This window comes from Lysinibacillus sp. NPDC097868, from assembly GCF_044761135.1.
Taxonomy (GTDB): Bacteria; Bacillota; Bacilli; order Bacillales_A; family Planococcaceae; genus Lysinibacillus.
This window is the reverse complement of the sequence record NZ_JBIWBS010000001.1, coordinates 2544352-2658035: the sequence shown is the minus strand read 5'-3', so window position 1 is coordinate 2658035 and position 113684 is coordinate 2544352. Positions and strand designations below refer to the sequence as shown.

Genomic DNA, 113684 nt, shown 5'->3' with positions numbered 1-113684 from the left:
AAGCCATTATCAATGCTTATATGCTAAAAACGAAGAAAACTGAAAATGAATTGCAAGCATTGATGGATAAAACTACATGGATGAATGCTCAACAAGCTAAAGAAATGGGCTTTGTTGATGAAATTTTGTTCGAAGATAATCAAGGTGCAACCAATTCAAATGCAAGTAATGATAAATTAGGGGTAATTTTACCTCCAGAGGCTATAGATAAGGCACGTGAGGCAATTGCAAAGAGTAGAGGGTTATCTGAACCAATAAATCATATGAGCTCTTTTACAGAGCCAATAAATGAGAAAGGAAATGATGTTATGGATTTAAAGACGTTACAAAATGAGCATCCAGAGTTATTTGAGCAAGTAAAAAATATGGGTTATGAAGAAGGCGTAGAAGCTGAAAACTCTAGAATTAAGGAAATTGAAGATATTGCGATACCAGGCAATGAAACGTTAGTTAACGATGCAAAATATAAAGACCGAATTCCAGCTGCACAGTTTGCAATTAATGCTCTTAAAGCTCAAAAAGAACATGCTCAAAACCAATTAACAAATATGAAAAAGGATGCTGAACCACTGAATGATATTCCGGGTTCTAATGCTCCAGTTTTACCCGATCCAAAAGATGAAATAAATAAAGAAGCAGAGGCTTTAGGTAATGTTTTTGCAAATGGGGGGGAATAAAAATGAAGTTAAATGAACAAGTAGGAATTTACAAGCCAAATAATTTAATTTATGACACTGCATTCCCTATACAAAATGGGGCAGCTAAATTAAAAGGGGGGCAGGGTCTTTTATTACAAGGAACAATCATTGGTCGAAATAGCGAGGGGGAATATGTAGTAGCTAGTACAACTGCTTCTCCACCAATCATAGCTGATGCTATTTTGGTAGATGATGTTGATACAGGTAGTGAACCAGGTAAAACATTTTTTTCTGAAACCTATATTTCAGGATCATTTAATTCAGACGCGTTACTAACAGATGGAACAGATAATGTATCTGCTCATTATGATGTTTTACGCACTAAAGGAATTTACTTAAAGACTTCAATTTAAGGGGGAACAAATATGGAACTTTATAAAACTATAACAATTTTAAAAGCTATTACTCAAATGCCAAAAGTGCACACATTCTTGCGTGACACTTTTTTTAATGCAGTTGAAACATTTCCAACTGAAGATGTTCTTATAGATTACACAAAAGGTAAACGTAAAATGGCGCCATTTGTTGCACCACGCACAGGCGGGGTAACGGTTAAACGCGATGGTTACCGTACAGAAAAATACATTGCTCCACGCATTGCGCCACAAAAATCATTAACTATTGATGATATTACAAAACGTCTAGCTGGGGAAAGTGTTGTTAGTACAAAATCACCTGCCCAACGTGCACGTGAGCTTTTAGCAAAGGATTTAATTGAATTAAATGAAATGATTAGTCGTCGTGAAGAATGGCTAGCAGCACAAACTCTGGTTCACGGGAAAGTGATTATGAAGGGTTATACCGGGGAAGGACCAGATAGTTTTGTCGAACAGGAACTTGATTTCAACTTTTCACAGGGAGTAACTTTATCAGGTACTGACAAATGGGATAACTATACCAAAAATGCAGAAGAAGAATTTGTTTCAAATCCGTACCAGGATATTAAGGAATGGCGAAAATTAGTAACAAAACAGTCAGGCGTAGCTCCGGATACATTAATACTTGGTGAAAACGCAGAAAAAGCTTTTATCAATCATCCAATTATCAAGGACATGTTTGATAAAAAGAATATGAACTTTGGTAATATTGAGCCTAGTATTAAAAGTGATGCAGTTACATTCATCGGTAAGTTACCTGGGTTAGGTGTAGAAATTTACACTTATGATGATTGGTATTTAGATGATAATGGAGAAGAGAAACCGTATATTCCTGCCGATACTGTAATTTTGGCCAAGAAGAATTTTGCAGGTTTTGCATATGGCGCAATTACACAAATGGAAAAAAGTGATGATTTCGTGACTTACGAAGGCGAGCGTGTTCCTAAAATCTGGTCTGATCATCAGAACGAACAAAAAATGGTTCGACTTGCATCACGTCCAATTCCAAAGCCAGGGAATGTAGATGCATGGTTGACTTCGAAAGTAGTTTAGGAGGGTTAGTATGAGAGGATTCAAAGTATTATCTATCTTACGCCATAATGGTAAACGCTATTGCCTAGGAGATTTCCTTGCAGAATCGATATTATCAGAAAAAGAAAGTGATAGGCTTTTAAAATTAGGTGTTATTACTGCAGCAGTCAAAGAAGTTGATGTAGTAATTCCAAATGTCGAGGGATCAACTGAAGACCATATAACGGAAGAAGAGTCCATCGAAAAGATACTTGATTTAAACTTTGAACCAGACGAGTTAAAAGATGGTGCAAAACAACAAGGTCTAGATTGGAAAGGTAATATTAGTAAGGCCAATATTATTGCTTTAATTGTTGAAAACGATAAAACTGCCTTTTTCTTAGATCAATTAGTGGATTAAGGGAGGGTGGATATATGAATTTTAAGGAGACATTAGAAGCAGACATTTCTAGTGTTTTTTTTAATGACGATGAAATGGCTGATCAACATGAATTAGATGGCCAATCAATGAGTTTGGTTGTTGTTGATAATAGCTCAGAAGATTTAAACGGTTTAGGACGTGAACAATTAGATGCTTCGCAAGATGTATTTAAAGTCTATAAAACTGTTTATGTGAAGAGTAGTGATTTCTATATCCCTAAAATTGATAGCGAATTAGTTTTAGATGGACAAAGTTATTATGTCGAGGAATCAGGAGAAGAAATGGGAGTCATCCGAATTGTCCTCAGTGCAAATGAAAGTTAGGTGTTTGTATGATTCAGGTTAATTTACACCATGTTGATGAATTAGAAAGGCTTTTTCAAAGGACATCAAAAGAAGCAAGAATAGTGATTTCCAGAGCAATTAACAGGGCTGCAATTTCTGCACGTGCAAAAGCAAGTCAAGAAATTAGAGCTAAGTATATAATTCGTGCTTCTGATATTAAAGGTGATATTAAAATAGTCAAATCAACTCCTGGAACACTTAATGCGGAAATTCGAGCAAGTGGTCCAACGATACCATTAATGAAATTTGATGTGACTCCTAAAAAGGCCAATAATGCCATTGTTCGCGCTCGTGTCAAAAAAGGTGGAAGTAGAAAACCGATTCAACAAGGATTTATTGTTTCAGCCTATAACAACGTATATGCACGTGTAGGAGATAGTCGTTACCCGATAAAGGGTCTATACGGACCTTCCATAGCACAAATGATGGGAGAGGCATCAATATTGAGTAGCGTTGTTTCACGAGCGCATGAAACGCTAGATAATCGCCTTGAACATGAAATGAATCGTTTGATATATGGGGGGTAAGTAAGTGGATGCTTTAAACATGACTGATGAATTAGTTGCTTTTTTCAATAAAGAACTTTCAGAAATACGCCTACCAACAAAAGATGAAAGTGTACTAAAGGCACCAACTATATATGATGGCTATGTACCACAGAAAAAGAATTCTAAACGTGGTGAAGAGGATACAGAACAGGACGATTATCCATTTGTAATTGTCCGTTTTTTACATGAGAAAGACGATTTGCATGGTAATAATGTGATGAAATTTAGAATTTTAGTAGGTACTTATAGCAAAGATGAACGCCAAGGATGGCGCGATAATCTTCATGTTATGAATCACATTAAATTCGCATTAAAAGAGGCAGGTTTTGTAGGTCCAGGTGTATTAGCTGGAGAAATAGAACTAGCTCTCTTCGAAGAACAACTGAAACCACTGTGGCGCGGAATCATGGAAGTGGATTTCGCAACGCCTGCAGTTCAATGGGATAGGAGTGAAGCAGGAAATGCCTTCAATTATTAAAGATCAAAAAGCATCAGCTGAACAAGTGAGTCAAGTCATTACAGACAGTGTTAAACATGAAATTCTTATTTATGTTGGCCCACCAATTAGAGGCCTCCAACGTTTTAGTTCGTTTGTAGGTGGCTACCCTGAACACTTTAAGGAGCACTTGGAGAATTCACCTGCATTTAAAAAGATGTTTATTCAACCAGAGAAACTAAGTGAATTTGAACAAAGTTTACTTGATGGTTTCTCTGCTGAATCAATGTTGTATAAAAAGACAAATGAATATTTTAGTGAGGTGAAATAGTTATGGCGCGTCATGGTTCAAGAGTAAGGGAAGTTCCTACATCATTATCGGCACCTGTAGTAGCTACAGCGACACTTCCAGTTGTTTTTGGTACAGCACCAATCAACCTTGCAGAAACCTTAGAAAACGTAAATAAACCTGTTTTAGCCTATTCATTTCCCGAATTTGTAAAGGCACTAGGGTATTCAGAGGATTGGAAGAGTTACACACTTTGTGAAATGGCCGATTTAGCATTTAGACAATTCAGTGTTGGTCCAGTGGTATTTGTAAATGTTCTAGATCCAACTAAACATAAAACTAGTAAAGAAGAAACCATTGATGTAATCAGTAAAAAAAGTGTAATAGAAACTGAGGGTATTTTATTTTCCTCATTGGTTGTGAGTCAAAATGAAACGCCATTGAGTAGTGATCAAGACTATATAGCAACTTTCAATGATGATGGCCAAATAGCTATTGCTGTTTTGAAAGAAGATGTCACACAACTAAAAGTTAAATACGATTATTTAACACCTGAAGTAATTTCGAACAATCATATTATTGGTGGCTATGACATCTCGTCAGGGAAAAGCACAGGTTTAGAGCTACTGAACAATGTTTTTCCTAAATTTAGTATGGTACCTGGCCTTGTACTTGCACCTAAGTTCTCCAAAGATCCTACAGTAGCAGCAGTGATGAAAGCGAAGGCTTCTTCTATCAATACTTATTTTTGTGCTCAATCTTTGGATGATGTAAATACGTTAGAAGCTAACACTTATACAAAGGTTAACGAATGGAAAAACAAAAACAATTACACAGGTAACAACGAAGTCGTTTGTTGGCCATTAACAGGTATAGGGGACAAAGTGTATCACCTATCTTCGCAGATTGCTTGCCGTATTATGAAAACAGCGTATGATAATGGTGATTTTCCACATGAATCACCATCTAATAAACCATTAACAATGACTAAATTATTAGTAGAAACAGCAGATGGTTATGAAGAAATTGAGTTATCACCAGACCAAGCTGAACTATTAAATAATCAAGGTATCACTACAGCAATTAACTTTATCGGCGGCTGGCGTGCTTGGGGCAACTATACGGCCGCGTATCCAGCGAGTACAGATGTCAAGGATACTTTCATCCCTGTACGTGTCACGCATAACTGGCTAGCCAATACAATCATTTTAACAACGTGGAGTAAAGTAGATGGTCCGATTGGGAAAAGGCTGATTGACAATATTTTAGACACGATGAATATGTGGTTGAACGGTTTACAAGGTGCAGGTGTACTTATTGGGGCACGTGTTGAATTTAGGGATGAGGATAACCCATTAACTGATTTAATTAGTGGCAAATTAAGATTCCGTTATTTAGTGGCTGAACCAACGCCCGCACAAGATATTGATAATATCTTAGAGTTTGATGCATCGTATTATAAATCACTATTTGTGAGTGAATAGGAGGGACAAGAATGATTTTTCCAGAAAAATTAAATGAGTTTAGGATTTTTGCTAATGATAAGCCTGATTTATTAGGGGTTTCAGACGTAGAATTACCAGAGTTAAATTTTATGACTGAAACTGTCAATGGTGCAGGGATTTTTGGTGAATATGAAAGTCCTAACTTCGGCCATTTAGAATCAATGCAAGTAAAATTAAATTGGCGTGTAATTACAAAAGAATTAGTTGATTTTTACAAACCAGATGGCATTAAACTAGATTGCCGTTTACTTAATCAGCACTTCGATACAAAGAATCGAAAACATCAGGTTACTCCTTCACGAGTACTTATTTTAGGATCCGTTACAAAAAACTCACTAGGTAAAGTTGCCAAGGGTTCACCTTATGAGGGATCATCTGAAGTTGAGGTTCACTATATTAAGCTTGAAGAAAACGGAAAAGTGCTTTATGAGTACGATCGTCATAATTACATCTATAAAGTGGATGACATAGATTATGGTGCAAGAATTAGAGAAGGCTTAGGACTATAACATAAAGGAGTAGATGAGAAATGAAAGAAAATACAGGTGTTCAAAACGCAGTTAAAAAAGAGGAAGTTGTAGAAAATCCAAATAAAAAAGTTGTTACATTACAGAGTCCTATCGAAATCGATGGGGCTCTTTTACATGAAGTTGAACTGAACTTCGGAAAGTTGACAGGGGCTGACGTATTACAAATCGATGAGGAATTAAAAACAGAGGACCATCCAGAAGGGTTTAATTCAATTTACAATCAACATGTACTGTTAAAAATTGCTTCAAAAGCTTCAGGCATTTTACCTGATGATTTAGAAAAATTATCACTAAAAGACTTTGTAGAAGTTCAATTCTCAGCACGAAATTTTTTCTTCTAATAGTGGGATCAGATGAAGGGGCTAAGGCTATAAAAAGATTACTTCTTACTTTAGCCTCTAGTTCTTTCACCTCAATTGAATATTGGGAAAAACAAACTTTTGGTTCTTTAAAAGATTGGAAGGAAGTAATGAGCGAAAAAGGAGATGATAACGGTGGCTAGAAGTCTTGAAATGAATGTTGAAATCAATGGTGCCGTTGGTCGATCCTTTAACAGTACTTTTCAGAGAGCCACTACAAATTTAAATGATTTAAGAAACCGCGCACGAGAAACCCAACGTGAGATGAATCGGTTAGGGCGTGAATATCGACAAGGTAATATTCATCAGTCTCAATATGCGGAAAGTACAGCTAGGTTGTCTCGAGAACTAAGACAGTTAGAAGGTAGTCAGCGACGAATAAGTGCACTTAAAACTACTTTTTCGAGTGGTATGAATACAGTAAAAACTGCTGCAGGGTTTGCCACTGTTGGCACAGCTGTAGCTGCAACAGCAGCTGCTGTTTCTTCACTTAACACAGCATCAGATTTTGAAGCTCAAATGGCTAAAGTTGGAGCTAAAACTGAGGCAACTAGAAGTGAAATGACAGCTTTAAATAAAGAAGCTCTAAAATTAGGGGCTAGCTCCAGTTTGTCAGCATCACAAGTAGCTGTGGCAATGGATGAACTTGGTGCTAAAGGTTTTGATGCAACCAAAATTATTGCTGCTATGCCAGGGTTAATAGCAGCTACGGAAGCATCGGGAGAGGATTTAGCCCTTGTATCAGATGTCGTTACATCAGCTATTAATGCGTACGGTATGGAAGCGAATGAGGCTAGTCGAGTAGCTGATGTTATGGCGATGAGCGCCAATAAAACAGCTGCAGGTGTAGGTGATTTAGGTTACTCATTCAAGTATGCTGCACCTGTCGCAAATACACTTGGAATTAAACTAGAAGAATTGGCTGCATCAACAGGTATTTTAGTCGATAAAGGTCTGGCTGGAGAGCAAGCAGGAACAGCCTTACGAATGGCTTTAGTACGATTATCCAAGCCACCAACAGAAGCCAAAAAAGCTTTAAAGGCTTTAAATATGACTGCAATTGATTCTTCAGGAAAATTTAAAAGCCTTACTGAGCTTTCAAAAGATTGGGAGAAGGCTACATCAAAACTTTCTGAAACACAAAAAGTACAATATGCAGCAACTATTTTTGGAACAGAAGCATCAACGGCCATGTTAAGTTTATTTGGTTCAGGTCCTGCTAAAATTAATGAGATGACTAAAGCGCTTGAAAATAGTGGTGGGGCTGCAGCTAAGGCTGCCACTGTAATGAAGGATAATTATGCTGGTTCTAAGGAGCAAATGTTTGGCGCGCTCGAATCTGCTCAAATTGCCTTTGCGACACCATCTTTAGATGTTTTAAAAACAACTTTCGATGGCATTGCATCAATGATTGAAAATAATATGGGAAGTATTGAGCAAGCTGGAGAAGCTGTAGCTATGGTTTTGAGTGACATTACAGCTCCTTTCCATGCAAAGCCCATAAAGCCTAAAATCGAGCCGAATATGGATCCAGCAGACGCTCAAAATATGATCAATCAATATAATAGAGAACTACAGAAATACGAATTGTTTAGCAATATGGATTTAGGCGAAAAAGTTGAGTACATGTTAGATACTGCTATGGATAAAGCTGAAGCATGGTTGAGTGGATCAGGTGGAGAAACAATGGGCCGTATTTTTACTCAACTAGGAACTATTGCAGGCAAAGCATGGATGGCAGGTCTAACAGGAGCAACAAGTGGAGCGATTTCAAGTGCATTAGATGGAAATATAGGTGGAGCGTTGGGCTTAGGAGCAGCTGCATGGATGATGGGTGGCGGAACACTTATTAAAGGTGGTATTGGTGCAGGTAGATGGGGAATGGAAAAATATAAGTCTAGGCAGTCAGCATCTCAATCTCCTACGACAACTGCTACAACGGGATCAACCTCATCAACAAGAGCAGCAACAACAAACCCACCAAATAATAGTGCAAGTATGGGACCAAGTCGAACAGGTACAGTAACAAACTATGGTGGACGCGTTGGGCCGAGTCAAACAGGTGCAATACCAAATTATAGTGGTAGAACTACAACTCCTACGCCTACTCCTACTCCTACTCCATCAGTGGCCTCGACTCCTCCAACATCATCACGCGGAGCAAGTACCTGGGGTAAACTAGGGAAAGCTGGTGGTAAAGTAATGTTACCAGTGAGCCTTGCAATGGATGCCTACAGTATCATTAAATCTGATGATAAAGTAAAGGCAACGTCAGAAGCTGCAGGAGGACTTGCAGGAGGCTTAGGTGGAGCTAAACTAGGTGCAGTTATAGGAACAGCGATTGCACCTGGTATTGGTACTGCTATCGGTGGACTACTTGGTGGTGCAGTTGGATATATCGGTGGCCAATGGTTAGGTGGCAAAGCCGTAGATACGGCAAGAGGTGGTAGTAATGCAGCCACAAGCAAACCGCCAGAACAGACGCCAAATAAACAATCCACTGCAGAGGCTACTAAAGGACTTGATACAACACAATTAAATGCATCTGCTACCAAACTTGCAACAACCTTAGAGGGTACCAATACAGCTCTTACAGCAATTGCTACCTCATTTACAACGTTGCAAACAAGCGCTAGTACAACAGCCGTTAACATGGATAATTTGACTATGTATTCTGGCCAAGTAAGTACTGATCTTGTTACATCGTTTTATGCATTAAAAACGGCCACAGACCTTTCAAACACTAATATGGCCACTTTAGCATCTACCATTGGACAAGCGACTGGATGGATTTCCTCAATTCAAGGCATTCAACCAGCCATACAAAATGTAATTTCGGCTTTAAATACACTTAAAACACGTATTGATAATATCCAACTTCCTAACGCTGGTGGTGCTACTTCAAGGAGGACAGCTTATGAATAGTTATACAACCATTCAAGGCGATACGTGGGATTTAATTGCATACAAGTTATGGGGGAGCGAGTATTTGCTTCCCCTTTTACTTGAAGCAAATCCAATGCATCGCGCCACAATTTTTTTTACTGGCGATATTGTCTTAAATGTCCCTGAAATAGATACATCTATTTACAATGAGCGTCCTAGTTGGCTTGGAGAGGCTGATGATATATGACGATGGCAAGACGAACAGGATTAAATGTAATCTACAATAATACTCGTTTGACTGATGAATTAGGCGACGATTTAATTGATTGGACGTATACCGACAATTTAAGTGATGAAATAGACGATTTACAGTTAGTTTTACAGGATGCTGATGCACATTGGTTAAATGATTGGTTTCCAACAAAAGGATCCCTACTAGAAGCTGAAAAGGTTCAATCTTATTGGACAGATAATATTGTGAAAACAAAGCTAGGGAAGTTTGAAGTGGATGATTTAAGTGGCGGTGGACCACCTACTAAAATGACAATTAAAGCATTAGCAGTACCCGAGTCTACATCTATACGCGGTCAAGAAAAATCCAAAGCGTGGGAAAAGGCAACACTAAAACAAGTGATAAGTGATATTGCGAAAGCTAATAAGTTAAAACTATTTTGGGAAACAAAAGAAAATCCTAAAAAAGATCGCTACGAACAAGAATCTGAATCAGATTTAGCCTTTTTGCATCGATTGTGTAAAGAAGAAGGTTTATGCCTTAAATTATCTAATAGCTCAATTGTTGTTTTAGATGAAGCAGATTACGAAGCTAAACCTGTAGTCGATACGATTATTCGTATTAGCAAAGAAACATGCAAAATACAGGTGCTTGATTGGAGTTTCAATACAACGCTCACAGGATTGTACAAAGATTGTCGTGTACAGTCACATGATGCAAGTAAAAAGAAAACTATAAAAGGTTCCTTCACACCTCCAAAGGCTCCAAAGGTTGGCCGTACATTAGTGGTGAAGGAAGAGGTTAAATCTGTAGCTGAAGCCCAAAAACTTGCTAAGAAGCGATTGAGAGAAGCAAATAAGAATGCTACTACAATTAATTTAGGTGTCATAAGCGAAATGCACATCGATGCGGGAATGACGTTTAAGTTAATTGGTTTTGGCCGTTTAAACGGAAAATATATTGTAACCAAGGTTCAAAATAACAAAAGTAAAATCACGCTAGATTTACGCAAATGTTTGGAGGGATATTAGTGAGAGTGCAAGTAGGCGAAGTCACTACCATTGATTCTACTAATGGCACAGCGCGCGTTAAAATTGAAGAACAAGACGACAAAATTTCAGCTCCTTTATTTATTTTATATCGTGGGACCTTAAAGAATAAAGATTACTGGATGCCAAAGGTTGGAGAGAGCGTACTTTGTATTTTTACAAAACGGAGTGAAGGCTTTATTTTAGGAGCTTATTATTCAGGTGTGACACCTCCACCATGTACGGATCCAGAAAAGCGTTGTATCGAATTTGAAGATGGCAGCTTGATTGAATATGACTCCAAAACACATTTATTAAATCTAAATATTACAGGTGAAATAAATATAGAATCAAAAGGGCCTGTTAAAATAAATGGGCAATTAATTTCTCCAGGTGGTACTGCGTCCACCGAGTAAAGGGAAGTGGTGTGAATGGCTACAATAGGCAGTTTCGGGGATGTCATTTTTGAGGTGTCCACTAATAAGCTTCTAACATTTAATGATTTAGAGAAAAAAAGTAGTGCTAAGTGGAATGAACATGACATTCAAGGAAATAAAGCAAAATTAGAATTTAATGGACCAGGTCTAATTGATATTTCTTATAGAATATTGTTGCGCGCTGAACATGGCATCAATCCTTTAAAAGAGATTGCTAAGTTAGAAGGCATGCAAAATAAAGGCGAAGCTCATCACTTCATCTTAGGTCAAAAACCAATAGCACCAAACAAATTTGTTATTGCAGATGTATCGTCAGGTTTAAGAAACATTGATCCTAATGGAAATGTGTTTTCAGCAGAAGTAACCGTGTCTTTAAAAGAGTATGTAGACAGTAAAGTACCAGTAAAAAAGACAACAGCTAACATACAGAAAAAAACGGATACGAGCAATAAAAAATCCCTTGGAACAATGACGATTACTGTTAAATCGGTCCATATACGCAATGGTCCAAGTGTAAAGCATAAAGTATTGGGATACGCCATGAAGGACCAAAAATTTACGGTGTATGAAGAAAAGAATGGTTGGTACTCCCTTGGTGGGGGTAAATACATTACAGCGAGTAATTCATACTCTACGTTAAAGAAAGGGTGATAGCCTCATGTATGAAGTAGAGCCGATGAAAAATATTGATTTTGGAGCGACAGGCGTAGATGAAATTCTACAGAATGTCGCTTTTATTATGGCCACAGCTATGATGAGTTGCCCACTTGACCGAGAGTTTGGGCTAGATATGACTGTTATTGATAGGCCAATTAATATTGCGAAAGCAAGAATAACAGCAGATATTACAGCAGCAGTTCACAAGTTTGAACCACGGGCTTTAATTGAATCAATCGAAGTTACAGGGGATGGTTTAGCTGGTAGTTTAAAGCCGAAAGCGAAGGTGAGTATTAATGAGTCGGTTTGAGTTGCCTGATGTATATTTTTTAGATAAGGCTCCTGAGCAAATTGAAAGTGAAATATTGTTTCATGTTAGGGAAAAAACAGGACTAACATTGCAACGAGCAGATCCAAGGCTAAAATTTATTCAAGCATTCGCTGCCTTTGTTTCTATCGAGCGAAACAAGTTAGAGCATGGCTTGCGTCAGAATCGATTGTCTTATGCTGAGGATGACATATTGGATCATATGGGTGTTGAAATGTCTACAGAACGTCTACCAGCCAAGTATGCAAAAACAACAATGGCTTTTGTGTTAGAAGAAGATCGTGTGGATGTACTGCCCATTTCTTCAGGAACTAGATACCAAGTTGGTGATGTATATTTTGTTACCGATGAAAATCATGTTATTCCTACTGGTACGCATTTATTTTCTGTTGAGGCAACGTGTTCAGAACCAGGGGAAATTGGAAATGGCTTCTTAGTAGGGGAAATATCCACATTGGTAGAGCCACTACCGTATGTCAAATCTGTTCAAAATACAACCATTACAAGTGGTGGAGCAGACGAGGAAACTGATGATGCATATGCCGAAAGAATCCGTTTAGCACCAGAAAGCTTTTCAGTAGCTGGTCCCGAAGGTGCTTATATTTATTGGACAAAGGCAGCTAGTCAAAACATTATCGATGTTAAAGTAAAATCACCAGTTCCAGGGGAAGTTGCTATTTATATTTTGATGGCCAACGGAAGGCTACCAAGTGAGGAAGATTTAGCATTAGTTGAATCGAAGTTAATGGATGAACAAACTCGCCCACTAACTGACAAGGTTAGTATTAATGCACCCTCTATTGTTAACTACAGCGTTGCGGTAGAATATTGGATTGCCAACAAAAGTAGTACAGTTTCTACAATTATCGAGAAGCAAGTAAATCAAGCCTTTGATGCCTATTTAGAATGGCAACGCTCTAAATTGGGGAGGGACGTTGACTTTTCAGAACTTATAGCACGATTAAAACAAGCAGGTGCTGCACGTGTATCTGTAAGCACACCAATGTTTATTGAAATAGAAGATACCGAGGTGGCAGTTGAATTATCAGCGGAAATAACATTTAAAGGGTTAACAAATGACTAGTGATGTATTGAAATTATTGCCCCATAGTTTACGTCAGGATCCTGTACTCGTAGCCATTGCTGAGGCTGTTGAAATTCAATTAAAACAAGCGTATCAAGAAGCTGAAATTATTAGCAATTTAGTTAACATTGATGTTATGCCTGGTGAATTACTTGATTTATTAGCATTTGAAAAGCATGTCGATTTCTATCAGACTAATTTACCGATTGACCAGAAAAGAAATCTAGTGAAATCTTCAATTAGTTTGCATAGAAAAAAGGGCACGCCCGCAGCTATACAGCTAGTTTTTAATAAGCTAGCTCTTGATAGTAAATTAAAAGAATGGTTCCAATACGGAGGAGAACCTTATTATTTTAAGATTGAAGTTAACATCAAGGATAAAAGCGTTAGTGAAGAGACACTAAGTTCGCTAATCACGATGATTAATGAATATAAAAATATCCGTTCACATTTAGAAACAATAGATGTTTTCTTTACTACAAATTGCAAAACGCATGTAGGTGCTTGTTCAATTTTTGGTGAAGAAATATCGGTGTTTCCATGGCAAATCACAAATATTGATACAAAAGGTACTTATCGTATCGGATCTGGCCAACAGTTCTTTGATACAACAACGATTTTCCCAAAAGGGGGTAATTAGATGGCTGAAAATTTTTACACAGTTTTAACGAACGCTGGTATGGCCGCATTTGCAAACGCACAAGTTTCTCAAAGTAAAGTAGATTTTTCTAATGTAGCTGTAGGTGATAGTAACGGCGCGTATTATAATCCTGTAGCTAATGCTACTAAGCTTGCTAACGAAGTTTGGAGAGGGCCTATTAATTCGATTTCAATCGATGAAACAAATCCAAATTGGGTAGTTGTAGAGGCCGTTATCCCTGCAACTGCAGGAGGTTTTAGCGTCAGGGAAATAGGCCTTTTCAACACAGCAGGTGTCCTTTTAGCAATTGGAAAGGTTCCTGAAACATATAAACCTGCAAGCACACAAGGAAGTTTAAAAGATTTGTATTTACGTATGATTTTAGAGGTATCAAATGCTAGTGCTGTGACATTAAAAGTGGATCCTGCAGTCATATTTGCAAGTAAAAAGTATGTAGATGATAAAGTGGCTTCTATAGCACAAAACACTACACAAATTATCGATAAAATTGGTGATTTCACCAAGAATGAAGTTGAAAATACCAAAAACATTGTGGAGGCGGTCAACAAAGTTAATAGCACTCTTACTGCACATTTGGAAGATATGGCGAAACATAATCAATTCATCGAAGGAAATAAAAAATATCAAATGATTCTAGGTTGGGATACAACTTATAATTGCCCAACTATGGATTATGTGGAGGTGGTAGAATAATGCCTTATAAGTTGCCAAGCTTTGAAGTACAAGCTCTTATAAAAACGGCTGTTGATTCAATTAAAACGGTAGTGGATAGTATCAAAGCAACTACTGATACAACAAAGACAAGTGTAGACCAAGTTAAGCAAGATGTAGCAAACGTCAGCGCACAAATTTCAAATAAAAACGTAGGGAAAGTATTAAAGTCGAAAACTTACACAACAAATGGAACATTCAAAGTACCTAATGGTGTTACTGAAGTTTATATAACAGGTTGCGGTGCTGGTGGCGGCGGAGGAGGCCTCTCTAATACTGATGGTTTATCTGGAGGTGTAACAAGTTTCGGTTCGTTGTTTTCTCTTTCAGGTGGTGGCGGCGGAGGTAATTTGACTTTAAAAAGTGGTTTAGGAGGTATAGGTGCTGGTGCTGGAGGTGATGGTGGACAAAGTCTTAGCAATGTAACTTACGGAGGTGCTGGATTCAGCGGAGGTAATGCACCTACTAAAGCAAAGGGTGCGTTAGGAGACGGGGCCGGACCAAGTGTTCCAGGTGGTGGTGGTGGCGGGGCTGGAGATTATGTTTTTGACCAGCCTATCTCAGTTACAACCGGCAACACTTATACTATTACAGTCGGTGTAGGAGGCTCTAGTTTCGGTACTGGTAACGGCGGAAATGGGATTTTAATAATTAAATGGTGGGAGTGATTAAATGAAATTCGCACAAATTTTATACGATAAAGCGCATTGGATTTTTGAAGCAGACGAAAAACCAGAGTTTGCACCAAATATTACTTTAGTTGATATTACAAGCAAACCTGACGTACAAGAAGGTTGGGGTTACAATAGCGAAACAGGCGAGTTTACAGCACCTATCATTCCAGAGCCTATTCCTGTCGAACCTCAACCAACGCTAGAAGAAATGCAGGCACAAACGTTATTAAATACTGAAATGTTATTACTACAAAAAGAAATTGGATTATAGGAGGAATAAGCATGATTTACAAAGCAGCCAAAATTGTTATTAATTCAGGTAATTATAATTACGAAACGTTAGAATCGGATTTAAGCCTATTTTTAATGATGACGAAAATTTCACAAGAACAGTATGTGGAACTAATTAGCATAATGGACGCACAGAAAACGCAAGCAGATGCTTAGAGTTATTTTTATTGGCTATTCGTAATTAGTCCCATATTGTGCAGTAAGTTAATAACAAAAACATTAAAATTAAGAGGAGTGTTTTTACATGTTAGAACAAAATAAAGTTGATAAAATGAACAATGCAATAGCAGAATGGGTTATTAAAAGAATAGAGGTGCTAAGTCCATTAGCATCGTCAGAAGAGTTGGAATCAATAGCACAGTTAGCAAAAGTTGTGAATGAAGCGCCTAAGACAATACGCCTGACTGAAGTAGGTGTGTGTGAACCACTTAAACCTTACAAACGTAAGAAATATAGGAAGTACAAAAAATAATACAGGGATCCATGTAACAAAGTAAACGCAAGCAGATGCTTAGCGTTATTTTTTATGCCTTTCACAAGCTACTGTGGAGGGCTTTTATTATGTAAAAAAAGGAGCGTGAGCTTATGGGAGGAATGAATTTGCAATATTTAGAAGTAGCACATTTATATTTATTTGGCGGAGTTAAATTTCTACACTTATTACTATTATTAATGGGGTTAGACATCATAACAGGGATTTTCAAAGCAACGAAAAACGGTAACTTATGGAGTCGTAAAAGCCTCTTTGGTTATGCACGCAAGTTGTTAGTCTTAATCGTAATTATCACAGCAAACATTGTTGACCAAGTTTTAGCTTTAAACGGCACATTAACCTTTGCGACAGTGTTATTTTACATCGCTAATGAAGCATTATCCATAACTGAAAATATGGCTGAATTAGGTGTTCTGGTGCCTACAAACCTCGCTGAAAAGTTAAAGGTAATTGAAGGAGAGAAGATACAAAAAGAAGGGTTTGGCACTGAAATTCTAGATGAATTAGCTGGAAAGAATGTTGATATTGAGTTGAAGGACGGTGAGAAACGATGACAAGTGTTACAACAACATGCCGAGACTTGGCCGAGCTTTTACCTGCAGCACAAACAGCTTGTCGATTGCTTTTCCAGGAGTGCTACAAAGCAGGCATTAAAAACATCTTCATTACTGAAACTTATCGTTCGCAGGAACGACAAAAATACCTCTATGCACAAGGTAGAACACGACCAGGACAAATTGTAACTTGGACGTTAGATAGTAATCATAAATCACGATTAGCATGGGATATCGCTGTTGGCCCTCCACAATCATTGTATGATGTCGTTACTTTAAATCGAGTTGGAGCTATAGCGAAAAAGCTAGGAATCGAATGGGGAGGTACTTGGAAAAATGCCATTGATCGTCCTCATTTTGAAGTTAAACCAACTTGGTTAATGCCTAAAGGCTACAAATTAGAAGGACAAGTAATTGTCCCAAGTAACAGCAAAATGAAAGTTCAATTAATTGTGGAAGACAAGAAGGAGGAAATCAAAATGGCAAATACAAATTGGAATCCAGGTTCACCAGCTATAAGAACAGAAACTGAAAACTTTATTGCACAGGCGGTGAAGGAGGGGATTATTAATGCTTCACATTTGAAGGATTTGCAAAATGGTGTGATGACCACGGATCGTTTAATTGGTTTATACATCACAATACAGCAACGACGAGCAGCATAATAAACAATTGACCAGGTACTCAGACATGAACCTGGTCTTTTTTATTTTGAAGCAATATTTGTATATTCAAGATTCCAACGTATACTCTTATTAAAGGAATATTTTCCAATACATAATTAGGAGCGATGAAGCGATGGCTAAAGCTTTAAATTGTCCAAATTGCGCTGCAGCATTAAACCCTAAAGAAAACAACTGTGAATATTGTGGTAGTTACATCATTACATCAGAAGCAAAGCAAGTAACATATGATTTAAATGAATTTAAACCAACCTATACAAAAATCTTTTTTCACGAAATTGAAATGGGTGTAAACGAATTGCCAATACGCTCTGGCGTGGCGAATATGTATTACAGTGCATCTAAATCAGATGGCGGTCGCTTATTGTTAACAAACAAAAGATTGATTTTTTGCGCTCATGCTGTCAATATCAATCCAAATTTATATTGGGAAGTAAGTTTAAATAATATAGGTCAAACAGAACTTGGATTAAACCTTTTGATTTCGCAAAGAATCCTTATTTTTGATAGAGAAGGAAAAGAAACTACATTTGTTGTTTATGGCGGGAAAAGTTGGATTAACGAAATAAATAAAGCTTTAAAATAAGCACTAATAATAAATCTCCAGGCAGCAATTGAGCCTGGTCTTTTTTTGTTCTCAAAAATTTACACTTGCCAAAAAGCGAACGATTGTTCTAATATAAATACAAACGAATGTTCTTGTTGGAGGAGTGACGGTGATGAAAGAACAACTGGTAAAAGCAATGCAACGTAATCAATTAGTAAACATGATGTATGTAGCAAAGGATGGTTCCATAACAAAAAGACGCATAAAAGTCATTAAAATTGTTGGTGATTCATTTCAAGCTTACTGTTTTACAAGACAGGCAAAGCGTACTTTCGTGATTGATAGCGTATTAGCAGTTGTTCCAATCATTCACAAGGAGCGTTCAGTTGTATGATTAAAGCAGAGCAAAGACAACTACTACATAAATATGTGGTTTATGATATGGCTGTACAAACATTACAACGTGACTACAAGGTAATTGAAAACCTTAAAATGAGTAAAGTATATTTACCAATACTCGATAAGCTTTTAGATGACATTTCACAAGAATGTTACAACTCTAAGAGGCTGTTGGCTAAAGATAAAATAAGAGTAGTAAGATGGGAAAAGACTGATGAATATTTTAGTGACTTAATTGTTGCCACTGCAGGTGAAGATTTAGTATTGACTTATGCTAATATGGCCTTAAAAACACAAGTTGAGAAACTGCTTTTAAGTCACCAAAATAAATAACCAGGCGCTCATTTTCTAAGTGAGTGCCTGGTCTTTTTGTTTATTAAAATATTACACTTACTCATTCCCTCCATTTCAAATCAATGAAATCACTGACAGCCTCGCTTATTCTTGATACTGGAGTACCTACTTCATCCATGACATGTGCAAGTAATGAAGCCCATGAATGATGAGACTCCCCATGTTTATTTACATATCTTAATATCTCCTTTAAAAAATATTAATCTTGGCCATACTTGAAGTAAACAACCATGAGGTGAAAATTTATGAATACAGCAGATGAAAAAAAGCGTAAAATCATTGAAGGTGTAAAAAAACAATCTGAACGTTGTGGCTTCCCTACTTATCCAAATAAAAAGAAAAAACAAAAAAAGAACCAAAATAGTTAAGTTACTATTTTGGTCATTTTTCATTATCACAATGAATACTTACAAATTTTTTGATCGAATATATACAATTCAATCATACACTAGGCTTGTCTAGTGTATGATTTTTATTGTTATAAATTTAGTAAGCAGTGTAAGCAATATTTGTATTCGATACTCCAAATAGTTTGGCGTTGTTAGTATTGGTAGTGTTAGTGAGACCGAAATACACATCAAACCAATATAAATCTCTCTTTCTATCTAAATCGCCTGTATCAGTTACTTTAAAAATAGTTTTATTACCATAGCCAGGTACATATAATGCATTTTTTGTGAGTATAGTAGTACCAAAATTAAATATTGGATCATGATTGTTTGTTGATTTTTGATGAATTGCAACAGTATTATATTGTTCGTTTGGATACTTTGTTCCACCATGTCCTATTGTGCTACCTGTATAACCAGTTACTACTCCTGCAGTATGTTCTGTGGCGGCCTTTGTTTCAACGTCTTGTGCTTCAATGTCCTGTGTTTCAACGTCTTGCGTTTCGGCGGCATGCGTTTTCGGTAAAAATGTAAAAATAAATATAAAGCAAGTTAATATAGAGATGAACGTGTATATCTTCTTCATAAATACAACTCCTTTTAATTTTTATATTGTTCCTTTTCTATTTCTCCTTCTAGATCTCCTGTTACTGCGTCAAACTCTAAATAAATCATGTTTTTCCTGTCCTGATCCCAGCCGATAACCATTACAATTGGAATGTTTTTTTGTGGATCTTTAGTAAAAATAAAATTATATCCCTTAGCAAAAGTGTCACCAGGGAATATTTTGGTGATTTTTTGCCCCTTTTTTAGTAATTCAGGCGTGTCAAACTTAAATTCACCAACACTGTTGATAAAGTAACTTTTGGGCATAACTTCTAATCCTGCAGGTACATGCGCATTTTCATTTGGCTTTCCATCTCGTATAGTTACTAGGTAATAATCTGTTTTACCTGGTATCCCAAATTCAATGTTCCAATGTTTTCTTTTGCCATCCATTCCTGTGGGAGTTTTATCGTTGTCAACACTGTTTCCGCTAAATAACATTGCTTCTTTATTCCACTTAAGTGCCTCTTTTTGAGCAACCTCAATTGCTTCTTTTAATGTTAAGCTCATTTCAGTGTCAGGAAAAAAGGCAACCTCAGATTCAATGTTCGAATCTATTGGTTTCTCTTGATTTGTCCTTTGTTGACAACTAACTAAAAATAATACACAAATGAAAAGAAATAAAATTTTTTTCTTCATTAATACCTCCCTCCTAAAGAAAATAGGGTTTAGATGTTATAACAATAAATTCTTCAACATTTTCCAAATACCTCCTTTTTTGAAAAAGAATTTATATATTTATTAATAGTGTCGTAACTTAATAGTTTTGACTTATTAAAGAACACACCAGAGAACTAGATTTGAAGAACGTCATAACTAGGAGTCAAAACGGCAAAATAAAAAAGCCACTCATTTGAGTGACTAGAAGTAATTACTTTATCTTTTCTGTAATGATTGTTGCCGGAAAATAATACATATTGAATTCATTTGATTCCTTCTCGGATACATTCATAGATATTGTGCCAACACCAACATATTCAATTGTTAGTGTATTCCAACCCTCTACTGTTAATAATTCATCAGATGCCATTTGGTACGAAGTCACTGCAAGATCTTTTGCTGGAAAATTGAATGGGCTTGGCGCTAAGTCTATGACAGCTTTAATCTCGCCATTTCCAACATTTAAATTAACTAATTTATCGCCCTCACCCATACCTGAATACTCGATTATTTCTTTTACCTCATTAACTGTAATTTCTGCATCAGCTATGGCTTCAGGTTCTACTTTGACTTCCTTTTCAGCTAGAACCTTTCCCTCAGCTTCTTTAGCTTTTTGTTCTTCCTCTTCTTTTGCCTTTAACTCAGTATCTTTTTTAGCTTGATCGCTAGGTAAAGGATACTCAATAGTTTTATTTTCAGGAATAGGCTTTTCAGCTTCACCACAAGCAGTAAGTAAGAGTGTAGACATGGCTCCTATGTATAATAATTTCTTCATTGTACAACCCCCTTTATATTTCCATTTTAGGAAACTTGAAAGTGAAAGTACATACAAAAAACAGACAACCATTATTGGTTATCTGTTTTTACTGCCTGTGAAGGAATTGAAGATTTTATTAGTTCCTTAGCTTTTTCAACTGCTTCCTTTCCGAAAAGCATTTCAGCTACCATTTCTTGAGTCCCGGTTACCTTAGCGCAATCCATTAAAAAGTCTAAGTATAGTGTACCAGCATTTTTTTCTATTTTTGAGATATTGGATTGTCCTGTATTTACTTTATGAGCTAATTCTTCTTGAGTTAATCCTGCGTGTTCACGAATTGTTTTTAATAATTTACCAGTATCAATTTGTTGGAATTCCAATTCAATTCACCTCGTTTTCTACAATAGAAAAAAGTTCATTCATGTCTGTAATTTCGAAAGCGTTTATAAGCTCATCAATTGCGTGTTTTGTGTAACTTTTAGTTTTGTTATTGTACAACTCGCTAATTGTCCTAGCTGATAGTGAAGTACGATCGGCTAAATCCTTCTGCTCCCACTCACGTTCTGCAAGTAATACTCTCAATCTTAGTTTGACTGCTTTCACCATTTACTCACCACCATATTATATTTATTCGTAAATTAATTATAAAATACTTCTTTGAATTACGCAATTTTTATTTGACTTCCGAAATTCGTAAATGTATTATGTGTTTAAAGATTTAAATCGTAATTTAAAACCGAATTACGAAATTGAATAACGAATGAAAGAAGGTGAAATGAAAAATGGCATTCGAATACTTAGCACAATACACAACATTTGATTCAGTAGCAGATATGGATAAGAGTGTTGAAGACCACATGGCAGTTCACTATTACGACCTAACAGAATCAGAAAGAGCTATCGTTTACAAACTTGCTAATCACAGCTTAGAACATACAGGAGCATGCCATTTAAAGGCATCAACAATAGCTGATGCATTGGAAATCAGTACAAAGACGGTTTATCGAAGTGTTAAGAAAATAGTGGAATTAGGCATTGTAGAAAAGGTAGTGCAAAGCAAATTAAACGGCATTAAAGGGGCTAGTATTTATCGCATTTTACCTTATGTCCCATCGAGCGTGTCCCAACGAGTGACAGCCCAAGAAAGCAGTAATGACGTGGTTTGCCGTCCACAATCTGAAAACCTATCTTTAAACTCTTTTAATCTTTTAAGTTCTAAACAAGCAAATAATATTATGAGTCTTGGTAATGAATTGGCTTTGCAAGCTGAAAAGAAAAAGGAGTACATGAATGAGTACCAGGTGATGCTATTTGATTTTATGAATAGCTTGCCATTGGCAGATAACTTGAAAGATGAACTACACAAGGTTGTATTAGCTGCACAGGTTCAAAATGCAACTGACTTCATTAAAGCGAAAAATGTTCTATTCAAGATTGCAATGGATATTAAAGAAGGTACTTTAACTGTAGCTAGTACATTAAGAGCCGTATTTGTAGGAGCATATAACAAGGCTATTGACCGTTTAGAAAGTAAGTCGAGTAAATCTTCATCTATAGAAGAAACTCAATTTAAAGAACGTCCAGTACCGTTTTACAATTGGTTGAAAGAACGCGATAGCCTTCCACAATCAATTAATAGACCAGCGTTGGATAACTGGCTTGAATGGTAAGTGTATGCCCCTTCGCATGCCCGATATAGCGCCCGATTGATTACCCTATGAGAATTAGAAGGGGCATATATGAAATGCTGTCGTATCAATGTTTCAAGCTTTATTTTAATATGCTCATTTCATGCAACTCTTACTATCGTAAGAGAACCGTGACGGATGGATTTAAAAAATGAAGAGTAAGGGGTGATGGAAACGTGAGATTAAGTAAAAAGATTCAAAGATTAGAAAAACAACTCGATAATCTGGCGTATAAAATTTGTGAGGTTGAAATGGACTTTGACGAAAATTCACCAAACAACCGTAAGTATAGAAAATTGCGAGAAGAATTAGCGTTTTTAGATGAAGAAAGAAATGATTTATGTAGGACTTTTTCTGGGCATTGGTATTGATTTTAATCAACAAAAGAAAGGGGATGAAAATGTGCTGTTTGAAATTTTAACAACTGGATTGATGGGCGGAATTGCATTGAAAGCTTTTTCGCAACACAAGGGACTGTCTACAAATGATAGTGGAAAAATTCAACGCATTATTTCACTTGCTGGATTAAACGTTAAAGATGGTAAGGACACATTGACAACTCAGCTTATTAGAAAGCACCAATACGAGTGGGGTTGGGAATATAAGTACCGTATACCTTTAGGACGTTCCTTCAGTGACTATGAAGCGAAACGAAAGGTCCTAGAGGATGGACTGAATAATCGTAAGAAGAACGTTACCTTTAATGATTTACGCCAATTAAATTTCAGCGGAGATCTTTTTCCTCAGCTTCAACAATTGTGGAAGGCAAAACTTACGGAGCAAAAGGAAATTGAATTGGCTTATGATGGATTACTAATTGTCAGAGTGTACGATAAACCACTCACTAAAGAAGTCTCTTTCATTCCCGGAGAAGGTTGGAAAGTACCTGTAGGCGTAACGAGGGCATTAAACGAATTGAAGTACCATGACTTTGAAATGGTGCCGCATGTAGTCCTCGGCGGTGCCACAAGATACGGCAAAAGTAATTTCATCAATTCAACTATTTGTAGTCTGGTGCATGGTGAACCAGAGCACACAAACCTTTATTTAATTGACCTAAAGGGTGGAGTTGAACTGTGCGACTATGAAAATATTAAACAAACGGTTTCTATTGCATATGAGCCACAAGAAGCCCTCCACACTTTACAGATGGCATATGAAAAGATGAGAGATATTCAACGAGATTTAAAACGAATGGGTAAGAAGAGTGTCCAACATGCGGGTATCAAAGAACGTTATTTTGTCATTGTCGATGAAGTAGGGGAACTTAATGCTGCCGAAGCAGTTACACGTAGTGAGAAATTACTGAAACAAGAATGCCAAACAATCCTAAGTCAAATAGCAAGGCTTGGGGCAGGGCTAGGCTTTAGGCTAGTCGTAGCAACACAATATCCAGTAGGTGATGTTATCCCTCGACAAGTAAAACAAAATGCAGATGCAAAGCTTTGCTTTAGAGTGCAATCAGCCGTTGCATCACGTGTTGTACTGGATGCAGAAGGGGCAGAGTCTTTACCGATGATTAAAGGTAGAGCTATATACCAAACAGCAGATAAACGAGAAATACTACAAACACCACTAATCACTTCACAAATTATCCACGATACGATACAACCTCACATCATTGAAAAGAAAGGGGAGCGCGTTGAAGAAACAGCTATCAAACCGAGACGAACAGATACTGTTACTTTTGAAGAAGTTTGATTTCATGACGCGTGATCAACTCAGTCGATATTTCAATTTAGGGAAGAAACGAAATACAAATAGAGTCCTCCACAATTTATCAGAATATCTATCATCCATTAGAGATGGCTACGAAACGATTTATTACCTTAGTAAATTAGGTCGTGTATATGTTGGCTGCGATAAAGTCCGAAGGGTAGGCGGGCATGTACATCACACCATCATGCGAAACGAATTTTGGCTGTTCTATAGGTGCCCAAGGGATTGGAAAAACGAAGTGAAGATTTCTGACGGCACTACAAATATCATTGTGGATGGCATGTTTTCGCAAAATGGATTTAAGCACTTTTTAGAAGTCGATAATTTACAAACCATGAAGCAGAACTGTGAAAAGATTAAACGATATGTATTGTTAATGGATAGCCTAGTTAAACAGATGGGCTATTATCCAACAATCGTTTGGCTTACAACAACAGAATTAAGGCGTAAGCAGCTAGAAGAATCCTGTGGAGGGCTAAAGTGCAAAGTATTTACGATTACCGATATTCAATAACGAGGGGGATAATAAATGGTATTCAAAAAGAAAATGCAAGTAGTGTCAGCTAGTGAGTTTACAGATTATACGGAGCGATTTGAAGCACTAGATAAAATGCGTGAGGAATCTAAATTTGCGACTCGTAAAGATGTTGCATTAATGACAGCCATACCTACAGTTGGGGCAATCGGTTTGTTTGCATATAACAAGATGGCTAGTGTGCCTTCCACAATCAATGAGGTGGCTGCGGTGCAAAGTGTACAACAATCTATACCTGTATCTGTAGAACCTGTACAATCGCTTGTAGATGCGTATACATCGACTGCTATTCCAGTAAATGCTTTAGCGCAGCCAACTGGAATAATAGCTGATAAGTCACTTGAAATGCTAGCAAACATTTTAGATCCGATGATTCAAGTAATGGTCGCGATATCTTTCCCAGTTGCTTCAGTGATTATGATAGGAGCATGCTTCTTCTTTATGTTAGGTAATAGTGAAAGAGCATGGAATACAATTATGAATGCTGGATTAGGTTATGTATTAATTCAAATGTCACCTTTATTCTTGGAGATACTTAGAACGATTGGTAAGGCTGTATAAAAGAAATAAGAACATAATGTGATGGGGTGTTAAAAATGCAAGGTAGGCAAAAGGTAGGCGTGGTTGTTTCGAAATACTGATGTAATAATGTTTTAATATGTCCTCCTGGGACGTATCAAGGTTCAGATAGAACAAGTTTGAACCAACTGAAAAGCGCTTCAAATCCTTTAGTATCAAGGGTTTGAGGCGCTTTTCCTTTTTTTGAGAATCCATTCGAAAAGGATAGAAAATGAAAAGTTTCTACACATTTTCTACACAAGAAAGGTATTAATAAATGTTTCGTGACTGTTATTGAATTAAGCCGCAAAAAGGTTAAATGTAACTAATTGCATACAATTAGCCGAGCAGACTACCCATATTTCATTATTTTTTATTAATCATTTAAATAGTGTTCCTAGAAAGGGTAATTTCCCGATGAATATTTATAATGTAGGATTATAAAAAGGTTTGATCATTTGTATTAAATTAGTCGTTTGAAAAATAATAAATGTGTTTATAAATGTGATTGATTTATTCAACAAACGGGCCAGATTGTTGAATAACATTGTTTTGTTAAATATTACCAAATGACACTTTGGGAATGCTATGCTTTATGTATATATACTAAAATAGACTATATGGGAGTGAAGTTTTTGAAACCTATTGAACTAAGCGAAATACCTTTAGAAATTAAAAGTTTTATTCCTACTATTGATTCGACTAAATTTCCAAGTCAAGGCTACACATCGGATGTCATAATCTTAGAAGCATATACAGAAAAGTATGTTTTAAAACGTACGAAAGGTGAGCTCAATTGCTCTTTGTTAAAAAAAGAAGCAATGAATTTGGATATTTTGTTTAGACAAAATAAAATATCTATACCGAAAGTACATGTATTTGTTGAAAAAAACCCGATGGAATCTTGGTTACTTATGGAATGTTTAGAAGGTGAAACAATACGTTCAGCATTATTTAACGAAAAAAACAAGGCGAAACGAGAAGAAGTTCTTTTTAATTTTGGAAAAGCACTTTCTGAAATTCATCATACATCTTGTCCACCAGCATTTAAAAATGAAACAAATTGGTTAAGTCATATGTTATGTCTAGCTGAAGATAATTTTAAAAATCTTCAAGTTGACGGGAATAAAGAACTATTAGAAAAAATTATTACTCAACCTTTAGATATTGAGAACCAAACTTTAATTCATAGTGATTTTACAATTGATAATGTATTGGTTCAGGATGGCATTATTTCTAGGATTATAGATTGGGGAAACGCTGCTTACGGTGACCCAAGATTCGATTTATCTTTAGCAATACGTCCCAAACCAAATGCCTTTCAAGAGGAAACCGATAAACTCGTTTTTTTTAACCCTGGGTATTGGCTCAGTGGGCCACGTCCGGACGATGCCGGGTACGTACTTTCCTTGTAGGTCACCGTTTACATGCTTCAGGATAAGTTTGGAACGGTTTCTGTAACCTTATTCCCGCAAGTTTTTCATCTTGTTCAGGAGCTTTTACTAGAAGATGAATTGCTTTACATTGAGAGAACGCTTGAAAAGTGCTTTGGTAGACCTCAAGGGAAAATAAAATATGTACAAACGACGAAAAGAATATGAAATTGAAGAGAATTTTAGAAACTGCATAAATTTTTATGCAGTTTTTTCTTTACTTTCAAATAATTATTTTGTAAGATAAAGCCAACTTCAAAAGTGGCCAGACCACTTTTGAATTCATTCAGTAAGAGACGCCATCATCTGAAGATGGTGGATTTTGTTTCTTTTTAGTAGGTATCCAAACACCTACTGAATGAAGATAAAGCCTTTGGATGCATTGTTTATCTGCGCGAAAGGAAAGCGACAGTAATAATTATTCCAAGGCGAATAGATTGACCGAGGAGTTGATCGTATGGATAAAAAAACGGACAAAAGAAAGTGTTTTTAGATATCGTCCAACAATTACGACAACTTATTAAAATAGAAAAAATACAGGCTGGTGAAAAGTCACCTTCCGAAAGAGTCCTTTCAGAACGTCTAGGTGTCGGGCGATCCTCTGTGAGAGAGGCATTGCGAAGTTTAGAGTTATTAGGATTTATTGAAACGAGACATGGGAAGGTACGTTTCAAAAGGAAGCCATTCGCGTTATAAGTTGTACAGAGACTCTGCGAACACTACCAGTGTGGGGCAGTTTTTTTGTAAAACTAGAGATAGAAAGTACGATTAATTGTCGGGATGTTTTACGAGAAATAATCATCACGTCAGGAAATCGTCTTTCACTAAAAGTCTGGTTTCAGTTAGCAGTTTATGCCGGTGACCGTTGAAATCGATGCAGCTTGGCTATGAAAAAGAAGCATTAAAAGCTTACCAACAGTGGATGAATGCTGAACAAGGCATTTAGACAACAAAGGGGGAGTAAAACATGGTAATACGTAGCTTATTTAGTAAAAAGAAAGAGGACGGACAGGAAAAGAGATTTCCAGAAGGACTTATGACAAAATGTCCAGAATGCCGTCACATTCAGTTAACAAAGGAATTAGAAAAAAATCATAAAGTGTGTACAAAATGCGACCATCATTTCAAAATGACTGCACAGGAGCGCGTAGCATATCTCTTAGATGAAGGTTCATTTGTTTCAATGGATGATCATTTACAAACAAGTAATCCACTTAATTTCCCTGATTATGTAGAAAAAATTTCAGTGGCTAAACAACAAACGGGATTAAGCGAAGCTGTACTGACTGGGGTAGGTACTCTTAATGGAGAAGAAATTGTTGTAGCCATTATGGATTCTCATTTCCGTATGGGCTCAATGGGCTCCGTTGTAGGAGAAAAAATCACACGTGCCGTTGAAAAAGCTATTGAATTACGTGTACCGGTTATTATTTTTACTGCTAGTGGTGGAGCGCGGATGCAAGAAGGTATTCTATCATTAATGCAAATGGTAAAAACGAGTGCGGCATTAAAACGTCATAGTGAAGAAGGACTATTATTTATTTCGATCATGACGCATCCTACATACGGTGGCGTTTCAGCAAGCTTTGCCTCTGTTGGAGATATTAATATTGCTGAACCACAAGCATTGATTGGCTTTGCTGGTCGCCGTGTCATTGAAGAAACATTAAGAGAAAAATTACCAAATGATTTCCAAAAGTCAGAGTTTTTACTAGAGCATGGTCAGCTTGATGCAGTTTTCCATCGGAAGGATTTACGAAATCAAGTAGTAATGCTTGTAAAAATGCATACAAAAGGCGGTGTGCAACATGTCTAAAAATTTAGCTTTTGAAGAACCAGTAGTACAATTACGAGAAAAAATTGCTGAATTAAAAATGATTGCTACAGAGGCAGATGTAGATATGACAAGAGAAATCGAAAAGCTTGAAACACGTCTAACACAGCTAGAACAATCTATTTATGCCAATATGAAGCCATGGGATCGTGTACAGGTTGCTAGACATCCAGAACGACCAACTACTTTACAATATATAGAAGCTATGTGTGAAAACTTTATTGAGTTACATGGAGATCGTACATTTGGTGATGATGCAGCTATTCTTGGAGGAATTGCTCTCTTTGAAGAACAGCCCGTAACAATTGTTGGACATCAACGCGGAAAATCAACTAAAGAAAATATTCGACGAAATTTTGGTATGCCACACCCTGAAGGATATCGTAAGGCATTACGCTTAATGAAGCAAGCTGAGAAATTTAAGCGCCCAATTATTTGTTTTATTGATACAAAAGGAGCCTATCCGGGTAAGGCAGCCGAGGAACGCGGCCCAAGTGAAGCCATTGCTAGAACTCTCTCTGAAATGGCGATTCTAACAGTACCAGTTATTAGTATTGTTATTGGGGAAGGCGGAAGTGGGGGTGCCATTGCATTAGGGGTAGCTAATCGCGTCTTTATGTTAGAGAACTCAACGTATTCGGTTATCTCACCTGAAGGGGCTGCATCGATCTTATGGCGAGATGGTAGCCTAGGGAAGCAAGCTGCAGAAGCAATGCGTATAACAGCACCTGACTTAAAAGAGCTCGACGTTATTGATGGAATAATCCCTGAAATAACTGGTGGAGCACACCGCAATGTTGCGAAGCAAGCATCTTATATAAAAGAATGTATAAGCGTCACACTAAAAGCATTGAATTCTCTAAATGGCGAACAATTAATTGAAGATCGCTATGAGAAATTCAGAAAGATTGGACAATATACAGAAGTTTAAATTCATTTTTAGGTTATTGGACATGTGAATTTGTTCGTAAAGAGATAAAAAATGTTTCTTAAATAAATTAATATCCTAATGATGGGAGAAAAAAGAGTTGTAGTTTGTAAAAAAGATTGATCATTTATAATAAAGTTCGATTATTTGTAATATAGTTTGATAAAAATAACTTCGCATTTAAATAAAACCCACGCATTTTGATCAAACTTTTTTCAAAATGCGTGGGTTTCTTCTATTATAAAATCAACGATTGCAACAAACTTTTAATCAAACTTTATTCCAAACCAACATCAACAATTGATGTCGATTCCGTTTTATAATTTCATTTTATAATGTGTAACATTCTATTAATAAATTAATAGATTAATTATAATAAATCATTTCTTGACTTTTAATAAAATGCTGGTGGTCTGCTTTCTCTAGTTGGAGGTAAGGTAGCGAAAGAAGGAAATTCGTTGGACATAATAGAGAGAACAGTTAAGCGAGAAATTTTAGAAGAAGTCGGAGTGAATGTTGCTGTGATAGGAATCTTGCTGGGATTGCTCTTAAATAAGAAAAAAGAACAAAAAATATAAAGGGAGAATCCTTAGCAGAATAAAATTGTTGAAAACAAATAATCGTCACCCAATAGCTATGCAACAATCGGGCGCTTTCCTGGAATAAGGAAAGTGCTTTTTTCATTAAAGGGCCATATAATTGAACACCACTTTTAAAAGATCTAGATATTTATGTTAACATATAGGTCAGATTGTGAAGAATTACACTTTAACTAACGGTGCAGCTTAGTATAATAAGGAAAAAATTACATATATAAATCAAGGGAATATATTGTTAAGATTTGAGAAGTCAAAAATTCGAAAGATGTGCTTCATTATAATTTTTCTTAACGGGGGATTGAAATGTGAATAAGAATTTATAGTAAAATATTACATAATAGAAGTTTGAGGTATTTTATGGGATCACTCATTTATGCTTTGTTTGGATTTTTAGTTTGTATGTGTATTGGTTCGATACTTAATATACTGCTTAAGACGACTCAAAAACGAGATTGGCTTATCACATACTTGTAAAGTAATGAACAAACCAATAAATTTTAAATAGAAATATTTAAAAATTGATGAAGAAACATCCGAGTGAAACAGCAATAAAAATTATGGCAAATATTAAACTATTCCATAGGCCTAGCATAATAAAAGGAGAAGTACTTTTATCTCCGTCTTTCTTGAGACCTGTGAATGTTCGCCAGGTTATTATTAGCTGCCAAATACCTATTAATAAAAAAATGAATCCAAATAAATATCTCATATAATCACCTCCTTTATATAAAAATACCACGCTCGGAAAGCGTTATCAATAAAATTGGAATATAATGAAAAAATGTTTTATATTGTAAAAGTTAATTAAGTTTAGGTTTAGCAATAATAGTAGTACCACTATTGAATTTATCCACTGCAACTTTTTTTGGATGAAGACTAACAGATGTTTATTAAGTTAACGGGTACTTATCTTCAATAAGGTACTCAACAATCGGGCGCGATTCTGTAACAAGAATCAGCGCTCGTTTTCATTAAAGGGCCAAATTGTTTAATAAAGAAATTTTGCAATCTAGAAGAAATTATTGATTGTTATGTGTGCTATACTTGACTCTGCACATAACATTAATGAAAACTGCAAAGTATAATGTGACATCCCTCATGAACAAAGGAGAACTGAAAATGAGAAAACTTGTTCTATTTCTGCACGCATCGCTTGACGGTTTTGTAGAAGGGCCAAACGGTGAAATGGACATTGGCTGGGTTTCCTACGATTCTGATTTGGAGAAACACGCGAAAGAAATTCTGAGTACTGCCGACACTGTCATTTGGGGACGTGGGACTTATCAGATGATGCACAGTTACTGGCCATCTGTGCCTTCGAACCCATCAGCTTCGCAGTACGAACGGAATCATGCCGAGTGGATCGAAAAGACAGCCAAAATCGTTTTTTCCACGACGCTGGAGAAAGTCGAATGGAACAATTCCAGACTGGTAAAAGAAGATGTCGGGGAAGAGATCAAGAACCTCAAACAGCAGCCAGGCAAGGATATGGTCATCCTAGGAAGTCCTAGATTCGCACACTACCTTATGCAGCTTGATTTAATTGATGAGTATAAAATTACGGTTTCTCCCGTCCTGGTCGGCAGCGGGTTGCCGTTATTCCAAGGTCTCAAGGAGAAGATCAATCTTAAACTTATCGAAAACAAGACATTTGATTCTGGAGCCATAGGTCTCGTTTACCAGACGGGTAGATGACCTTGTCACCTAAAATAGATTACGCTAACCGGATTACGTTAGCACAATAAAAGCAGCGGCAGTCTAGGTCTTTCGAGTTCCTAGTCCGTCACTGCTTTTTTTAATAGTCCGTCTAATTCAGTTTGTCGGGTGATAGACAAACTTTATTTTTTAACCAACCCCAACCCCTTTTTCTTATTTTTAAGTAACAGGGGAACAATGGAAATTGTAATTGTATTATCTTGAAATCAAGTCTTCCACTGCGCTTAGAGGGACAGGAATTCCGATTGCTCAGATTCAGAAGTATGTATACTTGTATAAAGTAGGGGACTAAGCGCTTCCCTACAAAAAAATGATGAAAGGCATAAACCTTTTTCCGAATCAGTAGGTGGAGGGAAATTGAAGAAACAATGACAAAAATAGTTTATGCTATTCAGAGCAAAGATTTGGAAGAACTAATATTGATAAAAAAGTTTTTCTATTAAATGAAAGTACTAAATTTGCTGCTTTTTGATATTGATATAGTGTAGTTCAGTTGGAGAAGAAAGCCAATAAGGACATGTAGAAATAGATAACGGAAGATCCTGATATCTAGGTAGCTAGAAATCAGGATCTTCTTATTTCAGTTCACAATCCGAATGACATCGAAATCGCGAGTATATATTTTTGAAAATTTAGTAAGAAATTTAATACATCCAACATAATTTTAAAAAAGAAAATACTAATTTTCAAAACGTAAAATCAAACAAGCCAGTGTAATTTTATTTCCTGTCTGGCGAGGTTAACTTTATATTTTTAATACTTCGCCATAATAGACGTTAAGAGTTTTCCATCAATATTTCCACCTGATAAAACAAGTGCTATATTTTGACCACCAATTTTTTCTCTGTGTTCCATTATTGCAGCTACAGTCGTAGAACTTGCAGCTTCTACAATATACTTTTCTTCCTTTGCCATAAAACTAACAGCTTTGGCAATTGACTCTTCTGAAACCATAAGAAATTCATCAACATAATCTTTTGCCATTTCATAACTTAACTTTCCTATACCTCCAATTAAAGCATCACAGATTGACTCTTCACTTGGATATTCTTCGTAAAAGGTTTTATCTCTATAAGAATTTATCATTGCAGGGCATGCTTCTGTTTGCACACCAATAATACGTATATCTGGCTTAATTGATTTCGCGGCAACTGCAATGCCTGTTATCAAGCCTCCACCACCAATTGGTACAACAATCGTATCTATATCAGGCTTTTGTTCTAAAATTTCTATAGCAACTGTTCCTTGACCAGCATATATTTTGGGATCGCTATAATATGCATCAATAAATGTAAGACCATTTTCTTCTATATAAGTCATTCCGAGAGCATGTGCCTCATCATAACTATTTCCCATCAGCATAACTTCAGCACCAAAATATTTAATTTTATCTATTTTACTTTGAGGTGTATTTTTAGGAACAATTACTATTGCATTTTTGATTCCAAGGATTGAAGCTGCATAACTAACAGAGCTTCCATGATTTCCAGAAGAAATAGTTCCAATACCACGTTCTTTTTCTTCTGTGGTTAGAGTCATCATTTTATTTAATGCACCACGAATTTTAAAACTTTTTGCTCTTTGAAATGATTCAAGTTTAAAGAAATAGCGTTGATTTTGATTCCCTAAATAATAAGATTCTTCTAAGGGTGTAGTGGGTACATACTTCTTAATACGTGTGTAAGCTTCTTGGATTTCTTTAAATTGTAAACTCATAATTTTATCTCCTTTTAAATATTAGTTTTCGAACCAAGTTTATTTTGTTCTGCTTCTTTTAGTGCCATATCAGCTGTAGCAATATCTAAAAGTGCCATGCCGGTAGCGTCAAAAATTGTTATTTGTTCGTTACTTGTTCTTCCCTTAACTTTACCAATTATTAAATCGCCTAATTCTCCGATGATATTTGTTTCATTTATAATGCCCTGTTTAAGAGGAATTTCTATTTCACCAACCTCTTTGCAATGCTTCATATCGTCTACAAAAATTAAGGAAGAAGGCAGTATTTCAGGATCTATTTCTTGCTTTCCTTCCATATCAGCTCCAATACAGGAAATGTGAGTTCCTTTTTTCAACCATTCTTTTCTGATGATTGGGTTTCTTGAAGGGGTAACCGTAATGATAATATGACTATCATTTACAGCTTGTTCTAAATCATCTACAGCTTCGAATTTGATATTATCAACGTTAATACCGAATTGATGTTTAAGTTGTTGAGAAATTCCTTCAACAAAACTTTTTGCATTGGCTAGTTGCTGTGAAGCTACTCGTACTTTTTTAATCGTAGGTATTGTTGTCAATGTAGCCGCAATTTGGAAGATAGCTTGATTTCCAGCACCCACAATTAATAAGTTTTCTGCGTCTTCTCTAGCCAAATATTTAGCACCTAATGCACCAGCTGCTCCAGTTCTCATACCAGTAATATAAGCAGCATCTGTCATACCTATTGGCATACCAGTTTCTGCATCAAATACTGCAATCATACCAATTAGTGTTGGAATTCCTTTTTCGGTATTATCTCCAAACCATGTGACAGTTTTATGCCCGAAAAGTTGCTTACTTTTTAAGTAACCTGATTTAATATCTAAATCTGCTTTACCTCGGTTGAATTCATAAAACACTGTTGGCCATACATCTGTTAAGCCATCACTCTTTGCTTTATAGACACTTTCAACAACTTCTATAACTTGTTGCATTGAAATTAATTTTTTTACATCTTCCTTACTAAGTATACGAATTTCAAACATTAAAGTAGCCCCTTTCTAGGTACAAGAAATTTTATTTTTTAAAAATTTATAAGTTATAAATCCCTCTTTTTTAGATTTAAAGTGGCTTTTACCCTAAAAAAGACAATAAAGCACTGAATCTCACTCCTCCTAAAAAGGCCCTAACGGAGTGAAATCCAGTGCTTTAAATGTATTAACCCGGGGGAAAATACAAGCATCATATTATTTGTTTTATAACTCAAAATTAAAATAACATAGTTTTTTTAGTTTAGCAATAATATTTTAAATAATATTAATAAATGAAACAGGTAGAAGGGGATTGTACTAAGTACTAAGTTAAATAAAATTAATAATATTTTTCTTATGAATACATATTATTAATATCAGTTAGCTTTTTACTATGTGTTTTCTCTTGGTGAATTTTTTAATATTTTCTCTCTTCACCTTTTTTTAGTAACTCCCAATCAATCTCTATATTTCTTCTTATTTTTTTTAATGTTTTTAAAACAGCTTGTGCTTCTTCTTTATCAATCCCTCTATGTGCAACTATGTCGGAATGTTCTTCTTCTCGTTTTAATAAAAGATAAATGTCTTCACCTTTCTCAGTAGGGTATAACCTTTTAATTTTTTTATTTTCAAAATCGTCCTTTTTTTCTACAAATCCTTGTGCTTCTAATTTTTTTACTGCATGAGCAACAGTGGTTTTATCAACTTTAATCATTTCTGATAGTTTCTCTTGAATAATACCAGGATTCTCACAAATTCTTACAAGATATAAATATTGTCCTTTAGATAAATGCAATTCTTTAAATTCTATATTACTAATAGAATCCAAACATCTAGCAATCATTCCAATTTCGCGAAGTATCTCTATCATTTTTTTCCCCCTGATGTAATTCAAAAAAAATGTTATGTTGTATTTACAACTAAAAAAAAATCCCTTATACTCATGAATGTGTTCAAGAAATTTTCATTAATTCAGAAAGTTCTTTTTTTCATCACTATTTAGTTGTAAATGCAACTAAATAGAAATATTCACAGGTTTTATTAAAGGTATTATTTTTTTTATTAGAATTTAGTTGTAAATACAACTAAAATAGTTTTTTTGTATGGTGTATATTTTTTTAAAAAGAATTTAGTTGTAAATACAACTAACCTAAATACTTTCTAAAGTTTTTAGGTTACTAGTAGAAAAATAGTTATAGATAACAAAATATACTTCTTTAATTATAACTATTTATAAAAATTAAACATAGTGATTCTTAAAACTATTATTAGTAATCTCGTAAATCTTATTTATTTTGGAGGAATGTTTCATGAACAAAACAGTTTTAAGTGATGATTTAATATCCCGGACTATTGAAACTAGGAGATATTTACATCAATACCCAGAACTATCAGGACAAGAATATAATACTTCTAAATTTATTCAAGAAAAGCTACTATCATTTAATATTGAGTTATTGGATTTTGATGAACCTAGTGTTGTAGGTTTTTTAAAAGGTTCAAAAGGTGAAAAAACAATTGCATTAAGAGCGGATATTGATGCACTACCGATAATGGAAGAAGGGGATAAGCCCTATATTTCAAAAATACCTGGAGTGGCGCATGCATGTGGACATGATGGTCATGCTGCTGTTCTATTAGCGGTAGCAGAATGGCTTTCAACAAATAGAGAAAAAATTGAACATAATGTTATTTTTATCTTTCAGTCTTCTGAAGAAATGACACCAAGTGGAGCAAAAGCATTAATAGATCAAGGTGTTCTCAATAATGTTGACTCAATATTTGGTCTGCATTTATGGCAAGGAGAAGAAAGAGGGAAAATAGGTTTTACATATGGCTCAATGATGGCATCTGCTGATGAATTTGAAATTATTATTAAAGGGAAAGGAGGACATGGAGCTGCACCGCATGAAACTATTGATCCTATATATATTTCCACATTTTTGATTCAGGCATTGCAATCAATTATCAGTAGAACTTTAAATCCAGTACATCCTGGTGTAATTTCAATTGGAAAAATAGAAGCTGGAACAACGTTTAATATTATACCTGATTCTGCGAAAGTTTTTGGCACAGTACGAGCCTTAACGCCTGAAACAGTAAAAATAATGAGGGAACAAATTGTTCAATTAACGGCAGGGATCTGTGAATCCTTTGGAGCTTCTGGAGAAGTTAATTATTTCTTAGGGACACCACCACTGGTGAATGACCTAAATGATTCTAAGTTTGTTGAAAAAGTTATTCAAGATTCATTTGGTAAAGAAGTCATCAAACTTATCGATCCAGTAATGGCTGGTGAAGATTTCTCACATTATTTATTAGAAAAACCAGGGTCTTTTATTTTTGTAGGGATGGGTAGTGAAAAGAGTAATTATCCTCATCACCATCCACGCTTCGATATAGATGAAGGTGTTTTCCAAAATGCAATTCAATTGTTAATTGATATTGTAAAGAATTATCAATAAATATGTAGAATATTTTACCAAGTCAATAAACAAGAAGGTATCTCGAAATATTATTTGAGCTTCAATAGATTTTTAGAATTTCTTGTTGAAATATCTAGTTTATAGATTGGCTGTAAGGGGGGTGATTTATTTTAATAAAATCTAATTCTCAATTAATATTTTTTCTATATATACATCTATTAAAATTGATTATAACTAAGGTAGTTTTTTAAAATTTCCTTAAAAGCAAAAACTATATGGTCTTCATTTGATAAAAAAACATTAGGAGTGTATGAGTTCAGTGTTTTTTAAAATAAATTTACTGAAAATAAATAATAGTCAGTAAATAAAAATGGTTTTAATGGTATAGGGGGGAATCATCATGAGTCACGTTCAGCAAAAAACTTCAAAAAAAGAAATAAAAAAATCAAGAACAATTAATGTATATGTTCTTCTATTAATTGTTTTGCTGGTTGCTACTGTATTTACGCATATTATTCCAGCAGGAGAGTATGCAAGGATAGATTTTAATGGTCGAGAGATAGTAGATTCAGATTCATTTAAATATGTTGATAAATCACCAGCATCATTCTTCGATTTTTTCAAGGCAATACATTCTGGAATGGTTAGTGCCGCAGATATTATCTTTTTTGTTTTAATAATTGGAGGAGCATTTGGTGTACTCACAGCTACAGGTACAATTGAAACCTTAATGGTAGTTGTATCAAGAAAGTTGGCTAATAAAGAAAAATGGCTAATCCCAGTAATGATGTTATTTTTCGCTTTAGGTGGATCTCTTATGGGTATGTCGGAAGAAACGCTTGTTTATATTCCAATCCTTATTCCTCTTGCAATTGCTCTAGGTTTTGATGTACTTACCGGTGCAGCAATAGTGTTGATTGGAGCTTCAATTGGCTTTACAACTGCCATAATGAATCCTTTTACTGTGGGGATTGCTCAAGGAATTGCAGGACTCCCAATTTTCTCAGGAATGATGTATAGAATCATACTGTTTATTCTTATGTATGCTATTGCTGTATGGTTTGTCTATAGACATGCAATGAAAGTCAAAAGAGACCGTTCATTAGGATATTTTGCTGACTATCAAACTATAGGATTAGAAAATATAATTGACTCAAATATAGTTCTTGAAAAAAAACATAAATTGGTTCTTGGATATTTTTTGTTTAACTTTGTAGTTTTAGTTATTGGTGTTATTAAATTTCAATGGTATATCACTGAAATTGCTAGTTTGTTTATTTTGTCAGGAATTATCATGGGGATTTTAGGAAAACTTTCAAGTGATCAAATAGTTCAATCCTTTATGAATGGAGCAGCTGGTTTAATTACTGGAGCATTGGTAATTGGAGTATCAAGAGCTACTCTAATCGTCTTAGAGCACGGGCATATTATTGATACAATTTTATATCATACATCATCTGCTCTTCAACATGTTCCACCTGTATTTAGTTCAGCAGGAATGTTTATTCTCCAATCCTTCATTCACTTTGTTGTTCCATCAGGAAGTGGCCAGGCAGCATTAACTATGCCTATTATGGCACCTCTTGCAGATTTACTAGGAGTAACCCGACAAACAGCAGTTCTTTCCTTTTCCATGGCAGATGGAATTGGTAATATAATTTTTCCTACATCGGGATATTTCATGGCAGCGCTTTCATTAGCTAAAATCCCTTGGAGTCGTTGGGCAAAGTGGGTATGGCCATTAATTTTAGTACAGTATGGAATCGGGATTATTTCCGTTATTATTGCTCAAATAATAAAATATGGACCGTATTAGATAAAATTTCAGAAGCGATTTGGAAGTTAGATAATTAAAAAAGTCATTAAGGATAGACAGTCCTTAATGATTTTTTGTATTTTAAAAGTGAATAATTAAAAATAAAATTACATGAAATGAATAGGTATGGAATTCTATAAAAATAAAGTTATCTCTGTTGCAGTTGTCGTAAAAAGATCTTGTTTACATGTAAGGATTTTAACAACAAAATTGGAATGTATAGTAACTGTAGTGAATGTTTTGTATCTGGTTTTAATAAATTGATTGGTAAGCATTCAATCGGTACACATACTATATGCGTAAGTCTTTTGGCTAAACCTATTACCAAACAACTAAAGATGTGGCTACGCTAATAAAGATATTCAATCATTCATCGCAAAAGACAACACTAAGATATATAGGCATCACAGAAGTGGAGATAAGATAGAGAACAGCATTAAGAGTATCTCCTTCTTCTAAGCAATTGGCAGAGACCATATCCAAAAAGGTATGCTCTTGTTTTTATTGTATAGAAGGTCATAGCTGCAAATGGACAAACTACAGGCGTAGAAGCTGAAGTATTGGAGTTTCTGGACGGGGGGTGAATCCCTAATAACTCATTTGGCTTAATTATCCTGAAAATCAGAGGTTCAGTTTTTATTAGAAAATTACAATTTACGATAATTTTGTTCAGCTTGTTGTAACAGAAGTAAATTTAAATTCTGGGTACTTTTTTAGTGAGAGGAACTTTAAGTATGTGTGAATAGTGGTCAAGTGTTGTTTGAATATATGAATGTACTAAGCGATTCGAAACGGAATGGATATTCGCACCTTTGTAGATTAAATCACTGGCTTACTACCAGTCGTGCAAACGGCCTACAGATTGCTCTTTCAAGTCGTTTTTAAAAGCATAGGTAATCAATTAATGTTGAGCTTGGACTTTCTTATTTCAAGAATTATACCACTTGCCAATAGTAATTTAGTTATAGTAGTCTGAATTATAAAAAAATATTGAAGATCATGTGATTACTATTTATAATCAAAATGATTAATATTATAAAGGAGATGATGAAGGAAATGAAGAGACTAAGTATTTTGTTGTGCGCGTTAACATTAGTTTTTGGATTTTTTGCATTTTCAGGAATCTCTATAGCTACCGAAGAAACAAGCTTTAACGATGGTGGGAAATTTACACCAGTAACAGAACCAGTAACGGAACCAGTAACAGAACTACCTCTTGGTTTTGACATCAATAAAGAATATGAAGATGGGGAAATAATATCAGAGACAATCACTAAATCTGATATTAATCCACGAGGTTTTTATCTTTATGCAGATGCATTGCACCAAGTGTACTATACATTTAATAGCTCTATCCCAACATTGTATCCTTACGAAAAATGGATTGATGGATATTTATATAGTGGAAATCTAAGATTACAAGGAGCAGTGCCAGCGGGAAAGGGTTATTTAGCTACATATAGTGGAAAGATTTCTACATTTATTAACTAAAATAAGGATCTACTATAACAATAAAAGCCACGTTCATTTATATGCGCGTGGCTATTTTTAGTTAAAACTGATATTATTCAAGGTTTTTATTTCTGTTTTATATATTAATTGAAATTGAATCGCTATACTATTTCAGGTCCAATTTCTGCCTTCTACACAAAGGGTTAAGATGTGCCAGGAGTTAGTTATTTAGTAGTTTTAGACATGCTTGATATAGCAGAGAGTCTTTTTTGAAGAAGAGACAACAATTAAGAGAGATAATGAATTGTTCAATATTTATAAATTTTTTTGGTTAGGTTATTAAAGACCACACTCTAAAAAGTAAGGTAAACAACATTGATATATCAGTATTTTTGTATGTCATCCTAGGAAGCTAACCAAAGCCTTACAGCCTCAATGGCTGTAAGGCTTTTTATATTTATACATAGGTGTATATTTAAGGTATTGGTGCCTAAAAGCTGCGCAAATCAATCTTTTTTCATCAAAAAATTTATCAAAATGAGAACTTGCTCGTTGGTCCGTTTCTTGTAAAAGGTGGCCATAAGTATTCATAGTCGTTGTAATATTAGAATGCCCTAATCTTGTTTGAATGACTTTAGGATGTTCGCCAGTATGAATAAATAAGTTGCTGAAGTATGGCGTAAATCAAGGAAACATATTCGAGATAAATCAGGGTTCCTTTTCATGAAGCAATCCCACCAGTGACTTATTGAATCGGGGCGATAGGGTTTCCTCATTTTTTTGAAAACAGAAAAATATGTTGTTCATCCCATTCTCGTTTTTCTCCAGCAGCTTCTGCAATTAGTTTAAATTTTATCAATTAATCTTCTTAATGTACTCCACAATAATTACTCCCTTCAACAAGTGTATAACCTTCAAAATAATGATTATTAAGGTAGTGGTTTAATCTTTTCTTAGCAAAATCGTACTCTACATTAAAGAACGCTTGAATTGTGAGAATAGCTTTTTCCTCATTTTCAGGTAGTTTTATTTTATTAAGCATGAATGTGGGTACACAGGCTTGGAGAGCGAAACTATTTGCTTTCCATTCTTGGTACTCTCTAAAAAGAGGAATAGCTTTTGCTTGATTACCAGAGTGCACCGTCGCATGACATAATTCATGCCCGAAATCCTGCCACTGCCTTTCTTCAGACAATCTAGAATCTATAAAAATTACATTCCCAGTATTAGTTGAATCGTATGGTAAAAAGTATAATGTAAAGCCAAGACGTGAGGCGATTAATCCTGGATTTAGTTGTTTAGGTGTTGTCACATCAATACTTGTAAATAATTCACGAATGTAATCTTCTAGATGAGTGTAAATAAAATTCATAATATCCCTCTTTTATCAAACATATGTTCTATTTATGGTAACAAAAAAATTCACCAAAGAAAAGGCGAATTTTTATAATGTTTGGAAATGTTACAAATTATTGTGATTTATTTTTTGTTTTCTTGTTGACGTTTCAATACTTCATAGAAAACTTCAAACTGTTCTAATGCATCCAATAAATTTTCTGGTTGGTTTTTAAAAAATAAATCTTCTCTCGATAAAAAGAAGTCAATTACCTCTTTTTGATATGCACTCAGATTATTGTATTCATTATCAGAGATGCCAGCTTGGGTATGTAAAGCTCCTTTATTATCCGTTCTCCCTAAAAGATAATCTATAGACACGTTGTAGTAATCCGCAATTTTTTCTAAAATTTCATAATCAGGATTTCTCTTACCTTGTTCATAAGCAGTATAAGCTGGTCTAGTAATGCCTAGAATGTCTGCTATATCTTGTTGAGTTTTGTTATCTGATTTTCGTAGATATTTCAAGCGTACACCTAGCATAATTTCACCTCGCGTTTCTAAACTTAATTATATGTAACAATTTGTTACTAATCCAATAAAAAATAATAATGTAACAAAACGATACAATATATATTGACTATGTAACGAAATGACACTATATTATAAATATACAATATGAAAGGTGGTGAGTAATTGGAAAACCGAACTTGGTTAAAGACGAAACGTTTAGAAAATAAATTAACTCACGATGATGTCGCGAAAGCATCTGGAATTGAACGGGCATATTATACGATGATTGAACAAGGCAAACGCAGACCTTCAGTACATGTCGCTAAATCCATTGCGGAAGTGTTAGATTTTGATTGGGTAATTTTTTTTGAAGATAAAAGTAACGTTATGTTACAAAAAGAAGATATAAATTGCGTATATGTAGCGATATGATACAAATTATTTTAATCAAGGAGGTTTTATTGACATGAATCTATTAAAAATTATCTTATATGGAAACTGTGATGTATTTACGACAACGCAAATTGCCGAATGTTATGGAACATACAATGACCATATTTCAAAAATCTTTTCAGAAAACAATTATCGATCTCAAGTATATAAACACTATATCAAATTGGAGGGTAACGAATTATTGTACTTTCGAAAATCAGAACCGCAATTACAAATTTCCAATTTGGCTAGAGTGTTATACCTTTGGACTGAAAAGGGGGCTTGGCATCATGCTAAATCACTTAATACAGATAAAGCTTGGGAGGCTTATGAAATGTTAATAGATGAATATTACACTGTTAAAGAAAAAGTTGTTCCTTTAGATAAAAATCAAGCGCTTGTGCCAGTTCTACTTACAACTGCTGATTTAGTAGAAGATACCAAAGCAATCAAATATGAACAACACGAAATTCGCAAGGAACTTTCAATGATTAACGAAAAAGTTGAGGAACAAATAACATTAACATCTGGTGAACAACGTGCAGTTCAAAAGGAAGTGGCTATAAAAATTTACGAAATAGAAAATGATACAACTGTTCGACCAAAACTTTTCCGTGAGTTGCATCGAGAAATTAAAAATCGTTTTGCTGTAGCTAGTTATAAAGATATTCGTCGGCAAGATTTACAAATGGTCCTTAATTTTATTCGTTCCTGGTTTCCTAGAAAAGTATCGTAAAACTGCAACTAGTAAGGGGTATCACTTTGAATTTAACCATAGATCAACTTAGGAACACTTACTTAATGCAACATTAGTAGACCATTTTCAAAAGGCAGTTAGTGAAGATTGTAGAGAGGATAAGATATGGGAATTACTTCTACCCTCAAATTGAAGAAAAGATAATTTAACTAATTTATTTTAATGTGCATTACCCAAAAAAATTCGCATAGATAATGAAAAACTTAGTCTATTAAGGGCATAGGAGAGGCGAGGGCAAATGGGCATTATCCGAGTGGCTAAGAACAACAACTATGTAGTGATGAATCGAACAGCATTAAATGACAACAGGCTATCTTGGAAAGCTAAAGGCATTATGGCATATATGCTTTCAATGCCAGACGATTGGATATTTCATATGAAGGAATTAGTAACACATTCAACAGATGGTGAACGAGCTTTTAGAGCTGGATTTAAGGAACTACAAGAATATGGTTATATTACACGACAACCTGTACGCGAAGGGCAACGTATTACTAGTTGGGAAACGATAGTTCATGAAGTTCCTCAAGTAAAAGAAGATTCTCTACTTTGCGGTTTTGTACATGTAGAGAATGAAGAAGTACAAAACGTACAAGTACAAAACAGCAGTGTACTAAATATTAATAATAACCAAGTATTGAATAAACCAAATACTGTTAATAACAAAGTACTGAAAGATAGAAATAAGAGCCATCAAGTTAATCGATTCTTAGAGATTAAAAATACCTTTGATTCTATCATTCGAATTAGTAACTTCACGGATCACCGAAAAATGGAATATCTTCTTAAATTGTATCCAGACCACTTACTTTTTATCGAAGCTATTAAGCTTACTGCTGTTTTAGGTAAATCAAGTGTGGAGTATATCGAAGGAATTTTACGTAACTGGTCTATTGGAAAAGGAGTTAACACATACGAGGATTGGCAGGTGAAGATTGATGCAAAAAACGGGCGATCGAATGGCTGCAGTCTTAAAGGAGCTAAAGACGAGAAGCCAAGACTATTCGGCGACTATTGCAGCGAATGAAGAAACTAACTACAATTGCCCAACATGCAAGGACGAAGGTGGTTATATAGTACGTAAAAAAGCTGGTGAAACAACACTTATACGTATTGGTAATCACTTTAAGTACATTTTATTGAAGTATGATACTGATGAATGGCAACAGTGTGAATGTTTAAAAATGCATCAGTTAATTCGATTAATTGAATCTAGCGAAATTACAGAAGAATTCCAGAAAATGAGTTTTAAAAATTTCTCTACTGATGATGTTCATCCTATAGTCGTTAAAATGAAAAGCAAGGCGAATCAGTATTATGCAGCCTTTGAGCAGATTAAAGGATTCAGACAGAACAGCATTATGCTCATAGGTCAACCTGGTTGTGGCAAAACACATTTGTTAACAGCAATCTCAAATTATTTGATGCATACAAAGAGAGTACCTGTTCTTTACTTTCCATATAAAGATGGTATAAACAATATCGCTGCAAACAACTTTGAACGTAAAAACGAAATTATGAATCGCATGAAAGCAATTGATGTCCTGTTCATAGATGATTTATTCAAACCGATTGGTGGGAGAGCTGATGTGAAATCGTGGCAGTCTGAGATTATTTTCGAAGTTGTCAACTACCGCTATTTGAACAACAGACCATTATTAATATCTAGCGAATTGTCGCTTGATGAAATGCTTTATATAGACGAGGCGTTAACTAGCAGGTTGTTTGAAATGGCTCAAGATTTCACAGTAACTATCCAGAAAGATAAGAAAATGAACTACCGTTTACGCAAGATATTTGAAAATAGTTAGAGAGCGAAAAAATAAACGATTTGAGAAAAATACCGAAACACAGTTGATTTGAAACGCAAGTGCTAAGGAAGCATTTAGGAGACGTAACTTAGTAAAACCTAATAATGAATAAGACACAGGAGGTAGCAACATGAATCCAATATTTTTAGGCTTTGGAGTAAAACCTTACGCAATCGTCATTTGGCGAGATGGGGATGAGGCGAAGTCGAAAACAATTTGCTTTGACGAGCTAGATTTACAAATAGCACTAGCAATGCATGCTGATGCCAAAGGCTTCTATCATCAATATGAGCCAAAAGTCTACTACGCGATACAGAGAGAGAATTTGAGTGCATGAGGGAAATTAAGTTTCGAACATGGGACAAGATACAAGAATTGTTTTATGCCCTTTTAGGGGCTGGTCAGTACATGCCTTATACCACAAAATAGGAGGACAAACATATGATTAAAAAGAGCTCGTTAGATATTACACCAGATACTTTAGATTCAATTATTAAGGACTATCACTGGATGGTTAATGCCATCAAAGAAATGCGGACAGAAATGATTGTTGGTGTAAAAACGGCACAGTATGGTATTGACGCTACACTACCTAAGGCCGCAGGAGGTGTTGGCGATCCCATTATGCAGGAAGTAATTAGACGTTCGAAAAATATTAAGCGTGTTGAAGAATATGAGAAAAAGATATTAGAGGTTCAGAAACTTATAGAAAAAGTTACAGGTGACAGAGAAGTACAAGTACTGAACTGGATGCTAGATGGCAAATCAAAGCGATGGATAGCGACTAGTATGGGATTGAGCCACACACATATACAAAACATTAAAGAAAATATTTTAATTAAAATGTTAGCCTAAAAAGGGATCCCTCATAAAGTGGAGGGATCCTTTACCATATTAAAAATATGGTAGCTATAATAAAGCCTAAGTAAAATACTTAAGCGAGGTTGGGCTACTCCTAAATGTTCCTTTGTAATGTCGTTATTCAGTTATTTGAAAATTTTAAGGCGGCATCAATAATCCGATTTTTAAATATGCCATAGTTGCCAAAGTTGCCATACTTTAAACATTAGGGGAAATAAAAATAATAATGTAAACTTGGAGATAGGCCGGTGTGGTAAGGGGTTGTTCTCTCAGTATTTATAAAATCCTGAATATTAGGGAAGGACAGACAGATGACCGACCAGCTCGCAATAAACACATTCGAGGCAAGAATATAAAAGACTAAGAATCGGAAAAAGAGGTGATTTTTAGTTTAGTGGTCATAGTTAAACTATGGCCTTTTATTATGCATTTTTTCGTCCTTTTAGAGCTTATAGACGTTAAAGAATAAGTTACTAAGTCTATCGTGTTGTTGTTGCGTGCTAAATTTGGAAAAGGAGGAACTAGACATGAAATAAATGATTTAATTTTTTTAGGATTAGGAGGATTACTATAGCTAAAATTTCATCTCTCTATAAAACAAACCTAAAAGTGCTTTTGAAAAAGAAGGTGTTAGCTTAATGGCATTTGAATTTGAGGAAGTAAAGCAATTTGCAGAAAACTTAAAAGAACTTACTATTGCATCTGGAAAAACACACAAAAAAGTTGCTGAAAGAGTAGCCCAAATAGCCATTCGGAAAGTGAAAATGCTCACGCCTTTAGATACTGGAAATCTTCGTGATAACTGGAAATATCGCATTGTTAAAGAGGGTAATAATTTTATAATTATTATTTACAATCAGATAGAAAATGCGCCTTTTGTTGAGAAAGGGCATCGTAATGTAATTACAGGACGAACTGTAGGTTATGTGAATGGTCAATTTTTACTTGAACTCACAGAACAAGAAATGAAACATCTTATACCTCGAATGTGGGAACGCGAAATCGAGAAGGAATGGAGGCGTATAATGGGTGGTTAATGTAACTGATAGTATGAAAACTTTAGCAATCATGCAATTACGTTCTTTGTATCCTGATAATAACCAATATCAAATATACGACAAACCAGTTAAGCAAGGCTTAACATTACCTGCTTTTATAGTCCGAATAATGAACGTGCACCAAGAGCGTGGTATGAAGAATCAAGTTATTCGCACCTATTCATTTAGCATCGTCTATTTACCATCTACCGATGATATAGAAGATGAATGCTTAAATGTATTGGAAATTATTCAAAATAATTTTAAATACCTTGCGGATAAGTTCCATGTACATGAAATAGGAGGCGAGATAGTTGACGAAACATTAGTGATTAATTTTCAAGTGAAAGCTAGATTATACGACATTCAAGAAGAAACGAGAATGAACACATTGGAGGGCGTTGGATTTGACACAAATAATGACAGACAAACAGAAAACAGTGAAGCAGCCAGGGAATAAAAAATTCTCTAAGGCTGCTTTTTTAGATAGTACTCAATCTTCAAAAGAGCGTTTGGAGTATGAAGTTGTGCTACAAGAAGGAGCAACTTATACAAAAATGGAAGCTGACAAGCTAGTAGCAGAGTGGAAGAAGAAAGGAGTGAATGCATAATGGGTGGTATTTGGGAAACGCAAAATAAAGTACGTCCGGATGCTTATATTAATTTTGAAACAAACAATTTAAATACAATGGGGCTTGAATCGAATGGTGCTCTAGTTGTGCCTGTGACACTAAATTGGGGTGAAGTTGGTAAGTTTATTAAACTCTCTTCAACTACACAGTTTAGAAATTTATTCGGTAAATCGCTAGGTGATATTTTACCTCTGCGAGAAGCTTTTAAGGCTACTGGTAATGTGTATTTATATAACCTTAATGGTATAGGTGAGAAAGCAAAAGCGACAGTTGAGGGATTAACCGCTTCTGCGAAGTTCGGTGGAACGGATGGAAATAAGATTCACATTATGACAACGACAGGATTAGATGGAACTACAACAGTAAAAACCTATTTTGATGCTCTTCAAGTTGACTTGCAGAAGGTGATTGCTTTCGAAGATTTAAAATCAAATGATTATGTCGTGTTTGATGGGGCATTACCAACAGGAGATGCTACTTTGACTTTAGCTGGTGGAACAACAGTAGCTGCTACAAATGACTCGATATCGGAGTTCGCATCTGCATTGGATACTTTGAATTTTAAGGTTGTGGCATATGGGACTGATGACAATACAATAAAAGGGCTACTTGCTTTAAAGGCAAAAGAACTGCGAGAACAAGCAGGTAAACGCGTTACATTCGTTACCAATAATTATAATGCTGCAGACCATGAAAGCACAGTATCAATTAAAAATGGAGTCACACTGGATGGTGGGGAAATCTTAAGTGCAAATGAGGCGGTGTACTGGTTTGGTGCAGCATTTGCAGCGGCCACTGTAGGTTCATTAACATATGCAAAATATCCTGGTGCAATAGAAGCGGAAGCGATGACAAATGATGAAATCATTAAAGCATTACAAGATGGCCATATTGTCTATTCTTTCAGTAATGATGAAGTAGTAGTAGAGCAGGATATTAATACATTCCATTCATTTACACCGACTAAGAACCAAGATTTCCGTAAAGGAAAAATCGATCGTGGAATGACTATTCTCGAAAATAACACACGCCACATTTTCCGAAAATACTTCATCGGTAAAGTGAACAATAATGAAGATGGAAGAGATTTGTTTAAGAAACAATTAATGAAAACAGTGCTTGATCCATATGTACGGTTAGGTGTTATTAATCCATATCTTCCTGAAGATATTACTGTTGAGCAAGGTGATCAAAAAGATGCCGTATTTGCTGTGATAGGTATCAAGTTTATCGATGCAATGGAAAAATTATATATGCGCGTTGAGTGTAAATAAAAGGGGGAAAAACTAAATGGCAGCAAACGTAATGCAAACAAAAGACGCTATGTCCTCTCGTGAGGGCTTGGTATTTATTAATATTGAAGGTCAAACATATGAATTTGCAGAAATTCTTAAATTCAAAGCGGAAGTAGAATACAACAAAGTAGAAGTAAAACGTCTAAATGCTCGTATGGAAGGTTCTAAAATTGTAGGAGCAAAAGGTGTTGGAGAAATGACGATGTATTACCATCGCCCAGAGGTTCGAGCGATGGCCATGAACTATCTACGTTCAGGTAAATCACCAATGTTTGATGCAACAATTGTTAATGCGGATATTACTAGTGCAGCTGGTAAACAAACCGTTGATGTCCGAAATATCGTTCCAGATAAAACGCTTTTAGCAATGCTTGATGCAGATAGTGCAGACACATTAAAAGACGAATTTTCATTCACATTTGACGATTTTGAAATCTTAAACCAATTTAGTGTTATCCAATAAGGAGGAAACTGTAAATGAGTAACTTTAAAGCTTTCATGAAAGAAAATGTAATGGCGGTAGAACCTATTGAGTTATCCTTACAACGTTTTGCTGAGCCTATTCAATTACGACCTGTTCCATCTGAAGAAGCAGATGTAATTAATGATAGATGTTTTAAAAATGTAGCCGGCAAAAGAGGACGCCAAGAACGAGTATTTGATCCAGTAGCATACAACCGTAGATTAAACGTAGCAGCTATCGTATATCCAGACCTAAATAATACTGAATTACAGCAATCTTATGGCGTAAAAGGTGCAGAGGCGTTATATGGAAGAATGTTTCTAGCAGGTGAAACATCGTTGATTTCTGAAAAAGTATCTGAAATTAGCGGAAGTGATATTTCTCTCGAAGATGAAGTAGAAGAAGTAAAAAACTAATACAAGGCAGTGAAGAAGAGCGTGACGGACTAGCATTTTATGCACATGTTGCGCTTCATCGATTCAATATACTGCCTAACTCGTTTTTAAGTATGAATCGCAAAGAGCGCGCATTCATTATCGCAAGTTTGGATATAGAGCTTGAAAAAGAAGCAGAGGCTTCGAAAAAGTAATAAGAAAATAATAATTTTATAAAAAAGGCATGCCTTGTTGGGTATGTCTTTTTTAGCCCTAAAATGAGGTGAGTGTTATGTCAGTGCGTACAACCATGACCTTGACCGATAGAATGACTGGTACCCTTCGTAAGATGATGAAAGCTATGAATAGTACAATCCGAACGATGGAGCAAATGCATATATCATCCAACAGAGCAGGAGATATGCGTAGCCTGCAACGAGCAACGCGCGATATTCAAAGTGCTAGGGTAGCTTTTGATAGATTAAGTGCTAGTGCAAGACTTGCATTTCAAAATGTTGGTGATGTAGGTGATATTTTTAGTGGGACTTCTGGAGGGATATCAGCCGCCACAAGTGGAGTGGGTAAGTTTTTTAGTAAATTTGTAGGTTTTGCTTCTAATATTTTATCGGTAAAGAATTTAACTGAGGGTTTTAAAAAGTTAGCAAGCGCTTCTGATTCTTATAGTAATACAAATACGCGAATCGCTAATATTAATGACGGTTCGCAAACACAAGCGGAGTTGCAGGATAAGATTTATAGAGCTTCTCAGCGAAGTTTAAGCTCTTATAATGATATGGCTACTAGTGTTGCTAAATTAAACGCTAGTGACACTTTTAGTAGCAATGATGAAGCTATTCGTTTCAGTGAGCTGATGAATAAATCTTTCGCTGCTTCAGGAGCTAGTAGTCAAGAAAAGGCTGACAGTATGAAACAAATAACGCAAGCAATGGCTTCTGGAGGATTGCAAGGTGATGAGTTTACATCTATCGCAGAAAAGGCTCCATTGCTTGCAGATGCAATTGCAGATGCGTTAGGAAAAAGTACAAGTGAACTAAAGCAAATGTCATCTGATGGGGAAATTACAGCGGATATTATTAAAAATGCATTATTTAATGCTGCTGACGAAATTGAAGATAAATTTAGTAAAACGCCGAAAACATTTTCAGACGCTATGACCGTATTTAAAAACTATGCGCAAAACGCATTTGAACCTATATTTAAACGATTCAGCGAATTTGTTAATTCGGATGCATTTGGAGTTTTAGCAGGTCATGCAATGGTTTTTGTAAATTTGTTTGTATTAGGTTTATCGTTAGTGTTTGACATTTTAGAAAGGGTTTATAATGGAATAGTTACATTTGGAGATATGTTACAGAATACTTGGTCTTTGGTTGGGCCAATAATTGTAACAGTAGCATCATCATTGGGTTCATATTTGACGATATTAACTGCGTATAGGGGAGTATTAATGATAGTTGCAGCTTATGAGGCAGTAAGAACTTTCGCATTAGGTGTGCTGGCAGCGGCCTCTATGCTAGCTACAGGTGCAACCTTGGCTCAAACATCAGCTGTATGGGGATTAAATACAGCATTACTCGCCTTCCCTGGAACATGGATTCTAATAGCATTTATTGCTGTTATCGCTTTAGTAGTAACCGCAATGCTGATGTGGGCTGAACAAACTGCAGCTGTATTTGGCGCAATTGTTGGAGGCGTTTATTGGCTAGGTGCTGCTTTCTATAACGTTTTTATAGGTGTAATGAACATAAATATTACCGTTGTTGAATGGCTCGTTAATACATGGAATAAGGCTATATTCTTTGTACAACTAGCATGGATTGCCTTAAATCTTATGGTTAGAACTGTATTAGATGCCATAGGAAATAATATAATTAGCGTAGCTGAATGGATTGCAAATACCTTCAACGCTTTAGTGTACGGTGTACAGATGGCATTTTATACGATGGGTACTATGGTGCTGAAAACGGTTGGTGGAATTGCAGATGGTATTTTTAATGTCATTAATAATGCATTAGGTGGAATATCTAATCTTATCAACGGTGCAATCGGTGGGGTAAATAAATTTATAGGTTTACTTAATGATGTGCTGGATACCGATCTTTCCAAGATAGGTACAGTAGATTTAAAATTAAGTAGTGGTGCAACTAACTTTGGGGATACTCTTCAAAATCTTATTAAAGCACCTACAAAGGCAGCCAATATTACTCTAGAAAGAAAGAACATCGCTGGTGAATATATGAATAGTGTGACTATGCCGACTGCACCAACCAATAGACAATTTGAACGTTTAGACTACAAAGACTTAGGTACTGCATACGATAAAGGTAATGAAATAGGAAAATCTCTTTCACTTGCAGGTAGTGAAAAATTAGGTGTTATGGCCGATAAGTTAAAAGGGCTAGCGGGATCAATGAATAAAGATGATGATAATTCTAATTCATTTCCATCTAGTTTGACAGATGATGTTGTAAAATCAGCACCTTCAGAATCAGGTCTTGGAAAAATAAATGCACCTTCAGAATCAGGTCTTGGAAAAAATGCTGATGATAATCAAAAACTTAACGGTGGAAATATAGATAAAGTTGGGAAGATTGAAGACAAAATCGATCTAGCAGACGAATATCTCGAATTATTTAAAGATATTGCGGAAGGTAAAGCGATTAACAACATTGTTTCGCTTACACCCAATTTACAGGTCCATAATAATTTTGAAGATACAACCGGTAGTGCAATGGAAAAAATGCTTAATAAATTCGGTGATTTATCCAATGCGAGTGGCAATGTTGCTAAAATAAATGACTATGTATCACAAGCTTTGAATGTTCCAGTTAGGGATGACGTTGAAGTATCAAATGAAGTACGAGAAAAAGTTTCAGCGTCACCTATAACAAATAACAGTAAAGCTGTTGTGCAACATATTCAAAGTGAACCGAAGTTTTATTTTACTGGCGATATTCGTGAAAAAGTGGATGTTCATGAAGTCGTAAAGTTTATTACACAAGGTTTGAAAGATGAGCAGAATCGTTCGGTAGAGGGGGTATATGGATGATAGGAATCTATCTTAGTGCTAACAATGATAAAGAAGGATTTCGTATTCCCGTTAATCCACCAGAATTATCATTTAAACAGGATGCTGACGGAGAAGAGTTTTCAGTCGCTAAGTTAGGTACTGTGAAAGTGCCTAAACCTATGAAATTATCCGAGTTCTCTTTCTCGTCTTTTTTCCCTGCTCAGGAAACGCATTATGCTGAAACGCAATTTGTAGAGCCTAATAAGTATATAGAACAAATAAAAAAGTGGATGGCCGAAGAAACGGTTATCCGCTTTGTTTATGTAGGCGGTTCATTCTCTGTTAATGACCAGTTTACTATTGAGAGTTTTGAAGCAAAAAATCAATTTGGTACGTCCGACGTGGATTATACTATCTCTTTTAAAAAGTATGTGCCATTTGGATTCAAAAAAATGGAACTTGTTAAAAAGAGTACTACCCCAGCTGTGTCTGCCAAGAAAAAGTCAGTGAAGCAAGTTGTGAAAAAGGAAGCGCCAAGAGAAAACTCTAAGCAAATACCACAGACGTATAGCTTAGTAAAGGGAGATTCCCTTTGGAAAATAGCACAAAAGTATACTGGAAACGGAGCAAATTATAAAGCCTTACAATCCTTGAACGGGATTAAAGATAGTGATTTAAGGAAGTTGCCAATTGGGTTGAAAGTAAAAATTCCACCTGAATGGACGGCTAAGAAATGAGGTGGTAGGTATAGAAGTATTAGTTGATAATCGAGATGGGAATATTTACGAAGTACCTGTCACTTCGCTTAGCTGGAAGACTGAAAAAACAGGGAAAGCATCAGAGCTTAATGTTAATTTGCTAAATCCTAAGCCACTTGAAAATAAAATTGTATCTGGTGCAATAGTAAGAGTAATTGATGGAAAACACAAAGTTTTTTATGGCTATTCATTTAAAGCAGGTTTTGGTAAGGATAGCGAATTTAATATTATTGCTTACGATCAACTCAAGTATTTAATGTATGAAGATACTTTTGTTATTCCATCGATGTTAGCAGAAAAAGCCATTGAGCGTATTTGCAGTATAGCAAATCTTCAGTTAAGTTCTGTAGCGAAAACAGACTTTACAGCTCCTGGAATGGTTGAAGAAGATAAGAAGGCATTGGATGTCATCATGAAATACATCGATTCAACTATTGTGGCCACAAATCAGAGCTATGTTTTTATGGATGATTTCGGCTCACTAGGATTGCATAATATTAGTGATCTTGTTATAGCACCGACAGACTTTTATATAGGTGAAGAAAGCCTTTTGTACGACTATGATTATTCGGTATCCATTGAGGATTCTTACAATCGAGTAAAATTAGTGTTAGATGATAAAGAGGCATCAAAACGTAGAGTATTTATTGCGCAGGATAGTAGCAATATCGCTAAATGGGGACAGTTGCAGTATTACAAAAAGGTAGACGAAAATATGACGTCTGCCCAGATTGAAAGTCTGCTGAATGTATTACTTACGGTCCATAATACAGAAAAAAAAGAACTGTCTTTAAAATGTTTGGGTGATTGGCGAGTGCGCGCAGGAAAGATGGTATTTATCTATATTGAGAAATTAGGAATTAAGCAGTTATTTTTGGTGGAAGCCTGTACACATGATTGGTCAGCTAAAGTTCATACAATGAGCTTAGAATTGAAGGTGATTTCATGAGTTTACTAGAATTAATCAAAACGACAGCAATGGCAGCCTTTTATGCGTCCAATCCGGTAAATATTGTTTTAGGAAAGGTCATTGAAGCTAAGCCGTTAAAAATTGAAATTCATTCGAAGCTCATATTAACGGATGAGTTTTTACTTGTTGCAGAGCATCTTACTAGACACGAAAGAATAGCGAGTATTCAGTACAAATATCCGAAAAATTTTACTAAAGGTCAAATTGGAGATGACGATACACAGGCAAGCTCAAAACGACAAAATCAAGGCGAAGAGACCGCAGTTCCTTATGAAGAATATGAAATGAAATATTTAAAGCTTATCTCAGAAGATGGGTTAAAAGAAGGCGATAAAGTAGTATTACATCGAGTTCAAGGCGGTCAAAATTATTTTGTATCAGACAGATATAGGGAGGGTGATAACGTATGGCACTACCAACAGAAGCAATAACGATTACCCCTGACATTGAAGTAATGGATGCTGTTGAATTACCCACTCGAACGTATCATTTAGATTTCAAACGAGGTTGCTGCAGTGGATTGATAGATGGTCAAAAAGCAATGGAGCAAGCGATATTTAAAGCATTGAATACAATTCGCTTTGAACATTTAGTTTATACAAATAATTACGGTTTTCAAAATATGATGGGATTTGATGAATTGTATGTACGTGGTGATTTAGGTAGGCGCATACAAGATGCCTTGCTGCAAGATGAACGTATTACATCATTAGAAAATTTTAGTCTTGAATTTACTTCAAAAGATGATGTGTTAATAACTTTTGTTGCTCGAACAATTTATGGCGATGTAAGTCTGTTAAAGGAGGCGATTAGGATTGCTTGAGTACTTAGAGTCGCAATCATTTGATAGTATTTTAGCAGAACTGCTTGATCGTGTTCCGGTTGACGTCGATAAACGTGAAGGTAGTGTAATATATGATGCACTTGCACCTACAGCATTAAAGTTAGCTGAAACATATTGGGATATGTCCGTATTATATCGTCGTACTTTTGCTGCTACAGCAGACGGAGATGATCTTGAAAAACGAGTGAACGAGCATGGAGTCGAACGTAAGAAGGCTGGAAGGGCTATTCGCCGCGCATTATTTACAGATGGTGAAGGTATACCTCTTGATGTGTCTACAAATAGCCAATATCGATTAGAGGCAGTTATCTATAATGTAATAGAGAAATTAGAGGCAGGGGTATATAAAGTAGAAGCACAAACAGCAGGTGCCGTAGGAAATAAGGATTATGGCGAAATGTTACCACTCGAAGCTAATAATAAGCTAGGTAAAGCTGTATTAGCTGATGTACTTGTACCAGGTGAAGATGATGAAACTGATGAGTCATTATATTTAAAGTATGTAGAACATATCCGTGAAAAATCTTTTGGTGGTAATCGCGCGGATTATAAAAAAAGATTGAGGGCAATACAAGGTGTTGGCGGTGTCCGTTTACGTCGTGCTCCGTTTGGTGGAGGAACAGTAACCGCGATTATTATCGATTCAGATTTTAATGTACCGACACCTGCGTTTGTATCATATGTTCAAGAAATTATGGACCCACTAGAGTATAAAGGGGAGGGCTATGGTACAGCACCAATCGGTCACGAAGTCAATGTGGAGGGTGTAGAAAAAAACGATATAGTAGTTGAAATTGAACTGTTTCTGAATGGTGCAACGATTGGCCAAATTGAAGCACAAGTGAGTGCAACGTTAGAAACCTATTTTGCTGAACTACGTGCAAATTGGTTTAAAGATTTAGATATCAATGTCCGGATTACTCATATTGAATCTCGACTATTAGAGATTGAAGGAATTGAGGATATTGCTTCAACAGTGTTGAATGGCTTAGCTTATAATATTAACTTGGCTGAAGAAATTCCAGTACTTTCTAAAGTAATACTGAAGGAAGTGAGCACGTGACCAATTCTTTTTTAGAGGAGTTACCATTCTATTATCAAAATATAAAAGAGTTTCGGGAGTTGTCCAATACAGTTACTGTTAACTGGGATAAACTCGACGAAGCTCTTTTTGATATTGAGAATGATCAATTCATTTTAACTTCTAGCGAGGCTGCTATTGCAATAAGGGAAAAAGATTTTGGTATACGTGCAGATCCGAAGAATGAAACGTTGAAATTTCGAAAACTACGATTACTGGCACGCATGCAAGAAAGCGCACCCTATGTTTTAGAGTATTTAACAAAGGCATTGTCAGGATTAATCGGAGAAAATAACCATCAGATTTTATTAGATGTTAATCAATTTGAAATGGAAGTAGCAATAGAAGTTGAACAAACGGCTTATTATAACGAAGTAGTACGGTTGGTAGAACGAATCGTACCATTAAATATTGATTTAATGACAACCATTTTAGCATTAAAGGAATGCCTTATTATAGTAGGTGGCACTTATGCATGGCAAATCAAACATAAAATATGTGGCCGTTTTAAAACAGCCAAAACACATGGTGCTTTAGGAAAAGAAGTTTTAACAGTTTCAAATGAGATTTACAGCTTCATTACAAATAACCGTATTTGTGGTCGATTTAGAGCAGGAGGTGTGAGGAATTGAACGAAATACAAACATTAATGATAGATTTAACTCAACAATTTTTAAGTAATCTTACAGTTGGCGCAAAGGTTACTATTGATGGGGTTGTTTATGACAAAGAAATCTATCACACTAGCACCAAGGTTGGACTAAGAAAGTATGTGAAGTTATCGACGGAACAAGGCTTGGTAACACGTGCTGCTTTAGTCGATAGTTATGGGCGTGAACTGTATGTGAAAACAATGAACTACCAGAAAGGCTCACAGGGGTATGTTATCGCATTTCCTCTGCAACTTGAAGCGAAGGAAGTGAAGTAAATGAGTAACTATATGAATGGTGAAATACCGCTGAATTTTAAGAAAAACCCTTACGAACGTACTGAATGGTACGATGATGTAACCGATCCAGTGACTGGAGAGGTCATTGAGGATGGTACACCTTATATGTCGGAGTACGCCAACAATTTTGAATGGGGAATATATAACTCCTATCGTTTTTTGATGGAGATGTATCGACAATTAGAACGTATGCGTATACAAATGGAACTAGATGGCCGTGTACCAGGTAATAGTGGAACATTTGCCGATATGCTAGATGGTAGCACAAACAAAATCAAATTAGACGCAGCTATGACTGATATTGTCGAAGCCGTTGGAATAGGAACAACTACTTTAAAAGTGGCTAGTGTGGATGGGTTAACACCATTTACACAAGTCACTATTTTTGATGATGTAGCAAGTGAGGACGTTGTTATTACTGCAGTAGGTGCGGACACAATTACGGTTTCAGCTCTTACCAATGCATACAAAAAAGGCGCGAAAGTGGCGCGAAGTAATGTTCAAATTGATACGGTTAACGCTGAGATGGGTGTCGGTGATTGGCAGACATATAATGTGCAGTTAGTGGAGGTGGTTTAAGGATGGTTCAGTATTATTATGACAAATTTACAGTCACTAATCCGTGGGTTATTAATGAAACTTATACAGGAACATCGAGTGTAACTAACGGGTATCCGTCTTATAACCACAGTAATGGTTTATTTTACGCAACTGGGACATATGAGTATTATTCATATGGTAGTTTACCTGTAGGTAAAACGATTTATGGGGGTTCAAACGGTTCTAACACTATAATGAGATATACGTTTACTACAGCTAGTAGCGTTTCAGCGTATGAGTTACGTTCCGCACAGGTGCCGACAAAAGGCGCCCTGGTACAAAGTGCTATTCCAGCAGAGGATGGCACGTACCCGGCAAACGGACGTCATACAGATGGGTATTGGTACGTGAAAGGAGCAAAGGTAAATACAGCTCCGACACAACCAGGAGCATTTTCATACCCGACAGGGACATTAGAAGTTGGTGATTCCAAAGTGTTCACTGTAGGAGCATCAACAGACGCAGAAAGCAATTTATCAAAATACATTTGGGAAGTGTCTATAAATGACGCTGCCTATTCGAAAGCAGGAGAAACAACAACTCCAAGCTTTACGTACACAATACCAACGGCAACAAGTTTGAAAATGCGTCTCAAAGCGGTTGATTCCGCAGGATTAGAAAGTGCATATCGAGAAAGTAGCTTGTACACAGTATCAAAGCCGAAATATTACTTTACGAAATATAATACAATAACTAACTCTCTATATACTCCAGTTGTAAGTTCTCTTATTAATAAAACAACGTTATCTAATGGTTACGGAATAGCTAATGTTTTTAATGTGTTATTAGGAGCAAACTACGCTATTACAGATGGACAAATATTTTATGAAGTTCAAGCTCTTAGCAATGGCTCATTACAATTATTAAATACAGCTAACGGTTCAATGACCCATCTGCTTTACTATTTTGATATTAAAAAGTTCGACTTCTATTGTACTTATAATGGCTCAGTCTATAAGGTAAATATGGAAACCCCTGACGGTCGGGAAGGATATTACAATGTCAATCTTTATCGAGTAACTAGCCAGCTATACTCGACTAATTATAGTAAAGGTTCGCTTGTACAGAGTGGAATCGCTGTTGATGAGGGAACATACCCTATTAATGGTAGACATACCGATGGCTTTTGGTATGAAAGAGGTAGCCGAGTTAATCAATCAATCACTCCATCAGCACCATTTACATCACCGATACAAGGTGAAAAAATTAAACCTAATGAAGTTGTTAATATCACATTTGGAGCCTCACACGCGCCTAACCTGTCACTTTATGAGGTAGATTACCGATATAATAGCACAGGCACATGGACACCGTTAGCTTACAACAACACGCTCACTCGAAGTTTTACAACTACTACAGATAAGGCACTTAAAACCTTAGAATTACGTGTGCGAGCAAAAAATACAAGTAATGTATATTCTGATTATATATACTCTGAACCATTTGAAATTGAACACAACGTTGCTCCTACAGTGTCATTAACAGGTCCTGGAGATAATACAACGCTTTATGAAAATGACACATTAAACATTGCTGGTACGGCTAATGATGCTGATGCAGATCAATCAGTAACCGTTTATTATCAAATTAACAACGAGGCTAGAAAGGTATTAGCAACAAACCTTAGTCAGACGCAAATCTCATTATCTAAACAGCTAACCTTCAAAGGTGGCAAAATATACGATGGTGAAACAGCACTCATAGGTACGCTTGCAGATGGCGTAGCACACACATTAAAAGTATGGGCTGAGGATAGCGAGAAAGCAACGTCTGCGATTGTTGAACGTACTTTCTATGTTGTACCGAACCGAGCACCTTTACTATCCGTAGATGCTGTTGTACCTTCTGGCGTAGTCGATGCGGACAAGTTTAAAATTAGTGGTACAGCCTCCGACCAGGACGCAAATTCTACGCTTAAAGTAACTAGACGTATAAATGCAGAGAATGCAGTTGAAATCTACAGTGGCACAGATGGAGCGTGGGAGTTTGATTTAGCTCTTTCGCAACTTGTAATTGGTCAAAATACGATTGTGATTGAGGTAATTGATAACTACGGAGCAAAGACTAATAAGACTGTAACACTAAATAAAAAAGAAGTGAAAACACCTATTTTGCAATCTGTTGCTCGTTATAAAATTGAGCCACCTAAGGGATCTGCGAAGGGTGTTTTATTATTTATACAACGTGATGAGGAATTGGATATAAAAGTTGAACTATCCATGACTTTAAGTAATGAGCAAGAACAGTATGAAACTTTAACGCCCGTAAACACAGCACCAGTTCAACGAGATGTAGTGGAGGATACCTTCGAATTTGAAGGGGTAGAAGCGAAGCAAAATATCATTCTTAAAATCACGCCATCACGTACAGATTTATCATTTAATCACAAAATACATCTAATTTCAGGGGCGGTGGACTAATGGCATTTCAATATAAAGTGCGAAACTCAGACGGTACATTAGGCGATAGGAAGAAATTCGGACTTGAAGAAACTCCAGAAGAAAAAACGGAACGATTAGAAGCTACTAATGCTCAATTAGCGTATGAATCAGTTATGAAGGATTTAAAAATAGAAGAATTAGATAGTAATCAAGCAGATTTAACATATCAACTGATGATGAAAGGGGTTCTCTGAAATGGATTGGTTAAAAATGATTAATGGCTTTTACCCTAAATACTGGACGAAGGAAATGGTTGGTGATGCTGTTGTTGCTGGAAAACTAACAGCAGAACAGTATAAAGAGATTACAGGCGATAAATACTCATCGGAAAAAACGCAAGCATAAGCTTAGCGTTATTTTTTATGCTGTGAGAGTAATGGAGATAACAGTTCTTGGTTCTGTTTCTCGATACATCTCATAGCTTTTTATTTTATTGAATAGCAAAGGAATGTGATGGAATGGATGTAGCTGCAGTAAATGAAATTGCTACAAGCCAAGCAGTTTGGGCAATAGCTTGTTTAATTATAGCGTTTGGGGCATTTCGCTATCTAATAAGCAAAAATGATAATCTGATGGACCGAGCGGAAGAACGGGAAAATAAATTAATGGACCACTTAGAACGGTCTAATGAATCACAGGAACGAACAGCAATCGCACTTGAAGGCATGAATCGATCGTTGAATATATTAGAAGGTCGTGTGGATCGTATTGAAAAACATTCACTGCAAAATAAAAACAATGAAAAGGATGATGATTAATGGATTTAACAAACATTTTTATGATTGCAATCATGATGGTAGCTATCGTACTAGCTGTATCAGAGGTACTGAAAAAGACATTTAAAATTAATACACAATACATGCCAATCACATCGGTAGTGATTGGTATTTTTATTGGCTTAGTTTGTTGGCCGTTATCAGAGTATCCAGCGTATGCCATGCTGATATCTGGCTTTGTGGCCGGACTAACTGCTTCGGGAACATTTGATTTATTAAAGGCGGCTAAAAAAGAAGGTCAGCAATAATGGCTTACATCTTAAAACAAAATCTATTACCTTTAAGAAAATATCCAATAAAAGCCCCTTACATCATGACGCCACAGTATATTACTGTTCACAATACGGCAAATGATGCATCAGCAGCCAATGAAATTAAATACATGATAACTAACGACAATCAGGTATCCTATCACGTTGCCGTTGATGATGTAGAAGTTATTCAAGCAATCTCCTTTAATCGTAATGTTTGGCATTGTGGTGATGGTCAAGGGATGGGTAACCGTAAATCAATAGGTATTGAAATTTGTTATAGCAAAAGTGGTGGGGCTCGTTATACTGCTGCTGAGGAAAATGCAGTGCACTATATAGCCTCATTATTAAAACAATATGGATGGGGCATTGATCGAGTTAAAAAACATCAAGATTGGAACGGAAAATACTGTCCGCACCGGATTTTAAGTGAGAACCGATGGAATGGCTTCTTAAAACGAATAGAAGAAGCTATGAAACCAAAAACAACTATTCAACAAAAGGAGGAACCAAAAGTGTTAAATTGGAATCCTGGTTCACCAGCTATGAAAACAGAAACAGAAAACTTTATTGCACAGGCGGTTAAGGATGGTATTATTCAAGATTCACACTTGAAAGATTTACAAAATGGAGAAATGACAACAGACCGATTAATTGGGTTATACATTACAATACAACAACGACGAGCAAATAAATAAACAATAATGACCAGGTTATCACTTTAATGTGAGCCTGGTCTTTTTTGTTTCTCAAAAATTTACATTTGTCAAAACGCGAACGAAGCAAAGCGTACTTTCATGATTGATAGCGTGTAACAGTTGTTCCAATCATACATAAGGAACGTTTAGTTGTATGATAAAACCGGAGCAAAGACAACTACTTCATAAATATGTCATTTACGATATGGCAGTACAGACATTACAACGTGACTACAAGGTGATTGAAAATCTTAAAATGAGCAATGTTTATTTACCAATACTCGATAAGCTTTTAGATAACATTTCACAGGAATGTTTCAACTCTAAGAGGTTGTTGGCTAAAGATAAGATTAGAGTCGTGAGATGGGAAAAGACTGTGAATACTTTAGCGATTTCATTATTGCTACAGCATGAGAAGATTTAATGTTGACGTATGCTAATATGGCTTTGAAAACGCAAGTGGGAAAATTAATATTAAGGCATCAAAACAAACAACCAGGCGCTCATAGTTAATTGAGTACCTGGTCTTTTTTGCTTATTGTTTACTAATAATGCCTAAGCGTTCCTTAATTGCGAACTGAAGTAATTGAGAGAAATTTATATTTTCTTTTTCTGCTGCATCATTTAACCATTTAGGAATTGTTAAAGTTTTTTTAACAGCCTTATTTTCAATCTCATCTCTAATATAATCTGTTCTTACTTCTACAATCGAGATAAATGCACCTTGTGGAAGGTCGATATTACTTGGATTTGAAGGGGCAGGTATTTGTTCTCCATCTTCTTCCATTCCATATAAAAAACCTGCTAATACATCTTTAGACATGTATGCTGCTTCATCCATATTAGAACCTTCTGTAATACATCCCGGCAGGTCAGGGAATGTTATTGTAAAACCATTTTCATTTTCAGTGCCTGGATCAAAAATTGCTGGAAAATAATATTTAGCCATCTATATAAAACCTCCTTGCAGGTGGACTATTTAAGTCCTGCCTGCTTTAGTATTGAGTTTGTAGTTTTTATTAAAAGGTCTTTCTTCGGATGTGGAACTGTTACAGTTCCTTTTTTAGTAGGATGTTTAAAGTGATGATGACTTCCAACAATCCTATGTAAATACCATCCATCTTTATTAAGTATCTTTATCATTTCTCTTGATGATATGTCTTTTATCTCCTTTCTATACTCTTATTATAACACGTATTATTTATACGTATAATATAACTTTTAATTTATTTTCCTTTTTTACTAAAAAATCTAAATAAAAAGCCACTCGATTGAGTGACTTATTTTTTACTTACTGGTACTACAACAGTAACTTCTTCACCGATTGTCATAGCGTCTTTTGCAGTTCCTTCAAATACAAATTTTAATTCAGTTACTCCCTCTAAACCTTCATCACCAAGGTCAAATATTACTTCACCTTTTTGAATTACATTACCAATGAATTCTGATTCAAAAGGAGAAATCATTACATTCGAACTGATTTGTCGCTTTGTGTTAGTCGTCATTTTAGCTGTGTTAGGATGGAAACTTACAGTGTCATCAGATAGATTTTCTCCTGTAATAGATAAGATTAAAACATTTGTTTCAGGTTTAGTTTCGATTAAATCAGGATCTTCCGCCTCGAATTTAGCTGTTTTAATTTGCTCAATAGTAAACTCTACATCAGCACTTTTATATTTATCAGTTGGTGCATTGTACAATTCAGTAATAGTATATATTCCTGCAAAATCATCTTTTACTATATCGCCAACTTGAGCATCTGTTAAATTTTCAACTTTATTTGCTTTACTTTCCTCAGTTATTTTTATACTAGTAGAACCCGTTACAGCCTCTTCTAAAGATGCAGCATATTTGGCAAATTCATTATCTTCCATATCACCATTCATTTGAATTAAAAAAAGTCCACTTTGATGTGTGTGTGAATAAAACATTGGACCAGAGTTACCTAATTCATCGTAGTAACTTTTAGCTTTTTGCAAGTTTTCTTCAGTATCAAATAAGAATAGTCTGCCACCTGCATCGGAACCTAGTGAAGGAATTAAAATTCTTTTTCCTTCTTTTCGGATATTCCCAAATTCATCATTTGGTAAATCAGAAACTTCTCCGATTTCAAGATTATCATCCTTAAAGTGTTGGATAACATCTTCTGTAGTTTTAGCTAAAACCTTTTGATCTGCCTCTGCATTAGTATTGCTTTCTTTTGGTTTATCATTTGCAGAACTATCACCACATCCAGCTAAACCTAAACTTAATACTAAAGCAGCACTAAAAATTAATTTTTTCATTTTATATATCCTCCCTTTAAGTTTCTATTTTAGGAAATTTTGTCATGAAAGTACATATAAAAAACAGACAACCCTATTAGTTATCTGTTAGTCCCACTCTAATATATCGTCAAAACTTGTTATTTCTAATGTCTTACAAATGGTTTCTAAATGCGCTTTGTTAATTGTGTCTCTACGATTATTTACAATTTCACTGATTGCTGCTTGGCGAATCCCTCTTGTCGATGATGAGGATTACGAAAGAGAAAATGAATATATTTGGACTGTAGCAACAACTGTCGATGGTAATGGGTTAATTATTTCTAACAGAACACTCAACATCATTACATTAGGACGTTTTTTATTGAATTTAAGTACTACTAGAGATGTATTAGTTCATTAAATAAATCGCAATCAATTAGATTATCAAAAATCAGATTAGAAGATAATAGATCCATCATATAGCAGACAATTAGCTAAAGGTGGACGCAACACCTCTTCTAAATATAAAGGTGTGTGTTGGAGTAAAAGGAATAACAAATGGGTTGCAGCCATTAAAAAGAATGGTAAACAGAAACATTTAGGTTATTTCAAATCAGAAGATGAGGCAGCTAAAGCATATAATAATGCCACAATTGATTTGTTTGGTATTGATTGTTTTTTAAATTACTCGCAGAATATCTAAGAACTATAAATCCAAATATAGAGGTGTTTTATGGTACGGAGTTGATCAAAAATGGAGAGCTAGGATTATGAAGGATAAAAAAGACTAGTTATTTAGGGTATTTTACAGATGAAGTCGAAGCAGCAAAAGCTTATGATAAAAAAGCTTTTGAATTACACGGAGATAAAGCTATATTAAATTTCCCTAAAAATCTAGAAGAATATAAAAAAGGCATCCACAAATGTTAGTAGCAAAAAAACAAGAGGGAATATCCCTCATGTTTTCACTTTTTTCACAAACATTTTGACCACAGGCACAAGGAAAATTGAGATCACAAGAATTCGAAAGAGTTGGAAAGCTGTGACGATTGTCACATTGGCATTTACAGAAGCCGCTATAATCCCCATTTGATCAAGTCCCCCAGGCACAATACTTAAAAAGCCTGTCTTAAAGTCGAGCCTGTATAGGCTTTTCATCAAAAATGATAAACCATACGCTGCCCCTATATAAATGCCAGCTGATACAAATGCATAAAAAATATGCCTCTTCGATAAATGTAGATCTTCTTTTTTCAACAATAATCCGATATGAATTCCAACCATCAATTGAGCAATATGTAGAAGGGATATGGGTATTCTAGGCACTTCTATGCCCACCATATTAATACCCATCAATAAAAATACTGGGCCAAGCATATAACCTGTTGGAATTTTAAGCTTTTGAGCAAGCCACCCTGCTAAGCCACAAACAATTAGTATACCGACAAGACCCCATGTATACATTCCATTGTTCATAGAGCTATTTCCACCAACATCTGTTAACATTAGCGGGACAAAGCCGACGATTAAAAGAACACGGAGGATTTGAAAGAACGTAATGACCACCATATCCATATCGCCTTGCTCCTCAGCAAAGGCCACAACCTGTGCCATACCACCAGGTACACAGCATGTCAATGCCGTTGCAAAATCCAAATCTGTACGTTTGGCTACTAAATAACTGACACAGAAAAATAATAAAACAAATATCACATTTAAAACGACAATACTCCCTAAAAATTGCTTAATACCTTGTACTGCCTCTGGTGTAAAGGCAAAGCCAATAGAGTAGCCTGCTACGATTAAGCCAAAATTACGGAAGGACGAGTGCCATCTCAATTGTGCGTTGGTCGACAATTGCACAATAAGTACTGCTGTAATCGCGCCTAATAACCAAGACATAGGTATATGTAATAGTTGAAAAACGACAGCACCTATTAGGCCAATGCATAATGTGATTAATATATGCTTACTCAAAACAAACATACTAGCAACCCCTTTTGACTAGATTACTATATTATGACGTTTCTTAACCTTTTTTTCTATTTAAGCGACTTTTGTATACCATCCACACTATTCACAATCCCAGTTAATACAATAGCTCAGCCAACTGGAATAATTGCGGATAAAACACTTGAAATGTTAGCAACAATATTAGATCCGATGATTCAAGTAATGGTCGCAATATCATTTCCTGTTGCTTCCATGATTATGATAGGTGCGTGTTTCTTCTTTATGTTAGGTAATAGTGAAAGAGCTTGGAATACAATTATGAATGCTGGATTAGGATATGTATTGATTCAGATGTCACCTTTATTCGTGGGGATAAACGAATGTTGTTAAATCAACGTTTTGTGGCTTTTTGTATGTATATTAAATATAAGGTGTCTTATACATTTTTTAATTCAGTATTCTATCAATACAATCATAGTCAACACACATACTATAAGAATCAGGTTATCATTATACTGCTTCTATTGGAACAAAAAAAGCCACTCGATTGAGTGACTTATTTTTTACTTACTGGTACATGTTAAGTTGGGAGCCCCCAGCGACAAACATAAAATTGCCTGATCCAATCATAATCAATCCAAGTACGAAACGGATAATCGTATATAGTTTGTTTTTTATGTTGTCTCATTTATTTAGGTCAGTTCGTCACAGAGGTTCCTTTTTTTATAATTATTTTACGCCTGGCACCCAACCAACATTACGTTTCATCATGTTCATTAGCGGCTCTGGAATGTTATTATCACGACTCATATCCATTTCAGTAATAACTGGTTCGCCAGCTGCTACTTTTTCTACCCAGTGTGGTTCAATTAATAGCTCTCGACCAAGTGCAAGTAAATCAGCACCTGTTTCCATCGCTTCTTTCGCATCTTCTGGTGAATAAATTGAACCAACGCCTATAAACGGTACACGACCGTCAATCACGCGTTTTAAAATTTTAATACGGTTTTCTTTTTCGCCGCTATAACGACGCGCTTCTGCACGAAAATCACCTAATGAAATGTGTAAGTAATCGAGCTTTTCATCTGCTAAACGATCTACAAGTTGAACCGTTTCATCTAGAGTGATACCGTCTTCTTCGGGCTCTTCTGGGCTAAAACGATAACCAACGATAAATTGGTCATCAGCATATTGCACTTTTGCACGGTTTACACTATCGATAATTTCTAATAAATATGTCATACGTTTTTCAACAGAGCCACCGTAACGGTCTGTACGTTTATTTGTAAAACCTGAGAAGAATTGTTGTAATAAATACGTATTGGCACCATGAAGTTCCACACCGTCAAATCCTGCTTTAATTGCGCGACGTGTCGCTTCACCAAATGCTACGACTATTTCCTCAATTTCTTCTACCGTTAATGCACGAGCCACACCGCCATCTGCTGCAATGGTTTCACTTGCGCTTACGACATCGCCATTTGGTACAAGGTCTCGTACTGCTTGGCGTCCACCATGATAAATTTGTAAAATTGCTTTTGCGCCACCGTCGTGAATCGCATCAGCAATACGTTTTAAGCTTGGAATATATTCATCTCTATGCGCAGAGATTTGACCTGGGAAGCCTTTCCCATTAGGAATCACGTAAGCACATGCTGTAATCACCGCACCGACGCCATATGAGCGCTCACGGTAATATGTAATCTCCGCATCTGATACTGTGTCATCAGCATTTGCTGAGTAAGTTGTCATTGGCGCCATCACGTAACGATTACGAATTGTAACGCCGTTATTAAAAGTAAATGGTTTTAAATAAGTTGTCATGTTATTCACTCCTTCTAAAACAAGAGTAAATTTATCGGATTTAAAAGTCAAAGATCGCGCTTTACTACTACATTTTATTTACTGGATCATAATGAAAAAAGCAGTTGAAAGGATAATTGTATTGAGAAAATTGCGTGGCTTGCTAATTGGACGAGAGAGGCAAAAAGTTGTGGAGCACACTACTCTGTGGCAAACTGAATAACCTGCTTCTTACGTACGTCAGAGGCAGGCGTATAAGGTTACTCTAAACAGAAATACCAAAGTGAAACTATAAATTTCATAACTATATTGAATGTATATCTGAAAGATATTGTTCAGTAAAAGAAGAAGCAATAATAAAACAGCCCTTCAAAATTTTTTATTAAAAAACTAAGGTGAATTCACAGAAGTTTCTTCATTTCAATAACTTTGATCTTCCACAATCGGGCGCAATTCTGCGCTCGTATTCATTAAAGGGCCATTTAATTGAATAAAATATAACAATTAAATGATTATTAACAATATTGATTTTGCTAAATAACATATTATATGAGGTGTATAAAAATGTATAAATATATCTATGTAGAAGCAAAGGTTTCGGGTTTATTTATAATGGAGAGTCATAGGGAATTAATCGATAAGTATAGTAAAAAAGGCTGGAGATTTGTTGCTGCTATTCCTAAAAGTAATGGGTCATATGGTCAAATTAAAGTAAACGATTTGGTATTTGAAAAATATGAAGAGGAACAATAGTTTTCTTTTTGAGGTATTAATAAAAGATGAAATGTCGAATAAACTTCCTATTGGAACTGAAAATGAATTTGATGAAGAGAACAATGGTGGGATCAATGAATACACAGATTATAAGGAACAATTCGTAAAAGGAATCTATGAGAAAAGGAAATAATTCCTTTGTTGCAAAACGGTATGCTTTACTTTAACAAGCAAAAGACAAATCACCGTCTTAATATTCAGTAATCGGGCGCAATTCTGTAATAAGAATCAGCGCTCCCTTTCATTAAAGGGCTAGATTGTGGAATAAGGGGTCTAGCCAGATTTATACGGATTCACAACGGTAAGCAAAGTAATATCCAAAAAGGGGGAACAATATACTTTACCCCGAATTATCCAGTCTTCTTTTTAATCCATCCTCTCCTTCATCCGTTATTTATTAATTTTTTGTTTAGAGATACGTTGTAGGGGTATATGTATAGAGAGTAACATCTAAAATTTAGGAGGAATAGAATATGTCACATGAACAACACCAAGAATTAATCCAGGCTTTACACCAATGTATGGCTGCCTGCAATCACTGCTTTGACGCTTGTTTAAAGGAAGACGATGTAAAGATGATGGCTGAATGCATCAGATTAGACCGGGAATGTGCAGATATCTGTAACTTTTTAGAGCAGGCGTTAGCACGAAATACACCATTTGCTTCAGAGCTAGCATCAGTATGTGCGAAAGTATGCGAGGCGTGCGGCAATGAATGTAAGAAACATGATCATGAACATTGCCAGCAGTGTGCGGAAGCTTGTTTCAAATGTGCAGAGGCTTGCAGAAAGCTTGCTGCTTAATTTCTTTTCTTACTTGAAAAATACTTTATCCAGCATTAAGTACTTTTTCACGAGTCGGGACGTCCAATTATTTGGCGTCTTTTTTATTGATACAAAGCAATTATTAAGCTTCTCCATCGTATATGAACTAAATCTTTCTGAAAAGCAGTAAAAGGGATTGGTTCAATCGCTACCCCTTTATATTAAAGAAAAAAGGATATGCTTCTTTATTGATTAAAGAAACGATAAATGTACTAGAACAGGAAGAAAACTATAACAACTTTTTCCTTTATAGTGATATTGGGATAATAGGTGAGTTTTCTAATAATCCCTTTGTATGCAATTTCATTACATAACAATTACTATTATTAATAAGCCAGGTTGTAAATTATAATTTTACAAGATAAGGAAATAACCGATAAAATAAGATGGAGGGATAAAAATATGAAAAAACTAGGGACTCTATACTTTTTCTGCGGAAAAATGGGAGCTGGAAAAACGACTAAATCAAAACAAGTGGCTTTAGAGAAGCAAGCAGTATTGTTATCTGAGGATGAATGGCTTGCATCTCTTTACCCTAATCAGATTACAACATTTGAAGACTACCTTAAATTCGCAGCGCAACTCAAGCCGATGATGAAAAAGCATGTCCAAAACATATTAAGTGTTGGTACAGATGTAGTAATGGATTTTCCAGGTAATACTCAACAACAGCGAAAATGGTTTTTGGATATTGCATCAGAGGTAAATGCAAACCATCAACTAATTTTCCTTAATTTAAATAATGAGCAATGCTTACGTCAAATTGCACAAAGGTGTATCGAACAACCCGAAAGAGCAACTTTTGACACAGAAGAGACGTTTATTCATGTTACTAATTTTTTTGAAGAACCAGCAGTATCCGAGGGTTTAAATATTTTAGAGTTTAGTGGGGAAGAATAATAAGGTTTGCAACATATCCTTGAAGATTTATAAAGTATGTAAAAAAATACTAAAGGAGACCAGCGATAGTTTCTATTAAAGGTAATGAGATTGTTCGGATTTAGATGATTACATTAAAGGCGATTGGCATGCTAGTAATTCACCCTACCCTGTTAGGTATAGAGGGTGATTTACTTTTTTTTTGAAAAAGTAAATGACAACGCAAGAATCGTTACAATAAGTGTAGCGAAACTAAACATGAGCGTTATAGACTCATAAACTGTCATTGGAACCATCTCCTTTATTTTCGTTTGAAACGAATTTTTGGAATAAAAGATGACCAATCACCCTTAATATCTCGACCTACTACATGTAGAAATTATACCTTTATTGGCGTTTAATATTAAAAAAGCGAACACTAATTCTTTTGTACGATTATAAGGGAATTAGTGTTTTTTAATTTGTTACGATACATTCTGCAATCTCTGGAAAATCAATAAATGGATTCCGATTGCCTTGAAGTTCATGGATAGCTAGGTTGCGATGCTTTTCATAGATAGATACTGGAAAAGATTGATGCCATTTTAACAATAAGGAGATATTCTCTAGTTCTTTTTTTATTATGTTTGGATAGCGAATTAGGAAATAGAGTGTTGCTCTAGCAACGATTCCTTTGCCGTATTCTGGTTCGAATTTACTTTCTTCAGCTTTGCCGCAGCCATCTTTGATTCCTAAAATTAATCCTTCAGGGATATAATCATGGAAATCGTAATAAGGGTAGTTGCTGCGACTGCTATTGCAGGTAGGATTGCAGGCGAATAAATGATGCAAGTCTCCTCTCATCGGTTCTTTTTTATCGAACCATGATTGAGGCACTACATGTTCACAGTTAAATAGATTATCCGATAAGATGCTTATTAACCCTTTTGCCTGCATTTCGTGGAGCCGAACGTCCTCCTCCATGACAGAAAGGGGATCCATCCTTTTTCCAGAATAAAGACTTTTTAATGAACCGTTTTTCTGTAAATCAACCCAGGGGTACACATAACGGTGCGGGCTGTAGTTTAACTGATCTGTATGTGTTTTTTTGAGCAATGTGTGAAGGCTGTCTAAAAGAGTAGTATTCGTGAATGAAATGCTATGATAGTATTGATTTCTGACTTCCTTATCTTTCTTTTCGTCATAATAGGGTTGATTTTCCTGATAGTTTAAAAAGTCTGACTTGGCCGTTTCCCATTCACAGTATAGCAAATCTAGTTTTTCCATTATATTTTCAACGCCTGTCCAGATAATTTTTGGTTGAATACATCCGATAAGTATTCCTCTGTTGTTAAGTACAGCATTCCGTTGCCTTCGAGTTTTGGTGAGTTTCCTAAAGGAATCGTTCTTTTTATTAATTGTGCATACAGCTCAGCCTCAGTCAGATTTCGCTCAAAATTTCTGTTGGCATTCTCTTTTATGAGTGCAAGTGCACCAGATATATGCGGTGTTGCCATCGAAGTTCCGCTTAGTTTTGCATAAGTGCCGTTTAAATACGTTGAAAGGATTTCTTCACCAGGGGCTACTAAGTCGACTTCATTATTCGAATTTGAAAAATAAGAAGATCTGCGTTGCAGGTTAATGGAACCGACGCTGATGACTTCATTGTAGCAGGCAGGATAGGCCAATTCATTTGAAGAACTCTGTCCATCTCCCTCATTACCAGCAGCACAAACGACTAGTATTTGATTAGTGATTGCGTTTTGAATAGCTTGGTGTAACTCAGGTACATCGACAGAACCTCCGAGGCTCATGGAGATGATATCCACCCTTTGTTCAACTGCATAGTTAATACCATTTATGATCCAGTCGTATTGCCCTGATCCATTTTTATCAAGCACTTTTAAAATCAATAAACTTGCCTCAGGTGCAACACCAACTACTCCTGTGTAGTTATTATTTGCAGCAATTGTGCCAGCCACATGGGTTCCATGGCCATTATAATCGATGTATCGATCAGGTTGTCCATCATCATCATGAGTGAAATTCCACCCACCGATAATACGCCCACTCAAATCTGGATGGGTGACGTCGCAGCCTGTGTCCAATATCGCAACAGTAATCCCCTTCCCTTTAGAATTCTCCCAGACTTTTGGTGCTGCAATAAGTTCAATACCTTCAGGCACCATTTCGACCACTTCGACCACTTCATTCACTTGAAACGGAATTAAATGTAACTTTTGCTTCATTTGTATCCCTCCTGAAAGAAATTAGGTTTTAAGTGTATTCTTGGTAATTAATAATATTCTAACAATTCTGAATTTTGATTAACAGTTACAATAGATGTGTTTTTATCTAAAATATCAAAATTTTAATAGTGAAAATAGTATTGGTATCTATTAGTCAATATCGCATGATAACATCTTAAAGATTGTGGATGTTTGTACTTAAAATAAACTGCATTGGAGAAGTTGAAGTTCATGGAACAGAAGATGCTTATAAAGGTATCGAATTAATACGTGTACATAAACTTTCTAAAGATACAACATTAGCTGAAGTAGAAAATCTATTCTCTACGCAATTTCACGAAGGTAAAAAGGGCTATAAAAATCCAAAACAATGCGTGGGTAAAATTACAATTCGAGCAAAAAGAGAAAATGGTGAAATTGTATTTTTAGAATAGAAATTTTGTTGAAAGAAGGACACGATTGAGGGGAAAAATGGAATTTAAAGTTTTCAACAAACGGGCGCGATTTGGAATAAGTATTAGCGTTCGTTTTCATTAAAGGGCCATGAAATTGAGCAACATATTTATAAGAATATTGTTAAGGGCAAAAGAAAATGTGAGGATTTTCATTTAAACAAAATGGACCAAAAATAATTAAATCAATTCATCAATATTAACTTTGAAAAAATTGGGGAGAGTAAGAAATAGATAAAGAATATTTACTTTAATATTAAAGTGTTTTAAAATCCTTTAAATACTTAAATTTACAAGGAGGCATATTATGGAACAAAACATTCCTGAATCAATTGATGAATATATTTTACAATATTCTCAAGAGATTCAAGAAATATTAAAAACAATAAGAAAGGTAATAAAGGAATCAGCACCAAATGCCGAGGAAAAAATAAGTTACCGAATGCCTACTTTTGTATTAAACGGAAATCTGGTACATTTTGCTGCATACAAAAACCATATAGGCTTTTACCCAACTTCAAGCGGGATTAATAATTTTCAGCATGAATTATCGGGATATAAAACCTCTAAAGGTGCAGTTCAATTCCCAATTGGAAAACCCATCCCTTATGGATTAATTAGTCAAATAGTAAAATTTAGGGTTGCTGAAAACCAAAGTAAAGTCGAAGGGAAAATAAAAAAGAAATAATTTGTAGATGGCAAATTTCCCTTTGTTTATGAACTGTAACAAAAATCATAATAACAGGATTTTTCAACAATCGGCGCGATTCTATAATATGGATCAGCGCTCGTTTTCATTAGAGGGTTAGATTATTGAATAACATGCTTTTGTAAATGTAACTAGACGATTCTTTGGGTGCTTTTTTCATCTAACATTGTAGTATAGTTAAATGTAAAAGGGGGGACAGAGGATGGATAACCAATATTTCGTAGGGTGGGGTACATTGGCATTGATAAATGCTGCACTTGCACAAGGGAAAAATAGAACGGGGTTAAATTGGTTCTTACTTTCACTTGTATTAGGTCCATTGGCAACACTAATTTTGTTATTTGTTGAAAAGAGACAGTAACACGTCATATTAGTGCAGCAAGGATTTATAACGAATACATAAATAAACTTAATAATGTCCCAAATACAAGTTAATCTGATTTTCAACAATTGGGCGTTGTGAAAAGAATCAGTGCTCATTTTCATTAAAGGACCAGATTGTAGAGGATGAGTTCAAGAGGGCGAGCATAATGTCATGTAGCCGAGTGTCAATGAGCAGTTTATTATATACTTATTACTAACTAAGAAAAATAAACTTATATGATAGATAATAAATTCTATATGGAGGTGTTTATTTGCCTAAAATTGACAATATACTAGCGATTCTATGGATGCTTAATTCAAGTGAAAAAATTACTGCAAAACAAATTGCAGAAAAGTTAGAGATGAATATAAGGACTGTTTATCGTTATATTGATACACTTTCTACAAGTGGTGTACCTATAATTTCAGACACAGGACATAACGGTGGATATACTTTATTAAATAATTTTATTGAAGCCCCTCTTTTTTTTGATTTTGAGGAGCAAACTTCTCTATTTCACGCTGCTGTTTTTGCAGAAGAAGCTGGATATTATGGAGGTGAAGCACTAAATCGAGCCATTTCGAAACTAGGTAAATACTCAAATCAAGATCAGGAAACAAAGATAAACCAACATTTATCTAGTCTTGAAGTAATAAGTCGTTTAAGTTCCATCTCTATGGAGCCTTCCTTGAAGGAAGTGGAGCAGGCCGTAGCTGACGGATACTCTGTAAAAATTCTATACCTTAAATGTGGCGAAGAACAATCAACATTTAGATTGGTTGATCCGTACAGAATTATTTATTGGCATAATAAGTGGTATGTGATTGGATTTTGTCATCTTAGGAATGATATCCGTAGCTTTAGAATGGATCGAATTGAAAGCTTAATGCTAACTGAAAATAAGTTTAACCGACCAGAAAATTTTTCAGCAAGTGACTTTTTTATGGACAATCTCCTTCCAACTATAGAAGATAAGGAAGGGATTACCCCTTTGGTTATGAATGGGAATACAAGGACGCTGGATGATATTTGCCAACATTGGTTTTTAGGACATTATTTACAAGAACGGACTTCAACTCAAGCAGTTTTTCTTCTTGAAAAAGATATGATACATACATATGTACCTTATTTACTTTTACCGTACAATAAATCTATTAAAGTGATTGAGCCAATAAGTCTTAAGAAAAGACTTATTGAAGTTCTGTCGGAATTAATAAAATTTCATCAAGAATGATAACTTCCCTGACGTTAACTGTCAGGGAAGTTATCTTATAATAGCTGTATCAATTGTGATTGGAGTGTTATTGGATGCAAACAAAAAAAGTTTTTCTATATGTATTTAATACAATGTCGGACTGGGAATATGGATATTTAATTGCTGAACTAAACTCAGGAAGATATTTCAAAAAAGATTTAGCACCTTTAAAAGTAATTACAGTAGGAGCTAATAAAGAAATGATTACTACTATGGGAGGACTGAGCATACAACCAAATATTTCCGTTGATGAATGTATTCTTGAGAGTAAAGATCTTTTGATTTTACCAGGAGGGACTACTTGGAGTGAAGAAATTCATCAACCTATCTTGGAGAGAATTGGCCAAGCTTTAAAGCTTGGCACTATTGTTGCTGCAATTTGTGGTGCAACTGATGCCCTCGCGAATATGGGATACTTGGATACTAGAAAGCATACAAGTAATAACTTAGAATATACTAAAATGGTATGTCCTAACTATAAAGGGGAAAAGTTCTACGAGTTGGGATCTGCGGTATCTGATGCGAATTTAGTAACTGCATCAGGAATAGCTCCTCTGGAATTTGCAATGGAGGTACTGAAAAAAATAGATGTATTTACACCAGATGCATTACATTCATGGTATAACCTAAATAAGACTCATAAACCTGAATACTTCTTCCAGTTAATGAATTCCATAAATAGCTGAGCTGATAAATCACCTTAGCAGTTTTATATTAGTTCAAATAAAAATCCTGCTTTAGACAATGTCATATGTTTATGGAAGTAAAAAACGTACAAAGCACTCCTGAAGTTGTTATAAATAGAATTGGGAACAAAATCTCTTTTTAATCTTATTGAACAACGGTGTGCTTTTTTCTTTGGCAATAAAGTAGGAACGACCTTCAATAAACGGGCGCATTTCTTTAATAAGGAATGCGCCTTCTTCCATTAAAGGGCCATATTGTGGAGCAACCTCTTTAAATGAAAGTAAAATTTAAAAAGAAGGTTAAGAAATTTTTGGACTTTCAAATCAATAGAAAAAACGCTGTAGTACACAGCGTTTTTTGCTTTAAATTGAAGAAATAGGGTCCTCTAGGAGCGCCCTAAAAAACAGAGTGCAAAGGTCACTTTTTATTCTCCATTTATCGATGTATTTTATTTATTTTGAAGTATCGGAACAACTTTTCCTTACTAGATAATAAACTTTTAATTTAGATAATTTTTTTATATCTACTTGTGCGATTATAATTCCCAATATAACGATACTACTACTAATAATATCTTTTAGCGTAAAAACTTCCTTTAAAAATAAAACCGCAAAAAAGGCTGCAAAAATCGGTTCAAGTGCAAAAATTAAACCTGTAAGTGTAGGGGTTGTATATTTTTGTGCAATCGTTTGACCAATAAATCCTACTGCACTGCAAAGTATCCCAAGACCTAAAATACCAATCCAAGAGTTTAATGTAGATGGTAAAGACGGAGTTTCAAATAAGATACTACAAATCATCGCTAATACTCCAGCTACGCCTAATTGTAAAATACCAAGAGTCAGTGAATCATCTTCTTTTGTCAATTTTCCTGTTAAAATGATGAATGTCGCATACAACAGTGCGCCCATAATACATAAAATATCTCCAGGGTTTATTGTTAATGAATGTTTTAATGTCAATAACCCAATACCCGTCAAAATAAATAGTAACCCAATAAAAACCTGCCTAGATGGTAAGCGTCGAACTAATAAACAATTGATTAAGGGTACGAAGATTACGGTAAGGCTTACAAGGAATCCCGCATTAGAGGCTGATGTCATACTAACACCAAATGTTACAAAGGTGAAAACACCAAACAATAATGTTCCTAGCATAAAAGAAGAAATAATCACTTTTTTAGTAACTAGCATTAAACGTTTGTAAAAGAGAATTCCTGCTATTAAAAAAGCAAGTAAAAATCTAAGCCCAACAATATTGAAGGCTTGGAGTGAACCAAGCCCTAATTTCATAAAAACATATGATAGCCCCCAAAAAGCATTTATAACTATCAATAACATATTTGCCAATGCCTGTTGGCTCATAAACTCCAATCCTCCTTGTATTGTTTGCGAAGTGGAATATTATTGTATTTCCTTTCTTAGCTGTTCCGTTGCAGCCAGTGCCTTTAAGTCCTGTGAAATATCACCTGGTCTGTTTCCTTCCCCAATAATATATCCTTCGAAAGTTGTCCCTACAAAGTTAAAGATATGTTGAAACTGCTGAATCATTGGTAAGCCTTTGATATATGGTTGATCTCCACCCACTGCAATGACATATGCTTTTTTTGAAGCCATAATAGACTTGAAATCAGGATAATTTGGATCTTTTAAAGTCTGTGACCAACGATCAATAAAGTTCTTCATTGTGCCTGTCATGCTATACCAATAAATTGGGGTAGAAAAAATAAGAATATCATGTGGAAGGATAAGATTAATGATGGAATTATAATCATCATTGACTTCAGAAAAACCTCCCTCTGCATGTCGCTTATCAATTATAGGTTCAATTAAATAATCCTTTAAATATACTTCTTCTACATCTAAACCTTGGATGGCTAACTTTGTTAACGTTTCTGTGTTTCCGTTTAGACGGTTTCCACCGTAAATAACTGCTATTGTCATGTGAATTAACTCCTTTTCCTCGAAATCTTCTACTATTGTTCTTCTGATATTAATATCTTATACTAAGTTGATAAATCGATACAGACGATTATTTCGATTAAATAGATCGGAAAAACCGATTTGAATGGGGTTGATATAAATGGAAATTAAACAGTTGATTACATTTAAACATGCTGCAGAAAATCTGAACTTTACCCAAACTGCAAAAATATTGAATTTTGCTCAATCAAGTGTTACTGCTCAAATCAAATCCCTTGAAGATGAGATTGGGAAACCTTTATTTGAGCGTTTAGGTAAACGACTGATTTTAACGGAAGCTGGACATCAATTTAAAAGTTATGCAGAAAAAATGATTAATTTAAGCCAAGAAGCAATTACAGCTGCAAACGGAGAGGAAGAATTAACTGGTACGTTAACAATAGGGGCGCAGGAGAGTCAGTGTACTTATCGATTACCACTAATCCTTAAAGAGTTCAAGACTGCCTTCCCAAAAGTAAAGCTAGTATTTAAACCTTCACATTCTGATGAAATGGCGAGAAAGCAGCTAATGGAAGGTTTATTAGATATTGCTTTTATTATGGATGAAAGCAAACCTGATGGATCGTTAAAGGTAGAGCGACTTATCAAAGAAGAGTTAAAATTAGTTGCCTCACCAAACCAATCTAAATCAGACTTTTCAATAGATGATCTGAAACATGAAACTCTTTTGCTTACAGAAGCTGGATGTTCTTATCGAAATATGTTTGAAGAATCTCTAAATTCACTTGGAATATATTCATTAGATAAAATTGAATTTGCTAGTATAGAGGCCATTAAACAGTGTGTTGTTGCAGGATTAGGAGTGGCACTACTGCCTGAAATGGTAGTTAAAAAAGATATTGAAGAGGGGAGAATGGAGGAATTGCCGTGGAAGTATTCCATACCTCCACTTTATACTCAAATTGCTTGGCATAAAGATAAATGGATAACACCACCTTTAGGTGAATTTATAAGCTTAACTCGTAAGATGTTCCAGTCAGTATAAATTAAGTTCTTCAACAATCGGGCGCGATTGTTGAACAACGAAAAAAGCCTAATTTCTCAATTTTAATGAGAAATAAGGCTTTTTATATTTACTTATAGTGCAAAATAGCATTTAAAAAGTGTGCAATTTATCTCTTAAAGTGACAGTTTAAGTTTTATGAATCAATTCAAACATTCTTACTATTATTACGTTGAATGAAATTTAGATACAGATGTAAAATTATCAGTATTATACCAATCACTCCAAGTGTAATTGGAAAAATCGATAAGTTAATATCAAAATAATTGATTGTCTTTTCACCATCTAAGTACAAAATAGATTTAGGATAAGCTATTGAGATTAACTTAAGAACAAAAAACATAAAAGTAGAAAAAGATATACAAACGATTCCCGATATTACCAACAATGTAAAAAACCTCCTTTAATAACAATTAATTGCCATATAGAAATATATGGTATATAATGGGTTTGTAAGACAATGATTACACAAATTCGATAGGAGGGCAAGTTTATGAAAAAATTGTTTTCAATGTTAGCAACTGTAATACTATCATTTTCTCTTGTCGGTACTGCATTTGCTTCGGAATCTGTAAGTCAGGAAACGGAAACTATTATTCCTGAAAGCACTCAAATAGAAAATGACTCTACAGTAGGTGAAGTAGTAAACACTTCTCCAGAAATATCACTTGAGGATTATGGAATCCAACCTATGTATCTATGGAATACAGTTATAAGTAATGGGTATCAAGGATTATCGTATGGCGCTTGGGTAGATGGAGTTTCTGGATCGGGAGCTGCAACTTTGACCCTAGCAAAGACAGTTGGTGTAAGTAACACTTTTAGTGGTACACTTACAGCAAAAAAAGATGATATTACTGCAGCAGTAGGGTTTAGCATTACGTGGACGGATACTACTACAGCTTCTTACTCAGTTCAGGTACCTGCAGGTAAGAAGTACAAAATTCAGTATCGTTCAGTATACAAAAAATATAAAGCTACACAAACTACTTATAGTACTGATATCGGAAGCACTGTTGTGTTAGGTACAGATATTATTTATCCGATGCAGTACCAATATCTTGAGTACAGATATGTAGAAATTTAATTTTGAAAAACATTAAAATCCACAACCTCAAACGGTTGTGGATTTTTGTTCTCAGTAGAGTAAAAAAGGTAAGAAGTATATTTAATTCATTTTGCAAATCGATTTTAATGTGGTTTTGAAAAGAGTTTAACCGTTTATAAAAAAGATGAACCGGAATATTTCCTATCTCTATAAAGTGAAGGGATTTCGGTTTTTCTTGTGGATTAAGAGCCAGTTAAGTGATAATAAAGTTATTCCATTAAAGGGCCAGATTGTTGAATAACATGCTTTTAAGAAGTGTTTCTAAACGAAGGTTTGGTAACTACCGAAATTGGAAGTTACATTATTTGGTATACTATTTATTATTAAAAATAATTAGAAAGAGGAATGTTTTAAGCATTTATCGTTATTTTGCTTCAAAAAAGCCCTTATCTACTGTAAAAAAAAATCCCTAAAGGAAAATTACTTATTTTATAAAAGTGTCGCAGTTGAAGCGAATTTTGAAAAATTAAATGAAAGTTTGAAATTCTTCCGTGTAGAAAAAATCCACCTATCGCAGCAGGAGAGCAAATTCAAAAGCCTTATATTTATAAGGTGAGAGGGACTGTAAATGAGACAACTTTTATGCAACTTGTTGACTATATTAAGGAACATGTTGCAGAACAAAATCGCGTGGAGTTTTGGTCAATATTTTAGGAAGCTAACCTATTTTACAAAAGAGTAAAAATCCAACAATCACTATTTATAACCTTTTCACCGAATTAAAATTAAACAATATATGTTAGAGCTATCATTTATCACTCAATCCTGTTAAATGAAAGAAACATTGACTATTACCTATATCCTAAATATTGGGTTTGTGATAACATATATCTAAATCTTTTAACTGTAAAAAATATGAAAGGAAGTGTAATAATCATATATGAATAAGATATTGAAACCGTTGATTAGTGTTATTGCAATTGGTGCCCTCTCTCTATCTATAAACATAGATAATAATGTATTAGCTAATAATATTGCAAAAACATGTGAGTATGATTCGGCATCGAAAGTAAACCCTGATTATTCCACAATGAACTGTTTATTAACCGAAACAGCACTGATTTATGATGTTCCTCCTGAAATTGTGAAGGCAATAGCGGAAGGTGAAAGTGGAAATTGGCGTCATTTTGATAAGAATGGTGAAGCGATTGTGACAGCTGATAATGGAATTGGCATTATGCAAATTACAAATCAAGTCGGCTACAATCAAGATAGACTAAAAAGCGATATTGTCTATAATATACAAGCTGGTGTAGAGACGCTAGATGATATGTTTAAGCGAAAGGATTTACCTAGCATCAATGGTGGGGAAAGAGATGTACTGGAGCAATGGTACTTCGCTATCATGGCTTATAACGGTACTAAGCCAATAAATAGTCCAATTGTGCAAGCAACTGGTGAAAGAAATACCAATGCCTATCAAGAAAAAATTCTCAGAATCATTAATAAAATGGAATTAATAGACTTAACAGAGCTGCCTTTTTCACGTGAACATTTTCAATATGACTCTAACAGCAAGGAAAATATTAAATTTTCAACAATGAACTATGATTTTGATTTACCATTAACAAAATCCAAGTATTATTTTGAAACAAATCAAAAAGTTAGTGCAATAACGAATGTAACAGTTAGGACAAAACCTACTACGAATAGTCCTTCTTTAGGTACTTTACGTGAAGGTGAAAAGGTTACCATTACGGGTCCTTTTGAATATGAAAAAGTATCAACGACGAAAAACCATTTTGTTTGGTATCCTGTGAAAAGAAGTGACGGAACTGAGGGGTATGTAGCATCAAGTTATTTAAACTACTCATCTTCAACGCCGACTCCTCCAGTAACACCGCCAACAACGGGAAACGTTGATGTATCAAAGTTTGCTGATTACAATGCAAACCAATACTGGGCTGAGGATTTTAAGTGGGCAGTCAACATCGGTATCATCAGTGGATATCCAAACGTGAAAAATCCATCAACAGGTAAGTACGAAAACTTACTGAAACCGTACACGAACTTAACGGAAAATCAAATGTTATCGATCTTATTACGTTACTTCAAACCATCAGAACTAGCTTCAACGACAGCAATTACTTCATGGTATGGAGACGTAAACTACCAACTGGCTACGAAATACGCTCTACCAGTTCTAGGTGCAAACACAGCGTCTAAACAAGCCATTGCAGGTAAGGATATCACACGGGGTAACTTCGCTCGTATCTTAGCTTCAATGCATTTTGGTAAGACTGTATCTCAGTCAGAAGCTATTAAATTCCTTCGTGATAATGGTTTAACAACTACTAAAACAAATGAAGAGTTTAAACCAAATGATTCGTTAGCAAGAGCACACGCAGTGGCATTCTTTCACCGTTACGAACAAAAATTTAATAACTAAATTGCAACATACTAGTGAAAAGGTGATTATCAAAGTCATCTTTTCTTTTTTTTGTTTAAAAGATCCTTTCTGGACACTCTTCGAACCTTTCATAATTAAATTAATTGACACAGATTGCTTGATATCCTGGGACGTCTAAAGGTTCAGATAGAACAAGTTTGAACCAACTATAAAGTGCCTAAAATTCTTTTATATCAAGGGTTTTAGGCGTTTTCCCTTTTTTGAAAAACCAATAGAAAAGGATAGAAAATGAAAAGTTTCTACACATTTTCTACACACAAAAGGTATTATTAAATCGTTTCGTGACTGTTCTTGAACTAAACGGCAAAAAGGTTAAGTGTAACTATTTGCATACAATTAGCCGAGCAGACTTCAAGGTAACCCATATTTCATTAATTTAGAAAGGGCAGTTTCCTGATGAATTTCTATAATGTAGGATTATAAAAAAGTTTGATCATTTGTATTAAGTTTGATTAGTCGTTTGAAAAATAGTAAATGTGTTTATAAATGTGAGTTGATTTATTCAACAAACGGGCCAGATTGCGGAATAAGATTCCTAACAGGAATTATATAAATTACAAACTTTGAAGAAATAATTAGAGGAATTTATTGGGGGTATTTTAAAATGTTTATCGTAAATGTTGAAGGTGCTGTAATGAAAAATGATAAGTGGCTTATTATTGAAAGAAGCAAAAAAGAGGAACATGCTGGTGGTCTACTTTCTCTAGTTGGAGGTAAGGTAGAGAAAGAAGGAAATTCGTCGGACATATTAGAGAGAACATTGAAACGAGAAATTTTAGAAGAAATAGGAGTGAAAGTAAAAGATAGGCTAAATTATGTACTTAGTACATCGTTCGTAACAGATAAAGGTGAAAATGTAGTGGATATTGTTTTTCTTTGTGAATATGAATCAGGAGAAGCATTTCCTAAAAGTATTGAAGAAGTAGAAAAGGTATTATGGTTAACTACTGAGGAAATATTAAGCCACCTAAATTCACCAATTTACTTAAAGAAAAGCATTAAACAAGCAGAGACTTTGATTAGCATCCAATCTTAAATAATTGCTTTTCTTATTAAACATAAGTGTAGGGTCTCTAACCGAATAACAATTTACGATTTTCAACAATCGGGCGCGATTCTGTAATAAGGATCAGCGTTCTTTTGCATTAAAGGGACATTTAATTGAATAAAACTTCTGAAATAAAAAGGTATTTTATGTTAATCTTGATGTGAGTTTGTGAAACAGTGTACTAAAGTCAACGGGGAAGATTTTTTTAATCATCCTAACTATTTCCTTGTTTGGTGAACTGCATAAAATTTTGAAATGCCCACATAATAAAACAAAGTAAAAAAATGAAGGGAGGTGTTTATTTTGAAGCTCCTTTTAAAAACAGTTTTATCCTTGTTTTTAATTTCTATATTTCTAAATTCCCCTCAATTTGCTCAAGCAGAACATTTAGATGAAATAGCTACAAATGAAGGTGAAGTAGTTTACCAATTTCAATATAAATATGATGAAATTTACAAACTATTAGGGTTAACTGCTAAAGAGTATGAAGTATATTGGAAAAAAGGTCTTTCTATTGCAGATATGGCTGAAAAACAAGGAATTGGAAGGGAAAGATTGTATGAGTATTTTGTAACTTTTCATTATAATGAAATGGAGAAATGGAAGTCTAAAGGTATTTTGGTAGGTCATCTTTACTTCACTCAGGTTTATACTTTGAAGGGAGAAATAGGTGATTTTATTGACAGGAATCCTGTATATAAAAAATAATCCATTGTGAATAAATGTACTTAAACTAACGCGGACATACTACACCTAAATAAGAATTAGGGTGATGAAATGGATAAACGTATTCCTCTTCTAATGGTTTTATTTAGTCTATTAATTTGTGTATGGGATTTTGGAATAGTAAATGCAATTTCGGATGACACCTCTCCATCTTTTGAGGAAAGGTATACTGAAGCTGGATATAAATCTGTAGAAGTTGCTATTAAGGAATTTGAAAATCATTTTAAATCAAATGTAAAGCTACCTGAAACTTTACCTTCTATTTCTTTCACACATCAATATGGAAGATTTTTTGAAGATAAGAACTATAATTTGAATGATTCTCTGGAAATTAGGTTTGTTAACAAAGATATAAGTAATAATATTTATAAAATTGATATTCGTACTATAGAAAACAAATTGGACTTCAAAGATAAACTGAACTTAAATAGTAAAGAGTATACACTTCAAGATGGTGCAAAAGCCATATATTTTGAACATCAACTATTTAACTTTTTTGTATTTGAAAAAAATAATTTGCAATATATGCTTGGAATTTATAATAAAGTAGCCAACGAAGTAACACCTGAAATATTAGTTCTAATAGCTAACTCAATTTAATAATTAAATTAAAATGAAAATCATTAGGGCATTCTTCAATTAATGGGGTGCTTTATTTCAAGATGGGATTTCACAGAATCCCATCTTTTTCTTTTATTTCTCTTATTGAATAATTTTATCTTCCACAATCGGGCGCGATTCTGTAACAAGGATTAGCGCTCGTTTTCGTTAAAGGGCCAGATTGCGGAATAACAATTTTTTGAAGGTTTACTAAAGGATGATTGGATACTTTTTTTAACTAAAAGAGTAATTATTTTAAAATGAGGAAGAACTTTGTGGTGAATGGTAACGTCGTAATATTAAGTTATAAAGTGAGGGAAAATATGGGGTTTTGGTATTTCTTGATATTATTTGTAGGATTATTTTTAGTGATTAAGGGGCTACTTCGGAAAAAAAGATTAAGCTCAGTACTTATTGGATTATTATGTATTTCGTTCTCAATATTTATGTTTTCTCCAGGAAGTGATGAAATCATTTTGAAATTATTCAATTTGAATTAGAGTGTAGGTGATTTCATTCAAAATATACTGGGTCATGAAAAGAGTGAGACTACAAAGATATACGCTCAACTAAGCGGAAAGCTAAGACAAGATTTATACAGTAAATACTTTTAAAAAACTTTCATTCAATCAAGACACTCATGTAGAATTACAATACTTTCTAAAAGGAGGATATATAATGAAAGCAACGAAACTCGTATCATTAGCAATACCTATTCTATTATTAGTAGGTTGTGCGGTAGAAAATAAAGAGTCTACTCCTAAGACTGAGCAGTTAAGCAAATCAACAATTAAAACAGTAATATCAGAGAAACAGTATCCCTATTATATTTGTGAACAATTAGTAGAGTTTCAATACATGAAGGATTTATTCATAGTAAACTCGATGAAAGCTATGGAAGACAAAGAAAAAGAAAAAGATATTTTAAAAACAGCAAACAAGATGGATAAGATTTTAGACAATATGGAGTATGTAAAAGTTCCTGATAAATACAAAGACATTCACAAAGACATACAAGTAGGGGTAACAGATGCAAGAAAAGCAATAAAGCTTATTAAAGACGCTAGTAAAGAGGATAAGCCGAATATGCAAGAAGCTGTACTAAAAAGTACTCCACATTTATCAGGTGTAGATGGAGATAATTGGAAAAATGCACTTTATGAGTTAAGTAAGGAGAACAAAGATGCTTATGGTAAAGCACTTGATAAATTAATGAAAGAACATGCGGAATAATATAGTACCATACAACAATTATAAGGGAGTTATGCGTAAAATTAGTTCTTCAACTAACGGGCTGCTTTAGTTTAACAAGAATTATGGTTATAATCTTCCACAATCAGGCGCATTTCTTAAATAAGAAGTGCGTCTTTTTCTATTAAAGGGCCATATTGTGGAATAATAGTCTATTATGTAACGCCGCTTTCAGTGCATTTTAAAAGTGGTAACATTTTCTTGGCGCATTATTTAATTGTTTATGGAATAAAAATACGTTTAATCAATTGTATGAAAAAGAAATAAAATCATTATTACTTCAAGTCTTTTCGCGTATGCAAACTATCGAGGAAAGAAAAGGATATTCAGTGCAGTAATTCTTTATAGAGGAAAGGTTGCTGAAAAAAATGAAATCAATATTAAAAATACCCTTGGATCCAATAGCTAATCTGAACGAAGAGTTGAAACAAATGACGCCTCTTTCGATTGCACTTGGATATGAAAACGATGTATTTGTCCTACTGATGGAAGAACGAATCCCACTAATCGATGGTTGTTTCCCTGCAACCGTTACGGAAAAAAGGTATAGATATCAAGTCATTCATCTAAAAGATGGACAAAAGAAAGTAGTAGATTTGCCGAAAGAGACATGGAATTATCATTACATACAGCCGATTGATGACGGGCAATTTCTACTTGTATGCGCACGGTCGTATTACCATGATGCGCAAAACATTGAAGAAAACGCACGTGTCTATGATGAGAATGGGCGTTTCATCCGATCATTTTGTTTAGGGGATGGTATAGGGCATGTGTACGTAACAAAGAATCAAGAGATTTGGACAGGGTACTTTGATGAAGGCGTTTTCGGCAATTACGGCTGGAAGGATCCTGTTGGCCGTAGCGGGCTAGTTGGCTGGGACGCCTCGGGTGCTAAATTGGATTCGCTTGAAGAGGATAAGGAATATTTTATTTTTGAGTGTTTGGCGCTGAATGGTGCAGCTGATGGAGGAATTTGGTTTTTCTTTAGCCTAGATTCGAAGATTGGCGTACGGAAAGAGGGTTTCACATCGTATTATTCACCTGAAGATATTTATTTTCGGGCGTTTGCGGTGAATGGGGAGACGATCGTTGCACACCGAGGCAGCGGAGAACGTACACTCTTTGAGTTACAACGTGAAGGAAATGAATATAAGACTGTCCGTAAAATCGAGCTGATGAAGCCGGATGGTAAGCATATCGAACCGCAATTAGTCAATAACCGTGGGAGTAGGTTGTTGTTTTTGGACGGGGATGAGCTGTATATGTATGAAGCGAAATCCGGTGAGTGACGGTTTAAGTGGTAAGGAATATAGATTTAGTATCGCGCAGTTAAAGAGACGATTTATTGCCCGTTGAACTTAAATCGGGTGTTGAAATTGATATAGAAAAAGAGTAGCCGTTCAACCAATAAGCTACTTTTTTTTTTTGTTAATAAACCTTATAAATTCCTTATAATTACCTTTTATACTTTAATTATTGATTAAATACATGATGAAATTAGGGGGTTACCTTAATGGGATTGATAAGATGAGAAACTCTTTAAAGATTGCATTAGAGGAACAATGGTTATTAGAGAAGCAAAAAAGGGAACAGGTTTCAGCTTTGGCCCATGATATAAAAACTCCCCTCACGATAGTCAAAGGCAATGCTGAATTTACTTAAGGAAACCGAATTAACGAATGAACAAAAAAACTACTGCAATTATATAGAGGAAAGCAGTGAACAAATGGATGAATATATTCAAAAATTATTGACCTTTACAAAAAAGGAAATTGATAAAGAATATCCGAATGAAAATATCAAGGTTATACAAGTGCTAAGCTCTTTGAAAAGGCAAAGCGAGGCTTTAAGTAAAACAAAAAAGATTAAAGTATTATGGCAAATAAATGTTGAAGGCAATCTTTATCTAAAAGGTTTTGAAAGTGAATTCGAACGTGCATTAATGAATATTGTTAAAAATGCATTTGACTTTTCACCAGAGGCTTCAACAATTACTATATATGGTGTTGCGGATAATTATGAACTAAGTATCAAAATAGTAGATCAGGGCAATGGCTTTTCTAAAAAGACGTTGAGGTATGGAAAAGAGCAATTTTTTATGGAAAATGAAAGTAGAACAAAAACGGGGCATCACGGATTAGGCTTATTTATTGCGAACACCATTATTACAAAATATGATGGCGAACTAATCTTATCGAATGATGAGAATGGTGACGGGGCAGTTACAGTTAAAATTCCAGTTTTCCAAGAGGATGATTAATCAAAGCGAATCATCCTTTTGAATTATCGGGGGGGTATCTGAAGCCAAGCTCGTTTATCTTACTATAAAGAAATCCTAGGACTATTAAATGCGGTCGATGATATAGATACAAGTCATTTTAGATAAAAGAACGATAAAAATCGTTGACATGCTCCCATCTACCGACATCGCCAAAATACCATGGATATAATCCCAAGAACGAACTACTCGAAAGACATTCATCCTGTCCTCACCAGCCATTTGGTTTGTAAGAACGTAGTCAACACTTCAATGAATTCTGATTCTTGTTTTGTTAATCACTACTGCACAGTACATCGATACTATTCAATAGACTACTGTGATATGCAACAATCGGGCGCAATTGTTGCATAGGTGTCTCTTCTTATTCACTTAGCTGTCAAACAAAACGAAACCCAATTGTTTTAATCAGTATTTGTTCTAAACGAGTGGGTTTCTACTATATATAAAACTGCACGTACCGGAACATAAATGGATTCGTTAATATGACCACCTAGAACGTTAATGTTCTAGGTGGTTCTTTTAAGCCCATTGAAATTACATAAGTTTCGGAAACGCATCTTGAGTGGCATACGATCATCATTTTAACTAAGACTTTTTTTAGATTCCATTGTAAAGTTTTCTTCAGCATCAGAAGTTACAGCATACTTCGTAAATCTACAAGAGGGATTTAGGGCATTGAATGAGTATAGAAATTTGTCTTTAGTAGGGCTATTTAATTTAGCTAAATAAAAAACTTCAATATAAATGCATTTATGTTAATCAAAATTATTTAACAAACATTAACATTTGTTAGTATTGTAGTTAGGCGAAATTAGTTAAAATTAATAGGAAACTATTTTATTTAGTAAATATTATTTCTAAGGAGGAAAGTATGCAAATAAAATCGTATAGTAAAAAACTATTTATTCTATTTATTCCTATCGTCATGTTGTGTGTTATTTTATCTAAATATTGCGTTATTGATGCGGAAGCGGCATCCAATAGAAGTATTAAAATTGAGGAAGTCCGCGGAACTGTTATGATTCAAAAAAGTGCTGGTGTTAAGTTAATACGGGCATATGAGGGCATGACATTACAACAAGGAGATCGAATTTCAACAAAGCCATATGCTAGTTTGAGATTAATTATTCCAGATACGAATGATGAAATTACTGTTAGTGAAAATACGGAATTTTCTATAGTTAATTTAGATGAAGCTAAAGAAAATAAACGCACTAAGCTAACAATGTGGAACGGTTCCATATGGGCAAAAGTAACGCCTTTAAAGCATTCAAAAGATAAATTTGAAATAGGAACGCCCTCTTCTACAATGAATGTGAAAGGGACAAACTTTTTTGTAGGCGTTGATCCAAATACAGGTAATTCTTCATTTTTTGTAGGATCAGGAATTGTTAATGTTAGCCCAAATTATCAGGCAAGTGGAGATAGTATTTTTGTGTTCCCAGGTCAACAATTATTAGATAATAGCGGAGATGTGAATATCGTTGATTTAGATAGTCTTATAAGAAATATGGACCCGACTTTAATAGAAGCAATACTTCGGAGTAAAGCGGCCATAGATAAAGAGAATGAACAATATATAGCAGAACTTCAACAGGGGCAACAATTAAATAAAGAAGAAATAAATCGACTTAACCAAAACTTACAAAACCTTGTCGGTAATATTGTAAATGAAGCTATTCAACAGAAAAAAATAAGCCAACAGGAAATTGAAAAATTAATAAAAAAACTAAAGGAACAATACAATATAAACTTTGACCTCGATTTGGATAAAACACTACCACTACAGTTAACGGATGAAGAAAAAGAAAAAATGGCACTCCTTCAAAAGCTTGAAGAGGAAAGAAAGAAGAAACAAGAGGAAGAAAAACAAAAGCAAGAACAATTAAAGCAACAGAACCAAGATATTTTAAATAAGCTACAAGAACAGCTTAGGAAGCAAGAAGAGCAGAAGAAAGCAGTGGAAGAAGCTGCACGAAAAAAAGCACTAGAAAATCTACAACTAAAGCTGGATGAAGAAAAAAGAAAGGCATTAGAAGAAAGTTTAAAAGCATTGGAATTAAAAAAGAAGAAACAAGAAGAAGCGGCAGCAGATTCTAAATCAGAAGCAGAAGCTCCTGCTCCTGTTCCTACATTACCATCACAACCAAGTGAAAATCCTGGTCCATTCCCATCAGATATAGATAGTAATCTTGCAAAAGCAAAAACAACAGTTCCCATATCTTCGGAGCGTTATACCGAGGAAAGTTGGAGCCGAATAGTATTTGCATTAGGACTGAGAGAGACAAGTAACAGTGAAAAAATAGAGAAAACAGAAGCAATTAAATTAGCTATAGCTGGATTAATAACGGTTATTGACCATAAGCTAATGATTGCCAAGTCTAGCATCCCACCAAATTCAACAGGCTATACTCCAGATACTTGGGGTATATTGGTAGATGCACTAGCTATGAATGAAACAAATGATAGTGAAAAAGTAGAAAAAACAGAAGCGATTAGAAATGCTGTTGAGCGACTAGTTGAAATACCTATCGTTTCAGAACTAGTTATAGAGGAATTAAGTGTTGGTACTAATTATATAAAAGTACACTGGGCTCATTATATTAATGCTACTATATATGAAGTTTACTTGAACGGAGAATTAGTAAAAACGTACGATGAAATAATGGATGTCTATAATTTTACTGACGATGAGTTACAGTCAGGAAAGTCTTATATACTAGAAATTTTAGCATTAGATGAAAGTTCGAATGTTCTAGCCAATAAAACGATCAACTTTCAAACAGAGAATCCTATAGAAGATTTAGTTCCTACTCCATGATGAAAGAAAGGGATGTCTAGTGAAGAATAAGTGTATGAAATTATTTGTTTCCCCCGCAATAACGGCGGTTTTACTATTCTCATCAATTACTGTATTTGCAAGTAGTTCGAGGCAGGATGAATTAGTTTTGCCAGCTTATTTGAAGGATGGCGTTTCTGTCTCTAATTTTGCAGGTAATGGAGAATATAGTAGTGCAAATGGCAAAGCAGAAGCTACTTCATTTCGTAAGCCAAATAGTATTGTTTCACTATCAGACGGTTCTTTTTTAGTTGCAGATAGTAACAATCAAACAATACGAATGATCAAAAGTAACGTCGTCTCTACTTATGCGGGCATAACATTTGATACCGATACGCATGGTAACCCTCTAGGTGGCTGGCACGATGACAAGAAAGAAATGTCGGTATTTAACAATCCTATGGGAATGGCAGTAGATAAAAATGATACGATTTTCATTGCTGATGCCAACAACAATGTTATTCGTAAGATTACGAAAGATGGTAACGTGGCAACAGTTGCAGGGGATGGTTTTATCGGCAATCAAGATGGCAAGCAAGCGAGGTTTAATAATCCTCAAGATGTTGCAGTTGCAAAGGATGGAACGTTGTATGTGGCGGATACATTAAACCACGTTATCCGAAAGATTGATACAAATGGAAAAGTTAGCACGTTAAATGCTTATTCCGATAGAGTAGCACAAATAGAAGAAGGGGAAATAGAGTTAGCTGGAGATTTTGCAGATGGAAAACTAGTGGACGCAAAATTTAATGAACCTTCTGCCCTTGTGATAGACAAAAAAGGGAACTTGTATGTAAGCGATAGTGGGAATCAGCTTATTCGGTATATTGATTTTGCTTCTAATACAGTTTCAACTGTTGCTGGGAACGTTACTAAAAGTAGCACAATTTCTAAATCTACTAATTTGTATGCTGATGGTGATTACAAAAATGGCTTAGCGTTATCCGCTCAATTTAATTTTCCAAAAGGTTTAGCGATTACAAATGACGGTGGACTTTTAATTACAGATTCTTTAAATCATGCCATTCGCTACTTGTCGAATGGCAAAGTAACAACCGTTGTCGGCGGAACTAGCGGTAGTGAAAGTCCACTATACTACCCAACGGACATTTTAGTATTACCTGAAGGAACCCTTCTTGTAGTAGATAGCTACCACAATAGTATTCGTTTTGTTGAGTCAAAGTGAAGTTGTGGCTATCTGAAATTCGCAAGTGCACAATAATAGATTTAAAGTAAAAAACCTCACTTAGCCACATCTCGGTGAACCGTATCAAAGGTAAATATCGCGGCTATGTGGTAAAAAGGCTTTATATTCGTTGTTCAACAATCGGGCGCCATTCTTTAATAAGAATCAGCGCTCGTTTTTGTTAAAGAGCCATATTGTTGGAGAACACTCTTTAATGAAGAAGATGAAAATTTCCTCGAGCAGATCATTGTCAATAAAGAAGGATGGGTTTTATACTGACTTGGTTGAAAGGCTATATGGAATACAGAGTCCAAGGAATACGAGGAGGACTTGTAAAATGAAAAACAAACCCGGGATTGTATTCCCGGGTTTGTTTTTACTTATTGGCAACTATGACCAATTTACCTGTATCCAGTTCCTTTTCGAATTGAGCAGCTTCCGATTCACTTAATCCGACAGAAGCTAACTTATTGCGGAGTTCATCTCCACGGGAATTCACTAGGTTCTTCATAGAAGTCAGGAACCCTTGCTCGCTAATACCAGCTTCTTCTGTCCCGAGTGCTTCGTTAATATCATCTTCACGTTCTTCATAGTGCGCAAAGATGTAAATATTATCTCGAAGATATCCTTGCGCCTCTAATTTCTCCACTTCTTGTTTTGCCTGTACTACGTTTTCTACTGTCAATTTGACTGTCATTATTTATCCCTCCTATATATGTTCACATTCAATCTATTCCACTAAATTGAATAAATAAAACATCTTTTTAGTTTTTAATTATGTTAGAGTGGCATTAACAACGAATGGAACACTAATGAACAACTCGAAAACATTGTAAGTTGTTATTCTATAATTGGGCACAATTCTATTTTGGGATTGTACCTTATTCAAGAATAGGACGCGATTCTGTAATAAGGATCAGCACTTGTTTTCATTAAAGCACCAGATTGTGGAATAACTATCTTTTAAGAAATGTTACCTAACAACGCTTGTGCAAAATAATATAGTTGTTTAATTTACAATAAAGTCATTTTTAAAAAATATAGTTGTTTAGAAATTCTTATTCCACGAACGGAGCAGGTTAGCGGAAACAATAGTAATTAGGTTTGCTGGGAAAATATTTGATGATAGTAAAAAAGACACCGAAGAGTCTTATGTTTTTCAAATTAAGCATACCGATAAATTGAAATTTAATTACTTAACATTATGCTTATCACGGGAGCGAGATATTTTATCGGTGTGTGTATACAAACCATGTAATGCTTGCTGTTAATAATGCTGACGAAATCAAAGCTGTAAAAACACTATATGTTTGCCAAATAAGTATCGTTGACCAATCGAAAGCAAAGCACAGTATACCCAGGGTGATCGTAGCGATCAGGAAAATAACTGTTACGATTGTTCTCTTTTTTGTCATTGGATTTCGCTCATTCGTTTTCCTTCTGCGTAATCCTAAGAGAAATAGCAAAACGGTCAATAGGCAAAAAATAATTGTGATAGACGACAAAATAATATCCAAAAGCTGTGTGCCGCTTATTTCATATGACTGAGTTAGATTACCGTCTAATATATCTTTAACTTTTAGTACCAGATTTATATTGGTATTTGCACCGTTACTCAGCAAGCAAATGGCTGTTCGTTCATTTGGCAGTATGACTACTTCGGTTCTGAAATTTGGGTTGCCCCCAGTGTGTTCTATAATCGTTTGGTCGGCGTTTACCGACCAGCCTGCCGCATAATACATATCGTTGACAGACGAAACTGACATATCACCCCTATGTGATTTTTCGATAACCGTTTGAAATATTTCGGGTATGTTCTGCACGATACCCATTTGTATGCCCATCCAACGCGCCATATCTTTTGTATTAGAAATGATGTAGCCTGCGGGTTTATTCCCAGCATAATCCGGAGCTTTAAATGGAGTTGTCATAAAAAAGGAAGAGCGGTAGCCCTGTGCCAACTGTCCAGTGGCTTGAGCATCTTCTTTATAAACATACGTCTGGTGAAGACCTAACGGCTGAAATACCTGTTCTTTCATAAATTCTTCATAGCTTTGTCGTGACACAATCTCAATAACCAAACCCAATACGTCATAATTAACGGTTCCGTAGTTATACTGTTCACCGGGAGGGAACTCCAATTCAGCATCTACGAGCATTTCCACAGTCTTTTGCAACATATCCGGTGTATTACCTTGTGGAATATTTTGAGTATGTCTAATATTTGTTAGACCACTGGTATGATGAAGAAAGTTATTTAATGTAAGACTTTGCATATCAACAAGTCTGCCTTGATACTTTAACGTAAACCAAGGTAAATATTTTTGGACAGGGTCAGTCATTGAGAGCAACCCTTGCTCTTCCAACAGCATAATACCCAAACCGGTAAAAGCTTTACTGACCGAAGCTAACTCATAGAGTGTATTTTCACTTGCAGACAACCCCTTTTCACGGTCTGCATACCCTGAAGAAAAGTAGAGCACTTCATTATCAGCAAGTATTGAGATTGACATTCCCGGCACACCTGATAAATGACGGGCATCATCTAGCAACGCTTGAATTGCCGCAGATTTCGAATCTGACAACGCATAACTTTGTGTTGCGAATCCTGAGAATAATATAAATATCGTTAATACAAAAAGAATAATCTTTTTCATAAACCCTCCTTTTTGAAAAGTAATAAGGGAATAAAATAAATAAGCTATTTATACAACTATTAAACCAATTTTAATTTATCTTTCTATTCACCTATATAATATCAAGTAATTGTGAAGAGTTACACTTAACGAACAGATGCGTTAGTTCAATATGAAAAACGATCTTCGATTAATCGGGCGCGATTGATGCATAGGTGTCTCTTCTTATTCACTTAACTACCGATTAGTAGTATTTAAAGGACATAACATAATAGTCATATAAAATATGTTATGTCCTTTATGTTAGACTCCTGATTCAATAAACTAATAACCAGGCGCTCATTATTAGGTGAGTAGCTGGTTTTTGTTTATTCATCATAAGGTCTATATTTTTTACGAAGCGATTCAAGTTCATCTTTTTTCTCAAGCAGTATACTTTTTAAAAACATTTTAGGTTGTTTTTTAGCTGCTATTAACTTTCCGTCTTTTACTAATTGTCCAAGTCTACCTTTCGATATTTCCAATACCTCTGCTGCTTCGGCTGCCGACAGTAATTCGATATTTAAAAATTCGAGAAGGTCTTCAGTTGTTGAAAATTCATATTTCATGCAATCACCTTTCCTTTTGTAACATAGACATTATTAGCCTTGTGATGTGAGTTAAAACAGTTAGTCGGCTGACGCTTTACGTGCTGCTGGAGCCAAAGAAGTATATGCTTGCTGCTCACACCCAGTACTTCCGTTTTTTTGAACGAACTGTCTCATAGTTGTGAAGGACCGACCGCTTCTAGAACGCCCTGTGCCTTTCTATAATTGGTTAGAGGAAAGGGATTGCCTACCACTATCAATAAGTAGAAGACTAGATAATTTAGAAAACTGAGTAGAATGGTAGATGGGAGAACACTATACTTTTGTAGGGTTTTTAACATTCGTTGATAGAATATTAAGTTACTGGTATATAATATTAAGAAATTATGTTTTTAAAACTAAGTAGGAGGAGAATAATGAAAAAATTATTTATTGTATTATTAGTAGCATTTGTATTTGCAGTAGTAAATCCAACAAAATCAGAAGCGAAAGTGATGTATGATGGAGCAGAAGTTGTAAAAGGGCAAACAGGGAAAATGACCTTTAAAAAAGACATTAAGGTATATAAGAAAAATTCAGATGGTACGTTTGAATCTTTAGTAGTTAAGCGAAATCACTTCTTTAGAACGTATGATATTGAAAAATATGATAAAAAAATATTCTATCAAATGGGGCAATACCGCGTACAAGCAACGGATTTAGTAGTTTTCAAAGAAGTACCAATTGAAATTCGTTCATCTTTTTATAACAAACCAACTTATATTGTTATTACTCGAGATGGTATTAATGATAGCAAATATTACGGATCTCACTTCAAACTAGAAGGTCCATGGGGTATTTATTTCAAGGATACAAATAATGGACAACTACTAAAGTATTGCGAAAGTGGTGATGGTAGTGAGGAATTTTGTTACGAGTATCCTGGTACAGACCTTAAAATCGCTGAGACAATATTGAGAGAAAGAGGTGTACGTTATGAACTAACAAGAGATGAAGAGGGGAAAGGCGTTCCATTAAAAGAATCTAAAACTGAAAGAATTATGAGAAAGGGAAGCATTGTTTATTCGTGGGATAATGAAATTAATGGTTATATATATGTAGTCGATAAGTTAGAAGGAAGGCACGATGGCAGTGTTTGGATTCCAATGAATTCACTAAAGCCAGTTGAAGATAAGTGATAGATTAGAAATTATATTTTGCTCTTATTTATTTGATAAGGGGGCTATTTTTTTGGTTTGTACATACAGATAGAATATGATTATGAAGAAAAGTCCTTAAACGAACGGAGCAGTTGAGTGGAAGAAGGATTTTATTTTACTATTATTTGTATTCTAAGTAAAATCGAAGAAGGCTATCTAAATACTATGGAAAAAAGGTATTGTTGAATGAATGCAAGGGAGGAGAGCTAACTTGGAAATTACTACAGAAAGATTAATAATTAGACCATTTAAGAGTACGGATTTACAGGATGTATTTACTATTTATAATAATGATGATACATGTAAGTTCCTATTACATAATAAGTGGACTCATGAAGATATGCAGACAAGATTTAATAAGAAGCTAGCAAATAATGCACTCACTAAAGAATCAAGTTTAAGTTTGGCAGTTATATACAAGACTAAAGTAGTTGGTGATCTATCCGTATGGTATACAGATATGAAAGATACGGTTGAGATTGGTTATAGTTTTTCAAATGAAGTAGCTGGGAAAGGTTTGGCTACTGAAGCAGTAAGTAATTTGGTAATTAAATTATTTAGTGAGTTTAATGTACATCGCATACAAGCTAATCTTGATGCAAGGAATACAGCTTCACAAAAATTATGTGAACGTATAGGCATGAGAAAGGAAGCCCATTTCATACAAGATTTTTGGAATAAAAATGAATGGACAGATAGTATTGTTTTTGGAATGTTATCCTCTGATTTGTTGTAATAGACTTAGATATTTTACTGTAACTAAATTATAGGGTGCATTTCTTGATGTTCAAAATAAAATATAGTTGCGACATTTGTAAAAAGTCACAATGAAACACCCCTTTAGGTAATTGGTCTAAAGGGGTGTTTTTAACAGCGCTCGTTTTCATTAAAAGGCCATTAAATTTAATAACACTTCTAAATTTAAAATGGTATTTTGTGTTAATCTTGAATTGGGTTTGTGAAACAATGTACTTTAGCTAATAGGGCAAGATAATTTAACAAGAGGGCCCTAGTTAAACAAAGAAAATGCATATAATCTCCCACAATCGGGCGAGATTGTTCAAAAACAATTTTTTCTAAAAATAGTTATTTATGTTAATGTTAAGGATGGATTGTAGAGAAATGTAAGTAAAGTTCAGTTAGTCAATTAATTCAATAGAAAAAAGGGGTATGTTGGAATATATAAAAATAAGCTTATAAAATTTTATAATCAGAATTTAATTTATTTAGAACTTATGCACGAAGGTTGCAGATCCTTCAAATCATTACTAACAGAGTTTTTAACTACTATAGAGCTAAGGGAGAAGATATATGACCTATAATGAAGTTGCTAAAATATACGAAGCTTATTTAAGTCCACTAGTTTCAGAGTTGTACGAGTTGGAAGGCTATGAAACAAGTTTAATTAATGCTCATGACGGAGGGCGGAATGTCGTTTATAACTGTGAGAAAGAGGGCGCTAGTGCAAAAATACTCAGAATCGCCTTTTTAAATGACAGAAGCCGAGAGGATCTGCTGGGAGAAGTTGAATATATCCAATATTTATTTGAGCATGGCGGTAGTGTCTCGAATGTGATCAGCTCTCGGAAGGGGAATCTACTGGAAGAGATCACTCATAATAATCACACCTTTTTTGTCTGCCTGTTCGAAAAGGCTAAGGGAAAAATGCTTGTAGAAAATCATTATCAGTATCGCGAAGGAGTTCCTATTACGGAATACTATTATAACTGCGGTAAAGTTCTCGGGAAGCTGCACCAATTGTCGAAAGGCTATGCTCCTGTTCATCGCCGATATAGTTTCTTTGATAAATACAATGCCGAATATATCGATAATCTGATACCGGATACGTTACCACTGCTTAAGGAGAAGATGGTAGAGCTTCTTAAAACATTAGAAGGATTGGACAAGAATTCTGAGTCCTTCGGTATGGTACATTTTGATTACAATGATGGTAATTATATGATTGACTTTGATACCGGACAAATCACTGTATTCGATTTTGATAACTCTTGTTTCTGTTGGTATATGTATGACTTGGCGAATGCCTGGATGCTAGGATTGGGTTGGATACAATTCGAACCAGATGCCGATAAACGAAAAGACTTTATGGATGATTATTTTAAAACAGTACTCGAGGGATACACATCTGAGACCAACATCGAAGATTCGATGTTGAATAATCTGCCCTTATTTATCCAAATTACTGTCATGGAAAATATTATAGATGCATTCGAGGTCATGCGAAACAGCGGTGAAGAGCTGGAGTGCGATGAAGAGTTGTCATATAGCATAAAATGCCTCGAAGAAGATATCCCATATAAGGGATTTTTCCATGAAGTTTTCTCATGCGAAGAACCTTTCGAGTGTGAGGAACGAAATATTTAATCCACCAAATTCCGACGAAGGTGTATCGTTATGTTCAGGTTTCTATTCTTATTTGGCTAGCTAGGGTATTAAACATTCGGGGTAGTTTAATAAAGTAACAGTAGGATAATGATCAGAAAAAAGAGGCTATTGTTCTAAACATGAGTTATGCATTGCAAATAAAATTGAAACGTTTAAAAGAAAGAAAGCAACTTGGTATGTTTTACTACCAAGCTGTTTTCTTTTTATATTTGTATTAATGCTATAATTTGGGTATTGATAGTAAAGAAGATTATTGTGGTAGCCAATCAAAAAATGAGGGGGATTTAAAATTGATAATGATTACAGAAAATGTTGAGGGAAAACGATATCAACATCTTATCGAGTTTCTAGCAACAAGATATTGAGGCTAGCCTTTGTTGATGAATTAATAGCAGAAATTAAAGACCAGATTATCGAAAGAAAAATTCAACGACAGTATGATAAAATATGGGATAGTTTCTTATTGATTTAACGCGGAAGAAGCATATTAGTTCAATAAAAATAAGTATGTTATGCATGAAGTAAACAATTTATATTCATTTTTGTATTGAAATTCAATTTAAAATAGTATAAAATTTACAAAATTACATATAAAAAGCTAAGAAAAGAAGAGTAAACGCACGTACTATCTACAGAGACCTCTGATAGCTGAAAAAGAGGGATAGGAAATGTGTTGAAACAAGCCTCGGAGCTGTGTATTGGATTTGTTTGAAGGAACAATGATGATGCAACGTATTCTCACGTTAACGAGATAGAGTATCGCAGGTGATTTATTCACGAAGGCCGTACTCGATAAGGCTTCTACAGCGATGTAGAAATGAACTGGGGTGGCACCGCGATATGACTCGCCCCCAAGATAATTATCTTGGGGGTGAGTTTTTTTATTTTGTTTTACTAAAAATAAAATTGGAGTGGTGAAGATGTCCAGATGGAAGTATCCTTTAATACTATTAGGGGGAATAGGCGTTTCTAATGTCGGTGCATGGGTTTACCTAATCGCACTAAATTTAATAATATTGAATGAAACAGGTTCCCCACTTGCAATTGCTATTTTATATATACTAGGTCCTATTGCAACGATATGCTCGAATGCTTGGGCAGGTAGTTTAATTGATCGGATAAATACACGGCTACTTATGATGAGTTTAGATATTTTCCGAGCAATATGTATTGCATTAATACCTTTTTTACCTTCACTTATTAATGTTTATGTACTAGCATTTATCATTAATATGGGCAGTGCTATTTTTCAGCCTACTTCTATGGTTTATATGACGAAACTAATACCAGAAAACGATCGGCAACGCTTTAATGCTCTACGGAGTTTTATCAACTCTTGTGGTTCACTAATAGGACCTGCCATTGCAGGGGTTTTATTTTGGATGGGTACTCCTTATACCGCCATCCATGTCAATGCAGCGGCTTTATTTTTTTCAGCATTCATTATTATGATGCTACCTAATGTTGATACAAGACTCAAAGAGACAGAAGTGCAAAGATTTACATGGACCTTAATAAAAAATGATTTTCGGGTTGTTTTTAATTTCAGTAAGGGCGATACCTATATTACAAAGATATATTTATTATTTAGTGGTACTACGATATTCATGACTGCAATAGATTCTCTCGAGGCAGCATTTGCTAAAGGTGTACTTTCAATATCAGACACCAATTATGGGTTTTTATTAAGTATTTTTGGAGCTGGCATAATAATAGGATCAATTATTAATTCAGTGTTTTCGAAACAACTGGCAGTTAATCTTTTAATTGGTATTGGTACCGTTTTTACATCAATAGGTTATGTCGTACTTTATAGTTCGAGCGGCTTTTTTAGTGCAGCACCTGGTGTATTTTTAATTGGATTTGCTGTAACGTTTGCCAATACAGGATATTTGACGTTCTACCAGAATCATGTTCCTGTAGGGATGATGGGAAGATTCGGAAGTATCTTTAGTGTCCTAGAAGCAGGTTTCATTATTGCTTTAACGGTTTTAATCGGTTTAGCTGCTGAATTAACTTCTATTCGTCCTATAGGGTTAATAGGGTCAATAGCCTTTTTCATATTAGGATTATTAACATTGAAGGCTGTAACAGCTGCTAAGCAGCAGAAGTATTTTAAAAAGGAAATTTCTTCTTTAAACAGTTAATGAATCACAAATAGGAGGCGGTAAAATGAAATACATTGAATCTGAAAAGATTACGAAAGAGGAAAAAGAACATATTTTTCAACAGTTATTAAAATACAATCTTGAGAACATTGAAGATAAGTTAGTAAAAGATATTGGTCTTTTTGTAGAGGATGAAGAAGGAAATAGAGTTGCAGGTTTAATTGGTGAGACACATGGAAATTGGTTAGAAGTAGAGTATTTATGGGTAAGTGAAGAACTGCGAGGTCAGCATATTGGTACTGAATTGATGAGGAAAGTTGAGAAGATTGCTATTAATAGAGGATGCAAATACGCCTTCCTCAATACGTTTAGTTTTCAAGCACCTGATTTTTACGTGAAGCTAGGCTATAAAGAAGAATTTGTACTTAATGATTATCCGCTAACGGGTAAAAGATATTATTACACAAAAAATCTTTAAGATTCAATCGTTGCAGCAATAATTGTCCGTGCAAAAATGGGAGTGTTAATTGAAAAAGTGCATACTTGCATTTACATCGAAATGCGTGGTGTAAAAAGTTGACCGCCAGAGGATTGAAATATTAAAATTTTTGATAGTATAAAAACACCCTACCTATATTTGAATATGCCGATTTTTAGCCGGGTATTTCAATGTAAAGGAAGGGTGTTGTCATATTGGGGCTATTTCATTTTCTTTAGAGATCAATAGTAGTTTTAATCCCACTATTCATTTTTAAAAAGCAAGAAGGCAAGAAGTAAAGCGATGCTTACAGCACCTAAACCAACCCAATTCAAAGTTAGGATAGAGGTACGACTGATGACAAGCCCGCCTAATCCAGATTCCAGCGCAAAGCCAAATTGAATAAAGGACGTATTTACGCTTAGGGCAATGAGCAACTTTTTGCGGTCCACATTTATCGTAAGGGCGATTAGAATTGGAGCGACAATGGCAGCTGCGAGAGCAAATACAGTCACCAATAACCCAGCTTCAGAAATAGTTACTCCAAAGTCTATGGCAGTCATTTCAATTACTTCTGTAATAATGTATTCAACAGTTCCGATTAGAAAAACAGCAAGTGATAGCACATAGATGATCAGATTTTTTTCAGCTCAACCACTTCTCCTCTAGTTATCTATTTACAATTGGAACGCTCATCTTATAGATAATGATAAATATATTTCCCTACCAAGTTCGTTTTCCTTAATCTGATAGTTATTTTTCACAACCCATTTTGCTAAATCAACACAGGCTGTACAAGCAAAGTTCCAATCTATGTGCGAAGATTTTATTCAAGTAGTAAAATTTTTAGGTTTTTATCTATAAATTTGGAATCTGGATCATGCTGGCCAATTCCTGCACAATGCCCCCACTTCGATTCAATCTGGAGAAAGTGGGCATTTGGCATTTGTTGTACCTCATATTTGTTGTCCTGGGGGGGAAAGAAAAGATCTGTACTTCCTGGCATCACCAATGCCCGTGCTGTAATCTTACTTAAAGCAAGTTCAAAATCGTCGTCATATGCTGGATTTGCACAAATATTGCCCGTCATTCCTGTACGTAACATGGTAATCAGGTCATTGGCATCAAAGGTCAAAAACACTTGATCCCAGTAATCTACGAGGTATTCCTCCAGTGTTTGGAAGCCTTCTTGCTTGTAAAGCTGCTCCAGATAATAAGCCTGCGAGAAGCCCCAAGCTGCATAGACTCGCCCCATGGCTGCCAATCCTGCTGTGGGTTGCTGTGTGTAAAAGCCATTCTTCCAGTTAGAATCAGCCTGAAGGGCAGCAATCATTCCCTCAAATACAACCTTTGCATGTGGTCGGGTCATGGCAGTACCTCCGAATGGGGCGATTCGTTCGATCATATCTGGATAACTTGCTCCCCATTGAAAGGTCTGCACAGCACCTAGTGACCAGCCAACAACGAGTGCAATTTTTGTAATACCAAACTTTTGAGTAACCAATTGATGCTGTAGTCGCACGTTATCATAAATCGAAATTAGGGGAAAATTCGCTTGATGATAGGGAGGTGGCGTATTGCTTGGTGAAGAGGATAATCCATTGCCTAGCATATTCGGTATGATGATGAAATACTTTTTTGGATCCAGTGCCTTGCCAGTTCCAATTAACCATTCATTATCGGTATGCAGACCTGCAAACCAGGTAGGATAAACAATTACATTATTTTTTTCTGCATTTAGTGTTCCGTATGTTTTGTAGGCGAGAATGGCATTTGGCAGCGTGTCACCAGATTGCAGCAGAATATCACCCAGTTCGTAAAGTTCATAATCTCTCATGTAAAAAACTCCTTTTCATAGTTAAAGATGGATTGCCTTTCTTGTGATAACTGTACGATGGTGCTATTGTTAAGTCAAAGAAACGTTTTTGAATAGAACGTTCATTTTTTTTGAATTAAGGGGTGGTATGTAATATGGAATTGCGCCAACTAAAGACCTTTTATACGCTTGCTTCTACACTCAACTTTAGCCGTGCTGCAGAAGTACAAAACTATGTCCCCTCTACGGTTACGATGCAGATGAAGGCTTTGGAGGAAGAACTAGGTGTCAAGCTAGTGGACAGATTAGGTAAAAAAGTGATTCTGACCGATGCGGGGAGACGTTTTCTAGGCTATGTAGCAGACATATTGAGTGAACTTGAAGAAGCGCAGCATGCCGTCAAGCAATCTGGCGAGGTGACGGGTACGGTGGTCATCAGTGCGGATGAAACGTTGTGTGCATATCGGCTTCCAGTTGTTTTGCGTCGCTTTCGTTTACGCTATCCAGGAATTCGGCTTATATTTCGGCCGCTTGCTCATTCGAATCTCAAACAGAGCTTGCGGGAAGGGGATGCGGATATTATTTTTATGCTGGATGAGGACAAGGGTAAAATAGGATTTTGCGGAGAAAAAATGCTGGATGAGCCCTTTTATTTATTGGCATCGCCTGATCATCCTTTGGCTGCACGTACAGAGTTAGTTATTGAAGATTTTAATGGTGAGACCTTTTTGTTGACGGAGAAGGGATGTTCCTATCGCACGTTTTTTGAACGAAGTCTTTCGCAGAAGGGCATGGGGGGAATTACTGAATTAGAATTTAACAGCGCTGAGGCGATTAAACAATGTGCAAAAATAGGAATGGGCATCGCCATATTGCCTGAAATGGCCGTGACAGCAGAATTAAGTAGGGGAGAACTGGTCCCGTTGCCGTGGGATTGGACTGCCACATCATTTGCAACACAAATGTTTTGGCATGAAGAGAAATGGATTTCGCCTGCAATCGGAGCTTTTTTGAACTCGGCTAGAGATACATTTTTGAATAATAGGGCTTTATAAATTTGTGACAAATTCCCATCAAATCTTCATGTTGCCTAGTCAGATGATGAAAGTTAAATAACTGAACATCACGCTATTTCCACGGCACTAAATCCGCTTTGTAAAACAGTTCGCCTAATTGGTAAGAATAAATAGCATCTGGGACGGTTTTATGCGATATGGATGGTTAGCGGGTATATTGATTAAAAATTATTGAGATGCATATGCAAATTTTTTTATTGAACTAACGAAGCGGGATAGACCAAAAAGAAATTTCATTTTTATAAAGAATTTAATATTAGTTTCAGTGAACAATATTATAAGGAAGTGCAGTTTTTATTAACAAGAGGAAAAAACGACAAAAGTAAATTCTAAAATTCAAAATCTAATACAATCAAATTTGTATCAAGAATAATTTAAAAGGTTGATTACATTGATGAAAAACGGAAAAACATCAAATTATTTAGCGAAAATTTCTTTAGGTGTTATGGGTGCAGGTTTTCTTATAACGATTCCTTTTCAAGAAACTATTACGGGTCGATTATTGCAAGGTGGATTTGAGGCAGGACTAGTTGGTGGACTGGCAGATTGGTTTGCTGTTACAGCTCTTTTTCGCCATCCCATGGGTATCCCCATTCCACATACCGCATTGCTTCCAAAAAACCGAGATAGAATGATTAATGCTCTTATATCCATGCTTGAAAAAGATTGGCTGACTAAAGAAAGCATTATAGAGAAAATCAAACAAATTCATTTTGCAGATAAACTCATACAAATTGCGGAGAAAGAATTGTCAGCAGTAACTTTGAAAAGAAAAATTAGTTCGATTCTTAAGGAGATTATCAGCCTTGCAAATTTAGAAAAAGTAGCTCCATTTATTGAAAAAGAGGTAAAGGAATATCTTCACACTTTAAAAGTAGAAAAAATTCTTCAATCTACAATTACCCTAGCACTAAACGGAAAATTAGATGAAAAAGCTTTGAACTATAGCTTGACTGAAGTTGAAAAGTGGATGTCAAAAGAAGAGACTAAGCAAAAAATAGGAGTAATAGCCAAACAATTACTTGATAATATCGAAGCAGAGGGCTTTTTAAAGTTGGCTATTAGTTCTTTTCGCAATTTAGTAAATGAGGAAAAGCTAGGGAATATGCTTCAACCATTTATTCTTACAAGAATCACTCTTTTACAAAGAGATGATAACCCATATAGGCAGTTGATTCTTTCCCGAGTTCGCGAAGAGTTAGAAGGCTTACATGCTAAGGAAGATTTAATGGTTGAGATCAATAATTGGAAGGATACACAAGTAAACAATTGGAGCTCGATAGATCAAATTACTGAGATTTTACAGCAACTACAGAAAAAGTTGATAGTTCTAGCTGAAGATGAAGAATTTATTGAAAGGTATATCATTTCATTTATTCGAAGCTTTATAAATAACATACTAGAAACACCTCAGAAAATGGAAAGTATTGAAAATTGGATTCAAAATCAAATTATATATTATCTTGATAAGAACCATTCAAAAATAGGCGTTCTTGTGAAAGAAAATCTGGAAAAATTGGATAACAAAACACTTATTAATATGATGGAAAATAACATTGGTAAGGATCTACAATGGATACGAGTGAATGGAGCTGTATGCGGATTTATCATAGGCATTATCTTAACGATTTTGAAAATGATGTTATAAGATAAATTATTAAAGATCTCCTAGTACAACGTTACCGAATACTGTAGTAAGATTTCATTTCCTTCTTCAACTAACAGAGTGCGATTGTTCAATTAAAGCAATCGCTTCTTGTGTTGACGAAGCAAGTTAGCTGAAAAGGGAAAATGGAGAAATGTAAATAAAAGAGTTGTTATAAGGTGGTCTTTATAAATAATAAAAAATATTGAGTCAATTACAGATGAGTTGCAGAATGTTTTTCATTTGCAAATATAAAGTGTAATTCAAATTTCAATTTGATTTCGCAAAAGAGTTCTTTCGAGATTTTGGACTTCAGGTGAAGGGGGAATGGAAAATCGAGGGGAGTTGATGGGATATGCAGTTGGGCTTAATGACGCTAAAGTATTAATTAAAATTAAGTTTGATTCTTTTTTACTTTCTATTTTTATGTATGTGAAGAACTATACTTATACTAACAAGGGCTTTACTTGTAGAACATTGAGTTGCATATGCAGCTCTTTTTTTATTATTGAACTAGCGGGGCAAAACACTTTAATAATTTATGATAAAATTTATTGAGGAGGGAAGAAGAAAATTGACTAAAAAGAAAAAAGTACTATTTCGAATTTCATTAGGTTTGAACATTTTCCTTATCGCAATAATAGCTTGGGGAATAATAAAGATGAACTTTGTTAAAGAGCAAGTTCTCGTTACGGAAGTACAACATAATTTAGTAGAACTTGAAGGTTTAATAGATAATCAGATTCAAGATAATTGGTCAAATCCCAATTTGGTTACAACGGAATTAGGAGATGTATTGAATGGTATTTGGCTAGGTATGAATACTGGAAAACAATTAGGAATGCTCTCTAATAGTGACAATTACATTCTTGAACACTTATATTCCACATTAAAACAATATCCTAATGATAAATTATATAGTTTTGCTGAGTTAACTGAAGAGGATAAAAAGAATTTTGAAGAGTTGCGGGAAACACTTCGTGACGTAGGATTAGGATTAAATATGACTATACGCGCTGATATGGATACCTTTATAAATCAAGCAGAAGAATTAAATAAAAAGATTAAATACCCATTAAATTAACGCTTATTTTGAAAGTATCGACGTATTTATGGAAGAGGGATTATTATATTAATTTTATTCGGTCTCTTAATTGCATTTATAACTATTATTTTATTTTTAATTTTATGTACTAACATAATAATTGCCTTCATTAAAAAGAAACCTTTTCCTAAAAAAATGCTGTTGGCAACGCTATCTGGGATCGCTTTAGTTTCGTCCATTTATCTATATGAAACATATTTTTTACATTTAGTGAAATAGACAGAGAATTCGTCCAAAAGGGACCAGGCCCTGTTATATCCCCTACAGAAAAGTATACTGCTAATACTTATTACGAGCCATTTGGTGGTGCAGCAGGTGGTGTTAATGTATGGGTGGAATTACAAATAATATTGAGAATGATAAAGTACAAATTATTTATTATAGTGATGCAAAAAGTAATTTTTCTAGGATGTGGCTCGATACAGATACCCTGTACATTCTTAATGATAAACCTAATTTTCCGAATTCAAATAGAAGTATCGAATTAAAAGTTGAAAAAGAGATTTATCACGAAAATGGGTTGGCTTGTAAAATTTTGTTAATGAAAGATGATTATGAGACTTGCTATCAAGACTAATTTTTCTTATTCAACAAATGGGGTCCAAGAGCCATAAATGAGTAACTGTCCAAAAATATTACTGAAAGATATTAGTAAAAAGGGAAGAAGCGAAAAATATCGCTTTCTTCCCTTTTAAAATTCTATTTTTTAGCTAATTGCGAAGCCAATTGCTGGGCTTCTTTTGAAGCATTTTTCAAAAGTTCTTCACGATTTATTATAGAAGAACCTTGAACACGCATAATTTTATAATCTTCTATACCCATAAAATTAAACATAGATTTCAAATATTTATGGGAGTACTCTACTTCTGTATACCAATCGTTATTAGTATAAATAGAACCACTTCCTTGGATAATAACCATACTCCGACCATCATTTAACAATCCAACTGAACCGTTTTCAGTATATTTGAATGTTTCTCTAGCAATCAAAATATTATCCATATAATCTTTCAATTTTGAAGGCACATTGAAGTTGTGCAATGGATAAGCTATGACATACTTATTGGCACTTTTAAATTGTTGGACTAACTCATTCATACGTGTGATAGCATTTATTTCGTCATCAGTTAGCACTTCATTGTTTGCTTGTTTATTCCAAGCGTCGAAAATAGTTTTATCCAACTGAGGAATATAATCGTCATATAAATTTATTTGCTCAATGATTTCTTCATCAGAATTTTCTTCTTGATAAAAGTTCATAAAATTTCGTAAACCAATTAAACTAACGGAAGTTGTAGAATCGAATTCAGGATGTGCATTGATGACTAAAAGTTTACTCAAAGTTGTGTTCCTCCTAAAATTTCCTATATAATAGCAATTGCAGACAATATTAATCGTGGATAAAATTTGTCTGTAATTAATATATAGCTTTTTTCTTTTTCCGTCAATGATGTGGACTTATTGTTTTTTTCTATGCGAAATATTAAAATATCTTCTTATAGGAGTAGGTGAATAAATATGAAGTATAGTGTAATGGTGGAATATGCTTTACACAGTTTGGTGTATTTGATCGATATACCTTCTGATGAAACAATTGGAATTAAAGATTTAGCAGAATTTCAAGGGTTATCAGAAACCTATTTATCGAAAGTTTTCAGTAAGTTATCAAAGGCTGGCATTGTAATCTCTGTTCCAGGGGTGAATGGGGGTTATAAACTAGCTAAGAAACCTAATAATATTTCTTTTTGGGATGTAATTAGGGCAGTTGAAGGTATCAAACCAATTTTTCAATGCAAAAATATCTTAAAAAATAATGTGATGTATCAAGACGATGAAAAATGCCAATCGTGTACAACTAACTCTACTTGTACGATTAACATGGTTATGTTAGAAGCAGAAAATCAAATGCGTTTATTTCTTCAAAAAAAGACACTTGATTGGTTGAATCAGGAGCTCGATTCAGTGTTATCAGAAAAAATGAGAGAAGATTCAAGAAATTATTTTATTAAGAGAGGTACTAGTTGATATGTTGACTTAAGGCACATTTTATCGTTTTCTTGGGTCGTAAACAATTTTATGTACAAACAAAATTCTGATAGTTAGATTGTGAAGGGAGTACTTAAGTGCTATAGTTGTACACGGCTCCTTTAATTGATCAAACTTTTTCAAACATGGAGTTTGGTATTTGCTAATAAATAAAACGTTGATGAAATTTGTTCATCAATTATTATGTTAAAGCGATTGAGAAATACTGTTTAAAGTGCAAAAAAACTCAAATAGTGTTGACACTTAGAAAATATTTGCATATAATTGTCCTAATTTTATAAGCAAACACTCACGAGTTCGTGAGTGGCGGAATTTTGTAGAGTTTTAGCTCTGTTTCATTCGCTCGTCGTCTATTTATAGACGACGAGATTTTTTATTTTTTGGAGGGATTTTTTTTGGAAAAATTGAAGTTTTCTTTAGTGGTTTTATTAGGTGCCTGTAGCTATGGGGTCCTATCTTCTATTCTTAAAGTTGGATTTTCAAATGGATTTACCTTTCCTGAACTTTTAGGTGGACAATATGTATTTGGCTGGTTTGGACTATTATTACTTGTTATTTGTTTTTCTCGTCATAAAGTATCTTTGAAAAATATATTATCACTGTTAGCAGTTGGGATAACTATGAGTTTAACAAGTATCTTTTATGGGCTTTCTGTAAAAGAACTACCTGCATCAATTGCTATTGTGTTGTTATTCCAATTCACATGGATGGGCGTTCTAATTGAAGCAATTGCTAATAAAACTGTTCCGAGTCGTGAAAAGATCATTTCGATTATTATCTTATTTGTAGGAACGTTGTTTGCTGGAGGGGTATTTGAAGGATTAGGACAGCAATTATCTATTAAAGGAATAATCTTTGGATTACTAGCTGCTATAACCTTTTCACTCTATATATTTGCAAGTGGTCGTGTTTCCACCGAAGTACCAATCTATTCAAAAAGCTTTCTAATGACAACGAGTGCAACGCTCTTTGTTTGCTTAGTTTTCCCCCCGACATACTTGATTGATGGTACACTGCAGGCTGGATTATGGAAATATGCATTAATTCTTGGTTTCTTTGGTGTCGTAATACCAGTCATCTGTTTTTCCGTTGGTATACCAAAAGTAGGTACAGGCCTTGGAACAATTTTAGGAGCTGTTGAACTACCAACAGCGGTTATCGCGTCTATTACACTTGTTCATGAAGTCGTTTCTCCTTTGCAATGGTTTGGTATTGTTTGTATTTTGTTAGGGATTTTTATACCTCAAGTGCTAGAAGTACGAAAAGAGAAGAGGCTAACTCGTTTTCGCTATGAAACAACTGAGCTTTAGAGTGATATAATTTTTTCAATTCGTTCAGATGTGATTAATTGCTCTTTTCCATGTGTAGACATTGTTTCAAGGATAGATGGACCTAATTCACTCGGGGGTTAATCTTGAGGTAGATATGCTCTATTTTATTTTGCAAAAGCAGACTTTATGATAAGGAGAGTCATTAAAAGGAACGAGTATTATTTTTTTCATATATTTCAATCCTTCTGTATTTCTTCTTGTTATTTGTAGATGCAAGAAAGTTTATGAATATGAATTCAATGAGATATCAAATTATCCTTACGGAACATTATGAGGAATAAGCGATTGAATTAGCATTTCCACCTGCATTGAAATGATAAAAATGCTCAAATGAATTTAGAGATAGATACCATTTATGATGTAGAAACAAAAGAAATTGTAGTAGGTGAAACTACCTATATGCCAAAGGCTCTAATTTACAAGTAAAGAAGGATAAATACAACTAACTGGGGCTTTATGTACCTTAAAGCGCTCTTTCAGTAAAAGAAAGAGCGCTTTAATTTTCTTTAGGCATCGATTTTTCCAATGCTAATTTTACAAAGTCGAGATATATCAGAAGCTCTTCTGGCAAAAATACATCATTTCGCTTCACATATCCTACTTGAATTAGATGACTTTCTTCTAACGGAATCGAGATGACGTTGGGGTTCATATAATTATTCACGATGCAACCTGTTCCAAGGTTATATCCATTCGTATTAGATAAGAGGTTATTCATCGTGCCGCGATCTGTCACATAGACTAGCTTTTCAATATTTTGGACAGGAATCGTTTCTTCTGCAAAATGTAAAAGCATATCATCCTGCTGATAGCTTAAATAAGGATAGTCTCGTAATTGTTCCAATGTAATCGTTTGATAATGAGCTAAAGGATGTTCTTTGCGTAAAAAGACATGCTGCTTCAATGAAGCTAGTGGAGTAAATAGTAAAGCTTTGGAGATGAAATGACGCTCAAAAAAGTGTTTATTTAATTCGCTGACAGATAAAATACCAATAATACTTCTGCTTGAATAGATGTCATCAATAACGTCTGTTGATTTACCTTCACGAACTGCCAGCTCATATTTTCGTTCTTTAAAATGTTCCATTAAATTCGCAACAGCTTCAATTGCAAAGCTATAATGTTGTGATGAAATAGAAAACTTCGTTAGGCCAATTTTCTTGTCTTTATCAAAATGATGTTTAACAGCCTCCGTTTGTTCCAGAAGCATTTTTGCATAAAACAATAACTCAGTTCCTTCTTTTGTAAAAACAACCCCTTTGTTCGTTCGATCTAAAATTATAATCCCTAGCTCTGACTCCAAATCACGCACTGATTTACTAATACTAGGTTGTGTTACGAAAAGTGCTGAAGCGGCTTTACTAATTGAATTATGTTTGGCAATCTCTACAAGATAACGAAATTGCTGAAATGTCATTTCCTCACCCACTCTTCTTTTTCTTGCTATAACTTTAGTCTATAGCAAGGGGATAAAAAGTTCAATTTTACCTTATGAATGAAGAGATTTAATATAAAAGGAGGATTACAAATAAAGCGAAAAAGAAAGGGAGAAAAAACATGATAAGAGAAGCAACGCCAAAGGACTTAATGGACATTTTAAACATTTATAATGATGCAATTCTCCATACGACTGCTGTATACACATATAAACCCCAAACTCTGGAAAATAGACAAAGTTGGTATGACCAAAAGATGCAGGAGGGAAATCCAATACTCGTATATGAGCTAGATAAAAAAGTGGTAGGCTTTGCGACATTTGGTCCTTTTAGAGCGTAGCCAGCTTATAAATATTCGATTGAGCATTCTATTTATGTAGATAAAAACTATAGAAAAAATGGAATTGGAACGGCATTGCTTCAAGACTTAATAGCTATTGCAACGGAAAGAGAATACATGACTCTAATTGCTGGAATTGATGCTCAAAATGAAAAAAGTATTGATATGCATAAAAACTTTGGCTTTGTCTATTCTGGTACTATTAAAAAAGCAGGTTATAAATTTAATAGTTGGCTAGATTTAGATTTTTATCAATTAGAGTTGCAAGGTCCTAAAGAACCTGTAGAAGAATAAATCTGTTTGGAAGAAGGGGGAATCCAAGGTGAAGAAGTATTATGTCTTGTTGCTTTCAACTTGTTTATTATGGGCAGGAAGTTTTGTAGTTAGTAAAACGCTTGTTGAACATGCTTCACCTATCACCCTGACGACTTTGAGGTGGATGATTGCAGTCATTTGTCTTGTGCCTATTGTATGGTGGAAAGAAAAAAAGATTTTGCCTCCAAAAAATGCAATACTTCCTTTAGTTTTAATGGGGTTAACAGGTGTTGTTCT

General features: G+C 35.0%; 134 protein-coding genes, 4 pseudogenes and 1 other annotated feature (2 of these 139 only partly in view). Of the genes and pseudogenes, 109 read left to right on the top strand and 29 right to left on the bottom strand.

What is annotated here, in order from left to right:
• The 30 genes from ACIQXJ_RS13370 to ACIQXJ_RS13225 form a co-directional block, all read left to right on the top strand.
• On the top strand, positions 1 to 677 hold the 3' portion of the coding sequence (locus ACIQXJ_RS13370) for a head maturation protease, ClpP-related (RefSeq protein ID WP_403054393.1). 394 nt of this gene lie to the left of the window's left edge; 677 of the gene's 1071 nt are visible here — the last part of the coding sequence; its start codon lies off the left edge, out of view; the stop codon is at positions 675 to 677.
• Between the two features lie 2 nt (positions 678 to 679).
• Positions 680 to 1051, top strand: a complete 372-nt coding sequence (locus ACIQXJ_RS13365; protein ID WP_403054391.1) for a head decoration protein — start codon at positions 680 to 682, stop codon at positions 1049 to 1051.
• Between the two features lie 12 nt (positions 1052 to 1063).
• Positions 1064 to 2128: a major capsid protein gene (locus ACIQXJ_RS13360; protein WP_403054389.1), complete on the top strand. Its 1065-nt coding sequence runs from the start codon at positions 1064 to 1066 to the stop codon at positions 2126 to 2128.
• 10 nt (positions 2129 to 2138) lie between these two features.
• On the top strand, positions 2139 to 2507 hold the full coding sequence (locus tag ACIQXJ_RS13355) for a hypothetical protein (protein ID WP_403054387.1): 369 nt from the start codon (positions 2139 to 2141) through the stop codon (positions 2505 to 2507).
• Between the two features lie 14 nt (positions 2508 to 2521).
• Positions 2522 to 2851 carry a hypothetical protein gene (locus ACIQXJ_RS13350; RefSeq protein WP_403054385.1) on the top strand — a complete coding sequence of 110 codons (330 nt, stop codon included), beginning with the start codon at positions 2522 to 2524 and terminating at the stop codon, positions 2849 to 2851.
• An 8-nt stretch (positions 2852 to 2859) separates the two neighbouring features.
• Positions 2860 to 3399: a phage tail protein gene (locus tag ACIQXJ_RS13345; protein WP_403054383.1), complete on the top strand. Its 540-nt coding sequence runs from the start codon at positions 2860 to 2862 to the stop codon at positions 3397 to 3399.
• A gap of 4 nt (positions 3400 to 3403) precedes the next feature.
• Positions 3404 to 3898 (top strand): TroA family protein, encoded by a 495-nt coding sequence (locus tag ACIQXJ_RS13340; RefSeq protein WP_403054381.1) that lies wholly within the window; start codon positions 3404 to 3406, stop codon positions 3896 to 3898.
• Positions 3882 to 4187: a hypothetical protein gene (locus ACIQXJ_RS13335; protein ID WP_403054379.1), complete on the top strand. Its 306-nt coding sequence runs from the start codon at positions 3882 to 3884 to the stop codon at positions 4185 to 4187. Before ACIQXJ_RS13340 ends, ACIQXJ_RS13335 begins: the two co-directional genes overlap by 17 nt.
• Positions 4188 to 4189: 2 nt before the next feature.
• Positions 4190 to 5629: a phage tail sheath family protein gene (locus ACIQXJ_RS13330; protein WP_403054377.1), complete on the top strand. Its 1440-nt coding sequence runs from the start codon at positions 4190 to 4192 to the stop codon at positions 5627 to 5629.
• Between the two features lie 11 nt (positions 5630 to 5640).
• Positions 5641 to 6159 (top strand): phage major tail tube protein, encoded by a 519-nt coding sequence (locus ACIQXJ_RS13325; protein ID WP_403054375.1) that lies wholly within the window; start codon positions 5641 to 5643, stop codon positions 6157 to 6159.
• 20 nt (positions 6160 to 6179) lie between these two features.
• The gene (locus tag ACIQXJ_RS13320) at positions 6180 to 6521 is read left to right on the top strand and encodes a phage tail assembly protein (protein ID WP_403054373.1); all 342 of its coding nucleotides are present in this window, start codon (positions 6180 to 6182) and stop codon (positions 6519 to 6521) included.
• A gap of 153 nt (positions 6522 to 6674) precedes the next feature.
• The gene (locus tag ACIQXJ_RS13315; RefSeq protein WP_403054371.1) at positions 6675 to 9464 is read left to right on the top strand and encodes a phage tail tape measure protein; all 2790 of its coding nucleotides are present in this window, start codon (positions 6675 to 6677) and stop codon (positions 9462 to 9464) included.
• Complete coding sequence (locus tag ACIQXJ_RS13310) at positions 9457 to 9672, top strand: tail protein X (RefSeq protein WP_403054369.1); 216 nt, start codon at positions 9457 to 9459, stop codon at positions 9670 to 9672. Before ACIQXJ_RS13315 ends, ACIQXJ_RS13310 begins: the two co-directional genes overlap by 8 nt.
• Positions 9669 to 10688 (top strand): phage late control D family protein, encoded by a 1020-nt coding sequence (locus tag ACIQXJ_RS13305; protein ID WP_403054367.1) that lies wholly within the window; start codon positions 9669 to 9671, stop codon positions 10686 to 10688. The genes ACIQXJ_RS13310 and ACIQXJ_RS13305 overlap by 4 nt, the downstream gene beginning before the upstream one ends.
• The gene (locus ACIQXJ_RS13300) at positions 10688 to 11101 is read left to right on the top strand and encodes a phage baseplate assembly protein V (protein ID WP_403054365.1); all 414 of its coding nucleotides are present in this window, start codon (positions 10688 to 10690) and stop codon (positions 11099 to 11101) included. The genes ACIQXJ_RS13305 and ACIQXJ_RS13300 overlap by 1 nt, the downstream gene beginning before the upstream one ends.
• A 15-nt stretch (positions 11102 to 11116) precedes the next feature.
• Positions 11117 to 11773, top strand: coding sequence for a phage tail protein (locus ACIQXJ_RS13295; protein ID WP_403054363.1), 657 nt, complete (start codon positions 11117 to 11119; stop codon positions 11771 to 11773).
• Between the two features lie 7 nt (positions 11774 to 11780).
• Positions 11781 to 12089: a GPW/gp25 family protein gene (locus tag ACIQXJ_RS13290; RefSeq protein WP_403054361.1), complete on the top strand. Its 309-nt coding sequence runs from the start codon at positions 11781 to 11783 to the stop codon at positions 12087 to 12089.
• Positions 12076 to 13191, top strand: coding sequence for a baseplate assembly protein (locus ACIQXJ_RS13285; protein ID WP_403054359.1), 1116 nt, complete (start codon positions 12076 to 12078; stop codon positions 13189 to 13191). Before ACIQXJ_RS13290 ends, ACIQXJ_RS13285 begins: the two co-directional genes overlap by 14 nt.
• Positions 13184 to 13831 (top strand): phage tail protein I, encoded by a 648-nt coding sequence (locus ACIQXJ_RS13280; protein ID WP_403054357.1) that lies wholly within the window; start codon positions 13184 to 13186, stop codon positions 13829 to 13831. The genes ACIQXJ_RS13285 and ACIQXJ_RS13280 overlap by 8 nt, the downstream gene beginning before the upstream one ends.
• Complete coding sequence (locus ACIQXJ_RS13275; protein ID WP_403054355.1) at positions 13832 to 14545, top strand: phage tail protein; 714 nt, start codon at positions 13832 to 13834, stop codon at positions 14543 to 14545.
• Complete coding sequence (locus ACIQXJ_RS13270; RefSeq protein WP_403054353.1) at positions 14545 to 15231, top strand: hypothetical protein; 687 nt, start codon at positions 14545 to 14547, stop codon at positions 15229 to 15231. Before ACIQXJ_RS13275 ends, ACIQXJ_RS13270 begins: the two co-directional genes overlap by 1 nt.
• Before the next feature lie 4 nt (positions 15232 to 15235).
• Positions 15236 to 15508 carry a hypothetical protein gene (locus ACIQXJ_RS13265; protein WP_403054351.1) on the top strand — a complete coding sequence of 91 codons (273 nt, stop codon included), beginning with the start codon at positions 15236 to 15238 and terminating at the stop codon, positions 15506 to 15508.
• 11 nt (positions 15509 to 15519) lie between these two features.
• A complete protein-coding gene (locus tag ACIQXJ_RS13260) occupies positions 15520 to 15684 on the top strand; it encodes a hypothetical protein (RefSeq protein WP_403054349.1) in 165 nt (54 codons plus the stop codon).
• 88 nt (positions 15685 to 15772) lie between these two features.
• The gene (locus tag ACIQXJ_RS13255) at positions 15773 to 16000 is read left to right on the top strand and encodes a hypothetical protein (RefSeq protein ID WP_403054347.1); all 228 of its coding nucleotides are present in this window, start codon (positions 15773 to 15775) and stop codon (positions 15998 to 16000) included.
• Between the two features lie 113 nt (positions 16001 to 16113).
• Complete coding sequence (locus ACIQXJ_RS13250) at positions 16114 to 16575, top strand: phage holin family protein (protein ID WP_403054345.1); 462 nt, start codon at positions 16114 to 16116, stop codon at positions 16573 to 16575.
• Positions 16572 to 17240 carry a M15 family metallopeptidase gene (locus ACIQXJ_RS13245; protein WP_403054343.1) on the top strand — a complete coding sequence of 223 codons (669 nt, stop codon included), beginning with the start codon at positions 16572 to 16574 and terminating at the stop codon, positions 17238 to 17240. Before ACIQXJ_RS13250 ends, ACIQXJ_RS13245 begins: the two co-directional genes overlap by 4 nt.
• A gap of 133 nt (positions 17241 to 17373) precedes the next feature.
• On the top strand, positions 17374 to 17844 hold the full coding sequence (locus ACIQXJ_RS13240; RefSeq protein ID WP_403054341.1) for a PH domain-containing protein: 471 nt from the start codon (positions 17374 to 17376) through the stop codon (positions 17842 to 17844).
• Positions 17845 to 17977: 133 nt separating this feature from the next.
• Positions 17978 to 18199: a transcriptional regulator gene (locus ACIQXJ_RS13235; protein ID WP_403054339.1), complete on the top strand. Its 222-nt coding sequence runs from the start codon at positions 17978 to 17980 to the stop codon at positions 18197 to 18199.
• Positions 18196 to 18537: a YhjD family protein gene (locus ACIQXJ_RS13230; RefSeq protein WP_403054337.1), complete on the top strand. Its 342-nt coding sequence runs from the start codon at positions 18196 to 18198 to the stop codon at positions 18535 to 18537. The genes ACIQXJ_RS13235 and ACIQXJ_RS13230 overlap by 4 nt, the downstream gene beginning before the upstream one ends.
• Before the next feature lie 266 nt (positions 18538 to 18803).
• Positions 18804 to 18926: a hypothetical protein gene (locus ACIQXJ_RS13225; RefSeq protein ID WP_403054335.1), complete on the top strand. Its 123-nt coding sequence runs from the start codon at positions 18804 to 18806 to the stop codon at positions 18924 to 18926.
• A gap of 118 nt (positions 18927 to 19044) precedes the next feature.
• On the opposite strand, the gene ACIQXJ_RS13220 is transcribed toward ACIQXJ_RS13225, so the two are convergent.
• The 5 genes from ACIQXJ_RS13220 to ACIQXJ_RS13200 all read right to left on the bottom strand — a co-directional run bounded on the left by ACIQXJ_RS13220 (position 19045) and on the right by ACIQXJ_RS13200 (position 21576).
• Positions 19045 to 19533 (bottom strand): hypothetical protein, encoded by a 489-nt coding sequence (locus ACIQXJ_RS13220; RefSeq protein WP_403054333.1) that lies wholly within the window; start codon positions 19531 to 19533, stop codon positions 19045 to 19047.
• A gap of 14 nt (positions 19534 to 19547) precedes the next feature.
• Positions 19548 to 20192 carry a hypothetical protein gene (locus tag ACIQXJ_RS13215; RefSeq protein ID WP_403054331.1) on the bottom strand — a complete coding sequence of 215 codons (645 nt, stop codon included), beginning with the start codon at positions 20190 to 20192 and terminating at the stop codon, positions 19548 to 19550.
• Between the two features lie 232 nt (positions 20193 to 20424).
• Positions 20425 to 20988: a hypothetical protein gene (locus ACIQXJ_RS13210; RefSeq protein ID WP_403054329.1), complete on the bottom strand. Its 564-nt coding sequence runs from the start codon at positions 20986 to 20988 to the stop codon at positions 20425 to 20427.
• A gap of 71 nt (positions 20989 to 21059) precedes the next feature.
• Complete coding sequence (locus ACIQXJ_RS13205; protein WP_403054327.1) at positions 21060 to 21350, bottom strand: helix-turn-helix domain-containing protein; 291 nt, start codon at positions 21348 to 21350, stop codon at positions 21060 to 21062.
• Between the two features lies 1 nt (position 21351).
• Entirely contained in the window at positions 21352 to 21576 is a 225-nt protein-coding gene (locus tag ACIQXJ_RS13200) for a helix-turn-helix domain-containing protein (RefSeq protein ID WP_403054325.1), read from the bottom strand.
• A gap of 176 nt (positions 21577 to 21752) precedes the next feature.
• Between ACIQXJ_RS13200 and ACIQXJ_RS13195 the strand changes: the two genes are divergently transcribed.
• The 11 genes and pseudogenes from ACIQXJ_RS13195 to ACIQXJ_RS13145 all read left to right on the top strand — a co-directional run bounded on the left by ACIQXJ_RS13195 (position 21753) and on the right by ACIQXJ_RS13145 (position 31959).
• Positions 21753 to 22640, top strand: a complete 888-nt coding sequence (locus ACIQXJ_RS13195) for a helix-turn-helix domain-containing protein (RefSeq protein WP_403054323.1) — start codon at positions 21753 to 21755, stop codon at positions 22638 to 22640.
• 194 nt (positions 22641 to 22834) lie between these two features.
• Positions 22835 to 23029: a hypothetical protein gene (locus ACIQXJ_RS13190; protein ID WP_403054321.1), complete on the top strand. Its 195-nt coding sequence runs from the start codon at positions 22835 to 22837 to the stop codon at positions 23027 to 23029.
• Entirely contained in the window at positions 22992 to 24359 is a 1368-nt protein-coding gene (locus tag ACIQXJ_RS13185; RefSeq protein WP_403054319.1) for an FtsK/SpoIIIE domain-containing protein, read from the top strand. Before ACIQXJ_RS13190 ends, ACIQXJ_RS13185 begins: the two co-directional genes overlap by 38 nt.
• Positions 24360 to 24363: 4 nt before the next feature.
• A complete protein-coding gene (locus tag ACIQXJ_RS13180; RefSeq protein WP_403054317.1) occupies positions 24364 to 24891 on the top strand; it encodes a replication-relaxation family protein in 528 nt (175 codons plus the stop codon).
• Positions 24892 to 24906: 15 nt separating this feature from the next.
• Positions 24907 to 25473 carry a hypothetical protein gene (locus ACIQXJ_RS13175; protein ID WP_403054315.1) on the top strand — a complete coding sequence of 189 codons (567 nt, stop codon included), beginning with the start codon at positions 24907 to 24909 and terminating at the stop codon, positions 25471 to 25473.
• A gap of 632 nt (positions 25474 to 26105) precedes the next feature.
• Positions 26106 to 26885: an aminoglycoside phosphotransferase family protein gene (locus ACIQXJ_RS13170; RefSeq protein ID WP_403054313.1), complete on the top strand. Its 780-nt coding sequence runs from the start codon at positions 26106 to 26108 to the stop codon at positions 26883 to 26885.
• Positions 26886 to 27386: 501 nt separating this feature from the next.
• Positions 27387 to 27599 (top strand): FadR/GntR family transcriptional regulator, encoded by a 213-nt coding sequence (locus tag ACIQXJ_RS13165; protein WP_403054311.1) that lies wholly within the window; start codon positions 27387 to 27389, stop codon positions 27597 to 27599.
• A 271-nt stretch (positions 27600 to 27870) separates the two neighbouring features.
• A complete protein-coding gene (accD, locus tag ACIQXJ_RS13160) occupies positions 27871 to 28719 on the top strand; it encodes an acetyl-CoA carboxylase, carboxyltransferase subunit beta (protein ID WP_403054309.1) in 849 nt (282 codons plus the stop codon).
• The gene (locus ACIQXJ_RS13155) at positions 28712 to 29668 is read left to right on the top strand and encodes an acetyl-CoA carboxylase carboxyltransferase subunit alpha (protein ID WP_403054307.1); all 957 of its coding nucleotides are present in this window, start codon (positions 28712 to 28714) and stop codon (positions 29666 to 29668) included. The genes accD and ACIQXJ_RS13155 overlap by 8 nt, the downstream gene beginning before the upstream one ends.
• Positions 29669 to 30066: 398 nt before the next feature.
• Positions 30067 to 30183, top strand: a pseudogene (locus ACIQXJ_RS13150) (DNA mismatch repair protein MutT); the annotation flags it as partial.
• Between the two features lie 1200 nt (positions 30184 to 31383).
• Positions 31384 to 31959 carry a dihydrofolate reductase family protein gene (locus ACIQXJ_RS13145; RefSeq protein ID WP_403054305.1) on the top strand — a complete coding sequence of 192 codons (576 nt, stop codon included), beginning with the start codon at positions 31384 to 31386 and terminating at the stop codon, positions 31957 to 31959.
• Between the two features lie 774 nt (positions 31960 to 32733).
• Here the strand turns inward: ACIQXJ_RS13145 and ACIQXJ_RS13140 are convergent.
• From ACIQXJ_RS13140 to ACIQXJ_RS13130, 3 genes are all read right to left on the bottom strand, one after another.
• Complete coding sequence (locus tag ACIQXJ_RS13140; protein ID WP_403054302.1) at positions 32734 to 33696, bottom strand: threonine ammonia-lyase; 963 nt, start codon at positions 33694 to 33696, stop codon at positions 32734 to 32736.
• Between the two features lie 14 nt (positions 33697 to 33710).
• On the bottom strand, positions 33711 to 34724 hold the full coding sequence (locus ACIQXJ_RS13135; protein WP_403054299.1) for an ornithine cyclodeaminase family protein: 1014 nt from the start codon (positions 34722 to 34724) through the stop codon (positions 33711 to 33713).
• A gap of 403 nt (positions 34725 to 35127) precedes the next feature.
• Positions 35128 to 35580 carry a MarR family winged helix-turn-helix transcriptional regulator gene (locus tag ACIQXJ_RS13130; protein ID WP_403054296.1) on the bottom strand — a complete coding sequence of 151 codons (453 nt, stop codon included), beginning with the start codon at positions 35578 to 35580 and terminating at the stop codon, positions 35128 to 35130.
• A 439-nt stretch (positions 35581 to 36019) separates the two neighbouring features.
• On the opposite strand from ACIQXJ_RS13130, the gene ACIQXJ_RS13125 reads away from it, so the two are divergent.
• The 3 genes from ACIQXJ_RS13125 to ACIQXJ_RS13115 all read left to right on the top strand — a co-directional run bounded on the left by ACIQXJ_RS13125 (position 36020) and on the right by ACIQXJ_RS13115 (position 40442).
• Positions 36020 to 37174, top strand: a complete 1155-nt coding sequence (locus ACIQXJ_RS13125) for a M20 metallopeptidase family protein (RefSeq protein WP_403054293.1) — start codon at positions 36020 to 36022, stop codon at positions 37172 to 37174.
• A gap of 361 nt (positions 37175 to 37535) precedes the next feature.
• Entirely contained in the window at positions 37536 to 38951 is a 1416-nt protein-coding gene (locus ACIQXJ_RS13120; protein ID WP_403054290.1) for a YfcC family protein, read from the top strand.
• Positions 38952 to 40007: 1056 nt separating this feature from the next.
• Positions 40008 to 40442, top strand: coding sequence for a hypothetical protein (locus ACIQXJ_RS13115; RefSeq protein WP_403054287.1), 435 nt, complete (start codon positions 40008 to 40010; stop codon positions 40440 to 40442).
• Positions 40443 to 41271: 829 nt separating this feature from the next.
• On the opposite strand, the gene ACIQXJ_RS13110 is transcribed toward ACIQXJ_RS13115, so the two are convergent.
• Positions 41272 to 41775, bottom strand: a complete 504-nt coding sequence (locus ACIQXJ_RS13110; RefSeq protein ID WP_403054284.1) for an ImmA/IrrE family metallo-endopeptidase — start codon at positions 41773 to 41775, stop codon at positions 41272 to 41274.
• 107 nt (positions 41776 to 41882) lie between these two features.
• The gene (locus ACIQXJ_RS13105) at positions 41883 to 42281 is read right to left on the bottom strand and encodes a helix-turn-helix domain-containing protein (RefSeq protein ID WP_403054281.1); all 399 of its coding nucleotides are present in this window, start codon (positions 42279 to 42281) and stop codon (positions 41883 to 41885) included.
• A 153-nt stretch (positions 42282 to 42434) separates the two neighbouring features.
• On the opposite strand from ACIQXJ_RS13105, the gene ACIQXJ_RS13100 reads away from it, so the two are divergent.
• From ACIQXJ_RS13100 to ACIQXJ_RS12965, 28 genes are all read left to right on the top strand, one after another.
• The gene (locus tag ACIQXJ_RS13100) at positions 42435 to 42683 is read left to right on the top strand and encodes a helix-turn-helix domain-containing protein (RefSeq protein WP_403054278.1); all 249 of its coding nucleotides are present in this window, start codon (positions 42435 to 42437) and stop codon (positions 42681 to 42683) included.
• A gap of 34 nt (positions 42684 to 42717) precedes the next feature.
• On the top strand, positions 42718 to 43419 hold the full coding sequence (locus ACIQXJ_RS13095) for an ORF6N domain-containing protein (protein ID WP_403054275.1): 702 nt from the start codon (positions 42718 to 42720) through the stop codon (positions 43417 to 43419).
• Positions 43420 to 43678: 259 nt separating this feature from the next.
• Positions 43679 to 44467, top strand: a complete 789-nt coding sequence (locus ACIQXJ_RS13090; RefSeq protein WP_403054272.1) for a DnaD domain-containing protein — start codon at positions 43679 to 43681, stop codon at positions 44465 to 44467.
• The gene (locus tag ACIQXJ_RS13085) at positions 44379 to 45251 is read left to right on the top strand and encodes a DnaA ATPase domain-containing protein (RefSeq protein WP_403054269.1); all 873 of its coding nucleotides are present in this window, start codon (positions 44379 to 44381) and stop codon (positions 45249 to 45251) included. Before ACIQXJ_RS13090 ends, ACIQXJ_RS13085 begins: the two co-directional genes overlap by 89 nt.
• 130 nt (positions 45252 to 45381) lie before the next feature.
• On the top strand, positions 45382 to 45588 hold the full coding sequence (locus ACIQXJ_RS13080; RefSeq protein WP_403054266.1) for a hypothetical protein: 207 nt from the start codon (positions 45382 to 45384) through the stop codon (positions 45586 to 45588).
• Positions 45589 to 45692: 104 nt separating this feature from the next.
• Positions 45693 to 46106: a helix-turn-helix transcriptional regulator gene (locus ACIQXJ_RS13075; protein ID WP_403054263.1), complete on the top strand. Its 414-nt coding sequence runs from the start codon at positions 45693 to 45695 to the stop codon at positions 46104 to 46106.
• A gap of 644 nt (positions 46107 to 46750) precedes the next feature.
• Entirely contained in the window at positions 46751 to 47149 is a 399-nt protein-coding gene (locus tag ACIQXJ_RS13070; RefSeq protein ID WP_403054261.1) for an HK97 gp10 family phage protein, read from the top strand.
• Positions 47142 to 47609 (top strand): phage tail terminator family protein, encoded by a 468-nt coding sequence (locus tag ACIQXJ_RS13065; RefSeq protein WP_403054258.1) that lies wholly within the window; start codon positions 47142 to 47144, stop codon positions 47607 to 47609. The genes ACIQXJ_RS13070 and ACIQXJ_RS13065 overlap by 8 nt, the downstream gene beginning before the upstream one ends.
• Complete coding sequence (locus ACIQXJ_RS13060) at positions 47557 to 47760, top strand: hypothetical protein (RefSeq protein ID WP_403054255.1); 204 nt, start codon at positions 47557 to 47559, stop codon at positions 47758 to 47760. Before ACIQXJ_RS13065 ends, ACIQXJ_RS13060 begins: the two co-directional genes overlap by 53 nt.
• A complete protein-coding gene (locus ACIQXJ_RS13055; RefSeq protein ID WP_403054252.1) occupies positions 47760 to 49055 on the top strand; it encodes a phage tail sheath C-terminal domain-containing protein in 1296 nt (431 codons plus the stop codon). Before ACIQXJ_RS13060 ends, ACIQXJ_RS13055 begins: the two co-directional genes overlap by 1 nt.
• A 16-nt stretch (positions 49056 to 49071) precedes the next feature.
• Positions 49072 to 49539 carry a phage tail tube protein gene (locus ACIQXJ_RS13050; RefSeq protein WP_108029912.1) on the top strand — a complete coding sequence of 156 codons (468 nt, stop codon included), beginning with the start codon at positions 49072 to 49074 and terminating at the stop codon, positions 49537 to 49539.
• A 14-nt stretch (positions 49540 to 49553) separates the two neighbouring features.
• Entirely contained in the window at positions 49554 to 49955 is a 402-nt protein-coding gene (locus ACIQXJ_RS13045) for a phage tail assembly chaperone (RefSeq protein ID WP_403054249.1), read from the top strand.
• 250 nt (positions 49956 to 50205) lie between these two features.
• A complete protein-coding gene (locus ACIQXJ_RS13040) occupies positions 50206 to 52983 on the top strand; it encodes a tape measure protein (RefSeq protein ID WP_403054247.1) in 2778 nt (925 codons plus the stop codon).
• Complete coding sequence (locus ACIQXJ_RS13035) at positions 52980 to 53681, top strand: LysM peptidoglycan-binding domain-containing protein (RefSeq protein WP_403054244.1); 702 nt, start codon at positions 52980 to 52982, stop codon at positions 53679 to 53681. Before ACIQXJ_RS13040 ends, ACIQXJ_RS13035 begins: the two co-directional genes overlap by 4 nt.
• Position 53682: 1 nt before the next feature.
• Positions 53683 to 54651 (top strand): XkdQ/YqbQ family protein, encoded by a 969-nt coding sequence (locus ACIQXJ_RS13030; RefSeq protein ID WP_403054241.1) that lies wholly within the window; start codon positions 53683 to 53685, stop codon positions 54649 to 54651.
• Positions 54648 to 55103, top strand: coding sequence for a DUF2577 domain-containing protein (locus tag ACIQXJ_RS13025; protein WP_403054238.1), 456 nt, complete (start codon positions 54648 to 54650; stop codon positions 55101 to 55103). The genes ACIQXJ_RS13030 and ACIQXJ_RS13025 overlap by 4 nt, the downstream gene beginning before the upstream one ends.
• Complete coding sequence (locus tag ACIQXJ_RS13020) at positions 55079 to 55495, top strand: DUF2634 domain-containing protein (protein WP_337980657.1); 417 nt, start codon at positions 55079 to 55081, stop codon at positions 55493 to 55495. Before ACIQXJ_RS13025 ends, ACIQXJ_RS13020 begins: the two co-directional genes overlap by 25 nt.
• Entirely contained in the window at positions 55488 to 56579 is a 1092-nt protein-coding gene (locus tag ACIQXJ_RS13015; RefSeq protein ID WP_403054235.1) for a baseplate J/gp47 family protein, read from the top strand. The genes ACIQXJ_RS13020 and ACIQXJ_RS13015 overlap by 8 nt, the downstream gene beginning before the upstream one ends.
• Entirely contained in the window at positions 56576 to 57229 is a 654-nt protein-coding gene (locus tag ACIQXJ_RS13010) for a putative phage tail protein (protein WP_403054232.1), read from the top strand. The genes ACIQXJ_RS13015 and ACIQXJ_RS13010 overlap by 4 nt, the downstream gene beginning before the upstream one ends.
• Positions 57226 to 57525 carry a hypothetical protein gene (locus tag ACIQXJ_RS13005; protein ID WP_403054229.1) on the top strand — a complete coding sequence of 100 codons (300 nt, stop codon included), beginning with the start codon at positions 57226 to 57228 and terminating at the stop codon, positions 57523 to 57525. Before ACIQXJ_RS13010 ends, ACIQXJ_RS13005 begins: the two co-directional genes overlap by 4 nt.
• Entirely contained in the window at positions 57526 to 58125 is a 600-nt protein-coding gene (locus tag ACIQXJ_RS13000) for a hypothetical protein (RefSeq protein ID WP_403054226.1), read from the top strand.
• Positions 58126 to 58127: 2 nt separating this feature from the next.
• Positions 58128 to 60566: a hypothetical protein gene (locus ACIQXJ_RS12995; RefSeq protein WP_403054224.1), complete on the top strand. Its 2439-nt coding sequence runs from the start codon at positions 58128 to 58130 to the stop codon at positions 60564 to 60566.
• A complete protein-coding gene (locus ACIQXJ_RS12990) occupies positions 60566 to 60781 on the top strand; it encodes a hypothetical protein (protein ID WP_403054222.1) in 216 nt (71 codons plus the stop codon). The genes ACIQXJ_RS12995 and ACIQXJ_RS12990 overlap by 1 nt, the downstream gene beginning before the upstream one ends.
• A gap of 1 nt (position 60782) precedes the next feature.
• Positions 60783 to 60932 (top strand): XkdX family protein, encoded by a 150-nt coding sequence (locus tag ACIQXJ_RS12985; protein WP_403054220.1) that lies wholly within the window; start codon positions 60783 to 60785, stop codon positions 60930 to 60932.
• Between the two features lie 113 nt (positions 60933 to 61045).
• Positions 61046 to 61345 carry a hypothetical protein gene (locus ACIQXJ_RS12980; protein ID WP_403054217.1) on the top strand — a complete coding sequence of 100 codons (300 nt, stop codon included), beginning with the start codon at positions 61046 to 61048 and terminating at the stop codon, positions 61343 to 61345.
• On the top strand, positions 61345 to 61611 hold the full coding sequence (locus ACIQXJ_RS12975) for a holin (protein ID WP_403054214.1): 267 nt from the start codon (positions 61345 to 61347) through the stop codon (positions 61609 to 61611). The genes ACIQXJ_RS12980 and ACIQXJ_RS12975 overlap by 1 nt, the downstream gene beginning before the upstream one ends.
• On the top strand, positions 61611 to 62312 hold the full coding sequence (locus ACIQXJ_RS12970; RefSeq protein WP_403054212.1) for a peptidoglycan recognition protein family protein: 702 nt from the start codon (positions 61611 to 61613) through the stop codon (positions 62310 to 62312). The genes ACIQXJ_RS12975 and ACIQXJ_RS12970 overlap by 1 nt, the downstream gene beginning before the upstream one ends.
• A 154-nt stretch (positions 62313 to 62466) precedes the next feature.
• Positions 62467 to 62736, top strand: coding sequence for a YhjD family protein (locus tag ACIQXJ_RS12965; protein ID WP_403054209.1), 270 nt, complete (start codon positions 62467 to 62469; stop codon positions 62734 to 62736).
• A 111-nt stretch (positions 62737 to 62847) separates the two neighbouring features.
• On the opposite strand, the gene ACIQXJ_RS12960 is transcribed toward ACIQXJ_RS12965, so the two are convergent.
• From ACIQXJ_RS12960 to ACIQXJ_RS12945, 4 genes are all read right to left on the bottom strand, one after another.
• The gene (locus tag ACIQXJ_RS12960; RefSeq protein WP_403054206.1) at positions 62848 to 63261 is read right to left on the bottom strand and encodes a type II toxin-antitoxin system HicB family antitoxin; all 414 of its coding nucleotides are present in this window, start codon (positions 63259 to 63261) and stop codon (positions 62848 to 62850) included.
• A gap of 26 nt (positions 63262 to 63287) precedes the next feature.
• The gene (locus ACIQXJ_RS12955; protein ID WP_403054203.1) at positions 63288 to 63455 is read right to left on the bottom strand and encodes a type II toxin-antitoxin system HicA family toxin; all 168 of its coding nucleotides are present in this window, start codon (positions 63453 to 63455) and stop codon (positions 63288 to 63290) included.
• A 137-nt stretch (positions 63456 to 63592) separates the two neighbouring features.
• Positions 63593 to 64597, bottom strand: coding sequence for a hypothetical protein (locus ACIQXJ_RS12950; protein ID WP_403054200.1), 1005 nt, complete (start codon positions 64595 to 64597; stop codon positions 63593 to 63595).
• A gap of 87 nt (positions 64598 to 64684) precedes the next feature.
• Complete coding sequence (locus ACIQXJ_RS12945; protein WP_403054910.1) at positions 64685 to 64762, bottom strand: hypothetical protein; 78 nt, start codon at positions 64760 to 64762, stop codon at positions 64685 to 64687.
• A 1-nt stretch (position 64763) separates the two neighbouring features.
• On the opposite strand from ACIQXJ_RS12945, the gene ACIQXJ_RS12940 reads away from it, so the two are divergent.
• A complete protein-coding gene (locus tag ACIQXJ_RS12940) occupies positions 64764 to 64979 on the top strand; it encodes a hypothetical protein (RefSeq protein WP_403080857.1) in 216 nt (71 codons plus the stop codon).
• Between the two features lie 42 nt (positions 64980 to 65021).
• Complete coding sequence (locus ACIQXJ_RS12935; protein WP_403054908.1) at positions 65022 to 65261, top strand: AP2 domain-containing protein; 240 nt, start codon at positions 65022 to 65024, stop codon at positions 65259 to 65261.
• A 254-nt stretch (positions 65262 to 65515) separates the two neighbouring features.
• On the opposite strand, the gene ACIQXJ_RS12930 is transcribed toward ACIQXJ_RS12935, so the two are convergent.
• Positions 65516 to 66544 carry an AbrB family transcriptional regulator gene (locus ACIQXJ_RS12930; RefSeq protein ID WP_403054194.1) on the bottom strand — a complete coding sequence of 343 codons (1029 nt, stop codon included), beginning with the start codon at positions 66542 to 66544 and terminating at the stop codon, positions 65516 to 65518.
• 33 nt (positions 66545 to 66577) lie between these two features.
• On the opposite strand from ACIQXJ_RS12930, the gene ACIQXJ_RS12925 reads away from it, so the two are divergent.
• Positions 66578 to 66901 carry a hypothetical protein gene (locus ACIQXJ_RS12925; protein WP_403054191.1) on the top strand — a complete coding sequence of 108 codons (324 nt, stop codon included), beginning with the start codon at positions 66578 to 66580 and terminating at the stop codon, positions 66899 to 66901.
• Between the two features lie 339 nt (positions 66902 to 67240).
• Here ACIQXJ_RS12925 and ACIQXJ_RS12920 read toward each other — a convergent pair whose 3' ends face one another.
• Entirely contained in the window at positions 67241 to 68335 is a 1095-nt protein-coding gene (locus tag ACIQXJ_RS12920; RefSeq protein ID WP_403054188.1) for an NADH-dependent flavin oxidoreductase, read from the bottom strand.
• A 543-nt stretch (positions 68336 to 68878) separates the two neighbouring features.
• Between ACIQXJ_RS12920 and ACIQXJ_RS12915 the strand changes: the two genes are divergently transcribed.
• From ACIQXJ_RS12915 to ACIQXJ_RS12905, 3 genes are all read left to right on the top strand, one after another.
• The gene (locus tag ACIQXJ_RS12915; RefSeq protein ID WP_403054185.1) at positions 68879 to 69067 is read left to right on the top strand and encodes a DUF4177 domain-containing protein; all 189 of its coding nucleotides are present in this window, start codon (positions 68879 to 68881) and stop codon (positions 69065 to 69067) included.
• A 494-nt stretch (positions 69068 to 69561) separates the two neighbouring features.
• Entirely contained in the window at positions 69562 to 69891 is a 330-nt protein-coding gene (locus ACIQXJ_RS12910) for a four-helix bundle copper-binding protein (RefSeq protein WP_403054182.1), read from the top strand.
• 423 nt (positions 69892 to 70314) lie between these two features.
• The gene (locus tag ACIQXJ_RS12905) at positions 70315 to 70812 is read left to right on the top strand and encodes a P-loop nucleotide/nucleoside kinase family protein (RefSeq protein WP_403054179.1); all 498 of its coding nucleotides are present in this window, start codon (positions 70315 to 70317) and stop codon (positions 70810 to 70812) included.
• 170 nt (positions 70813 to 70982) lie between these two features.
• Here the strand turns inward: ACIQXJ_RS12905 and ACIQXJ_RS12900 are convergent, their stop codons facing one another.
• The 3 genes from ACIQXJ_RS12900 to ACIQXJ_RS12890 all read right to left on the bottom strand — a co-directional run bounded on the left by ACIQXJ_RS12900 (position 70983) and on the right by ACIQXJ_RS12890 (position 73019).
• Positions 70983 to 71078, bottom strand: coding sequence for a putative holin-like toxin (locus ACIQXJ_RS12900; RefSeq protein ID WP_219818977.1), 96 nt, complete (start codon positions 71076 to 71078; stop codon positions 70983 to 70985).
• Between the two features lie 169 nt (positions 71079 to 71247).
• The gene (locus ACIQXJ_RS12895; RefSeq protein ID WP_403054176.1) at positions 71248 to 72057 is read right to left on the bottom strand and encodes an endonuclease I family protein; all 810 of its coding nucleotides are present in this window, start codon (positions 72055 to 72057) and stop codon (positions 71248 to 71250) included.
• Entirely contained in the window at positions 72057 to 73019 is a 963-nt protein-coding gene (locus ACIQXJ_RS12890; protein WP_403054173.1) for a S8 family peptidase, read from the bottom strand. The genes ACIQXJ_RS12895 and ACIQXJ_RS12890 overlap by 1 nt, the downstream gene beginning before the upstream one ends.
• A gap of 188 nt (positions 73020 to 73207) precedes the next feature.
• Here ACIQXJ_RS12890 and ACIQXJ_RS12885 point away from each other — a divergent pair, with 188 nt between their 5' ends.
• From ACIQXJ_RS12885 to ACIQXJ_RS12865, 5 genes are all read left to right on the top strand, one after another.
• Positions 73208 to 73453 (top strand): hypothetical protein, encoded by a 246-nt coding sequence (locus ACIQXJ_RS12885; RefSeq protein WP_403054170.1) that lies wholly within the window; start codon positions 73208 to 73210, stop codon positions 73451 to 73453.
• Positions 73454 to 73778: 325 nt separating this feature from the next.
• Positions 73779 to 74159 (top strand): iron chaperone, encoded by a 381-nt coding sequence (locus ACIQXJ_RS12880; RefSeq protein ID WP_403054167.1) that lies wholly within the window; start codon positions 73779 to 73781, stop codon positions 74157 to 74159.
• A 223-nt stretch (positions 74160 to 74382) separates the two neighbouring features.
• On the top strand, positions 74383 to 74541 hold the full coding sequence (locus tag ACIQXJ_RS12875; RefSeq protein ID WP_167395904.1) for a hypothetical protein: 159 nt from the start codon (positions 74383 to 74385) through the stop codon (positions 74539 to 74541).
• 274 nt (positions 74542 to 74815) lie between these two features.
• The gene (locus ACIQXJ_RS12870) at positions 74816 to 75778 is read left to right on the top strand and encodes a helix-turn-helix transcriptional regulator (RefSeq protein ID WP_403054164.1); all 963 of its coding nucleotides are present in this window, start codon (positions 74816 to 74818) and stop codon (positions 75776 to 75778) included.
• A 74-nt stretch (positions 75779 to 75852) separates the two neighbouring features.
• On the top strand, positions 75853 to 76485 hold the full coding sequence (locus tag ACIQXJ_RS12865) for a type 1 glutamine amidotransferase family protein (RefSeq protein ID WP_403054161.1): 633 nt from the start codon (positions 75853 to 75855) through the stop codon (positions 76483 to 76485).
• Positions 76486 to 76938: 453 nt separating this feature from the next.
• On the opposite strand, the gene ACIQXJ_RS12860 is transcribed toward ACIQXJ_RS12865, so the two are convergent.
• Together ACIQXJ_RS12860 and ACIQXJ_RS12855 are read right to left on the bottom strand one after the other, a co-directional pair.
• Positions 76939 to 77850 (bottom strand): DMT family transporter, encoded by a 912-nt coding sequence (locus ACIQXJ_RS12860; protein ID WP_403054158.1) that lies wholly within the window; start codon positions 77848 to 77850, stop codon positions 76939 to 76941.
• 39 nt (positions 77851 to 77889) lie between these two features.
• Entirely contained in the window at positions 77890 to 78429 is a 540-nt protein-coding gene (locus ACIQXJ_RS12855; RefSeq protein WP_403054155.1) for a flavodoxin family protein, read from the bottom strand.
• 139 nt (positions 78430 to 78568) lie between these two features.
• On the opposite strand from ACIQXJ_RS12855, the gene ACIQXJ_RS12850 reads away from it, so the two are divergent.
• From ACIQXJ_RS12850 to ACIQXJ_RS12800, 11 genes and pseudogenes are all read left to right on the top strand, one after another.
• Positions 78569 to 79453 (top strand): LysR family transcriptional regulator, encoded by an 885-nt coding sequence (locus tag ACIQXJ_RS12850; RefSeq protein WP_403054152.1) that lies wholly within the window; start codon positions 78569 to 78571, stop codon positions 79451 to 79453.
• A gap of 511 nt (positions 79454 to 79964) precedes the next feature.
• Positions 79965 to 80558 carry a hypothetical protein gene (locus tag ACIQXJ_RS12845; protein ID WP_403054149.1) on the top strand — a complete coding sequence of 198 codons (594 nt, stop codon included), beginning with the start codon at positions 79965 to 79967 and terminating at the stop codon, positions 80556 to 80558.
• Positions 80559 to 81459: 901 nt separating this feature from the next.
• Positions 81460 to 82968, top strand: coding sequence for an SH3 domain-containing protein (locus tag ACIQXJ_RS12840; RefSeq protein WP_403054146.1), 1509 nt, complete (start codon positions 81460 to 81462; stop codon positions 82966 to 82968).
• A 625-nt stretch (positions 82969 to 83593) separates the two neighbouring features.
• On the top strand, positions 83594 to 84025 hold the full coding sequence (locus tag ACIQXJ_RS12835; RefSeq protein WP_403054143.1) for an NUDIX hydrolase: 432 nt from the start codon (positions 83594 to 83596) through the stop codon (positions 84023 to 84025).
• Positions 84026 to 84340: 315 nt separating this feature from the next.
• Positions 84341 to 84745, top strand: a complete 405-nt coding sequence (locus ACIQXJ_RS12830; protein WP_403054140.1) for a hypothetical protein — start codon at positions 84341 to 84343, stop codon at positions 84743 to 84745.
• Between the two features lie 69 nt (positions 84746 to 84814).
• A complete protein-coding gene (locus ACIQXJ_RS12825; protein ID WP_403054137.1) occupies positions 84815 to 85363 on the top strand; it encodes a carbon monoxide dehydrogenase in 549 nt (182 codons plus the stop codon).
• A 509-nt stretch (positions 85364 to 85872) separates the two neighbouring features.
• A pseudogene (locus ACIQXJ_RS12820) lies at positions 85873 to 85977 on the top strand (integrase); the annotation flags it as partial.
• A gap of 64 nt (positions 85978 to 86041) precedes the next feature.
• Positions 86042 to 86596: a metal ABC transporter substrate-binding protein gene (locus ACIQXJ_RS12815; RefSeq protein WP_403054134.1), complete on the top strand. Its 555-nt coding sequence runs from the start codon at positions 86042 to 86044 to the stop codon at positions 86594 to 86596.
• Between the two features lie 386 nt (positions 86597 to 86982).
• Positions 86983 to 87906 carry a hypothetical protein gene (locus tag ACIQXJ_RS12810; RefSeq protein ID WP_403054132.1) on the top strand — a complete coding sequence of 308 codons (924 nt, stop codon included), beginning with the start codon at positions 86983 to 86985 and terminating at the stop codon, positions 87904 to 87906.
• A 199-nt stretch (positions 87907 to 88105) separates the two neighbouring features.
• Positions 88106 to 88279, top strand: a complete 174-nt coding sequence (locus ACIQXJ_RS12805) for a histidine kinase dimerization/phospho-acceptor domain-containing protein (RefSeq protein ID WP_403054130.1) — start codon at positions 88106 to 88108, stop codon at positions 88277 to 88279.
• A gap of 64 nt (positions 88280 to 88343) precedes the next feature.
• Positions 88344 to 88877: an ATP-binding protein gene (locus tag ACIQXJ_RS12800; RefSeq protein WP_403054128.1), complete on the top strand. Its 534-nt coding sequence runs from the start codon at positions 88344 to 88346 to the stop codon at positions 88875 to 88877.
• Between the two features lie 84 nt (positions 88878 to 88961).
• Here ACIQXJ_RS12800 and ACIQXJ_RS12795 read toward each other — a convergent pair whose 3' ends face one another.
• Positions 88962 to 89099 (bottom strand): hypothetical protein, encoded by a 138-nt coding sequence (locus ACIQXJ_RS12795; protein ID WP_403054126.1) that lies wholly within the window; start codon positions 89097 to 89099, stop codon positions 88962 to 88964.
• 670 nt (positions 89100 to 89769) lie between these two features.
• Between ACIQXJ_RS12795 and ACIQXJ_RS12790 the strand changes: the two genes are divergently transcribed.
• Entirely contained in the window at positions 89770 to 91719 is a 1950-nt protein-coding gene (locus ACIQXJ_RS12790; RefSeq protein ID WP_403054123.1) for a FecR family protein, read from the top strand.
• A gap of 34 nt (positions 91720 to 91753) precedes the next feature.
• A complete protein-coding gene (locus ACIQXJ_RS12785) occupies positions 91754 to 92923 on the top strand; it encodes an NHL domain-containing protein (RefSeq protein ID WP_403054122.1) in 1170 nt (389 codons plus the stop codon).
• Between the two features lie 376 nt (positions 92924 to 93299).
• Here the strand turns inward: ACIQXJ_RS12785 and ACIQXJ_RS12780 are convergent, their stop codons facing one another.
• The 3 genes from ACIQXJ_RS12780 to ACIQXJ_RS12770 form a co-directional block, all read right to left on the bottom strand.
• Positions 93300 to 93620, bottom strand: coding sequence for a YflT domain-containing protein (locus ACIQXJ_RS12780; RefSeq protein WP_069481407.1), 321 nt, complete (start codon positions 93618 to 93620; stop codon positions 93300 to 93302).
• Positions 93621 to 94152: 532 nt separating this feature from the next.
• Positions 94153 to 95580: a serine hydrolase domain-containing protein gene (locus ACIQXJ_RS12775; protein WP_403054121.1), complete on the bottom strand. Its 1428-nt coding sequence runs from the start codon at positions 95578 to 95580 to the stop codon at positions 94153 to 94155.
• 347 nt (positions 95581 to 95927) lie between these two features.
• Positions 95928 to 96167: a DNA-binding protein gene (locus tag ACIQXJ_RS12770; protein WP_403054119.1), complete on the bottom strand. Its 240-nt coding sequence runs from the start codon at positions 96165 to 96167 to the stop codon at positions 95928 to 95930.
• 395 nt (positions 96168 to 96562) lie between these two features.
• On the opposite strand from ACIQXJ_RS12770, the gene ACIQXJ_RS12765 reads away from it, so the two are divergent.
• The 5 genes from ACIQXJ_RS12765 (at position 96563) to ACIQXJ_RS12745 (ending at position 102337) form a co-directional block, all read left to right on the top strand.
• Positions 96563 to 97324: a hypothetical protein gene (locus ACIQXJ_RS12765; protein WP_403054116.1), complete on the top strand. Its 762-nt coding sequence runs from the start codon at positions 96563 to 96565 to the stop codon at positions 97322 to 97324.
• Positions 97325 to 97556: 232 nt separating this feature from the next.
• Positions 97557 to 98081: a GNAT family N-acetyltransferase gene (locus ACIQXJ_RS12760; protein WP_403054113.1), complete on the top strand. Its 525-nt coding sequence runs from the start codon at positions 97557 to 97559 to the stop codon at positions 98079 to 98081.
• 575 nt (positions 98082 to 98656) lie between these two features.
• Positions 98657 to 99730 (top strand): phosphotransferase enzyme family protein, encoded by a 1074-nt coding sequence (locus tag ACIQXJ_RS12755; RefSeq protein WP_403054110.1) that lies wholly within the window; start codon positions 98657 to 98659, stop codon positions 99728 to 99730.
• Between the two features lie 612 nt (positions 99731 to 100342).
• Positions 100343 to 100607 (top strand) — a binding site (T-box leader).
• A gap of 64 nt (positions 100608 to 100671) precedes the next feature.
• Positions 100672 to 101898, top strand: coding sequence for an MFS transporter (locus ACIQXJ_RS12750; protein WP_403054107.1), 1227 nt, complete (start codon positions 100672 to 100674; stop codon positions 101896 to 101898).
• Between the two features lie 25 nt (positions 101899 to 101923).
• On the top strand, positions 101924 to 102337 hold the full coding sequence (locus tag ACIQXJ_RS12745) for a GNAT family N-acetyltransferase (RefSeq protein ID WP_403054104.1): 414 nt from the start codon (positions 101924 to 101926) through the stop codon (positions 102335 to 102337).
• Between the two features lie 425 nt (positions 102338 to 102762).
• On the opposite strand, the pseudogene ACIQXJ_RS12740 reads toward ACIQXJ_RS12745, so the two are convergent.
• Positions 102763 to 102975 (bottom strand): annotated as a pseudogene (locus ACIQXJ_RS12740) (MFS transporter); the annotation flags it as partial.
• Between the two features lie 188 nt (positions 102976 to 103163).
• Positions 103164 to 104174: an alpha/beta fold hydrolase gene (locus ACIQXJ_RS12735; RefSeq protein ID WP_403054101.1), complete on the bottom strand. Its 1011-nt coding sequence runs from the start codon at positions 104172 to 104174 to the stop codon at positions 103164 to 103166.
• Between the two features lie 134 nt (positions 104175 to 104308).
• Between ACIQXJ_RS12735 and ACIQXJ_RS12730 the strand changes: the two genes are divergently transcribed.
• The 4 genes from ACIQXJ_RS12730 (at position 104309) to ACIQXJ_RS12715 (ending at position 108556) form a co-directional block, all read left to right on the top strand.
• Positions 104309 to 105208, top strand: coding sequence for a LysR family transcriptional regulator (locus ACIQXJ_RS12730; RefSeq protein ID WP_403054098.1), 900 nt, complete (start codon positions 104309 to 104311; stop codon positions 105206 to 105208).
• A gap of 415 nt (positions 105209 to 105623) precedes the next feature.
• Positions 105624 to 106877, top strand: coding sequence for a DUF445 domain-containing protein (locus tag ACIQXJ_RS12725; protein ID WP_403054095.1), 1254 nt, complete (start codon positions 105624 to 105626; stop codon positions 106875 to 106877).
• A gap of 571 nt (positions 106878 to 107448) precedes the next feature.
• Positions 107449 to 107958: a hypothetical protein gene (locus ACIQXJ_RS12720; protein WP_340825651.1), complete on the top strand. Its 510-nt coding sequence runs from the start codon at positions 107449 to 107451 to the stop codon at positions 107956 to 107958.
• A 349-nt stretch (positions 107959 to 108307) separates the two neighbouring features.
• On the top strand, positions 108308 to 108556 hold the full coding sequence (locus tag ACIQXJ_RS12715; RefSeq protein WP_403054092.1) for a hypothetical protein: 249 nt from the start codon (positions 108308 to 108310) through the stop codon (positions 108554 to 108556).
• 122 nt (positions 108557 to 108678) lie between these two features.
• Here the strand turns inward: ACIQXJ_RS12715 and ACIQXJ_RS12710 are convergent, their stop codons facing one another.
• The gene (locus ACIQXJ_RS12710; RefSeq protein ID WP_403054089.1) at positions 108679 to 109320 is read right to left on the bottom strand and encodes an FMN-dependent NADH-azoreductase; all 642 of its coding nucleotides are present in this window, start codon (positions 109318 to 109320) and stop codon (positions 108679 to 108681) included.
• Between the two features lie 177 nt (positions 109321 to 109497).
• Between ACIQXJ_RS12710 and ACIQXJ_RS12705 the strand changes: the two genes are divergently transcribed.
• Positions 109498 to 110004, top strand: coding sequence for an RrF2 family transcriptional regulator (locus ACIQXJ_RS12705; protein WP_403054086.1), 507 nt, complete (start codon positions 109498 to 109500; stop codon positions 110002 to 110004).
• Between the two features lie 416 nt (positions 110005 to 110420).
• Positions 110421 to 111335, top strand: coding sequence for an EamA family transporter (locus tag ACIQXJ_RS12700; RefSeq protein WP_403054083.1), 915 nt, complete (start codon positions 110421 to 110423; stop codon positions 111333 to 111335).
• A 517-nt stretch (positions 111336 to 111852) separates the two neighbouring features.
• Here the strand turns inward: ACIQXJ_RS12700 and ACIQXJ_RS12695 are convergent.
• Positions 111853 to 112773, bottom strand: a complete 921-nt coding sequence (locus ACIQXJ_RS12695) for a LysR family transcriptional regulator (RefSeq protein WP_403054080.1) — start codon at positions 112771 to 112773, stop codon at positions 111853 to 111855.
• A gap of 140 nt (positions 112774 to 112913) precedes the next feature.
• On the opposite strand from ACIQXJ_RS12695, the pseudogene ACIQXJ_RS12690 reads away from it, so the two are divergent.
• Positions 112914 to 113426 (top strand): annotated as a pseudogene (locus ACIQXJ_RS12690) (N-acetyltransferase family protein).
• Positions 113427 to 113454: 28 nt separating this feature from the next.
• On the top strand, positions 113455 to 113684 hold the beginning of the coding sequence (locus ACIQXJ_RS12685; protein WP_403054077.1) for a DMT family transporter. It continues 685 nt past the right edge of the window; only the first 230 of its 915 coding nucleotides appear in the window; the start codon lies at positions 113455 to 113457; the stop codon falls past the right edge of the window.

Bases quoted from the DNA above. Each gene is read 5' to 3' on its own strand.
- ACIQXJ_RS13365 (WP_403054391.1), top strand. From the start codon at position 680: ATGAAGTTAAATGAACAAGTAGGAATTTACAAGCCAAATAATTTAATT.
- ACIQXJ_RS13360 (WP_403054389.1), top strand. From the start codon at position 1,064: ATGGAACTTTATAAAACTATAACAATTTTAAAAGCTATTACTCAAATG.
- ACIQXJ_RS13355 (WP_403054387.1), top strand. From the start codon at position 2,139: ATGAGAGGATTCAAAGTATTATCTATCTTACGCCATAATGGTAAACGC.
- ACIQXJ_RS13350 (WP_403054385.1), top strand. From the start codon at position 2,522: ATGAATTTTAAGGAGACATTAGAAGCAGACATTTCTAGTGTTTTTTTT.
- ACIQXJ_RS13345 (WP_403054383.1), top strand. From the start codon at position 2,860: ATGATTCAGGTTAATTTACACCATGTTGATGAATTAGAAAGGCTTTTT.
- ACIQXJ_RS13335 (WP_403054379.1), top strand. From the start codon at position 3,882: ATGCCTTCAATTATTAAAGATCAAAAAGCATCAGCTGAACAAGTGAGT.
- ACIQXJ_RS13330 (WP_403054377.1), top strand. From the start codon at position 4,190: ATGGCGCGTCATGGTTCAAGAGTAAGGGAAGTTCCTACATCATTATCG.
- ACIQXJ_RS13325 (WP_403054375.1), top strand. From the start codon at position 5,641: ATGATTTTTCCAGAAAAATTAAATGAGTTTAGGATTTTTGCTAATGAT.
- ACIQXJ_RS13320 (WP_403054373.1), top strand. From the start codon at position 6,180: ATGAAAGAAAATACAGGTGTTCAAAACGCAGTTAAAAAAGAGGAAGTT.
- ACIQXJ_RS13310 (WP_403054369.1), top strand. From the start codon at position 9,457: ATGAATAGTTATACAACCATTCAAGGCGATACGTGGGATTTAATTGCA.
- ACIQXJ_RS13305 (WP_403054367.1), top strand. From the start codon at position 9,669: ATGACGATGGCAAGACGAACAGGATTAAATGTAATCTACAATAATACT.
- ACIQXJ_RS13295 (WP_403054363.1), top strand. From the start codon at position 11,117: ATGGCTACAATAGGCAGTTTCGGGGATGTCATTTTTGAGGTGTCCACT.
- ACIQXJ_RS13290 (WP_403054361.1), top strand. From the start codon at position 11,781: ATGTATGAAGTAGAGCCGATGAAAAATATTGATTTTGGAGCGACAGGC.
- ACIQXJ_RS13285 (WP_403054359.1), top strand. From the start codon at position 12,076: ATGAGTCGGTTTGAGTTGCCTGATGTATATTTTTTAGATAAGGCTCCT.
- ACIQXJ_RS13280 (WP_403054357.1), top strand. From the start codon at position 13,184: ATGACTAGTGATGTATTGAAATTATTGCCCCATAGTTTACGTCAGGAT.
- ACIQXJ_RS13275 (WP_403054355.1), top strand. From the start codon at position 13,832: ATGGCTGAAAATTTTTACACAGTTTTAACGAACGCTGGTATGGCCGCA.
- ACIQXJ_RS13270 (WP_403054353.1), top strand. From the start codon at position 14,545: ATGCCTTATAAGTTGCCAAGCTTTGAAGTACAAGCTCTTATAAAAACG.
- ACIQXJ_RS13265 (WP_403054351.1), top strand. From the start codon at position 15,236: ATGAAATTCGCACAAATTTTATACGATAAAGCGCATTGGATTTTTGAA.
- ACIQXJ_RS13260 (WP_403054349.1), top strand. From the start codon at position 15,520: ATGATTTACAAAGCAGCCAAAATTGTTATTAATTCAGGTAATTATAAT.
- ACIQXJ_RS13255 (WP_403054347.1), top strand. From the start codon at position 15,773: ATGTTAGAACAAAATAAAGTTGATAAAATGAACAATGCAATAGCAGAA.
- ACIQXJ_RS13250 (WP_403054345.1), top strand. From the start codon at position 16,114: ATGGGAGGAATGAATTTGCAATATTTAGAAGTAGCACATTTATATTTA.
- ACIQXJ_RS13245 (WP_403054343.1), top strand. From the start codon at position 16,572: ATGACAAGTGTTACAACAACATGCCGAGACTTGGCCGAGCTTTTACCT.
- ACIQXJ_RS13240 (WP_403054341.1), top strand. From the start codon at position 17,374: ATGGCTAAAGCTTTAAATTGTCCAAATTGCGCTGCAGCATTAAACCCT.
- ACIQXJ_RS13235 (WP_403054339.1), top strand. From the start codon at position 17,978: ATGAAAGAACAACTGGTAAAAGCAATGCAACGTAATCAATTAGTAAAC.
- ACIQXJ_RS13230 (WP_403054337.1), top strand. From the start codon at position 18,196: ATGATTAAAGCAGAGCAAAGACAACTACTACATAAATATGTGGTTTAT.
- ACIQXJ_RS13225 (WP_403054335.1), top strand. From the start codon at position 18,804: ATGAATACAGCAGATGAAAAAAAGCGTAAAATCATTGAAGGTGTAAAA.
- ACIQXJ_RS13220 (WP_403054333.1), bottom strand. From the start codon at position 19,533: ATGAAGAAGATATACACGTTCATCTCTATATTAACTTGCTTTATATTT.
- ACIQXJ_RS13215 (WP_403054331.1), bottom strand. From the start codon at position 20,192: ATGAAGAAAAAAATTTTATTTCTTTTCATTTGTGTATTATTTTTAGTT.
- ACIQXJ_RS13210 (WP_403054329.1), bottom strand. From the start codon at position 20,988: ATGAAGAAATTATTATACATAGGAGCCATGTCTACACTCTTACTTACT.
- ACIQXJ_RS13200 (WP_403054325.1), bottom strand. From the start codon at position 21,576: ATGGTGAAAGCAGTCAAACTAAGATTGAGAGTATTACTTGCAGAACGT.
- ACIQXJ_RS13195 (WP_403054323.1), top strand. From the start codon at position 21,753: ATGGCATTCGAATACTTAGCACAATACACAACATTTGATTCAGTAGCA.
- ACIQXJ_RS13185 (WP_403054319.1), top strand. From the start codon at position 22,992: ATGATTTATGTAGGACTTTTTCTGGGCATTGGTATTGATTTTAATCAA.
- ACIQXJ_RS13180 (WP_403054317.1), top strand. From the start codon at position 24,364: ATGACGCGTGATCAACTCAGTCGATATTTCAATTTAGGGAAGAAACGA.
- ACIQXJ_RS13175 (WP_403054315.1), top strand. From the start codon at position 24,907: ATGGTATTCAAAAAGAAAATGCAAGTAGTGTCAGCTAGTGAGTTTACA.
- accD (WP_403054309.1), top strand. From the start codon at position 27,871: ATGGTAATACGTAGCTTATTTAGTAAAAAGAAAGAGGACGGACAGGAA.
- ACIQXJ_RS13155 (WP_403054307.1), top strand. From the start codon at position 28,712: ATGTCTAAAAATTTAGCTTTTGAAGAACCAGTAGTACAATTACGAGAA.
- ACIQXJ_RS13145 (WP_403054305.1), top strand. From the start codon at position 31,384: ATGAGAAAACTTGTTCTATTTCTGCACGCATCGCTTGACGGTTTTGTA.
- ACIQXJ_RS13140 (WP_403054302.1), bottom strand. From the start codon at position 33,696: ATGAGTTTACAATTTAAAGAAATCCAAGAAGCTTACACACGTATTAAG.
- ACIQXJ_RS13135 (WP_403054299.1), bottom strand. From the start codon at position 34,724: ATGTTTGAAATTCGTATACTTAGTAAGGAAGATGTAAAAAAATTAATT.
- ACIQXJ_RS13130 (WP_403054296.1), bottom strand. From the start codon at position 35,580: ATGATAGAGATACTTCGCGAAATTGGAATGATTGCTAGATGTTTGGAT.
- ACIQXJ_RS13125 (WP_403054293.1), top strand. From the start codon at position 36,020: ATGAACAAAACAGTTTTAAGTGATGATTTAATATCCCGGACTATTGAA.
- ACIQXJ_RS13120 (WP_403054290.1), top strand. From the start codon at position 37,536: ATGAGTCACGTTCAGCAAAAAACTTCAAAAAAAGAAATAAAAAAATCA.
- ACIQXJ_RS13115 (WP_403054287.1), top strand. From the start codon at position 40,008: ATGAAGAGACTAAGTATTTTGTTGTGCGCGTTAACATTAGTTTTTGGA.
- ACIQXJ_RS13110 (WP_403054284.1), bottom strand. From the start codon at position 41,775: ATGAATTTTATTTACACTCATCTAGAAGATTACATTCGTGAATTATTT.
- ACIQXJ_RS13105 (WP_403054281.1), bottom strand. From the start codon at position 42,281: ATGCTAGGTGTACGCTTGAAATATCTACGAAAATCAGATAACAAAACT.
- ACIQXJ_RS13095 (WP_403054275.1), top strand. From the start codon at position 42,718: ATGAATCTATTAAAAATTATCTTATATGGAAACTGTGATGTATTTACG.
- ACIQXJ_RS13090 (WP_403054272.1), top strand. From the start codon at position 43,679: ATGGGCATTATCCGAGTGGCTAAGAACAACAACTATGTAGTGATGAAT.
- ACIQXJ_RS13085 (WP_403054269.1), top strand. From the start codon at position 44,379: ATGCAAAAAACGGGCGATCGAATGGCTGCAGTCTTAAAGGAGCTAAAG.
- ACIQXJ_RS13080 (WP_403054266.1), top strand. From the start codon at position 45,382: ATGAATCCAATATTTTTAGGCTTTGGAGTAAAACCTTACGCAATCGTC.
- ACIQXJ_RS13075 (WP_403054263.1), top strand. From the start codon at position 45,693: ATGATTAAAAAGAGCTCGTTAGATATTACACCAGATACTTTAGATTCA.
- ACIQXJ_RS13070 (WP_403054261.1), top strand. From the start codon at position 46,751: ATGGCATTTGAATTTGAGGAAGTAAAGCAATTTGCAGAAAACTTAAAA.
- ACIQXJ_RS13055 (WP_403054252.1), top strand. From the start codon at position 47,760: ATGGGTGGTATTTGGGAAACGCAAAATAAAGTACGTCCGGATGCTTAT.
- ACIQXJ_RS13050 (WP_108029912.1), top strand. From the start codon at position 49,072: ATGGCAGCAAACGTAATGCAAACAAAAGACGCTATGTCCTCTCGTGAG.
- ACIQXJ_RS13045 (WP_403054249.1), top strand. From the start codon at position 49,554: ATGAGTAACTTTAAAGCTTTCATGAAAGAAAATGTAATGGCGGTAGAA.
- ACIQXJ_RS13040 (WP_403054247.1), top strand. From the start codon at position 50,206: ATGTCAGTGCGTACAACCATGACCTTGACCGATAGAATGACTGGTACC.
- ACIQXJ_RS13035 (WP_403054244.1), top strand. From the start codon at position 52,980: ATGATAGGAATCTATCTTAGTGCTAACAATGATAAAGAAGGATTTCGT.
- ACIQXJ_RS13025 (WP_403054238.1), top strand. From the start codon at position 54,648: ATGAGTTTACTAGAATTAATCAAAACGACAGCAATGGCAGCCTTTTAT.
- ACIQXJ_RS13020 (WP_337980657.1), top strand. From the start codon at position 55,079: ATGGCACTACCAACAGAAGCAATAACGATTACCCCTGACATTGAAGTA.
- ACIQXJ_RS13000 (WP_403054226.1), top strand. From the start codon at position 57,526: ATGAGTAACTATATGAATGGTGAAATACCGCTGAATTTTAAGAAAAAC.
- ACIQXJ_RS12995 (WP_403054224.1), top strand. From the start codon at position 58,128: ATGGTTCAGTATTATTATGACAAATTTACAGTCACTAATCCGTGGGTT.
- ACIQXJ_RS12990 (WP_403054222.1), top strand. From the start codon at position 60,566: ATGGCATTTCAATATAAAGTGCGAAACTCAGACGGTACATTAGGCGAT.
- ACIQXJ_RS12985 (WP_403054220.1), top strand. From the start codon at position 60,783: ATGGATTGGTTAAAAATGATTAATGGCTTTTACCCTAAATACTGGACG.
- ACIQXJ_RS12980 (WP_403054217.1), top strand. From the start codon at position 61,046: ATGGATGTAGCTGCAGTAAATGAAATTGCTACAAGCCAAGCAGTTTGG.
- ACIQXJ_RS12975 (WP_403054214.1), top strand. From the start codon at position 61,345: ATGGATTTAACAAACATTTTTATGATTGCAATCATGATGGTAGCTATC.
- ACIQXJ_RS12970 (WP_403054212.1), top strand. From the start codon at position 61,611: ATGGCTTACATCTTAAAACAAAATCTATTACCTTTAAGAAAATATCCA.
- ACIQXJ_RS12965 (WP_403054209.1), top strand. From the start codon at position 62,467: ATGATAAAACCGGAGCAAAGACAACTACTTCATAAATATGTCATTTAC.
- ACIQXJ_RS12960 (WP_403054206.1), bottom strand. From the start codon at position 63,261: ATGGCTAAATATTATTTTCCAGCAATTTTTGATCCAGGCACTGAAAAT.
- ACIQXJ_RS12955 (WP_403054203.1), bottom strand. From the start codon at position 63,455: ATGATAAAGATACTTAATAAAGATGGATGGTATTTACATAGGATTGTT.
- ACIQXJ_RS12950 (WP_403054200.1), bottom strand. From the start codon at position 64,597: ATGAAAAAATTAATTTTTAGTGCTGCTTTAGTATTAAGTTTAGGTTTA.
- ACIQXJ_RS12930 (WP_403054194.1), bottom strand. From the start codon at position 66,544: ATGTTTGTTTTGAGTAAGCATATATTAATCACATTATGCATTGGCCTA.
- ACIQXJ_RS12925 (WP_403054191.1), top strand. From the start codon at position 66,578: ATGACGTTTCTTAACCTTTTTTTCTATTTAAGCGACTTTTGTATACCA.
- ACIQXJ_RS12920 (WP_403054188.1), bottom strand. From the start codon at position 68,335: ATGACAACTTATTTAAAACCATTTACTTTTAATAACGGCGTTACAATT.
- ACIQXJ_RS12915 (WP_403054185.1), top strand. From the start codon at position 68,879: ATGTATAAATATATCTATGTAGAAGCAAAGGTTTCGGGTTTATTTATA.
- ACIQXJ_RS12910 (WP_403054182.1), top strand. From the start codon at position 69,562: ATGTCACATGAACAACACCAAGAATTAATCCAGGCTTTACACCAATGT.
- ACIQXJ_RS12905 (WP_403054179.1), top strand. From the start codon at position 70,315: ATGAAAAAACTAGGGACTCTATACTTTTTCTGCGGAAAAATGGGAGCT.
- ACIQXJ_RS12900 (WP_219818977.1), bottom strand. From the start codon at position 71,078: ATGACAGTTTATGAGTCTATAACGCTCATGTTTAGTTTCGCTACACTT.
- ACIQXJ_RS12895 (WP_403054176.1), bottom strand. From the start codon at position 72,057: ATGGAAAAACTAGATTTGCTATACTGTGAATGGGAAACGGCCAAGTCA.
- ACIQXJ_RS12890 (WP_403054173.1), bottom strand. From the start codon at position 73,019: ATGAAGCAAAAGTTACATTTAATTCCGTTTCAAGTGAATGAAGTGGTC.
- ACIQXJ_RS12885 (WP_403054170.1), top strand. From the start codon at position 73,208: ATGTTTGTACTTAAAATAAACTGCATTGGAGAAGTTGAAGTTCATGGA.
- ACIQXJ_RS12880 (WP_403054167.1), top strand. From the start codon at position 73,779: ATGGAACAAAACATTCCTGAATCAATTGATGAATATATTTTACAATAT.
- ACIQXJ_RS12875 (WP_167395904.1), top strand. From the start codon at position 74,383: ATGGATAACCAATATTTCGTAGGGTGGGGTACATTGGCATTGATAAAT.
- ACIQXJ_RS12865 (WP_403054161.1), top strand. From the start codon at position 75,853: ATGCAAACAAAAAAAGTTTTTCTATATGTATTTAATACAATGTCGGAC.
- ACIQXJ_RS12860 (WP_403054158.1), bottom strand. From the start codon at position 77,850: ATGAGCCAACAGGCATTGGCAAATATGTTATTGATAGTTATAAATGCT.
- ACIQXJ_RS12855 (WP_403054155.1), bottom strand. From the start codon at position 78,429: ATGACAATAGCAGTTATTTACGGTGGAAACCGTCTAAACGGAAACACA.
- ACIQXJ_RS12850 (WP_403054152.1), top strand. From the start codon at position 78,569: ATGGAAATTAAACAGTTGATTACATTTAAACATGCTGCAGAAAATCTG.
- ACIQXJ_RS12845 (WP_403054149.1), top strand. From the start codon at position 79,965: ATGAAAAAATTGTTTTCAATGTTAGCAACTGTAATACTATCATTTTCT.
- ACIQXJ_RS12840 (WP_403054146.1), top strand. From the start codon at position 81,460: ATGAATAAGATATTGAAACCGTTGATTAGTGTTATTGCAATTGGTGCC.
- ACIQXJ_RS12835 (WP_403054143.1), top strand. From the start codon at position 83,594: ATGTTTATCGTAAATGTTGAAGGTGCTGTAATGAAAAATGATAAGTGG.
- ACIQXJ_RS12825 (WP_403054137.1), top strand. From the start codon at position 84,815: ATGGATAAACGTATTCCTCTTCTAATGGTTTTATTTAGTCTATTAATT.
- ACIQXJ_RS12815 (WP_403054134.1), top strand. From the start codon at position 86,042: ATGAAAGCAACGAAACTCGTATCATTAGCAATACCTATTCTATTATTA.
- ACIQXJ_RS12810 (WP_403054132.1), top strand. From the start codon at position 86,983: ATGAAATCAATATTAAAAATACCCTTGGATCCAATAGCTAATCTGAAC.
- ACIQXJ_RS12805 (WP_403054130.1), top strand. From the start codon at position 88,106: ATGATGAAATTAGGGGGTTACCTTAATGGGATTGATAAGATGAGAAAC.
- ACIQXJ_RS12800 (WP_403054128.1), top strand. From the start codon at position 88,344: ATGGATGAATATATTCAAAAATTATTGACCTTTACAAAAAAGGAAATT.
- ACIQXJ_RS12795 (WP_403054126.1), bottom strand. From the start codon at position 89,099: ATGAATGTCTTTCGAGTAGTTCGTTCTTGGGATTATATCCATGGTATT.
- ACIQXJ_RS12790 (WP_403054123.1), top strand. From the start codon at position 89,770: ATGCAAATAAAATCGTATAGTAAAAAACTATTTATTCTATTTATTCCT.
- ACIQXJ_RS12785 (WP_403054122.1), top strand. From the start codon at position 91,754: ATGAAATTATTTGTTTCCCCCGCAATAACGGCGGTTTTACTATTCTCA.
- ACIQXJ_RS12780 (WP_069481407.1), bottom strand. From the start codon at position 93,620: ATGACAGTCAAATTGACAGTAGAAAACGTAGTACAGGCAAAACAAGAA.
- ACIQXJ_RS12775 (WP_403054121.1), bottom strand. From the start codon at position 95,580: ATGAAAAAGATTATTCTTTTTGTATTAACGATATTTATATTATTCTCA.
- ACIQXJ_RS12770 (WP_403054119.1), bottom strand. From the start codon at position 96,167: ATGAAATATGAATTTTCAACAACTGAAGACCTTCTCGAATTTTTAAAT.
- ACIQXJ_RS12765 (WP_403054116.1), top strand. From the start codon at position 96,563: ATGAAAAAATTATTTATTGTATTATTAGTAGCATTTGTATTTGCAGTA.
- ACIQXJ_RS12755 (WP_403054110.1), top strand. From the start codon at position 98,657: ATGACCTATAATGAAGTTGCTAAAATATACGAAGCTTATTTAAGTCCA.
- ACIQXJ_RS12750 (WP_403054107.1), top strand. From the start codon at position 100,672: ATGTCCAGATGGAAGTATCCTTTAATACTATTAGGGGGAATAGGCGTT.
- ACIQXJ_RS12745 (WP_403054104.1), top strand. From the start codon at position 101,924: ATGAAATACATTGAATCTGAAAAGATTACGAAAGAGGAAAAAGAACAT.
- ACIQXJ_RS12735 (WP_403054101.1), bottom strand. From the start codon at position 104,174: ATGAGAGATTATGAACTTTACGAACTGGGTGATATTCTGCTGCAATCT.
- ACIQXJ_RS12730 (WP_403054098.1), top strand. From the start codon at position 104,309: ATGGAATTGCGCCAACTAAAGACCTTTTATACGCTTGCTTCTACACTC.
- ACIQXJ_RS12725 (WP_403054095.1), top strand. From the start codon at position 105,624: ATGAAAAACGGAAAAACATCAAATTATTTAGCGAAAATTTCTTTAGGT.
- ACIQXJ_RS12715 (WP_403054092.1), top strand. From the start codon at position 108,308: ATGGGTGGAATTACAAATAATATTGAGAATGATAAAGTACAAATTATT.
- ACIQXJ_RS12705 (WP_403054086.1), top strand. From the start codon at position 109,498: ATGAAGTATAGTGTAATGGTGGAATATGCTTTACACAGTTTGGTGTAT.
- ACIQXJ_RS12695 (WP_403054080.1), bottom strand. From the start codon at position 112,773: ATGACATTTCAGCAATTTCGTTATCTTGTAGAGATTGCCAAACATAAT.